Below are 113,253 nucleotides of genomic sequence, written 5' to 3' on the forward strand. Positions count from 1 at the left end.
AAACGGGATTAACCCCGCGGGTGGCCCCGCGGGCGAAGAAAGAATTCAGTCGCGGCGTGCGCTTTGACCGCGCAGCAGGCCGGAGGCCCCTTCAGAATAGTCGCGCGGCATTTCCACCGGCGCCTGATCGTTGTCCGCTTCCGCTTCGGTCAGGCGATAGCGGAACGGGTTCTCCTGCATCGGCAGATCCGGCAGCAGGTTGTTGGAGCTTTTCGCCATGTGCTGATACAGCTGGCGATAATCGCGCGCCATGTTGTCCAGCAGCTCGGCGCTGCGGGCAAAGTGGCCGACCAGCTCCTGACGGTACTCTTCCAGCTCGGTTTTGCTCTTGTCCAGCTCGTTCTGCAGGACTTGTTGTTGACGTAATTTACGGTTGCCAAAACGCATCGCCACCGCACCAATCACGATACCGACGACCAAACCAATCAGCGCATACTCCCAGGTCATGATGACTCCTATTTTGACTTCGTTGTTCCGCAGGGATTTTTCACTTAATAATATCCACTATAACCGTTAACCTTGTCCGAGTGGAATCCTGATGCGCTTCCACCTGGTTTTCACAGGGTTTTCAGCGGCGCCCGCAGCGGGCATTTGTGGCGATAACGGTGCGAATCGGCATCAACTTGCCGCCAACGTTGGCTAAATAATTTCTAAGCGTTCTTAGGGAACATCGAACAGATGCAGGCACTATCACCGTTATCTCGCTACCAGCAGGCGCTGGAGGCGGGGGAATATCAGGCCGATGAGGTTCAACGCCGGGCCGTCACTCAACTGGATCGCATTTATCAGGCTCTGCTGCAAAAGCCGGCGGCGAGCGCGCCGGCCGGCGGGCTGCGCGGCAAGCTCAGCCGCTTGCTGGGCAAGGGCGGCGAAACGGCGCCTCAGCGCCCGGTGCAGGGGCTGTACATGTGGGGCGGCGTCGGGCGCGGCAAAACCTGGTTGATGGATATGTTCTTCCACAGTCTGCCGGGCGATCGCAAAATGCGCCTGCACTTCCACCGCTTCATGCTGCGGGTGCATGAAGAGCTGACCGAGTTGCAGGGGCGGGAAAACCCGCTGGAAATCGTCGCCGACGGCTTCAAGGCCGAGACCGACGTGCTGTGCTTCGACGAATTCTTCGTCTCCGACATCACCGACGCCATGCTGTTGGCCACGCTGCTGCAGGCGCTGTTCGCGCGCGGCATCACGCTGGTGGCCACGTCGAACATCCCGCCGGACGATCTGTACCGCAACGGCCTGCAGCGGGCGCGTTTCCTGCCGGCTATCGATCTGATCAACGAGTACTGCGACGTGATGAACGTCGACGCCGGCATCGACTATCGTCTGCGCACCCTGACCCAGGCGCACCTCTACCTGACGCCGCTGAGCGACCAGACGCGCGAGGCGCTGGATCGGATGTTCGTCAAGCTGGCGGGCAAGGCGGGGGAGGACGCGCCGGTGCTGCAGATTAACCATCGGCCGCTGCAGGCGATCCGTTCGGTGGACGGCGTGCTGGCGGTGGATTTCCACACGCTGTGCGAAGAGGCGCGCAGCCAGCTGGACTACATCGCGCTGTCGCGGCTGTACCACAGCGTGATCCTGTATAATGTGCAGGTGATGGGGCCGCTGAAAGAGAATACCGCGCGCCGTTTCCTGGCGCTGGTGGATGAATTCTACGAGCGGCACATCAAGCTGGTGATCGGCGCCGAAGCGTCGATGTTCGAGATCTATCAGGGGGTGCAGCTGAAATTTGAATTCCAGCGCTGCCTGTCGCGCCTGCAGGAAATGCAGAGCGAAGAGTACCTCAAGCTGCCGCATCTGCCCTGAGCCCGCCGGGCCTATCGCCGGTTGTCCGCCGCCGGCGATAAATTTATTTTCCATTCAAAAACCGTTCGATCTTTGTGAGCGACTTCTCTATAATCTTGCGACCCCACGTTACAACAAAGTTTTTTTTCCCAAAAACTTTATAGTGCCGGCAATGGCTATTCGAAGGGGTAGGTTTGCTGGACTTGTATGGTCGTGTGAGCCTCAACTGTTTTCGAGCGTTTGGGTGTTCACCAACGTGTAACTAATTATTGGGTAAGCTTTCTAATGAAAACTTTTACAGCTAAACCAGAAACCGTAAAACGCGACTGGTACGTTGTTGATGCAGATGGTAAAACTTTAGGCCGTCTCGCTACTGAACTGGCTCGTCGCCTGCGCGGCAAGCATAAAGCGGAATACACCCCGCACGTGGATACCGGTGATTACATCATCGTTCTGAACGCTGACAAAGTTGCTGTAACCGGCAACAAGCGTACAGACAAAGTGTACTACCACCACACCGGCCACATCGGTGGTATCAAGCAAGCGACCTTTGAAGAGATGATTGCCCGCCGTCCTGAGCGCGTGATTGAAATCGCGGTTAAAGGCATGCTGCCAAAGGGCCCGCTGGGTCGTGCTATGTTCCGTAAACTGAAAGTTTACGCGGGCACCGAGCACAATCACGCGGCACAGCAACCGCAAGTTCTGGACATTTAATCGGGATTAATGGCAATGGCTGAAAATCAATACTACGGCACTGGTCGCCGCAAAAGCTCCGCCGCTCGCGTCTTCATCAAGCCGGGCAACGGTAACATCGTTATCAACCAGCGCAGCCTGGAACAGTACTTCGGTCGCGAAACTGCCCGCATGGTAGTTCGTCAGCCGCTGGAACTGGTCGACATGGTTGGCAAACTGGACCTGTACATCACCGTTAAAGGTGGTGGTATCTCCGGTCAAGCTGGCGCTATCCGTCACGGTATCACCCGTGCACTGATGGAATACGATGAGACTCTGCGTTCTGAACTGCGTAAAGCTGGCTTCGTCACCCGTGACGCTCGTCAGGTTGAACGTAAGAAAGTCGGTCTGCGTAAAGCACGTCGTCGTCCGCAGTTCTCCAAGCGTTAATTTTCGCTGCTTCGGCAGTGCGATTTACGCAAAAAACCCGGTGCTTCACCGGGTTTTTTTACGCCTGAAATCCGCCGTCCCCGACTAAAATCTGTGGCATATCAGACAATTCAACATGAATTCGCCGCACCGTCCCCACAAAACAAGCAGAATCTGGTAAACTATCACCCACTTTTGCGCCTGTTCGCCGTGCAGTTGACCTCCTGGGCCGGTTTTTTATGGGCTCGGGTCGCGCTGCGTGCTGCCGGCCTGCGGCAAGATTATTCAGGATAGCAGCCTGTCAGTTGGCTATTCGCAGTATTTTCTAGATAACTTGGAGGTTTTCATGGCTGTCGCTGCCAACAAACGTTCGGTAATGACGCTGTTCTCTGGCCCGACCGACATTTTTAGCCATCAAGTACGTATCGTACTGGCGGAGAAAGGTGTCAGCGTCGAGATCGAGCAGGTCGAAATGGATAACCTGCCGCAAGATCTGATTGACCTCAACCCTTACCAGACGGTGCCTACGCTGGTCGATCGCGAACTGACCCTGTATGAATCCCGCATCATCATGGAATATCTGGATGAGCGCTTCCCGCACCCGCCGCTGATGCCGGTTTACCCGGTTGCCCGTGGTGAGAGCCGTCTGATGATGCTGCGCATCGAGAAGAACTGGTACTCGCTGATGGACAAGATCGAGAAGAGCAGCGGCCAGGAAGCGGAATCCGCCCGTCGCCAACTGCGCGAAGAGCTGCTGGCGATCGCGCCTATCTTCGGTCAGGCGCCGTATTTCATGAGCGAAGAGTTCAGCCTGGTGGATTGCTACCTGGCGCCGCTGTTGTGGCGTCTGCCGCAGCTGGGCATCGAATTGAGCGGCGCCGGTTCCAAAGAGCTGAAAGGCTACATGACCCGCGTCTTCGAACGCGACGCCTTCCTGGCTTCCCTGACCGAAGCCGAGCGTGAAATGCGCCTGCAGACCCGGGGCTAAGCGCGATGGACATGTCTCAGATGACGCCGCGTCGCCCGTATCTGCTGCGGGCGTTCTACGACTGGCTGCTGGATAACCAACTGACGCCGCACCTGGTGGTCGACGTGACTCGCCCGGACGTGCAGGTGCCGATGGAGTTCGCGCGCGATGGTCAGATCGTGCTGAATATCGCGCCGCGCGCGGTAGGCAACCTGGCGTTGGGTAACGAAGACGTGCAGTTCAACGCGCGCTTCGGCGGCGTGCCGCGTCAGGTTTCGGTGCCGATGGCCGCCGTGCTGGCGATTTATGCGCGTGAAAACGGCGCCGGCACGATGTTCGAACCGGAAGCCGCCTACGACGAAAGCGAAGGCGTGTTCGAAGGTCTGGACAATGAGACGATCCCTTCGGAAACCCTGATGTCGGTGATCGACGGCGATCGCCCGGATACCGCGGAAGACAACGGCCCGGATGACGAACCGCCACAGCCGCCGCGCGGTGGCCGCCCGGCGCTGCGCGTGGTGAAATAACCCCGTGAGAACAAACGAAAAAGCACCCCATGGGGGTGCTTTTTTTTTGCCCGGCAGACGCGCTCAGCCTTTCAAGGCGGCAATGCAGGCGTCGCGCGGCGCGCTGAGATCGCCTACGCGCACGGTAGATAGGGCGTGGGTTGCGCGCTCACGGAAACTGGTGATGGCGGTGTCGCCTTGCACCTCCGGCGGCGCGGTGCAAATGTCATTGAGCGGCAGATCGTTGCCTTTGTTGAGCGCCTGCAACACCGCCGCCGGATTGTAGATCAGGGCCGCGGAGAGGGCCGATTTGATGCCGGCGGTAAAGCCGGCATTGCCGCCGCCGGCCAACTTGGGCGCCAGGGCAATCCAGCTGTCGTCCCCCAGCCGGATGCTGTTTTCCACGGCGCCGAACTGCCCGGCCTTGCCCAACTGCGCCACGACCGGGCGTGCGCCGCGCGCTTCGATATTGTAACCAACCTCCTGCGAATCCAGCGCCATGGCTGAAGCGCTGAAACTGACGGCCAGCAGCGCGCCGGCCAACAGGGAAATGGAGCATTTCATGTTCGCTATCCTTATCTCGGTGTCAGGCGCAGCCGCGCCCCGCAATGGTGCTAACTCAATACTATAGCGCGTTGAGGCGGTGGGGAGAGGGGAGGTTGTTACAAAGCGTGGCAGGCTAAAAACAGAGGCCCGGCAATATGCCGAGCCTCTGATGGTACGGAAGGTTTACACTTCCAGGTAGTTCATGATGCCGTCTGCCGCTTTACGGCCTTCGGCGATCGCCGTCACTACCAGGTCAGATCCGCGCACTGCGTCACCACCGGCGAAGATTTTCGGGTTGCTGGTCTGAAACGCGTTGTCGCTGCCTTCCGGCGCCAGGATGCGGCCCTGTTTATCGAGCTGCACGTCGTGTGCCGCCAACCAGTCCATGCGGTGCGGGCGGAAGCCGAACGCCATCACCACCGCGTCCGCGTCGATCACGTGTTCGGAACCCGGCACCTGCTCCGCCGTCTGACGGCCATTGGCATCCGGCGCGCCCAACTGAGTGCGCACCATTTTCACTCCGGCCACGCGGCCGGCGCTGTTCAGTTCGATGCTCAGCGGCTGCAGGTTGAACTGGAAGTCCACCCCTTCTTCCCGGGCGTTCTTCACTTCGCGTTTGGAGCCCGGCATGTTGGCTTCGTCGCGGCGGTAGGCGCAGATGACCTGCGTTGCACCCTGACGCACCGAGGTGCGCACGCAGTCCATGGCGGTATCGCCGCCGCCCAGCACCACCACCCGTTTGCCTTCCATGCTGACGTAAGGCTCGTGCTGATCGGTTTCATACCCCATCAGCTGCTTGGTGTTGGCGATCAGGAACGGCAGCGCGTCGTACACGCCCTGCGCTTCCTCATTCTCCAGGCCGCCGTGCATCGACTGATAGGTGCCGACGCCGAGGAACACCGCATCGTACTCGCTCAGCAAAGTCTCCATGCTGACATCTTTGCCCACTTCGGTGTTCAACTGGAACTCGATGCCCATCTCGCTGAAGATGCCGCGGCGTTTGACCATCACTTCCTTTTCCAGCTTGAAAGCCGGGATGCCGAAGGTCAGCAGGCCGCCGATCTCTGGATGACGGTCATACACCACCGCTTTGACGCCGTTGCGGGTCAGCACGTCGGCGCAGGCCAGCCCGGCAGGGCCGGCACCGACGATCGCCACGCGCTTGCCGGTCGGCTGTACGTGAGACATGTCCGGCTTCCAGCCCATTTCGATGGCCTTATCGCTGATGTAGCGCTCGATATTGCCGATGGTGACCGCGCCGAACTCGTCGTTCAGAGTGCAGGAGCCTTCGCACAGGCGATCCTGCGGGCATACGCGGCCGCACACTTCCGGCAGACTGTTGGTCTGATGCGCCAGGTCCGCCGCTTCCATGATGCGGCCTTCGTTGGCCAGTTTCAGCCAGTTCGGGATGTAGTTGTGCACCGGGCACTTCCACTCGCAATACGGGTTGCCGCAGGACAGACAGCGGTCCGCCTGGGCCTTGGCCTGGGTTTCCGAAAACGGTTCGTAGATCTCGACGAACTCGATTTTGCGGATCTTCAGCGGTTTCTTTGGCGGATCAACACGCTGCAGGTCGATAAATTGGTAAACGTTCTGGCTCATTAATGACCTACCTCTTACTGCGCCTGCACCCGCAGCTCGGCTGCGGAACGGCTACGGTGACCCAACAGCGCTTTGACATCGCTGGACTTCGGTTTGACCAGGGCGAACTTCGGCGCCCACTCCGGCCAGTTGGCCAGGATCTCTTCCGCGCGGGAAGAGCCGGTCGCCTGCACGTGTTCGGTGATCAGGCCGCGCAGGTGCTCCTCATGGATCGCCAGCTGATCGACATCCAGCACTTCCACCAGCTCCGGGTTTACGCGCTTGCGGAACTCGCCGTCTTCGTCCAGCACGTAGGCGAAGCCGCCGGTCATGCCGGCACCGAAGTTGATGCCGGTTTTACCCAGCACGCAGACGATGCCGCCGGTCATGTATTCGCAGCCGTTGTCGCCGATGCCTTCCACCACGGTGATGGCGCCGGAGTTGCGCACCGCGAAGCGTTCGCCCGCGCGGCCGGCGGCGAACAGCTTGCCGCCGGTGGCGCCGTACAGGCAGGTGTTGCCGACGATGCTGGCTTCATGGCTGCGGAAGGCGGAGCCGATCGGCGGACGCACCGCGATGCTGCCGCCGGCCATGCCTTTGCCGACATAGTCGTTGGCGTCGCCGGTCAGGGTCAACTCGACGCCGCCGGCGTTCCATACGCCGAAGCTCTGCCCGGCGGTGCCGGAGAAGTGCGCCTTGATCGGATCGGCTGCCATCCCCTGATCGCCGTGTACGTTGGCGATCGCGCCGGACAGCATGGCGCCTACGGAGCGGTCGGTGTTGCGAATGTCGAAGTAGAAGGTTTTACCCTGCTTCGCTTCGATGTACGGTTCCGCCTGCGCCAGCAACTCTTTGTTCAGCAGACCCTTGTCGAACGCCGGGTTGCTGCTTTCGGTACAGTACACCGCTTTGCCCGGATGCGGCGTGGCGGTTGTCAGCAACGGCGACAGATCCAGCTTGTTCTGCTTGGCGGAAATGCCGTCCAGCTCGGTCAGGAACTCGGTGCGGCCGATCAGATCCACCAGTTGGCTCACGCCCAGTTGCGCCATGATCTCGCGGGTTTCACGCGCGATAAACTGGAAGTAATTCGTCACGCGTTCCGGCAGGCCGTGGTAGTGATCGCGGCGCAGCTTGTCGTCCTGAGTCGCAACGCCGGTCGCGCAGTTGTTGAGGTGGCAGATGCGCAGGTATTTACAGCCCAGCGCCACCATCGGCCCGGTGCCGAAGCCGAAGCTTTCCGCACCCAGGATCGCCGCTTTGACGATGTCCACGCCGGTTTTCAGACCGCCGTCCACCTGCAGACGGATCTTGTGGCGCAGGCCGTTGGCCACCAGCGCCTGCTGGGTTTCCACCAGGCCCAGTTCCCATGGGCAGCCGGCATATTTCACCGAGGACAGCGGGCTGGCGCCGGTGCCGCCGTCGTAACCGGCGATGGTGATCAGATCGGCATAGGCTTTCGCCACGCCGGTGGCGATGGTGCCCACGCCCGGCTCGGACACCAGTTTCACCGAGATCACCGCCTTCGGGTTGACCTGCTTCAGATCGAAGATCAGCTGCGCCAGATCTTCGATCGAGTAGATGTCGTGGTGCGGCGGCGGGGAGATCAACGTTACGCCCGGCACCGAGTAACGCAGTCTGGCGATGTACGGGGTGACTTTATCGCCCGGCAACTGGCCGCCTTCGCCCGGCTTGGCGCCTTGCGCCACCTTAATCTGGATCACGTCGGCGTTCACCAGGTAGGCCGGCGTCACGCCGAAGCGGCCGGAGGCCACCTGTTTGATGCGCGACACCTTGTTGGTGCGGTAGCGCGCCGGATCTTCGCCGCCTTCGCCGGAGTTGGAGAAGCCGCCGAGGCCGTTCATGGCGATCGCCAGTGATTCGTGCGCTTCCGGGCTCAGCGCGCCGATCGACATCGCCGCCGTGTCGAAGCGTTTGAACAGCGACTCCGCCGGCTCGACCTGATCGACCGGGATCGGTTCGCCTTTCGGCGTGATGGCCAGCAGATCGCGCAGCATGGCGACCGGCCGCTCATTCACCAGCTTGGCGTAGGCCTGGTAGTCGCTGTACTCGCCGCTGTGCACCGCTTTTTGCAGCGAGTTCACCACGTCCGGGTTGTAGGCGTGGTATTCGCCGCCGTGCACGAACTTCAGCAGGCCGCCTTGCTCCAGCGGCTTGCGTTTCAGCCAGGCGCGCTTGGAAAGGTTCTGCAGATCCTGCTGGAAGTCGCTGAAGCTGGCGCCGCCGATGCGGCTGACCACGCCCTGGAAGCACAGATCCGCCAGATCGCGGTGCAGGCCGACCGCTTCGAACAGCTTGGAACAGCGGTAAGAGGCGATGGTCGAGATGCCCATCTTGGACATGATCTTGTACAGGCCTTTGTTGATGCCGTTGCGGTAGTTCAGCATCACGTCGCGGTATTTCTTGTCGATCGCCTGGCTGTCCACCAGTTTGGCCAGGGTTTCATAGGCCAGATACGGGTAGATGGCGGTCGCGCCGAAGCCGAGCAGCACAGCGAAGTGGTGCGGATCGCGGGCGCTGGCGGTTTCAACGATCAGGTTGGCGTCGCAGCGCAGGCTTTTCTCCACCAGCCGGGTCTGCACGGCGCCAACGGCCATCGGGGCCGGTACCGGCAGGCGGCCGGGCGCGATGGCGCGGTCGGACAGCACCAACAGCACCGCGCCTTCGCGCACCTTGCGTTCCGCTTCGTCGCACAGGGCGCGAATGGTTTGCTCCAGATCCTGCTGCTGCGGATCGAAGGTCAGATCGAGCGTCTCGGCGCGATAGTATTCGCCTTCCAGCGTGGTGAGCTGTTTGAAATCGGAGTACAGCAGGATCGGCGATTTGAAGCTCAGGCGGTGCGCCTGGCCTTCGGCTTCGCAGAACACGTTCATTTCACGGCCGATACTGGTGGCCAGCGACATGACGTGCGCTTCGCGCAGCGGATCGATCGGCGGGTTGGTGACCTGCGCGAACTGCTGGCGGAAGTAGTCGTAAACGATGCGCGGCCGGCTGGAGAGCACGGCGAACGGGGTATCGTCGCCCATCGAGCCGGTGGCTTCCTGGCCAATCTCGCCCAGCACGCGGATCACCTGATCCAGCTCTTCGCTGCTGTAGCCGAACTGTTTCTGGTAGGTTTCGAGCTGCGCGTCGTCGAGCTCGCGGCTGCCGACCTGATCGTCCGGCAGATCTTCGAACGGCACCAGGCGTTTGACGTTTTTCTCCATCCACTCTTTATACGGGTGGCGGCTTTTCAGATCGTTGTCGGTTTCCGCCGAGTGCAGAATGCGGCCGCTGCGGGTGTCGATCACCATCAGCTCGCCGGGGCCGACGCGGCCTTTTTCCACCACTTCATCCGGCTGGTAATCCCAGATGCCGACTTCGGAGGCGCAGGTGATCAGCTTGTCTTTGGTGATCACGTAGCGCGCCGGGCGCAGGCCGTTGCGATCGAGGTTACAGGCGGCGTAGCGGCCGTCGGACATCACGATGCCGGCCGGGCCGTCCCACGGCTCCATGTGCATCGAGTTGAAGTCGAAGAAGGCGCGCAGATCGCCGTCCATGTCGGGGTTGTTCTGCCAGGCCGGCGGCACCAGCAGGCGCATGGCGCGGATGAGATCCATCCCGCCCGCCAGCAGCAGCTCCAGCATGTTGTCCAGCGAGCTGGAGTCGGAGCCGGTTTCGTTGACGAACGGCGCGGCGGCCTGCAGATCCGGGATCAGCGGCGTTTGGAATTTATAGGTACGGGCGCGCGCCCACTGGCGGTTGCCGGTGATGGTGTTGATTTCGCCGTTGTGCGCCAGGTAGCGGAACGGCTGAGCCAGCGGCCAGCGCGGCACGGTGTTGGTGGAGAAGCGCTGGTGGAACAGGCAAATGGCCGACTCCAGGCGCAGGTCCGCCAGATCGAGATAGAAGCGCGGCAGATCCGCAGGCATGCACAGGCCTTTATAGATCGTCACCAGGTTGGAGAAGCTGCAGACGTAGAAGCTGTCATCCTGCACCCGTTTCTCGATGCGGCGGCGCGCCACGAACAGGCGGCGCTCCATATCGCGCGGGCGCCAGCCGGCCGGGGCGTTAACGAAGATTTGCTCGATGCGCGGCAGGGAAGAGAGGGCGATTTCACCCAGCACGTCCGGGTTGGTCGGCACTTCACGCCAGCCGACGATCGACAGCGTTTCGTTTTGCAGCTCTTCTTCCACGATGCGGCGGCTGAGGCGCGCTTCCTCTTCATTCTGGCTGAGGAACATCATGCCGACGGCGTAGTTCTTGGCCAAACGCCAGCCGCGCTCTTCCGCCACCATGCGGAAGAAGCGATCGGGTTTTTGCAGCAACAGGCCGCAGCCGTCGCCGGTCTTGCCGTCGGCGAGGATCGCGCCGCGGTGCTGCATGCGGGCCAGCGCGTGAATGGCGGTGCGCACCACCTTGTGGCTAGGTTCGCCTTCTATGTGGGCGATCAGGCCGAAACCACAGTTGTCCCTCTCTTGGGATTTATCGTACAACATATCGTGAACCTCCCCAGGCTCTGCGTGACTCTCACAACCTACTGCGAGGGGGCTTCCCAATTTCAGGCAGAAGTCCAATCAGCAAGTTAACCCCGCCAATCTGCTTTTCCGCCCTCCATCAATGGCCTCTCGTGACGGTCTCACAAGTGGTATAGGACTTGTTTTAAGAGGGAGTCTTCAATTACTGCATAAATATGACGAGACGTTTGCCCGTCCAGAAAGCTTCCAGCGGACTTCCAACTTAGCGAGAAAGAATTCGCAGGTCAAATGTGGGCTTAAGATAGATTCTTATCGAATTGGTGATGTTTATTTATTTGAAAAATAAGTGTTTTAATGCATTTTTGCACTATCGTGGGGCAACGCCGATCCCCGCAGAAGTGTGAGCTGTCTCACTATAGTGCAACCCCTTAATCTCTGCACCATGCTAGTGCGGGGGTTAATGCCAGAATTTTATTCTATAAGATATTGCTTAGCTGATGTTTATGACTATTTTTCACCGTGTTGTCATATTGCCGTTAACGGTTGCGTGACGATTAGAATAATTCATCAGAATTATAGTGAATTGATTTGCATTTATGATGAATAGTTATGCCTGGTGGCGCCTTGCGGGGAAAGCGTTGATCTCTGTCATCGCGGGAAAAACCGTTTCTTATTAGCATCGCGGCTTTGAACGCAGAGAACCACCAAGATTATGCAGTTGCCGCAATTAGTCAATATGTTTGGCGCGGATCTCCAGCGCCGCTATGGCGAAAAGATCCATAAACTCACGCTGCACGGCGGATTCGGCTGCCCTAACCGCGACGGCACGTTGGGGCGCGGCGGCTGTACGTTCTGCAACGTCGCCTCGTTTGCCGATGAGGCGATGCAGAGCCAGAGCATCGCCGAACAGCTGGCGCAGCAGGCTGCGCGGGTCGATCGGGCGCGGCGCTATCTGGCCTATTTCCAGGCCTATACTAGCACCTATGCGGAGGTTGAACGGCTGGAGGCGATGTATCGGCAGGCGTTGGCGCAGAGCGTCATGGTCGGACTGTGCGTCGGCACCCGGCCGGACTGCGTGCCGGCCGCCGCGCTGGATCTGTTGACGGGATACCGCGAGCAAGGCTATGAGGTGTGGCTGGAGCTGGGGCTACAGACGGCGCATGATAAAACACTGAAGCGCATCAACCGCGGCCATGATTTTCGCTGTTATCAGCAGACTGCGCGGCTGGCCCGGCAGCGCGGGCTGAAGGTGTGCTGCCATCTGATCGTCGGGCTGCCGGGAGAAACCCAGCGCGATCATCTGCTCACGCTGCAGCGGGTGACGGAGACCGGCGTCGACGGCATCAAGCTGCATCCGCTGCACGTCGTCACCGGCAGTATCCTGGGGCGGGCGTGGCAGGCCGGGCGGTTGCCCGAACTGGTGCTGGAGGATTACGCCGCCAGCGCCGGGGAGATGATCCGCCATACGCCGGGCGAGGTGGTGTACCACCGTCTTTCCGCCAGCGCCCGGCGGCCGACGCTGCTGGCGCCGCTGTGGTGCGAAAACCGCTGGAGCGGCATGCAGGCGGTCGGCGCTTATCTGCAACGGCACGGCGGGCAGGGCAGCGCGCTGGATGAAAAACGGCGCTACCGGCCCGGCATGCCGCTCTGAAGTGCAATCTTTGCCACACTTCGGCGTTTGCCGCCTTATCTCACCGCTGTTTTACGGTATGATTCAAAAGATTGTGTCTGAAGGGAGCCGCTATGAAGCAAATCCGGGTGTTGGCCCAGTACTACGTTGATTTAATGGTGAAACTGGGGTTGGTGCGCTTCTCGCTGCTGCTGGCCTCGGCGCTGGTGGTGCTGGCGATGGTGGTGCAGATGGCGGTGACCATGCTGCTGCGCGGCGAAGTTGAAAGCATCGACGTGGTGCGTTCGATCTTCTTCGGCCTGTTGATCACCCCGTGGGCGGTCTATTTTCTCTCGGTGGTGGTGGAACAGTTGGAAGAGTCGCGCCAACGGCTGGCGCGGCTGGTGGACAAGCTCGAAGAGATGCGCCACCGCGATCTGGAGCTCAATCAGCAGCTCAAAGACAATATCAGCCAGCTGAATCAGGAGATCGCCGACCGTATCAAGGCGGAAGAAGAGCGCCTGCAGGTGATGGAAAAGCTGACCGAAGAGATGGAACAGCGCGAGCTGGCGCAGATTGAGCTGGGCCAGCAATCGGCGCTGTTGCGTTCCTTCCTCGATGCCTCGCCGGATCTGGTCTACTACCGCAACGAAGACAAAGAGTTTTCCGGCTGCAACCGCGCGATGGAGCTGCTGACCGGCAAAAGCGAGAAGCAGCTGATTGGCCTGACGCCGTTCGACGTCTACGGCCAGGAGATCGCCGAAAAGGTCATTGAGACCGACGAGAAGGTGTTCCGCCACAACGTCTCGCTGACCTACGAACAGTGGCTGGTGTATCCCGACGGCCGCAAGGCCTGTTTCGAGCTGCGCAAGGTGCCGTTTTACGACCGGGTAGGCAAACGCCACGGGCTGATGGGCTTCGGCCGCGATATTACCGAGCGTAAGCGCTACCAGGACGCGCTGGAGAACGCCAGCAGGGAGAAGACCACCTTTATCTCCACCATCAGCCACGAGCTGCGTACGCCGCTTAACGGCATCGTCGGCCTGAGCCGCATTCTGCTCGATACCGAGCTGAACGACGAGCAGCTGAAATACCTGAAGACCATCCACGTCAGCGCCATCACCCTCGGCAATATCTTCAACGACATTATCGAAATGGACAAGCTTGAGCGGCGCAAGGTGCAGCTCGACAACCAGCCGGTGGACTTCACCGGTTTTCTGGCGGATTTGGAGAACCTCTCGGGCCTGCTGGCGCAGCCGAAAGGGCTGCAGTTCGTCATGGAGCCGCAGACGCCGCTGCCGCAGCAGATCGTGACCGACGGCACCCGCCTGCGGCAGATCTTGTGGAATCTGATCGGCAACGCGGTGAAATTTACCCAGCAGGGGCAAATTGTGGTGCGCGTGCGGCGCGAGGCGCAGGAGAAACTGGTGTTCGAGGTGGAAGACTCGGGCATGGGCATCCCGCAGGACGAGCAGGACAAGATCTTCGCCATGTATTACCAGGTGAAAGATCAGCGCGGCGGCCGCCCGGCCACCGGCACCGGCATCGGGCTGGCGGTCTCCAAGCGGCTGGCGCAGAGCATGGGCGGCGACATTACCGTGCGCAGCGAACAAGGGCACGGTTCTTGCTTTACCTTAACCATCAAGGCGCCGGCGGTGCAGGAAGCCGTCAGCGCGGCGCCGGAAGAAGAGGCGCTGCCGTTGCCGGCGCTGCACATCCTGCTGGTGGAGGATATCGAACTGAACGTGATCGTGGCGCGCTCGGTGCTGGAGAAGCTGGGCAACAGCGTCGACGTGGCGATGAACGGCCACGATGCGCTGGCGATGTTCGATCCGGACGAGTTCGATCTGGTGCTGCTGGACATTCAACTGCCGGACATGACCGGGCTGGACATCGCCCGGGCGCTGCGCGAGCGCTATGCCGGGCAGGCGCTGCCGCCATTGGTGGCCCTGACCGCCAACGTGCTGAAAGACAAAAAAGAGTATCTCGAGGCGGGCATGGACGATGTGCTGAGCAAGCCGCTGTCGGTGCCGGCGCTGACCAAGGTCATCAAACACTATTGGGATCATCAACCTTCTCACACTTCAAAGAAAACGGAGCACAAGGCGATGCAGATTAATGAGTCGTTACTCGATACCGCGATGCTGGAACAGTACATGGATCTGGTTGGCCCGCAGTTGATCCACCAAAGTCTGGAGATGTTCGAACAGATGATGCCGGGCTATCTGGCGGTGCTGGACTCCAACATGACGGCGCGCGATCAGAAAGGCATCACTGAGGAAGGGCATAAGATCAAGGGCGCCGCCGGTTCGGTCGGTCTGCGCCATCTGCAGCAGCTGGCGCAGCAGATTCAAACGCCGACGCTGCCGGCCTGGTGGGATAACGTGCAGGATTGGGTGGATGAGCTGAAACAAGAGTGGCGCAACGACGTGCAGGTACTGCGGGCTTGGGTTGAGAACGCTGAAAAAAAATGACCCCGACCTAAGCCGGGGTGCGCGAATATTGCGCCAACACCAGGGAAATTGTGAACCTGCGTATTGGTTTCAGTGTTCTGGTCGAGCAGGTTGTTGCGAATTCCTAAACATCATACAGCCAACAACATAGCAAATGTAAGCGCTCTTGTTAGAAGATTCATTAAAATGTGTGATGTAGATTAGTGTTTGTCAACTCCGAGCACGAACCAGTTGACAGCAGCGACAGGAGTAAGAGTGATGAAAAAGGTGGGTGTAGTCCTCAGCGGCAGCGGCGTTTATGACGGTACGGAGATCCATGAAGCGGTGCTGACGCTGCTGGCGTTGGATCGTGCCGGCGCCCAGGCGGTGTGCTTTGCGCCTGACAAACCACAACGCCATGTTATTAATCACTTATCTGGTGAGGAGGCGGCGGAGTCGCGCAATGTTCTGATTGAATCGGCGCGCATTGCCCGCGGTGCGGTGCAGCCGCTGGCGCTGGCGGAGGCCGCGCAGCTGGATGCACTGATCGTGCCCGGCGGCTTTGGCGCCGCCAAGAACCTCAGCAATTTCGCCGAAGCCGGCGCGGAATGTTGGGTCGATGAAGATTTGGCGCGCCTGACGCGCGAGATGCATAAGGCCAACAAACCAATTGGCCTGATGTGCATCGCGCCGGCGCTGTTGCCGAAGCTGCTGGATCAACAAGCGCGGCTCACCATTGGCAACGATCCGGATCTGGGGGAAGTGATTGACGCCATGGGCGGCGAACCGGTAATTTGCCCGGTGGACGACATCGTGGTGGATCGCGAACATAAGATCGTGACCACGCCGGCCTATATGCTGGCGCCGTCTATCGCGCAGGCGGCCCTGGGCATCGATAAGCTGGTGGCGCGGGTGCTGGAACTGGCTGAATGAGAAAATCGCTCGTCGGATGGCGGCGGCTGCGCCCGTGGTATTGGCTGAAGCGCGGCGTCATCGCGATTATCGGCCTGTGGGTGTTGGCCATTGTGCTCTTTGCCTTCCTACCGGTGCCGTTTTCCGCCGTGATGGTGGAGCGGCAGGTCAGCGCCTGGCTGAGCGGCGACTTCGGCTATGTCGCCCATTCGGACTGGGTGTCGATGGACGACATCTCGCCGCAAATGGCGCTGGCGGTGATGGCGGCGGAAGATCAGAAGTTTCCAGACCATTGGGGCTTCGACGTGGCGGCCATTGAAAAGGCGCTCAGCCACAACGAGAAGCGCCCGACGCGCATCCGCGGCGCGTCCACGCTGTCGCAGCAAACCGCCAAGAACCTGTTTTTGTGGGATGGCCGCAGCTGGCTGCGCAAAGGATTGGAGGCCGGGCTGACGTCGGGCATCGAATTGGTGTGGACCAAGCGGCGTATTCTGACGGTGTACCTGAACATCGTCGAGTTCGGCGATGGGGTGTTCGGCGTGGAAGAGGCTTCACAGCGCTTTTTCCATAAGCCGGCCAAACGTCTGAGCGCGGCCGAAGCGGCGCTGTTGGCGGCGGTATTGCCGAATCCGCATCGCTTCAGGGCCGATGCGCCGTCCGGCTATGTGGTGCAGCGTCAACAGTGGATCATGCGACAGATGCGGCAACTGGGCGGGGAAGCGTTTTTACGCGAGAACAAGCTGGATTAAACGGGCGGGAACGGCACGGCGCCGCTCCCGCCAGGCGGATTATTTCACGTAGGTAAAGGCGGTGGTGACGTGCTTCACGCCGCTGACCTGGCTGGCGATCTGCGCCGCCGACTGCCCTTCCTGCTGCGTGACCAGGCCCAGCAAGAACACTTCGCCGTTTTCGGTGGTGACCTTCACATTGGACGATTTCACCGTATCGCTGGTCAACAGCTGCGAACGCACCTTGGTGGTGATCCAGGTGTCGGAGGACGCGGTGCTCAGGCTGACCGGCGTGCCCTGACGGATTTCGTTATACACTTCGGTGGTGCCTTCCACGCCCATGGCGATCTGCTTGGCGCGCGCGGTGAGATCGGCGTTAGGCGACTGGCCGGTCAACAGCACCTTGCCCTGATAGGCGGTGGCGACCACCCGGGCATCTTTCTTCAACTGCTGGTCTTTGCTCAGGGCGCTTTCGACCCTGGCTTCCAGCGTGCCGTCATCCACCTGGGTCCCTACGCTGCGCGGGTCGGTGGCGGTTTTGGTCGCGACGGCCGCACTGCCGACGACGACGCCGGCGATACAGCCTTGCAACAGCAGGGCGCTGGACAGCACTGCAAATGTGGCTTTTAGCTTCATCTCAGTTCCTTAATCGTCCTGGTGAGGGAATAACGTATTGTCTATCAGGTCGCACAGGCAGTTTACGGTCAGCATATGCATTTCCTGAATGCGCGAGCTGCGGTGCGACGGGATGCGGATTTCGACATCCTGCTGGCCGAGCAGCCCGGCCAGCTCGCCGCCGTCGTAGCCGGTGAGCGCGACGATGGTCATATCGCGCGTAACGGCCGCCTCGACCGCTTTCACAATATCACGGCTATTGCCGCGGGTGGAAATCGCCAGCAGCACGTCGCCGGTGTGCCCGAGCGCACGCACCTGCTTGGCGTACACTTCGTCGTGCAGCCGATCGTTGCTGATTGCCGTCAGCACCACGTTGTCGGCGTTGAGAGCGATGGCCGGCAGGCTGGGGCGCTCGGTTTCAAAACGGTTGATCATGCTGGCGGCGAAGTGCTGCGCGTTGGCTGCCGAGGTGCCGTTGCCGCAGCACAGGATTTTGTTGCCGTTGAGTAAGGATTGAACCAGCGTCATCGCAGCGCGGGAAATGGCGTCCGGCAGTGCTTCCGCCGCCGCGATCTGGGTTTGGATGCTTTCGGTGAAACAGACTTTAATTCTATCCAGCACGTTGTATTAATCCACTAAGTCAAAGGGCCGGTCTGCGCCGTAAAACCCCGATTAATCCGCATTGAAGGCGTTGGGTATCCATTCTAACTGGCTACCGGTAATGGCCAAAACATCAAAACGGCAAGATGATGTGTCAAAACTGGCTCCGCGCCCCGCCAGCCAGACGGCGGCGGCGTGCAGCAACCGCTGTTGTTTGCGAAAGGTGACGCTGGCGGCCGCGCCGCCGAAGGCGTCGTTGCGGCGGTAGCGCACTTCGACGAACACCCAGGTGGTGCCGTCGCGCATGATGAGGTCGAGCTCACCGCCGCGCACCGCGACATTGGCGGCGCAGAAGGTGAGCCCGGCGTGTTCCAGGTGACGGCGGGCCAGTAACTCATAGCCCGCCCCTGAGGCGCGTGGGTTCAAGAGACTGGAACGACCGTGCCCTGACGGTATTGCAGCCAAGGCAGCTTACGGTTGATCACGCAGTTCGGCGACGCACTCAGCGTGCCGGTGGTGCCGGAAACCTGGAAGCCCGGCAGCTGGCGCATTTCAGCAAAGTGGTTGGCCAATGTCCAGGCATCCATCCCCATTGCATACAGGCGCACCAGCGAGTAGTCGTTGCGGAAACGCGCGCTGGCCTGCTGCAACAGTTGAGGGTTTGAGCCGGCAAGCAGCGGGATGTCGCTGAACTGCAGGCCTTCCATTTCCAGACGGAAGTCCGGACCGGCGCCGGCCTGGTAGCTGCGCGAGCTGGCGTACATCGCCGGCTTGCCGCGCGAGCTGGTGGCCATGTCGATCATCGGTTTGATCAGCGTCAGCTGAGACTGCGTGGCGACGATGTACACCGCGTCGACGCTGCCGCCGGTGGCGGCGGGCACGTCGCTCGGCGGCGCAGGAATGGTCAGCCCGGCGATGGTGACGCTCTGCGGCGCCGGGGCGCTCGACATCGGCGTGCCGGTCATGCGGATGCCGCCGCTGTTCACCATCTGGCGCAGCTCGCCGGCCGAGCCGATGTCCTGGCGCAACACGGTTTGCCCGCCTTGCTTCTGCCATTCCTGGTTAAAGGCCCTGGCGACGCGATCGCCGAAGGCGCCGCGCGGCACCAGCAGCAGCGGTTGACGCTTCTGCTGTTCCCAGATGTGGCGGGCGGCGTCGCGCGCTTCATCTTCCGGCGACAGGGCGAAGTAACAGATGTTCAGGTTGTCTTTCGGCGTTTCCGGTTGGTTGAGCGCCAGCACGTTCAGCGTGGTGGTGCTGGCGGACAACTGATCGACGTTCTCTTTCAGCAGCGGCCCGACCACCAGAGTGGCGCCATCCTGCTGCGCCTGGCTCAGCAAGGCGGCCAGCGGCTGGCTGGTGGTATCGTACACTTTGACCTGCGCGTTGGCGGCCTGCGGCGGCGTTATCGGCGCGCTGGACGGCGCAGCGGGTTGCGCGGCGGTCACGGCGGGCTGGCTCTCTTGCGCCGAAGGGCTGACAGCGCCGTTGGCGTTGATGTCACCCGTAGTGGCCTGATCGGCCGGCGCCGTTTGAGCCGGCGTGCTGGCCGGTTGCGCGGCTTGAGGCTGCGGCGCCGGCATGGAGCCGCCGTTTTTCGCCGCTTCGAAGCCTTGCTGGATGGCGTCGGCGAACACTTTCGCCTGGCCGTTCAACGGCAGCAGCAGGGCGATTTTCGAGGTGGAGGCCTGGGTGAAGTTCAGCACCTGGTTCAGGCGAGCCGGCAGCGTTTTGGCCGCCGGGTTCTTCGGATAACGGTTCTGCCAGTCTTTGATGCCGGCCTTCAGCAGATCGGGATCCTGCTTGTTGTCCTGATAGACGCGCAGCAGATCCAGCCAGCCTTGCAGCACGTTCTCGTCGGCGTTGATCACCAGGCTGTTCATCTCCTGCGGCGGCAGTTGCAGCAGGGCCTGCCAGGTTTGATCCAGGTTGTCTTGGTGCGCCTTGCCGGTCAGCAACGGCTCCTGAGCGATATAGGCGCGGATCAGCGGCAGCGACGCTTTGCCCTGGTTGGCGGCGATCTGCGCCTGGTAGTAGCGCACCTTCTGATTCGGCGACAGCGCACCGCTGTCCAGGTGGCCCAGCGTGCTGCGGGCGCTGACGTAGCTCTTGTTGGCGATCTGCAGTTCGGCAGTCAGCAACTGGCGTTCAGTCTGCTGTGCGCCGCTGAGGTTTTTCGGCAACTGATTCAACTGGTCGCCGGCCTGCGGCAGTTTTCCCTCACGCAGCAAGGCGCGAATAGCAAGTAATTGCCAGTCAGCCTTGTTATCATCGCTGCTTTGCTGCAACTGCTGCAGGTAGTAATCGGAGCTGGCGCTCGCTTCGTCCTGTATATTGGCGGGCGGCGTTTGCGGGGCCCGACTTGGACAGCCTGCCAGGAAAAGGGCGGCCGCGATGACTGCGGTAAGTCGGACAGGCTTGGAACGCCCTGCTTTGGTACGAACGAATGTTGAGGAAAGCATACTGTATCCAGTGATGTTTTTTTCAAGATGCTCAATATTAAATCGGCAACCCGGATGAAACAATGAATCAACACCAACAATCAGTCATTTCTGCATCAACGCTGTATGTGGTGCCCACCCCCATCGGCAATCTGGGCGATATCACCCACCGTGCGTTAGAGGTACTGAAAAGCGTTGATCTGATCGCGGCGGAAGACACGCGCCATACCGGATTGCTGCTGCAACACTTCGCGATTAATGCGCGTCTGTTCGCGCTGCACGATCACAACGAACAGCAAAAGGCCGATCAGCTGCTGGCGAAACTGCAGGAAGGCCAGAGCATCGCGCTGGTGTCCGACGCCGGCACGCCGCTGATCAACGATCCCGGTTATCACCTGGTGCGCCGCTGCCGTGAGGCCGGCATTCGCGTGGTGCCGCTGCCGGGCGCGTGCGCCGCCACCACCGCGCTGTGCGCCGCGGGCGTCGCTTCCGACCGTTTCTGCTACGAAGGCTTCCTGCCGGCGAAAACCAAGGGACGCAAGGATACGCTGATGGCGCTGGCGGAGGAACCGCGCACGCTGATTTTCTACGAATCCACCCATCGCCTGCTGGAAAGCCTGCAGGACATGGTCACCGTCTGGGGCCCGCAGCGCTATGTGGTGCTGGCGCGCGAGCTGACCAAAACCTGGGAATCCATCCACGGCGCGCCGGTGGGCGAGCTGCTGGCGTGGGTGCAGGAAGATGAAGTGCGCCGCCGCGGTGAGATGGTGCTGATCGTCGAAGGCCACAAGGCGCAGGAGGATGCGCTGCCGCTCGAGGCGCTGCGCACGCTGGCGCTGCTGCAAAAAGAGCTGCCGCTGAAAAAGGCGGCGGCGCTGGCGGCGGAAATCCACGGCGTGAAGAAAAATGCGCTGTATAAGCACGCGCTGGAGCAACAACAGCCGTAAAGCGGTTGACCTGCCGCCGTCGCGACGCTACTATCCGCGCCGGAGTTGACCAGACAGTCGCCGCTTCATTGCCGTCCTCTTCGGGGAGACAGATGGAGGGGAGGAAAGTCCGGGCTCCATAGGGCAGGGTGCCAGGTAACGCCTGGGAGGCGCAAGCCTACGACTAGTGCAACAGAGAGCAAACCGCCGATGGCCCGCGCAAGCGGGATCAGGTAAGGGTGAAAGGGTGCGGTAAGAGCGCACCGCGCGGCTGGCAACAGTTCGTGGCACGGTAAACTCCACCCGGAGCAAGGCCAAATAGGGGTTCACATGGTACGGCCCGTACTGAACCCGGGTAGGCTGCTTGAGCCAGTGAGCGATTGCTGGCCTAGAGGAATGACTGTCCACGACAGAACCCGGCTTACCGGTCAACTCCCTCGACAAAAGAAAACCCCGCGCAACGTCAGTTGCGCGGGTTTTTTCGTTTTCCGGCCGGCTTACACCGGCAGATCAATCAGCAGCGCGCGCAGCGGCGTCTCGGCGCGGATCGTCAGGCGATTCTCCTCACGCACGAAGGCGCCGTCGCCGCAGGTCAGACGCTGTTCCTCGTGGCGCTCGCCGGTGGCGGCGATGGTGCCGTGAATCGACTGCAAATAGGCGCGCGGCCCGTTAATCGTCAGCGTTTGTTCTTCGCCCGACTGCAGATCGAGATGGTGGATCCAAACCTGCTGGCGCAGCTGCAGGCTGCCCTGCGCGCCGTCCGGCGAGGCCAGCAGCAGGTTGCCTGCCGCTGGCAGCGCCAGGCGCTGCACCCGCTCGTTGTTGCGTTCCGGGCAGGCGTCCAGCCACAGCTGCAGGCGGGTCAGCGGCGTATCGCTGCTGACGTTCTGTTCGCTGTAACTCAGGCCCGGCTGGGTGGCCAACAGCAGCGCCTCGCCGGCTTTGGCGCGCGCGGTGTTGCCGTCGCTGTCGCGGTATTCCGCCTCGCCCTGCAGGATCAGGTTCAGGATATCCACGCTGGGATAGGTGCGCGGCTGGAACGACGCGCCCGGTGCCAGCACCTCCTGATTCAACACCCGCAGCGAGGCGTAGCCCATCAGTTTGGGATCGAAGTAGTGACCAAAGGAAAAGGTGTAGCGAGCCTGCAGCCAACCAAAGTCAGCTTGCCCGCATTGTTGTGCTGTTCTGCATGTAATCATGGCAATCGGCTCTCTAAATTCATTATCCAAATGGTAAGCATCTGGACGTCGGATTGTTAGCCAGTTAATCTGGTCGGCATATTCAAATTTCCTGACAGAGGGATGTGATGGCCAGAGATCGGGCGCTCACGCTTGAGGCGCTGAGAGTGATGGATGCGATCGACCGGCGTGGCAGTTTCGCCGCGGCCGCCGACGAATTGGGCCGGGTGCCGTCGGCGCTCAGCTACACCATGCAAAAATTGGAAGAAGAATTGGACGTGGTGCTGTTCGACCGTTCGGGCCACCGCACCAAGTTCACCAACGTCGGGCGCATGTTGCTGGAGCGCGGGCGGGTGCTGCTGGAGGCGGCCGATAAGCTGACCACCGACGCCGAGGCGCTGGCGCGCGGTTGGGAAACCCACCTGACCATCGTCAGTGAAGCGCTGTCGCCGCCAAGCCTGCTGTTCCCGCTGGTGGACAAGCTGGCGCTGAAGGCCAACACCCAGGTGTCGATTTTCACCGAAGTGCTGGCGGGCGCCTGGGAGCGGCTGGAACAGGGGCGCGCCGACATTGTGATCGCGCCGGACATGCATTTTCGCGCGTCGTCGGAGATCAACACCCGCAAACTGTACAAGGTCATGAGCGTTTATGTCGCCGCGCCGGATCATCCTATCCACCAGGAGCCGGAGCCGTTGTCCGAGGTGACCCGCGTGAAATACCGCGGTATCGCGGTGGCGGATACCGCTCGCGAGCGCCCGGTGTTGACCGTACAGCTGCTGGACAAGCAACAGCGCCTGACGGTGAGCACCATTGAAGACAAACGTCTGGCGCTGCTGGCCGGGTTGGGGGTGGCGACCATGCCGTATCCGATGGTGGAGAAAGATATCGAAGCCGGCCGGCTGCGCGTGGTGGGGCCGGAATACAGCCGCGAAGCCGACATCATTATGGCCTGGCGGCGCGACAGCATGGGGGAGGCGAAGGCCTGGTTCCTGCGCGAAATCCCGCGCCTGTTCGCGCAACGTTAACGTCGGTGGGATGACATCCCCTTGCCGGGCGGCAAGGGGATTTTTTTCGCCTTAACCGAAGCGCTGGTCGCGGCCGTGCGGCTCGTCCAGATCCTGCGCCGGCCCGATGGAAATGATGCCGTGCGGGTTGATGGTGGCGTGGCTGCGGTAGTAGTGGTTGCGAATGTGCGGCAGGCTGACCGTCTCGGCGATGCCCGGCATCTGATAGATGTCGCGCAGGAAGCCGTACAGGTTCAGATAGTCGCTGATGCGGTGTTTGTCGCACTTGAAGTGGGTGACGTACACCGGATCGAAACGCACCAGCGTGGTCCACAGACGCAGGTCGGCTTCGGTCAGCCGATCGCCGGTCAGGTAGCGATGTTGCCCCAGGATCTGCTCAAGGCGCTCCAGCGCGTTGAATACCCCGTTGACCGCTTCGTCATAGGCTTCCTGGCTGGTGGCGAAACCGGCCTTGTACACGCCGTTGTTCACTTGATCGTAAATCCAGCCGTTCAGCTCATCGATCTTGCCGCGCAGATCGGTCGGGTAGTAGTCCCCAGCCCGAGCGCCGACGCCGTCAAACGCGCTGTTGAACATGCGGATGATGTCGGCGGATTCGTTACTGACGATGGTTTGCCGCTGTTTATCCCACAGCACCGGCACGGTCACGCGCCCGCTGTAGTGCGGGTCTGCCCGCAGGTAGATCTGGTACAGGAAGTCGGCGTGATACAGCGGATCGCCGGTGGTTTCAGGAAAATCCTGGCCGAAGGTCCAGCCGTTTTCCAGCATCAGCGGGTGCACCACCGAGACCGGAATGATCTGCTCCAGCCCTTTCAATTTGCGCATCAGCAGCGTGCGGTGCGCCCAGGGGCAGGCGAGAGAAACGTACAGGTGATAACGGCCCGCTTCGGCCTGGAAGCCGCCCGCGCCGTGTTCGCCGGGCTGACCGTCGGCGGTCACCCAATTGCGAAACTGAGCGGTTGAACGTTTGAAACGGCCGCCGGTAGATTTCGTGTCATACCAGATGTCTTGCCAAACGCCATCGACGAGTTGTCCCATGGGAATCTCCTTGGTGTCCGAGTGAAAAACGACAGGGCCCGGCATGCCGGGCCCTGAATGACAGTTTAGATTACCATTTCTTGTTCAGAAGACGGTCGATGCTGAAGCCGCCCGGGCCTGCGACCGCCAACACGATGAAGCCGCCGGCGATGGTCAGGTTTTTCATGAACATCAGCTGGTTTACGCCTTCCGCAAAATCAGTGTGGAACAGCAGCGCGGTCAGGATGGTGAAACCGGCAGTGAACAGCGCCACGGTGCGGGTCAGGAAGCCGAACAGGATCGCCAGACCGCCGCCAAACTCCAGCAGAATGGTCAGCGGCAGCAAGAAGCCAGGCACGCCCATCGATTGCATGTACTGTTGAGTTCCGGCGTAAGCGTCACCCATTTTGCCGTAGCCTGCCACGATAAACAGGATTGGCATCAGGATACGAGCAACCAGCAAACCTGCATCTTCTAATTTTTTCATCATCTACTCCAAAGTGTTTTTGTGTGCCTGTTCGGCGGTAGTCATATCAACGGGCGGCGTAGCGGGTCTCTGACCCTGTCCGCTCCGTATCGTATTGATGGAGTGAATGTTAAGCGGGAAGTGCTCAGGTTGTTAGCAAGTAAAACTGTCGTAATTTTTCAAAAAATCTGAATCTTTAGCGTGCTAATAAAATACCGCCGATCAGCAGGTTGCCCGGCCCCGGGGTTAGACGCGTTGTATCAAGGGAGAAAATTCGGGCAGAGCAACAGGAGGTTTGAAGGAAAGGCTAAGTGGCTTACTTGGAGGAAAACGTCTTTTTAAACAGTCGAATAGCGCTCCAGGCGCCGAAAGCACGACGCGACCAGCGGATCATCTTGCTGGGGTGGCGGATGCCGTACAGCGCCATGACGCTGGAACCGAGTACCAGATAGCGGCGCAGGCCAAACACTGTCTGCCAGCCGCGGTCAATGCGTTCGGTCTTTTCCAGCCACAAAGACTTGTGTTCGGCCAGATCCAGACGCTGTTGCTGGATCTGGCGAATCAGTCTCTCTTTTTTCCATTCCAGGTAGCGGCGGCGGCTCATGGTTCGCGCTCCAGTTCGGCGCGGTCGAGTTCCAACTGCTTGCGCGTGGCGCCCAGCAGCGTGGTGCGACGAGCCTTGACCAGCGTCCAGATGGTGCCGACCACGGCCAGGAACAGCAGCACGCCGGTTGTTGCGCCCAGCGCCACCAGCCGGTAGACCGGATCGATGGCCCAGAAGATCAGGATCAGCAGGCTCATCAAACCGAAGGCGGTGAACAGCAGCGTCATGCCGGCCATGATCAGCAGCTGAATGAGGTTGGCTTTCTCCTCTTCCAGCTCGACTACCGCCAGCCGGACACGGGTTTCCACCATGCCGACCAGGATCGTGATGATGCGCTGACCGATATCCAGGACCCCTTTGGCGGGGCCCTGCGCGCGAACTTGCGGTTGTTCAGCCATGATTAACGACGCGCGAGCAGCACGCCCAACACCACGCCGACCGCCGCGCCGATACCGATGCCGGTCCACGGGTTGTCGCGCACGTAGTCGTCGGCCTGGCCGGCGATCTGTTTGGTTTGCGAAGCCAGCTTGTCACCGGCGTCGCTCAGGCGAGCGCGGGTCTCTTTCAGCGCGCCTTCCGCTTTCGAACGCAGCTTCTCCAACTCGGCTTTCGGCTTGTCGGTGGAGGAGTTCAGCACTTCCTCCAGCGTATCGGCTAAGGACTTCAGTTCAGCGCGTAAGTTTTCTGCATTTGAATCATGTGCCATGTGATTATTCCTTAACGTTTATTTCGACAGACTTTTAACATAGCGGATTTTTTCGCCGGAGCAAAGGGGTGATGGTCAGCAGATAACACCAGACATCAATTCCATATGCTTAAGAAATCCCGTACGATGGGGCTCTCATCGACAAATCCGCTGGTATAAAAATTATTCCGCCTGGGCGCGTTTCAGCTCAGTCTGCGCTTCCGTCAGCTTTTGCTGTTTCTTGGCGACCTTGTCCAGCTTGCCGGTTTGCTGCGCTTCTTTCAGCTCCTGCCGGCGCTCGTCGACCTTGCGCTGTTTCTCTGCGATGTTTTTCTGGCGTTCGGCCTGCAGGCCGGCTTCGGTGCAGTGGGTCTGCACTTCGCTCAGCGCTTTTTTCAGCCCTTCTACGCGGCGGGTGTTGCCGTGTTGGGTGGCGTAGTCAATTTGCTGCTGGATGTCTTGCGCTTTGGCGGCGCAGCCGCCCTCAGCGGCCGAAGCGAGCGCCGGCAGCGTGCAGAGTGGCAACAGCAGTAACAGTGAGTGGCGTAATTTCATCTTTCAGTTCCTTTTCATGAGATGCCTGAACAGGCATCCGCTTTCCTGGCTGCCGAAGGCGGCAGCACGAGAGGAGGGCGTTCATCGCCGGCTGAAGTTACCCTTCAGCATAGTCATGAAACCGGCGAGCCCCCAAAGAATCAGCCGTGACCCAGTGCTGACTGATTAATTCTTGAGCTAATCGATGCGAATGAAAATGAAGATAATGGCAATGAAAGGAAACCCCTTCATATGAAGGGGGATTATCCCAGATTGAGCGGGGAACGCGCAAATTCGCGCACCCAATGCGACGGCACGGGGGACTCGCTCAATGCGATGTGGTAACCGGGCGGCAGAATGGTTTGCAACGCTTCGCGCGCCAGCAATTGCTGCTCCGGCGAATCCAGACGGATGACCAGGCCATCGCCTTCCGGCGTAATGCTTTTGATGCGGATGCCGCGTTCATCCAGGCGCTGGTAGACATAAAAGCCGTCGGGCAGCGACAGCCCTTGCTGGCTGGCGCGGATGCGCAGCTCGCTCTCGGTGCGCACCATACAGGGCACCAACAGCGTCGCCAACGCCAGCAGGGCGAGCGCGATCATCAGGACGTATTGCCAGCGCGGGCGCTTTGCTGTCACGCCCCTTTCCCCGGGTTCTGGCTGTTGGCGCGCTTCTTGCGCCACAACACGATCAACGAGCCGACCAGCCCGACCACCAGCAATACCAGCGGCAACATCATCAGGCAGAACATCAGCTGATCTTCATACTTGCGGAACACCGGAGTTTTCCCCAGGGCGAAGCCCAGCGTCGTCAAGATCAAGACCCACAGCAGGCCGCTCATCCAGTTGAAGAACTGGAAGCGCGCGTTGCTCAGGCCGGACAGGCCGGCGATGGTTGGCAGCAGGGTGCGCACGAAGGCCAGGAAGCGGCCGACCAGCAGGGCGGAAAGGCCGTGGCGGTGGAACAGGTTGTGAGCGCGTTGATGGTAGTGAGCCGGCAGATGCGAAAGCCAGCCTTGCACCGTTCGCGTATTGCCGAGCCACCGGCCTTGTATATAACTGACCCAGCACCCCAGGCTGGCGGCGACGGTCAGGATAACGATGGTCAATGGGAAGCCCATGGTGCCTTTGGCGATCAGGACGCCGACCAGGATCAGCAGGCTGTCACCCGGCAGGAAAGCGGCCGGCAGCAGGCCGTTCTCCAAAAACAGGATCATGAACAGCAGGATGTAGAGGGTCCACACCAACGAAGGGTTCGCCAGCGTCTCAAAATCCTGCTGCCATAAGGCATGTATCAGTTCTTTAATGATGTCCATCCGGTGTTCCTAAAACGTCATTGTTTATTTTTATCTCAGCGGCGGAGCGGGCGTGAGCTGAAAGCGCGCGGCGATCCTGAGTGCTGATAACGATGAAACGGCGTTGCTTTAAGGTTTCTAAGCGGTGCGACACCGGTCATAGGTGGTAAGTCAGCGTGCCACGGTACTGCATGTTGCTTTCTTTCCAACCGGCCTGGCGACTCTGTTGCCTGGAAGCGTCCAGCATCCAGTCGACCTGGGCAAGCCGGTTGGGGGCCGGGGTGTCCTGGCGGGGGAAGCGAATTCGGTAACCCGGCTCTGCGGCCAGGGTATAGACCGGCGCCGGCAGGGAGGATGCGAGCAGCGAACCGGAGAAAGAGTGCGCTCTGGGCAGCAGCAGCGGCAACTTACCGGGGGCTTTGCGGCGCGCTTCGGCCGGCGCCCGATACACATGATCATAGGGGGAAAGCGCCGGCTCCGCCAGCAGCGGCAGGCTGCTCAGCGCGCTGGGGGTTGGCTTGGGTGACGCCACGCATAGCTGTTGGCCGGAGACCGAACCGGTCCAGCAGAAAACAGCAATCAGCATGGCAAACAACCAGCGCATTTATTCGCGTCCCGCCCCCGCAGCAATGGGTAAAAAAGTGGGCTAACTCTACCAAAATAGCACGATTGGCAACAGGGAAATCTACGTTGCCGACGGTGAAATAGTACACGGCAAACGGCGGTTCCGGCATCGATTCAGCGGATTTTACATTACCTGACATAAGCCGACGGTTTTTGACCGCCGTGGCTATTTCGGCTCGTGGTTCACGCCATCCAGATGCACCACCGGATTCTCGGCGAACAGGTAGCGATCGGCGTTGTATTCGAAGTCATCGCTGGTGGCGTTGAACAGCATCTGTTTGGTGTTTTCCAGGTGCTGCCACATCGCCAGTTTGGCGGCGTAAGGGTCTTTGCGCATCAGCGCTTTGAGGATCTGATCGTGATCGTCGCACCAGCTGGCGATCGAGCGTTCGTCGATATGTTCATGCAGTTTTTTCCAGTAAGGGTTGTTGACCCGCTGCACCCACATTTTTTCCACGATGGTGGCCATGGCGGTGTTCTGGGTGGCCAGCGCCACCTGCACGTGGAACTTCAGATCCCACTGCGAGTCGCGGAAGCGATCCTCTTTACGGGCGTGCTCCTGGATCTCCATCAACTGCACGATATCTTGTTTGGTCACCTGGGTGGCGGCGAATTCGGCGATGTTGCTTTCTATCAGTTGGCGCGCCTGCAGCAGCTCAAACGGGCCGGCGGTGGCGAACTCGATGCTGTCGCCCGGCACCACCAGGTGCTTTTGCTGGTTGGACACCACGTGGATCCCGGATCCTTTGCGCACGTCCACATAGCCTTCCACCTCCAGCATGATGATCGCTTCGCGCACCACGGTGCGGCTGACATTCATCTCTTCGGCGATGTATCGCTCGGCCGGCAGCTTGTCGCCTACCGGGTAGCGGCCGCTTTCGATGCGTTGCTTGAGCTCGGCGGCCAGTTGCTGATACAGGCGTCTGGTTTCGGTGAATTCCATAGTGAATGCTCTATACGGTGCGGTGGGAAGGGGCGCGTGGCCATCGGATTTGTTATACCACTTATTCGGCACCGCTGCCAGAGGAGCAAGAGGCCCGGCGCGCAGCGGCCGGGCGGCGGGATCAGCTGCGCGCCGGGGCAGGCTGCAGCGTGGCCGGCTGCGTTTCGGCGGCCGGGCGGTTTTGCAACACCGTCCAGATGACGATGGCGCCGAGAATGTCGAAGACCGACAGCGCGGCGAACAGCGGGCTGAAGCCGAGGGTGTCCGCCAGGGCGCCGACCACCAGGGCGAACAGCGTGCTGGCTGTCCAGGCCGCCATGCCGGTCAACCCGTTGGCGGTCGCCACCTCATTGCGGCCGAATACGTCGGAAGAGAGGGTAATCAACGCGCCGGACAGCGCCTGATGGGCGAAGCCGCCGACGCACAGCAGCGCGATAGCCGCGTAAGGGCTGGTGAACAGGCCGATCATGCCGGGGCCGATCATCAACACCGCTCCCATCGTCACCACCAGCTTGCGTGAGACGATCAGATTAACCTTGAAATACTTCTGGAACAGCGGCGGCAGGTAGCCGCCGACGATGCAGCCGAGATCGGCGAACAGCATCGGCATCCAGGCGAACATGGCAATCTCTTTCAGATTAAAACCGTAGGCCTTGAACATGAACAGCGGGATCCAGGCGTTGAAGGTGCCCCAGGCCGGTTCCGCCAGAAAGCGCGGCAGCGCGATGCCCCAGAACTGGCGGTTGCGCACGATCTGCCAGGCGGACATCTTTTTGGCGTTAGAGGTCTGGTGCTGCGCTTCCTGGCCTTCGAGGATGTAACGGCGCTCTTCCTGGCTCAGTTTCTTCTGATCTTTCGGGTGTTTGTAGAACAGCAGCCAACAAATGGCCCAGATCAGGCTCAGCACGCCGGTGATGATGAACGCCATTTCCCAGCTGTGCGCCACGATGGCCCATACCACCAGCGGTGGGGCGATCATGCCGCCGATCGATGAACCCACGTTGAAATAACCGACGGCGATCGAACGCTCTTTGGCCGGAAACCACTCGCTGCTGGCCTTCAGCCCGGCGGGGATCATCGCCGCCTCGGCCATGCCGACCGCGCCGCGCGCCAGCGCCAGGCCGCCCCAGCTGTTGGCCAGCGCGGTGCCCATGCAGAACAGCGCCCACAGAATGGCGAACATGGCGTAACCGACCTTGGTGCCCAGCACGTCCAGCACGTAGCCCGCCACCGGTTGCATCACGGTGTAGCAGGCGGAATAGGCGGCGACGATATAGGAATACTGTTGGGTGGTGATGTGCAGCGTATCTTCCAGCGTCGGCGCCGCGACGGCGATGGCGTTGCGGGTCAGGTAGCCCAGCACGGTGCCGATGGTCACCAGTCCGATCATGTACCAGCGTAACCCTTTAATTTTACGCATCCGAAATGTCTCCCCGTTTGAAGGTGTGGCCGTCGATGCGGCTGGCGAGACAATAACCTGTCATACAGGTTTAAAAGTTGAGTGATATCACAAAAGGAATTATTCGCCTGAGCGATACTGTGGCCGGTGAAATAGGGCATTTTTGCCGGTAAATTGAGCGAAAAAGGGCGTGGAGAGAGGATGAACGGCAGACGTCGGGAAAAATCTGCTGGACGCTAGTTAAAATTGGTGTGATAACTTTTGTGATTCGAACCCCGTGCCGCACGGCAAGTAAGGAGCCCGAGATGGCGACGTTTTTGAGCGAAGATTTCCTGCTGGACAGCGAATTTGCCCGGCGCTTGTATCACGATTATGCGGCGCCGCAGCCGATTTTCGATTATCACTGCCATTTGCCGCCGCAGCAGATCGCGGAGAATACCCGCTTCAGCAACCTGTACGATATCTGGCTGCGGGGCGATCACTACAAATGGCGGGCGATGCGCACTAACGGCGTGGCGGAGCGGTTATGCACCGGCGATGCGGGCGATCGCGAGAAATTCGACGCCTGGGCCGCCACGGTGCCGCACACCATCGGCAACCCGCTCTATCACTGGACGCATCTGGAGCTGCGTCGGCCGTTCGGCATCACCGGCACGCTGCTGTCGCCGGCCACGGCGGATGAGATCTGGCAGCGCGGTAATGCGCTATTGGCGCAGGATGCGTTTCGCGCGCGCGGCATCATGCGGCAGATGAACGTGAAAATGGTCGGCACCACCGACGATCCGATCGACGATCTGCGCCACCATCGGGCGATCGCCGACGATCGTGGCTTCGATATCAAGGTATTGCCGAGCTGGCGGCCGGACAAGGCTTTCACCATCGATGCGCCCGGCTTCAACGACTATCTGCGGCAGTTGGAGGCGGCGGCGGACACCGCCATCGGCCGCTTCAGCACGCTGTGCGACGCGCTGTACAAGCGCATGGATCACTTCACCGCCCACGGTTGCAAGGTGGCCGATCATGCGCTGGACGTGGTGGTGTTCGGCGAGGCCGATGAAGCGACGTTGGATGCGATCCTGCTGCGCCGCCTGAACGGCGAGCTGCCGACGCCGGAACAGAGCGCCCAGTTCAAAAGCGCGGTGCTGCTGTTCCTGGCCGGCGAATACCGGCGCCGCGGCTGGGTGCAGCAGTATCACATCGGCGCGCTGCGCAATAACAACAGCCGCATGCTGGCCGCCGTCGGGCCGGATATCGGCTTCGACTCGATCAACGATCGGCCGCTGGCGGAACCGCTGTCGCGGCTGCTGGATGCCCAGGCGCGGCAGGGGGGCCTGCCGAAAACCATTCTCTACTGCCTCAACCCGCGCGATAACGAAGTGATCGGCACCATGATCGGCAATTTCCAGGGGGAAGGCACGCCGGGCAAGATGCAGTTCGGCTCCGGCTGGTGGTTCAACGATCAGAAGGACGGCATGCAGCGCCAAATGACGCAGCTGGCGCAGCTCGGGCTGCTGAGCCGCTTCGTCGGCATGCTGACCGACAGTCGCAGCTTCCTGTCGTATACGCGCCATGAATACTTCCGCCGCATCCTTTGCCAGATGATCGGTCGTTGGGTGGCGGACGGCGAAGCGCCGGCGGATATCGCGCTGCTGGGCGAGATGGTGAAAAACATCTGCTTCGACAACGCCAAAGACTATTTCGCCATTGAACTGGCGTAGCCGTTATCCGGGACCGGTTTATGCAAAGTACGATAAAGATTCATGAGCAGGATAACGTGGCGGTGGCGCTGCGCGATCTGGCTGCCGGAGAGTGCGTTGAGCTGGAAGGCGCGGTCATCCAACTGGCGCAGCCGGTGGCGCGCGGGCACAAATTTGCGCTCGGCCCGATCGCCGAGGGCGAAGACATCATCAAATACGGCCAGCCGATCGGCCATGCGCTCGCGGCCATTGCGCCTGGGGAGCACATTCATTCGCAAAACGTCAAAACCAACCTGAGCGATCTGGACAGCTACCGTTACCAGCCGCAGTTCCCGACGTTGCCGCCGCAGGCGGCGGATCGCGAGGTGCAGCTGTACCGCCGGGCCGGCGGCGAAGTGGGGATCCGCAACGAGCTGTGGATCGTGCCGACCGTCGGCTGCGTCAACGGCATCGCCCGTCAGATCCAACAGCGCTTTTTGCAGCAAACGCAGGCGGACGGGATCGACGGCGTTCACCTGTTCAGCCATCCGTTCGGCTGCTCGCAGCTGGGGCAGGATCATGCCAATACTCGCATCATGCTGCAAAATCTGGCGCGCCATCCCAACGCCGGCGCGGTGCTGGTGATCGGGCTGGGTTGCGAGAACAATCAGGTGGATGCCTTTCGCGCCACGTTGGGGATAGAGGACGAGCGGCGGCTGCGCTTTATGGTGTGCCAACAACAGGACGACGAAGTGGAAGTCGGGCTGGCGCTGTTGCACGAGCTGTACCGGGAGATGCGCCACGATCGCCGCGAGCCGGGCCGCCTGAGCGAGCTGAAGTTCGGCCTGGAGTGCGGCGGTTCGGACGGATTGTCGGGTATCACCGCCAACCCGCTGCTGGGGCGGTTCTCCGATTATGCGATCGCCAACGGCGGCACCACGGTGCTGACCGAAGTGCCGGAGATGTTCGGCGCCGAGCGCATTCTGATGAGCCGCTGTCGCGATGGGGAGACCTTCGGCAAAACCGTCGACATGATCAACGATTTCAAACGCTATTTCATTGCCCATCAGCAGCCGATTTATGAGAATCCGTCGCCGGGCAACAAGGCCGGTGGCATCACCACGCTGGAGGAGAAGTCGCTTGGCTGCACCCAAAAGGCGGGGCTAAGCCAGGTGGTGGACGTGTTGAAATACGGCGAGCGGCTGCGCGTGCCGGGGCTGAATCTGCTCAGCGCGCCGGGCAACGATGCGGTGGCGACCAGCGCGCTGGCCGGCGCCGGCTGTCATATGGTGCTGTTCAGCACCGGGCGCGGCACGCCGTACGGCGGCTTTGTGCCGACGGTGAAGCTGGCGACCAACAGCGAGCTGGCGGCGAAGAAACCGCACTGGATCGATTTCGACGCCGGCGGCCTGGTTCACGGCGTGGCGATGGAGACGTTGCTCAGCCGCTTCATCGACCTGATTGTCGAGATCGCCAACGGGCGTCCGGCGCGTAATGAAACCAACGACTTCCGCGAGCTGGCGATATTTAAAAGCGGGGTGACGCTGTAAGGCTGATAAAAAAAGGCGCTCGAGGGAGCGCCTTTTTGATGAGGCAAGGCGGGGTTAACGCACCTTCAGCGGGTCTTCGTTCGCCAGCCGCTGGTCTTCCGCCTGGCAGGCCGCGGCGGTGAACAGCACGTCGGTGGAGGAGTTGAGGGCGGTTTCCGCCGAATCCTGCAGCACGCCGATGATAAAGCCGACCGCCACCACCTGCATCGCCACGTCGTTCGGAATGCCGAACATGTTGCACGCCAGCGGGATCAGCAGCAGCGAGCCGCCGGCCACGCCGGAGGCGCCGCAGGCGCAGAGGGCGGCCACCACGCTCAGCAACAGGGCGGTCGGGACGTCTACCGCGATGCCCAGCGTGTTTACCGCCGCCAGCGTCAGCACGGTGATGGTGATCGCCGCGCCGGCCATGTTGATGGTGGCGCCCAGCGGAATGGAAACCGAGTAGGTGTCCTCATTCAGGTTCAGCTTCTTGCACAGCTCCATGTTTACCGGGATGTTGGCGGCCGAGCTGCGGGTGAAGAAGGCGGTCACGCCGCTCTCGCGCAGGCAGGCGAACACCAGCGGATACGGATTGCGGCGGATCTTCCAGTACACGATCAGCGGGTTGAGCACCAGCGCTACCAGCAGCATACAGCCGAGCAGCACCATCAGCAGCTGGGCGTAGCCCCACAGCACGCCGAAGCCGGTTTCCGCCAGCGTGGAGGCCACCAGGCCGAAGATGCCGAGCGGCGCACAGCGGATCACCGCGCGCACCACCAGCGTGACCGCATGGGACATGTCGTTGATCAGCCCCTTGGTGGTTTCGGAAGCGTGGCGCAGCGCCAGCCCCAGCCCGACGGCCCACGCCAGAATGCCGATGTAGTTGGCGTTAATCAGCGCATGGAACGGGTTGGCCACCACGCTCATCAACAGGCCCTTCATCACGTCCACGATGCCGCCCGGCGGGGTGATGTCGGTTGCGCCGGTGGTCAGCGCCAGCGTGGAAGGGAAGATAAAGCTGACGACGACCGCCACCAGCGCCGCAGCGAAGGTGCCCAGCAGGTAGAGGAACAGGATGGGGCGAATGTTGGTTTTCTGCCCCTGTTTATGGTTGGCGATCGAGGCCATCACCAGTATCAGCACCAGCAGTGGCGCTACCGCCTTCAGCGCGCCGACGAACAGGGTGCCGAGCAGGCCGACGGCCGCCGCGGCCGCCGGCGAAACCAGCGCCACCAGAATGCCGGCCACCAGGCCGGCCATGATTTGTTTGACCAGGCTGCCCTGCGTGATCTTTTGTAGTAGTTTTTGCATAGTGCTTTCTTCCTGATGTTATCTGGCCGCCGCGGCGGGAACGACGCCGGGCAGCTTTATATGATTCTGTAACTAAGTGTGTTTGCCAAATCAGTATTCAGCAATCGAATGAGGTTGGAAAGAGGCGAGGGTGAAATTCTGAGCGCGGATCAACACTTGATAACATACTGGTTACATTTGTGTGATCGCAATAACGTTTGGCGTTTTGGGGGAATTGCCAAACAATCGCGGGGCGGCTAGCGCCCCGGATAACAGATTATGGTTATTTCTTCGCCAGGCGATCGTTGCGGCGATTGACCCAGGCGTTGATCAGCAAGGTGAGCGTCAGGATGCCCGCCACCACGCCGAGCGATATGCCGATCGGGATGTGGAAGAAGTCGATAATCAGCATCTTGATACCGATAAACACCAGGATCACCGACAGGCCGTATTTCAGCATCGAGAAACGTTCCGCCACGTTGGCCAGCAGGAAGTACATGGCGCGCAGACCCATGATGGCGAACAGGTTAGAGGTCAGGACGATGAACGGATCGGTGGTCACGGCGAAGATCGCCGGAATGCTGTCCACCGCGAAAATCACGTCGCTCAGTTCCACCAGGATCAGCACCAGCACCAGCGGGGTGGCGAACAGGATGCCGTTGCGGCGCACGAAGAAACGCTCGCCTTCCAGGCTGTCGGTCATGCGCAAGCGGCTGCGCAGCCATTTCACCAGCGGTTTGTCGCCGATCGCCGAGTCATCTTCCTTCGCCAGCGCCATTTTAATACCGGTGAACAGCAGGAAAGCGCCGAACAGATACAGCAGCCACTGGAACTGGCTGACCAGCCAGCTGCCGGCGAAGATCATGATGGTGCGCAGCACGATTGCGCCCAGCACGCCGTAGATCAGCACCCGCCGTTGCAGGTTGGCCGGCACGGCGAAGTAGCTGAACAGCATCAGCCAGACGAACACATTATCCACCGCCAGCGCTTTTTCGATCAGGTAACCGGTCAGGAAGGCCAGCGCCTGGGTATCGGCGACGGCGCGCCCGGCGGTTTCATTCAGGTAGTACCAGAAACCGAAGTTGAACAGCAGGGAGAGGCTGACCCACACCAGCGACCAACTGGCGGCCTGCTTCATAGTCATGGTGTGCGCGCCTTTACGGCCCTGCAACAGGAGATCGATTGCGAGCATCACGACTATGACGGCGGCGAAGCTGCCCCATAACCACGGTGTGCCAACGGAATTCATCATCAGAGGTATCCTTCAAAAACAAAAACGGCCAACGTCGGAAGACGCCAGCCGCTCTGTGAACGCTGCAAGCAAACCTCGCCTTCCGGCAAGGTCTCACTTACAACGTTGATGAAGGTGGTTACACCTTTGACATCAGGTTGCCCGGTAACCGGATGCTTGCGCATCGTAATGACGATTGACCGGCAATGAAGTTACTCCCCTTTGCAGAGCAGAAAGTAATGCAAAATGTGTCGGCGGTCAACGTGAATCGCGTTAGCCGGCCATCGCTTTTTGCGCACCGAGGCTGACGACGAATCCCTGCAGCAGCAGGCGGCTGAACGGCGTGTCGCTAACCTGTTGTTGTTGCTGGTGGTAGCGGGCTTGCTGCTCGGGATGCAGCTGGCCGAGCCACTGCAGATACTGGCTCATCACCGCGCCGTTGAATTCCGGGTGGAACTGGGTGGTCAGGGCATGATCGCCATAGCGCAGGATCTGGTGCGCGTCCTGCTGCGAACGCGCCAGCGTCTGCGCGCCGGCGGGCGGCGTCAGCACGCTCTGCGAGTGGATCAGGTTGGCTTTGAAGCGCGGCGGCAGCAGGGTGAGCCGCCGATCGTCGGCCGCGGCGGGCAGCAGTTCGATCTCCAGCGTGCCGACTTCCATGCCCTGCGGGTGGTAACCCACTTCGCCGCCGAGCGCGTAGGCCAACAGCTGATGGCCGTAGCAGACGCCGAACAGCGGCAGTTTGATCGCCATCGCCTGACGCAGCCATTCGGCGGCCTCCTCGCTCCACGGCAGCCGTTCGGTCACCATCGCCGGCGAGCCGGTGATGACCACGCCGCAATAGGCGGCCGGCGGCAACGGCCGTTCGCCGGCGGGCAGATGCACGATGTGCGCGCGTTCGGCGTCGATATTGCCCTGTTGCAGGAACATGCCTTCAAAGTTTGCCAATTCCTGACGAATGGCCTGCGGCGCGTCGCCGGTTTGCATCACGAGCAGCGGTTTCATCTCATTCTCCGTCGGCGGGGAAGACGACGCCGGTCTGGCGGCGGATATCGGTCAGCAGGCGGGCGACGATCAGCGAATTCTCCAGCCCCGGATGTTCCACCTGACGCTTCTCAACCAACTCGGCGAAGGCCAGCGCCTCATACAGCATGGTGTTGATGTGCTGCGGCTGGCTCAGATCCTGGCGGTTGCCGCCGCGCGGCGTCAGCGCCACGCCCTGGCACTCGGAGATTTTGTCGATAATCAGCGTGCCTTCTTCTCCCTGGATCTCGCTGGGGATCGCCGAGTCGCTGACCTTGGAATGGGAAAGCGTGACGTCGAAATCGCCGTAGTTCAGGCAGACGGTGCCGTGGGCGTCCACACCGGTATCGAGCAGCGTGGCGCTGGCGAGCACCGACTGCGGCGCGCCGAACAGCGCCACCGCGCTGGCCAGGCAGTAGTAGCCGATGTCCATGATCGAGCCGTTGGAGAACTGCGGATTAAACGTGTTGGGGTTCTCGCCGGCCAGGTAGCGCGGGTAGCGCGAAGAGTATTGGCAATAGTTGATGAAGGCTTTGCGCAGCCGGCCGATTTTCGGCAATGCCTGTTGCAGCGCCAGAAAATTCGGCAGATAGGCGCTTTTGAACGCCTCGAACAGCACCACCTGGTTTTCCCGCGCGCAGGCTACCACCTGTTCCGCTTCGCGCTGGTTGGAGGTCAGCGGTTTTTCGCAGATCACATGCTTTTTATGGCGCAGGAACAGCAGCGATTGCGGGCAGTGCAGGGAGTTGGGGCTGGCGATATACACCGCGTCTATGGCATCGGACTGGGCCATGGCCTCGAGCGAGTCGAAAAACTGCGTGACCTGATAGTTGGCGCCAAACGCCTGCGCCTGTTCCAGGGAGCGTGAATACACGGCGCTCAACTTGAGTTTGCCGCTTTCATGGGCGGCATCGATAAAACGTTCCGTAATCCAGTTGGTGCCGACAACGGCAAAGCGAATCATAGCGAGCTCCGGTCCAGCCTAAAACCGCAGATTATCACGCCCTCACTCGCTATGCATACAGCTCGCCGAACAGCGAAAGGTGCGTCAGATACAGCCGGGTATCGAACTCCAGCTGGTGGTAATCCGGCTCCATATGGCAGCACAGGCTGTAGAACGCCTTGTTATGATCTTTCTCTTTCAGATGCGCCAGCTCATGCACCACGATCATGCGCAGGAACGGCTCGGGCGCGACCTTGAACACCGTCGCCACGCGGATTTCCGCCTTGGCCTTCAGCTTGCCGCCCTGCACGCGCGAGATGGCGGTGTGCAGGCCCAGCGCATGTTTCATGACGTGGATCTTGCTGTCGTAGGCCACCTTGCTCAGCGGCTGGGCGTTGCGCAGATACTGGTTTTTCAGATCGACGGTAAACTGATACAGCGACTTGTCGGTGGTGCAGTCGTGCACCTGCGGATAGCGCTGCAGCAGCACGTCACCCAGCCGGTTTTGATGGATCAGTTGTTGCACCTGGCTTTGCAGATGCGCCGGGTAGCCTTGCAGGTAGGTCAATTCAGACATTCTTGTTCCGTATCAACGGCCATTCAGCCGGTCATTCTATGCTGTTTTTTCGCTCAAATCCTGACATACGCAATTTATCCGAAAAAACATTTTACTGACGGGCGTTTTTAGGGGATAAACAGCCCAAATTTTATCAGTCAGGAGGGGCAATGAGCCAACTCGATCTGGGAACACAGCAACTTGAGCTGGAGCGTTATCCCCAACAGGAAGAATCCACCCAACTGCAGGCGTGGGAAGCGGCGGACGAATATCTGCTGCAACAGCTTGAAAACGTAGATATCGGCGGCCGCCCGGTGCTGATTTTCAACGATAACTTCGGCACCCTGGCCTGTGCGTTGCACGCGCATCGCCCTTACAGCGTCAGCGATTCGTACATGAGCCAGCTGGCGACGCGCCACAACCTCAAGCTCAACGGTCTGGATCCCGAGCAGGTCACGCTGCTGGACAGCCTGGCCGAGCTGCCGGCGGCGCCGGCGGTGGTGCTGATTCGCGTGCCGAAAGCGCTGGCGCTGCTGGAACAGCAGCTGCGCGCGCTGCGCCACGTCGTGACCGAAGACACGCTGATCGTTGCCGGCGCCAAAGCGCGCGACGTGCACACCTCGACGATGCAGCTGTTTGAAAAAGTGCTGGGCCCAACGCGCACCAGCCTGGCGTGGAAGAAGGCGCGCCTGATCTTCTGCCAGGCGGCGGACATCGTTCCGCCGGCGGCAGCGGAAACCACCAACTGGACGCTGGACGGCACCGATTGGCTGATCCACAACCACGCCAACGTCTTCTCGCGCGGCAGCCTGGATATCGGCGCGCGCCTATTTATGGAGCATCTGCCGCGCGGCCTGAACGGCCATATCGTCGATCTGGGCTGCGGCAACGGCGTGATTGGTTTGACGGCGCTGGCGCAAAACCCGGAAGCGCAGGTGACCTTTGTCGATGAGTCTTACATGGCGGTGGCCTCCAGCGAGCTGAACGTGGAGCACAACCTGCCGCAAGAGCTGGATCGCTGTCAGTTTGAGGTGAACAACGCGCTGGCGGGCATCGAGCGCGAAAGCGTGCAGGCGGTGCTGTGCAACCCGCCGTTCCACCAGCAACACGCCATTACCGATCACACCGCCTGGCAGATGTTCTGCGACGCCAAGCGCTGCCTGCAGGTGGGCGGCGAATTGCGCATCGTCGGCAACCGTCACCTCGACTACCATCAGAAACTCAAGCGCCTGTTCGGCAACTGCACGCTGGTGGCCTCGAACAAGAAGTTCGTGATCCTTCGAGCGGTGAAATCCGGCGCGCGTCGCTGAGCGTGAATAACAAGGGGCGCCGGGCGCCCCTCAGTCTGTAGACAAAGGAGGAAAAAGCGTGGTTTTTCCCTCTTTGTGGTTATCAGCCGAAAATCAATAAATTGATTTTCCTTGTTTTCTTTTCGCTGCTCTCTGCCAACCCTGCATGGGGATGCGGTTTGTCATCAATATCAGGGGCGCCGGGCGCCCCTTTTTTACAGCGCCATCGCCAGCCGCGTGCCCTGATCGATCGCGCGGCGGGCGTCCAGCTCGGCGGCCACGTCGGCGCCGCCGATCAGATGCACGGTTTTCCCCATCGCCAGCAGCGGCTGCTGCAATTCGCGGCGCGGTTCCTGCCCGGCGCAAATGACCACCGTGTCCACCGGCAGGCAGCTGTCTTGCTCGGCGCGGGTGATGTGCAGCCCTTCGTCGTCGATCAGCCGATAGCTGACGCTGTTGAGCATCTTCACGCCGCGCATCGCCAGGCTGGCGCGGTGGATCCAACCGGTGGTTTTCCCCAGGCCTTCGCCCACTTTGCTGGTTTTGCGTTGCAACAGGTAGATCTGCCGGGCGGCGCGCGGCGCCTGCGGCCCTTGCTCCGCCAGCCCGCCGCGCTGCTCAAGGCGCCCGTCGATGCCCCATTCGCGATTGAATTCCGCCTGATCCAGGCTGCTGGACACGCCGTGCTGGCTGAGGTACTCGGCGGTATCGAAGCCGATGCCGCCGGCGCCGACGATCGCCACCCGCTGGCCGACCGGTTTTTTATCGCGCAGCACGTCCAGATAGCTCAGTACCTTGGCGTGCCCGATGCCGGGAATATCAGGGGTGCGCGGCACGATGCCGCAGGCGAGGATCACCTCATCGAATTCGCTTAAATCCGCCGCTTCGACCTTGACGCCCAGCCTGACCGTCACTTCACGCAGCGCCAGCTGGCGGCGGAAGTAACGCAGGGTTTCATGGAATTCTTCCTTGCCGGGGATCTGCTTGGCGATGTTGAACTGGCCGCCGATCTGCTCGGCGGCGTCGAACAGCGTCACCCGATGGCCGCGGCTGGCGGCGGTGGTGGCAAACGCCAGCCCGGCGGGGCCGGCGCCGACCACCGCCAGTTTTTTCGGTTTTTCCGCCATCGTCAGCGGCATTTCGGTTTCACGGCAGGCGCGCGGGTTGACCAGACAGGAAGTCAGCTTGCCTTCAAAGATCTGGTCGAGACAGGCCTGGTTGCAACCGATGCAGGTATTGATCTCGTCGGCGCGCCCCTCGGCGGCTTTCTGCACAAAGGCGGCGTCGGCGAGGAACGGGCGCGCCATCGACACCATATCGGCGCAGCCGTCCGCCAGCACCTGCTCGGCCACCGCCGGATCGTTGATGCGGTTGGTGGTGATCAGCGGGATGCTGACCTTGCCCATCAGCTTGCGGGTCACCCAGCTGAATCCGGCGCGCGGCACCATGGTGGCGATGGTCGGAATACGTGCTTCGTGCCAGCCGATGCCGGTATTGATGATCGTGGCACCCGCCTGTTCGATCGCCAGCGCCAGCTGCTCGATCTCCTCCCAACTGGAGCCGTCTTCCACCAGATCAAGCATCGACAGCCGGTAGATCAGAATGAATTCCGGGCCCACGGCCTGGCGTACCGCCCTGACGGTCTCGACGGCGAACCGCATGCGGTTGGTGAAGCTGCCGCCCCATTGGTCGTCGCGCTGGTTGGTGCGCGTCGTCAAGAATTGGTTGATCAGGTAGCCTTCGGAACCCATCACTTCAACGCCGTCGTAGCCGGCCTGCTGCGCCAGCGCCGCGCAGCGGGCGAAGTCGGCGATGGTCTGCGCGATCTCCGCTTCACTCAGGGCGCTCGGCGTAAACGGGTTGATTGGCGCCTGCAGCGCGGAAGGGGCCACCAGCTTGGGTTGATAGCTGTAGCGGCCGGTGTGCAGGATCTGCAGCGCAATTTTTCCGCCCGCCCGGTGGACGGCCTCGGTTACCGGGCGGTGGTGAGGCAATTGCGCTTCGCTGTTGAGGATCGAACCGCCGCGAAACACCACGCCCTGTTCGTTCGGGGCAATGCCGCCGGTGACGATCAGCGCCACGCCGGCGGCGGCGCGCTCGGCATAGAACGCGGCCAGGCGCTGCGGGCCGTCGGGCAACTCTTCCAGGCCGGTATGCATCGATCCCATCAGCACCCGGTTTTTCAGGGTGGTGAAGCCGAGATCCAGCGGCGCCAGCAGGTGAGGGTAATTGCTCATTGCACTCTCCATCGTTCATCCCCCGCCTCTTTCAACCTGCAGCGTTGTTGCCTGCGTTCGCTCGCCCCAGTCACTTACTTGAGTAAGCTCCTGGGAACGCCCGAACTTGCCGCCTAGCTGCAGGTTGAAAGCGATTGGGGATGAGCATCTGTTATTATTATGTGAACACAAGTGGTCGGATGAGATAAATCTAGCCGTTGTCGCGCCGCTTGGGAATCTGCGTTGCGCCGAATGTGATAGATGTCATGAATCTCAGACTCTGTTTGCATAACGAACAAAAGATCGGTTAGCCTTTACGCGTTGCAAATTCCTTCTCTCTGCGGAGCCATTACCGAAAATGAACACCCACACCTGTTGATATCGTGTCCCACGCTGTGCGCTCTCGCGCCCTGTGGGGATGTTTTGATCTCATTCAGGAGTGCTTATGGCTCATTTAGCGCAGTCCCCTTATTTCGTTTTACATCAACTGACCTGCCAATTTGCTGACGGCGAAACGCTGTTCGGCCCGCTGGATCTTGCTTTCGACCGGCAGCGCTGCGGCCTGGTGGGGCGCAACGGCGTCGGCAAAACCCAGCTGCTGCGCCTGATCGCCGGGCTGGATCAACCGGGCAACGGGCACATCGAATCTCATGCCGCAGTAGCTTACGTTGCACAGCAACCGGAGATCGCGCCGCACACCACGCTGGCCCAGCTGTTGGGCTATGGTGAGGCGTTCGCCGCGCTGGCGCGTCTCGAGCAGGGGCGGCCGCTGGCGGACGATATCGATCGTCTGGAAGGGCGCTGGGATCTACACGATCGCCTGCAAAACGCCTTCGCCGCCGCCGGGCTGCCGGCCTTCGATCCGTTGCGATCCGCCAGTTCGCTGAGCGGCGGCGAGCGGATGCGCGCGGCCCTGTGCGGTGCCTTGCTGGGCGAGGCGGATTTTCTGCTGCTGGATGAACCGACCAACCACCTCGACAGCGCCGGGCGCGCCTGGCTGTATCAACAGCTGGATCAGTGGCGAGGCGGGTTGCTGATCGCCAGCCATGACCGGCAGCTGCTGGCGCGCATGGAGCGCATCGTCGAACTGACGCCCGGCGCACTGCGCAGCTACGGCGGCAACTATGATGACTACCGGCGCCAGCGCGATACGGAGCAGCAGGCGGCGCGCGCCGATCTGGAACATGCGCGCGAGGAGCGCCGCCGCACCCGCGCCCGCCAACAGAAAGAGCACGACATGAGCCAGCGGCGCTCGGCGCAAACGCTGCGCGTCGTCGATACGCTGAATATCGCCTCTTTCGAACGGGTGGCCTACAAGTCGGCGGCGAAGGAGAGCCTCGGCACGCTGCGCAAACAGCATCAGGATCGGCGCGACAGCCTCGATGCGGCAGTGCGCGAAGCCTATCAGCGGGTAGAAGAGGAACAGCCGGTGTTGCTGGCGCTGCCCGGCAGTGAAGTGAACGCAAACAAGCAGGTGCTGGTGCTCGAGCGGCTGCAGCTGCCGTTCGTCAGCGCGCCGCCGCTGGATTTGCGGATCGACGGTCCGATGCGCGTGGCGTTGACCGGCCCCAATGGCTGCGGCAAATCCACCTTGCTGAAGACCGTTCTCGGTCAGTTGGCGGCGCTTTCCGGCCATTGTCATTGCCCGCTGTCGACGGCCTACCTCGATCAAACCCTGTCGCAGCTCGATCCGGGCCTGTCAGTAATGGAACATCTGGGGATGCAGGATTCGCCGTTGGCGGAAGGGGCGTTGCGCACCCGGCTGGCGCAGCTGCAGCTTGGCGCGGATCGCATCGCGTTGCCGCTGGGCTCGCTGAGCGGCGGAGAACGGCTGAAGGCGGCGCTGGCCTGTGCGCTCTGGCGGCGACAACCGGCGCAGCTGCTGTTGCTCGACGAGCCGACCAACCACCTGGATCTGGCGTCGTCGCTGGCGATCGAAACCGCGCTGGCGGATTTCCCCGGCGCGATGCTGGTGGTGTCGCACGACGAAGACTTCCTGCAGGCGTTGCGGCCCACGCACCGCCTGCACCGACAGGCGAACGGCTGGCGGTTTCAGGCCTGGTGAGGCAGGCGGGCGGCGCGCTGACTTAGTGCGGGGCGTTGATGCACGCCAGCAGTTGGGTGAAGGCGGCGGCCATTTGCTCTTCCGGCACGCAGGCAAAGCCCATCAGCAGGCCGCGCCGGCGGTTGGGCAGCATGTAGTAGCGCGACAGCGGCCTCACCAGCACCCCTTGCGCGCCGGCGGCGGCGGCGATCGCCACGTCGTCGGCCTCGTCCGGCAGGTTGAGGATCAGGTGCAATCCGGCGTTGCTGTTGAACTCGCTGAGCGCCTGTTTGCCGAGGTGCTGTTCGATCAATCCGGTCAGGAAGGCGCGCCGCCGGGCGTACAGCAGCCGCATGCGACGGATATGCGCCGTGTAGTGCCCCGCCTGAATAAACTCCGCCAGCGCGCTCTGGATCAGCAGGTGCCCGCCGCGGTACAGCTCGGCGTGGGCGGTTTTCAGCGCCTGAACCAGCGGCGGCGGCAACACCACATAGCCGAGACGCAGCGCCGGGTAGAGCGTTTTGCTGAAGGTGCCGATGTAGATCACCGGCGCATCGGCTTCCAGCCCCTGCAGCGCCGGGATCGGTTGGCCGGAAAAGCGGAATTCGCTGTCGTAATCGTCCTCGACGATCCAGCCGCCGGCGTTCCGCGCCAGCGCCAGCAGCCGTTGGCGGCGCGCCAGGCTCATCACCGAGCCGAGCGGATATTGGTGCGACGGGGTGACGAAAATCAGGCGGGGCGGCGTCGTTGGCTGCTCCGGCGGCACCAGCCCGGCCTCGTCCACCGTCAGCGGGCAGATGTTCAGCGCATTGATGCGCAGGATATTGCGGATCCCCCAATAGCCCGGCTCTTCGATCCAGGCGTCATCCCCCGGATTGCACAACATGCGCGTCACCAGATCGATCGCCTGATGGATGCCTTCAGTGATCAGGATCTGTTCCGGCGAGCAGCGCACCGAGCGCGCCACCCGTAAATACTCCACCAACGCATGCTGCAGCTCCGGGCTGCCGCCCTGATTGCTGTAGGTCAGCCGCTGCGGCGTCGGGCGGCGGCTGAGGCGCGCCTGGATCTTGCTGAACAGCTGATGAGGAAAGGCGTTGACGTCGGGGACGCCGGGAATGAACGCCCCCCACTGTTTGGGGCTGGCGCTGGCGTGGTGCAGCAGCGTGGCGCCGCGCTCCGACAGTTCGACGCGCCGCGGTTGCCCGCTGCCGTCCGCCGGAGCGCCGCCGGTGGACAGGCAGCTGTCCGGCACCGTGTCGGCGACGAAGGTGCCGCTGCCGGCGCGCGCCGACACGTAGCCCTCCGCCAGCAGTTGTTCATAAACGGTTAACACGGTGTTGCGTGACAGGCTGAGCTCCTGCGCCAGATCGCGCGAGGCGGGCAGGCGGCTGGAGGGCGGCAGGCTGCCATCGAGAATGCTGGTGCGGATCGCGTTGTAAAGCCGCTTGTGCAGCTTGTCATCGGGCTGTTCGCCGAGGCGCTGTAGCAACAGATCACCACTCAATGAGCGCAATTGGATCCCTCAATTATTCGTAACTGGCACTCGATTATAGGGCCACATCCTGTGTAAATAAACGTCATTGTTTCACGAATGTGAACGAAACGTGTAACTGGCACCGACCGGAGAGAACAGCATGAAAAACGCAGAATTGAACCAACGCCGTCAGGACGCCACCCCGCGCGGAGTGGGCGTGATGTGTGGTTTTTACGCCGAGCGCGCAGAGAACGCTACGCTGTGGGATGTGGAAGGCAAGGAAGTGATCGACTTCGCCTCGGGGATCGCCGTGCTGAACACCGGCCATCGCCACCCGAAAGTGATCGCCGCAATTGAAAAGCAGCTGCAGGCCTTCACCCACACCGCCTATCAGATCGTTCCTTACGAAAGCTATGTCTCGTTGGCGGAGCGCATCAACCAACGCGCGCCGATCGCCGGTCCGTGTAAAACCGCTTTCTTCACCACCGGCGCGGAAGCGGTGGAAAACGCGGTGAAGATTGCCCGCGCTTACACCGGCCGTCCGGGCTTGATCACCTTCGGCGGCGGCTTCCACGGCCGCACCTATATGACCATGGCGTTGACCGGCAAAGTGGCGCCTTACAAACTGGGCTTTGGCCCATTCCCCGGCTCGGTGTTCCACGGCCAGTACCCGAACGCGCTGTACGGCGTGACCACCGAAGACGCGATGAACAGCCTGGATCGCCTGTTTAAAGCGGATATCGATCCCAAGCAGGTGGCGGCCATTGTGCTGGAGCCGGTGCAGGGCGAGGGCGGTTTCAACGTGGCGCCGGCCGATTTCATGCAGGCGCTGCGCGCGCTGTGCGACCAGCACGGCATCCTGCTGATCGCCGACGAAGTGCAGACCGGCTTCGCCCGTACCGGCAAGCTGTTCGCCATGGAGCACTACAGCGTTAAGCCCGATTTGATCACCATGGCGAAAAGCCTGGCGGGCGGCATGCCGCTGTCGGCGGTGGCGGGCCGCGCCGAGGTGATGGACGCGCCGGCGCCGGGCGGGCTGGGCGGCACCTATGCCGGTAACCCGCTGGCGGTGGCCGCCGCGCACGCGGTGCTGGACGTGATCGAAGAAGAGCAGCTGTGCCAGCGCGCCGAGCGCTTGGGGCAGCACCTGGTGGAAGTGTTGCAGCAGGCGCGCAAAACCAGCCCGGCGATCGCCGATGTGCGCGCGCAGGGATCGATGGTGGCGGTGGAGTTCAACGATCCGGCTACCGGCAAGCCTTCGGCGGAGATCACCCGTCAGGTGCAGCAGAAGGCGATGGAGGAAGGGCTGCTGCTGCTGAGCTGCGGTGTGAACGGCAACGTGATCCGCTTCCTCTACCCGCTGACCATTCCGGACGATCAGTTCACCAAGGCGATGGGCATCCTGTCCCGCGCGCTGGCCCACTAAGGAGCGAACGGCATGAAATTGAACAATCCCGAGCTGTTGCGCAGCCAGTGTCTGATCAACGGCGAATGGTGCGATGCCCTGAGCGGCAAGCGCGAAGCGGTGATCAACCCGGCCACCGGCGCCGAGCTGGCCAGCATTCCGCTGGTCAGCGAAGAGGAAACCCAGCAGGCGATCGCGGCGGCGCAGCGGGCGCAAAACGACTGGAAACAGCTGACCGCCAAGCAGCGTTCCGCGCTGCTGTTGGCCTGGGCCGACAAGGTGCTGGCCGCGCAGGAAGATCTGGCGCAGCTGATGACCGCCGAGCAGGGCAAATCGCTGGCGGAAGCGCGCGGCGAAGTGGCCTACGCCGCGTCGTTCATCACCTGGTTCGCCGAAGAGGCCAAGCGGGTGGACGGCGCGGTATTGCAGGCGCCGCAGGCTTCGCAGCGCCTGGTGGTGGTGAAGCAGCCGATCGGCGTGTGCGCGGCCATCACCCCGTGGAATTTCCCGGCGGCGATGATCACCCGCAAGGTGGCGCCGGCGCTGGCGGCCGGTTGCGCCATCATCGTCAAACCGGCCGAGCAAACGCCGCTGACCGCGCTGGCGCTGGCCAAGCTGGCGCAGGACGCCGGCATTCCCGCCGGCGTCCTGCAAGTGGTGACTGGCGAAGCGGCGCAGGTGGGCAAGGTGCTGTGCGACAGCCCGGTGGTGCGCAAGCTGAGCTTTACCGGCTCGACCGAGGTCGGCCGCATCCTGATGGCGCAGTGCGCGCCGAGCATCAAGAAACTGTCGCTGGAGCTGGGCGGTAACGCGCCGGTCATCGTGTTCGACGACGCCAATCTGGACGCGGCGGTGGCGGGCATCATGGCCTCCAAGTTCCGCAACAGCGGCCAGACCTGCGTGTGCGCCAACCGCATCTACGTGCAGGACGGCATCTACGAGCGGCTGGCGGAGAAACTGGTGGCGGCGGTCGAGCAGTTGAACGTCGGCGACGGCAGCCAGGAAGGCACCACCCAGGGGCCGCTGATCGACAGCGATGCGGTAGCGAAGGTGCAGAGCCATATCGACGACGCGCTGATCAAAGGGGCGCAGATCGCCACCGGCGGCCAGCCGCACGCGCTGGGCGGCACCTTCTTCCAGCCGACGGTGGTGACCGGCGTAACGCAGAAGATGCGCTTCGCCAAAGAAGAGACCTTCGGGCCGGTGGCGCCGCTGTTCCGCTTCCATGACGAGGCGGAAGCCATCGCCATGGCCAACGACACCGAATTCGGCCTGGCCGCCTACCTGTTCACGCAGAACGCCGCGCGCCAGTGGCGCGTGCCGGAAGCGCTGGAGTACGGCATGGTCGGCATCAACACCGGGCTGATTTCCAACGAAGTGGCGCCGTTCGGCGGCGTGAAACAGTCAGGGCTCGGGCGTGAAGGATCGCGCTACGGGATAGAAGAATATCTGGAGCTGAAATACCTGTGTATCGATGTGAGCCGTTGAGCGTCAGGACGTTAACCCATCCCGGCGGCCAGCGTCGCCGGGCGATAAAGGATGATGCATGTCTGATAATATCTCTGTTTCTCCGGCGCTTGCCGCCGGGGTGCGAGCACCTGCACCCGCCAAATCGTTAAGTTTCCTCGAAGGGGTGGCGATGATCGTCGGCACCAACATCGGCGCCGGGGTGCTCTCCATCGCCTATGCCTCCAGCAAGGCCGGCTTTCTGCCGCTGCTGTTTTGGCTGGTGCTGGTGGGGAGCCTGACCACCATCACCATGCTGTACGTTGCCGAATCTACGTTGCGCACCCGCGCGCATCTGCAGCTGAGCGGACTGGCGAAGCGCTACGTCGGCGGCCTGGGCGCCTGGCTGATGTTCGCTTCGGTGTGCGTCAACAGCGTCGGGGCGCTTACCGCCTACATGACCGGCAGCGGTAAGCTGCTGCAATCGCTGTTTGGCATCTCGCCGGCGCTGGGCAGCCTGCTGTTCTTCGTGCCCGCCGCCGGCGTGCTGTACCTCGGTTTGAAAGCGATCGGCCGCGGCGAGAAGTTCATCAGCATCGGCATGGTGGTGATGTTGACCGCGCTGGTGGCGGCGACGCTGCTGAAAGACACCACCCAGATGCGCAACCTGCTGGACGGCGACTGGCGCTATATGGTGCCGGTGTTCAACGTGGTGGTGTTCTGCTTCTCGGCGCAGTACATCGTGCCGGAGATGGCGCGCGGCTTCGCCGACAAGCCGGAACAACTGCCGAAGGCGATCATCGTCGGCATGGTCGTGACCTTCATTTTGCTGGCGGCGGTGCCGATGTCGGTGATTGCGCTCAGTGGGCTGGATGACATCTCCGATGTGGCCACCATTTCCTGGGGCCAGGCGCTGGGGCAGTGGGCGTTCTTCTCCGCCAACATCTTCGCGCTGTGCGCGATGCTGACCTCGTACTGGGGGTTGGGCGGCAGTTTTCTGACCAATATTTTCGACAAGTTTAGGCTGGGCAACGACGAGCTGCCGCTGCGCCGTTTCGGCGTGCTGCTGCTGGTGGTGGTGCCGCCGTTCGCGCTGGCTTACAGCGGGCTGGTGTCGTTCGTCAACGCGCTCTACTTCGCCGGGGTGTTCAGCGGGGTGATCCTGTCGATCATGCCGATGCTGATCTTGCGCGGCGCGCGCAAACACGGTGACCAGACCCCGCGCTGGCAGTGCAACTGGATCACGCACCCGCTGCTGCAGGTCAGCATTGTGTTGCTGTACCTGGCCAGCGCGGTGTACGCCATCGCTTCATTGTTAGGCTATCTGCCCTCTGGATGGTGATTTGCCTTCCCTCAAGCAGTGATGTTGTTTCTCGGCATTGAGAACGGCGGCGTCGTGGCCGCCGATTTTTTTCTCAGGCGCGCCGTTTTTCCGACAACGCCAGCCAGGCCTGCACCGACGGGCGCTGCCACTGCTTGTGCGCATAGTGGCGCACGCGCTCCGGCACCGGATCGCCGTGCATCACCAGCCGGTTGAGCATCAGCGCCAGATCGGTGTCGGCGATGCACCACTCCCTGAACAGATTATCCTGCCCGTGGCTCAGCAGTTTTTCCACGGCAGCGATCAGCTTGCGCGTGGCCTCCTGCGCGGCTTCGGACAGCGGCGGGAACTTGCCGTTGTTGAACACCACTTCGGTCGAACGCTCGGCGCGGATCGGCAGCAGATCGCTGCGCAGCCAGGCCTGGATCTCGCGCGCCTTGGCGCGCAGCTTCACGTCGCGCGGATACACGGCGTGGGCCGGGTGGATGTCTTCCAGGTATTCGGCGATCGCCGAAGACTCCGACAGCTGGAACTCGCCGATCGCCAGCGTCGGCACCCGGCGGGTGAGCGACAGCGCCGCGTAGGCCGCCTCTTTGTTCTCTTCTTTCGCCAGATCCACCGGCTTCACGGTGAACGGAATGCCTTTTTCCGTCAGCACGACAAAGGCGGACATGGCGTACGGGCTGAAAAATTCACTGTCGGTATAAAGCTCGGTGATCGGTTGAGACATCGGCGTTTCCTCGGGGTTAAGGGGGGAACATTCATCATTGTTGAGGGGAGGCTAAAAATCAATCTGTTAGCCTAAAAGTTCTTGGACGGCGCGGTTTACGGCGCCGTGAGTTCCTTCAGGATGATGTGATATATTTGTTGCCAACACGTGAATTGAGCCGTATTGGGTAACATGAAGACGCAGTGGATAGAACGGGTGAAAGTGGGATGCGCGCGCCTGTGGCCGCACCCGCTGGCGGTGGGCAAACGAGAGATGCTGATTTCCAGCGTCGGCGCCGGTTTGGGGCTGATGCTCGCCGGCTGGATCAGCCACTTTATTTTGGGCGAGGTGAACCTGTGGTTTATCGCGCCGATGGGCGCTTCGGCGGTGCTGCTGTTCGGCGTGCCCAACAGCCCGTTGGCGCAGCCTTGGTCGATCGTCGGCGGCAATGCGCTGGCGGCGACGGTGGGCGTCAGCGCCGGTCTGCTGATCCCCGATCCCGGCCTGGCCTGCGGCGCGGCGGCGGCGGTGGCCATCGGCCTGATGTTCAAGCTGCGCTGCCTGCATCCACCCGGCGGCGCGGTGGCGCTGACCGCTATCCTCGGCGGCCCCGGCATTCACCAGATGGGCTACCACTTTGTGCTGTACCCGGTGCTGCTGAACTCGGTGCTGCTGGCGGCGCTGGCCATTCTGTTCAATAACCTGGCCGGGCGGCGCTACCCGCACGCGCTGGCGCCGGCGGAGGCCAAACCGGCCAATCTGCCGATCGATGCCGTTTCCATCACCCGCGCCGATCTGCACGAGGCGCTGATGGAGGGAGATCTGTTCGATATCGACGAGGACGATCTGCAGGAGATCCTGCTGCGCGCCGAGCAGCTGGCGCATCAGCGGCAAAGCAAGATTGCCTGATCAGCCCAGCGTTTTGCGGTAAAACACCACCCGTTCCGTTTCGGCAAAGCCCAGCGCTGCATGCAGGCGTTGGGAGTCCAGGTTGGCGATGTCGGTATCCGACGCCAGCTCGCTGCACCCCTGTTGCTTCGCCCACTCCTGCACCTGCGCGATCAGGTGCGCGGCCCAGCCCTGGCGACGGGCGCATTCGACGGTGTAAATCCCTTCCAAAAACGCCACCGGCGACGATTCGCAGCCGTTGACGTAATCGTGGCGCAGCGCGACCTCGGCAAAGCCAACGAAAGCGCCGTCCAGCCCCCGCGCCATAAACGCGGTGTGATGCGGCGAAGCCAATATTTCGCGCATCTCCGCGCGGTGCTCTTCCAACGGACAAGTGGGCCACAGCGCTGAGCGCAGCGCCAGCCAGGCGTCGAGGTTGTCGTGGTCGCAGTTGACGATCATGCAGGGGCCTTATCTGATGGCAGAGAAGTGATGGGGAATAATATCACGTTGCATCGTCAGTGAGCGGCCGGACATGCCGGGCATGCGTGATTGGCGCATCCTGGATTTATCGCCACAGATGGCGACCGCACCGTCAACGTCATCGAAAGACGGGGATCGTGCCTGAAGCCGTCCGTCGCTCGCCGGCCTCTTCAAGTCTGCGCCCCAGTTCGGCGATGCGGCGTTCACCGGCTTCCAACGCGGGTGCTGAGGTATGTACCGAATAGGCGCCGAGGTGCAGCGGGTGCGGGTGAGGCACGGCTGAGCCGAGAACGAATACGGCATCTTCATTGCCGGATGCTTCAAGTGCAATGGGCATTTCCCCCGGTTCGAAGACCACCATTTCGCCCGCGTCGACAGGAGCGCCGGCGCTGAGACGGCCTTTGGCCAGTGCGATCCAGCCGACAGAATGATGCGCTGGCGGCCGATAAGTCCAGCGTTCGCCCGGTTTGAGTGTGACGAGCAAGTAATTGATGCCTTCCTGCGCGGGCACCGGGCTTTGCACGCCTTCATGGTTGCCAATGATGACATGCGCCGGCCCGATTTGGCGCATGTTCCGGGCTTCGATATAACGGCTTTCCTGTTCACCGTTTTCCAGTTCGGCGGGCAAGGCCAGCCAGAGCTGGAATCCCTGGATGCGCGGCGTATCCGTGGCGGACAATTCTTTGCCGTGCCACATGCCGCCGCCCGCCCGCGCCCACTCCACCGCGCCATAGCCGAGCGTCCCGACAGCGCCGCTGGCGGGATCTTCGTAATGAAAAGCGCCTTCGAGCGGTACGGTCACGGTGGCTATGCCTGAATGCGGATGCAGCGGCATGTTGGCCAGCATTGCCATGGTGCGCTGATCCGCATCGAACAGATCGAGGAATACGAAGGGTTTAAGCACCTGACCCAGGTCGGAAGGGCTCATCAGCCGGGTGATCGGGCCGTGGCCTTGGCCTCGGGTGCGTTGTGTAATACGCCGCGGGTTGGGCGCGAGTGGCGAGGTTAACGTGGTGTTCATGATTGAATCTCCAGTTTACAAATCCGGTGCGAACGAATTCCGGGGAACGCGGCACAGCCATAGGATTGAGCGGTATTGCATCGCCGGTGGCCAGCCCAAAAAAGGGACTGGCCGCGAGCCTGCTATCGCTGTGCCGAACAGGCTCGATTAAGCGGTCAGGCCGTCAATCTGAGCCGCCGCCGCATCGATGGCGACAGTGCGGTTTTCCGGGCTGAGTGCCAGTCCCTCTGCTCGAATGAAGGTGATGTCCGTAATGCCAAGGAAGCCGAAGAAACTGCGCAGATAGGTTTCCTGATGGTCCAGGAAGGCCAGTGGCGTGCCTTCGCCGTACAGGCCACCGCGGGTGGAAGCAACGATAACGCGTTTCCCCTTGGCGAGGCCTTCAGCGCCGTTTTCCGTATAGCGGAAAGTTCTGCCTGGCACTGCAAGTCGGTCAAGCCAGGCGCGCAGCTGAGTGGGCAACGTAAAGTTATACATAGGCGCACCGACGATAATGACATCGGCGGCAAGGAAGTCGTCGACGAGTTTGGCGTTGCGGGCAACGGCCTGTTTGACGTGCTCGTCTTGCGGCTCCACGCCCTGCAGAGCCAAAAATTCGGCGCTGGAAAGGTGGTTAATCGGGTCGGCGGCGAGATCGGTGTGGATGATCCTGGCGTCCGGCTCGGCAACAGAAAGGTGTTTGACGATCGCCGCCGTGAGCTGGCGGCTTACCGACCGCTCGTTGAGAATGCTGGAATCGATATGAAGCAGTGTCATGGTGAAATCCTTAGGTATAAAATGGTAACCAGGGATAACAATATAACCATGCCCTAAAATGGCAGACAATAAGGCACATTAGGAGAACCCGGTATCATGAATGTGACTGATCAACCTCGAGATTTAAGACATGCCGACTGCCAAAAGATCAGCCAGGTATTGGCGCGCGTTGGTGAGAAGTGGAGTGTCCTGATCATTATGCTCTTGGCGAACGGGCCACGCCGATTCACTGAAATAAAGCGTACAATCAATGGAATATCTCAGCGGATGCTGACGCTGTGCCTGCGCAATATGGAACGAGATGGGTTAGTCAAGCGGACAGTTATTGCCGTCATGCCGCCGCACGTCGAATATGAATTGACGCCGCTCGGTTGCTCATTGACCGTACCCGTCATCGCGCTGGGAACCTGGGCGAATGAACATATTGCCGATATTGATGCGGCGAGAACTGCATTCGACGCGCAAAATAGCGAGGCCGGTGAGGATGTTAATTCACGCTAGAGGCGGCAGGGGGGCGAATGAAATTTGCGTTCTGTTGCAAAAGAGGCGAACGCCTGGTTGCGCCGCAGAAAAAACTAAAGGGGCTACGCTGTTAACGTAACCCCTTGATAATTTGGTGGCCCCTGTTGGGTTTGAACCAACGACCAAGCGATTATGAGTCGCCTGCTCTAACCACTGAGCTAAGGGGCCAAGCCGCGAGATTATAGGGAATCCTTAAGCATCGGTCTACTGTTACCCGCCCGTATGTTGCTTTTCTGCGCAGTTCTAGCCTGTTGTAATTGCTGACGGATTTTGCGATAACCGCAGTAAATCCCTGCAATGGACTCACGACACTCATGGAACTTCTGGCGCCCAATCTGCGGGTGGTGTTTTGCGGCATCAACCCCGGCCTCTCTTCCGCCCATCAGGGCTATCCTTTTGCCAACGGCAGCAACCGCTTCTGGAAGGTGATCCATCAGGCCGGCTTTACCGAGAGCCAGCTGGCGCCGGAGCAGTGGCAGCAGCTGAAGGACAACGGCTGCGGCATTACCGCGCTGGTGGCGCGCCCGACGGTGGCGGCCAGCGAGCTGTCGCGCGACGAGTTGCGCAGCGGCGGTGAGGCGCTGCAAGAGAAGATCCTGCGCTATCAGCCGCGCGCGCTGGCGATCTTGGGCAAGCAGGCGTTCACCACCGCCTTCGGGGTGAAAAACGCGCCCTGGGGCAAGCAGGCGATGATGCTGGGGCAAACCGAGGTCTGGGTATTGCCCAACCCCAGCGGATTGAATCGCGCCACGCTGGAGCAACTGACCGCCAGCTATCGCGAGCTGTTCCTGGCGCTGCAATGAGATAAGGGGAGTGTGCGATGACATCGATGATGAAAGGCTGTTTGATGGCGCTGCTGTTGGTGACCGGCGCCGCACAGGCGGGGCATTCGCCGCAGGAGGCGCGCAACAAGCAGAACGTGCTGGAGTTTTATCGGCAGGGGCTGAACAACAAGGATTTTGCGGCGGCGCGGCCGTTTTTGGGCGAACAATACAAACAGCATAACCCCAATGCCAAAGACGGCGTGGCGGGTTTTCGTCAATTTGTCGAGCTGCTGAAAACGCGCTACCCCAACTCGCACAGTGAAGTGAAACAGGCGTTCGTCGACGGCGACTTCGTGATTTTGCATGTGGAAGTCAGCGGGCGCGAGGCCGGTAAAACCGCGGCGATCGTCGATATCTTCCGTCTGGACAGCGCCGGAAAGATCGTTGAACACTGGGACGTGACGCAGCCGGTGCCGGAGAAAACTGCCAGCGGCAACGGCATGTTCTGAGGCATAAAAAAACCCCGGCCTGCCGGGGTTTTTGTTTTGGGTGCGACAGCCGGACTTAGTCGTCCAGGAAGCTGCGCAGCACTTCGGAGCGGCTTGGGTGACGCAGCTTGCGCAGCGCCTTGGCTTCGATCTGACGAATACGCTCACGGGTAACGTCAAACTGCTTGCCTACCTCTTCCAGCGTGTGATCGGTGTTCATGTCGATGCCGAAACGCATGCGCAGCACTTTCGCTTCGCGCGCGGTCAGGCCGGCCAGCACGTCGTGGGTGGCGGAACGCAGGCTTTCCGAGGTCGCGGAATCCAGCGGCAGCTCGAGGGTGGTATCCTCGATGAAGTCGCCCAGATGCGAATCTTCGTCGTCGCCGATCGGCGTTTCCATCGAGATTGGCTCTTTGGCGATCTTCAGCACTTTGCGGATCTTGTCTTCCGGCATCAGCATGCGCTCGGCCAGCTCTTCCGGCGTCGGCTCGCGGCCCATCTCTTGCAGCATCTGGCGCGAAATACGGTTGAGCTTGTTGATGGTCTCAATCATATGCACCGGAATACGGATGGTGCGCGCCTGGTCGGCGATGGAGCGGGTGATAGCCTGACGGATCCACCAGGTGGCGTACGTCGAGAACTTGTAGCCGCGGCGGTATTCGAACTTGTCTACCGCTTTCATCAGGCCGATGTTGCCTTCCTGGATCAGATCCAGGAACTGCAGGCCGCGGTTGGTGTATTTCTTGGCGATAGAAATAACCAGACGCAGGTTGGCCTCAACCATCTCTTTCTTCGCGCGGCGGGCTTTCGCTTCACCAATCGACATGCGACGGTTGATGTCTTTGACCTGCTCTATGGTAAGGCCGGTCTCTTCTTCGATCTGACGCAGTTTCTGCAGGCTGCGCTGCACGTCTTCAGCAACGTCTTTCAGCTTTTCCGACCATGGCTTGGCCATCGCCAACGCGGCTTCAAACCAGGAGTCGCTGGTTTCGTTGCCGGCGAACAGGGTGACGAAGTTTTTCTTCGGCATTTTGCACTGTTCAACGCACAGCTTCATGATGATGCGTTCCTGGGTGCGAACGCGGTCCATCATGGTGCGCATGCTGTTGACCAGGAAGTCGAACTGTTTCGGCACCAGGCGGAACTGCTTGAACACTTCAGACAGCTTCAGGATCTCGTCCGCGGCGCTGGCGTGGCTGCGGCCGTTTTTCTTGATCACCAGACGCGTCGCTTCATACTGATCGCGCAACTCGGCGAACTTCTGACGCGCCAGCTCAGGATCGATGCTGTTATCGTCTTCGGTGTCGTCGTCTTCGTCGTCTTCATCTTCTTCGTCGTCGTCTTGCTCTTCGCTCGACAGTTCAGAACCGATGTGGGTCGCGGTGGGGGCGATGTCCTCTTCCGCGTTAGGATCGACGAAGCCAGTGATCAGATCGGACAGGCGCGCTTCACCTGCTTCGACGCGATCGTACTGCTCAAGCAGGTAGGTGATGGCTTCCGGGTATTCGGCAACCGAGCACTGCACCTGGTTGATGCCGTCTTCGATGCGTTTGGCGATGTCGATTTCGCCTTCGCGCGTCAGCAGTTCGACGGTACCCATTTCTCGCATGTACATGCGCACCGGGTCGGTGGTGCGGCCGATTTCGGATTCCACGCTGGACAGAACCTGTGCGGCGGCTTCTTCCGCATCTTCGTCCGTGCTGTTCGAGTTTTCGGCGAGCAGCAGGTCATCGGCGTCCGGTGCTTCTTCCATCACCTGGATGCCCATGTCGTTAATCATCTGGATGATGTCTTCGATCTGATCGGAGTCGACGATATCTTCCGGCAGATGGTCATTGACCTCAGCATAGGTCAGATAGCCTTGCTCCTTACCACGGGTGACAAGTAGCTTCAGCTGTGACTGCGGGTTTTGCTCCATAAGACGGTATCCACACTTCAGAGTATTTAGGTTGGTGTCGGTCGGCGAAACCGCCAACAATAGCATTTGGGGCGTTTTCGTTATCGCCGCGGCCCACTATGGCGGCACTGTGCAGGGCTCTGCCCTCGCAATTATCGGCACTTAAGCCGTTTGGTATTCAGTTTTTCTTCGCTAAAACCTGGTTGAGAGAACGGACTTCTTCACGTTCCTCCGCGCTCAGACCGCGCGTTCTGGCCTGGGCGATCAGCGTTTCCAGCCGTTGCTCGAGCACCGAGTCGTACAGGCTGGCCAACGTATCCAAAAAGGTCTGTTCGACCATGTCCTCAACGATCATATGGTTCCATGTCGCCAAGGTTTCAAGCTGCTGGCTGAATTTGTTGTCGCGATACAGCTCCAGCAATTGCCCGGTCGTCAGGCCCGGCTGCGCCAAACAGGTCTGCACCAGTTCGACGAACAGCGGCAATCCCGCCTGTTTGGTCTGCTCCAACCCTTCCAGCGAAGGGATAAGTGTAGCCAACTGCGGATTTTGCACCAGTAACCCTATCAGTATACGCATGGTTGTGCGTTTTAGCTGGGGCGCCTGATAAGGATTCGCATTTTCAGCCTGCTTGGGCATCAGCTTGTCGAGCTGGCTGTCGTCCAGCAGCCCCAGCTTGTTGCCGAGCTCCTGGCGCAGGTACAAGCGCAACGTTTCGCCCGGCACCTGAGTAATCAGCGGCAGCGCCAGCGTGCTCAGCTTGGCGCGCCCGTCCGGGCTGCTCAGATCCACCTGCGGCAGCAGGCTTTCGAACAGGAACGTGGACAGCGGCTGCGCCTGCTCCATTCGTTGTTCGAAGGCTTCTTTGCCTTCCTTGCGCACCAGCGTGTCCGGGTCTTCGCCGTCGGGCAAAAACATGAACCGCAGCTGGCGCCCGTCATTCAGGTATGGCAGCGCGGTTTCCAGCGCCCGCCAGGCCGCTTCGCGGCCGGCGCGGTCGCCGTCGTAACAGCAGACGACGTTGTCGGTGGCGCGGAACAACAGCTGAATGTGTTCCGCCGTCGTCGAGGTGCCGAGCGAGGCGACGGCATAGTCGATGCCGAATTGCGCCAACGCCACCACGTCCATATACCCTTCCACCACCAGCAGCCGCTGCAGGTTAGGGTGGTTCTGCTGTGCTTCATACAGGCCGTACAGCTGGCGGCCCTTATGGAAAACTTCGGTTTCCGGCGAGTTCAGGTACTTCGGCATACCGTCGCCCAGGACGCGGCCGCCGAAGGCGATCACGCGCCCGCGCTTGTCGCGGATGGGGAACATCACCCGTTCGCGGAAACGGTCGTACGAACGCCCCTGATCGTTAGTCACCAGCATGCCGGCATCGTTCAATGCGCGGCGCGAGTCGGCGTCGCGGCCGAAACGCTTCAGGGCGTTGTCCCATCCCGCCGGCGCGAAGCCGATGGCGAAATGGCGAATAACGTCGTCACTCAATCCGCGCTGCTGCAAATAGCTGCGCGCCGGCGCCCCGGAGGACTGCTGCAGTGACTGTTGATAGAACGCGCTGAGCTGTTCCATCAGTTGGTACAGGCTCTGGCGCTGATGGCGCTCGATCTGGGTTGGCCCGGTGCCCGCTTCGTAAGGCACTTCCAGCCCGTGCATGGTCGCCAGTTCTTCGATGGTTTCGACAAACTCGAGTCGGTCGTAATTCATCAAAAAGTCGACGGCGTTGCCGTGCGCACCACACCCAAAACAGTGATAAAACTGCTTTTCGCCATTAACGGTAAAGGAAGGCGTCTTTTCGTGGTGGAACGGACAGCACGCGTGATAGTTCTTGCCTTGCTTCTTGAGCTTCACGCGGGCGTCGATCAAATCGACGATGTCGGTGCGAGCCAGCAAGTCATTGATAAATACGCGCGGAATTCGTCCAGCCATAAGCCCTTACTTCATTAGCCTATAAACGAGAACAAGCCGCGCATTCCTTTCGGAAAGCACGGCCTTCGTATGCAACTACTCGGTCTGCGCGATTTTGAAAATCAGAAATTCACGCGGTGGGGTTGCCCCCGAAGAATTAATACAGACGAGTGCGGCGTGCGTTTTCGCGAGCCAGTTTCTTCGCGTGACGTTTCACAGCAGAAGCTTTAGCGCGTTTACGTTCGGTAGTTGGTTTTTCATAAAACTCACGACGACGAACTTCAGCTAAAACACCCGCTTTTTCGCAAGAGCGTTTGAAACGACGCAGAGCAACGTCAAATGGCTCGTTTTCACGTACTTTAATTACCGGCATGTGCCTCTCACCTCAATAAAATTCGGTTTGCTGCTGGCCAAGCGCCAGCCTTTTCAAAATGGTGCGGAATTTTACTCCAATGGATGCTGCTTTGTAAAGCATCACAGCAAATTGAAACCCGCGTCGCTCTGCCGCAACGTGCGCAATTTTGCACCGGGCGCTGATTATAGACTAATCAGAAAAAAATGCTCGTGTTTAATCGCTCGGGCATTTTCTGGATGAATCATCGACATAGGCGCAAGCCGGTGACAAGATGCGCCGCATCGGCGGTAAATGCGGCGGAATGTGGTAGACTGGCGGCCGCACGTGAATGATGGGAAATGTAATGCGAGTACTGGGTATAGAAACGTCCTGCGATGAAACCGGAATTGCAGTGTATGACGATGAAACCGGTTTGTTGGCCAACCAATTATACAGCCAGGTGAAGCTGCACGCCGACTACGGCGGCGTAGTGCCGGAACTGGCCTCCCGCGATCACGTGCGCAAAACCGTGCCGCTGATTCAGGCGGCGCTGAAAGAGGCCAACCTGACCCCGGCCGATATCGACGGCGTGGCTTACACCGCCGGGCCGGGCCTGGTGGGGGCGCTGCTGGTCGGCGCTACCGTGGGGCGTGCGCTGGCGTTCGCCTGGAACGTGCCGGCGGTGCCGGTGCACCACATGGAAGGCCACCTGCTGGCGCCGATGCTGGAAGATAACCCGCCGGCGTTCCCGTTCGTCGCGCTGCTGGTCTCCGGCGGCCACACTCAGCTGATCAGCGTCACCGGCATCGGTGAATATGAACTGCTGGGCGAGTCGATCGACGATGCCGCCGGCGAAGCGTTCGACAAAACCGCCAAGCTGCTCGGCCTGGATTATCCCGGCGGGCCGATGCTGTCGAAGATGGCGCAGCAGGGCACGGCGGGGCGTTTTACCTTTCCGCGGCCGATGACCGATCGTCCGGGGTTGGACTTCAGCTTCTCCGGGCTGAAAACCTTTGCCGCCAACACCATTCGCTCCAACGGCAACGACGATCAGACGCGTGCCGACATCGCCCGCGCCTTCGAGGATGCGGTGGTGGATACGCTGGCGATAAAATGCAAACGCGCGTTGGAGCAGACCGGCTTCAAACGCCTGGTGATGGCCGGTGGCGTGAGCGCCAACCGCACGCTGCGCGCCAAACTGGCGGAGATGATGCACAAGCGCGGCGGGGAAGTGTTCTATGCCCGCCCGGAATTTTGCACCGACAACGGCGCGATGATCGCCTATGCCGGCATGGTGCGCCTGAAGAGCGGCGCCAACCCGGCGCTGAGCGTTTCCGTGCGGCCGCGCTGGCCGCTGGCGGAACTGCCTGCGGTATAAAACAAAGGGCCGGATTATCCGGCCCTTCTGTTATTCTTCTCTCGGCTGGTCGCCGTTATCCTCATCCGCGTCGTTTTTCTTCTTGCGGAACTTGCCCCAGATCTTGCCTTCCTGGCCGCGCCACAGGCGCTGAATATTGTCGTGATGCCGCATCAGGATCAGGCAGGAGAGCATCGCTACCGGGAAGGTGAACTGCGGTTTGAACCACCAGACGTAGAACGGGGCGATCAACGCGCTGACGATGGCGCCGAGCGAAGAGTAGCCGCTGAGCAGCACCGTCAACAGCCAGGTGCCGGTCATCAGGCCGGTCAGATCCCAGCCGATAGGCGCGATGGCGCCAAACGCGGTCGCCACGCCTTTACCGCCGCGGAAGTGGAAGAACACCGGATAGATGTGCCCCAGGCAGGCGGCGATCGCCGTCAGGCCGAGATACAGCGGCGGCACATCGAGTTTGTAGGCCAGCCAGACCGGCAGCATCCCTTTCAAAATATCGAACACCAGCACCGCCGCCGCCGCCAGCCGGCCGCCGATGCGCAGGACGTTGGTCGCCCCGGGGTTTCCTGAGCCATGTTCACGCGGATCCGGCAGCCTGGCGATCCGGCAAACCAGGATCGCGCTGGAAATCGAGCCGCACAGATACGCGAAGATAATCATGCCAAGCGCGGTAGCACTCATAACGCGGTTCCGTTTAATAATGGTCGTTTTACTCGCAACATCTATGGATAATACGCACATTCCGCTGGAAGTGGTATCCGGCAAGGCCAAAAACAGAGAATGACGTGATGGATATCGTATTTATTGAAGAGCTTACCGTAATTACCACCATTGGCGTTTATGAGTGGGAACAGGGCATTCGTCAGAAGCTGGTGTTCGATATCGAAATGGGCTGGGATAACCGGCCGGCCGCCGCCAGCGACGATGTAAATGACTGTCTGAGCTATGCCGATGTCAGCGACGCCGTGATCCAGCATGTTGAGTCGAACCGCTTCGCGCTGGTGGAGCGCGTGGCGGAGGAAATATCCGAAATTTTGCTTCAGCGCTTCAATTCCCCGTGGGTCCGTATTAAGGTCAGCAAACCGGGCGCTGTAGCACATGCCAATCGGGTCGGCGTGATCATTGAGCGCGGCACTCGTCCCGCATGATTTTATGTCATCTGCTTGCAACGAAAGACCGTTAAACTGGTCTTAATCCTGAGAATTGTTTTAGCGGCATTGTCTTTTAAGCACTGCCGCTTTTTTATGTGATGGCCGTTATTTTATGGGGTGAGCGAAGCACATGGCTGACATGCATTCACTGTTTATTGCGTTTGTTCTTGGGGTTGTCGAAGGGTTAACCGAATTTCTGCCGGTGTCTTCCACCGGGCATATGATTATCGTTGGCGAGTGGCTGGGTTTTACCGGCGACAAAGCCAAAACCTTTGAAGTCATCATCCAACTGGGGTCGATCCTGGCCGTGGTGGTGATGTTCTGGCGCCGGTTGTTCGGCCTGATCGGCATCCATTTCGGCGGCAAGCCAGTGGAGCACGAGGGCAAAACCAGCGGCCAACTGAAGCTGGGGCATATCCTGCTGGCGATGATCCCGGCGGTGGTGCTGGGTCTGGTATTCCACGATGTGATTAAATCGCTGTTCGCGCCGAAAAACGTGATGTACGCGTTGGTCGTCGGCGGCCTGCTGTTGCTGGCGGCGGAATGGCTGAAGCCGAAGAAACCGAGAGCGGAAGGGCTGGATGACATCACCTACCGCCAGGCGTTCATGATTGGCTGCTTCCAGTGCCTGGCGCTGTGGCCGGGTTTCTCCCGTTCGGGTTCCACTATCGCCGGCGGTATGCTGGTGGGCGTAAACCGTTATGCGGCGTCCGAGTTCTCCTTCATCCTGGCGGTGCCGATGATGATTGGCGCCAGCGGTCTGGATCTGTACAAGAGCCTGCACTTCTTGACCTGGGGCGATCTGCCGATGTTCGCCGTCGGTTTCGTTACTGCCTTCGTGGTGGCGCTGATTGCGATCAAGACCTTCCTGTCGCTGATCAAACGCATCTCGTTCGTGCCGTTCGCCATCTACCGCTTTATCGTGGCGGCCGTGGTTTACATGGTATTCCTGTAAGCACGATGGCAAGAAAAAACCCCGCTCTGCGGGGTTTTTTTATGCCTGATCGTTGAGGATGGTTTGGTTGAGCTTCCAGTCGGCCAGCGCCTGCTGGCGACGGCGTTTGAGCTCATCGCGGATCGCGGTGCCCTGCAGCCCGCTGGCTACCACCTCTTTAATCGATACCGCGTTCGCCACCTGATACGCCTGGCGCAGATAGTCGCCCTGCGGATAAGGATTCTCCTCAAAGCCGGTGCGGCCGCGCGCGTCCGCTTCGCTGGTCAGGATCATCTGCTCCAGCCTTTGGGGCTTGCGCCAGACGTCGATGGCGTCGAACAGCTTCAGTAGGGTCTCCGGCCGCAGCTTGTTCACGGTGTGGATCAAATCATGGTACTCGGCCACCAGCTTGCTCAGATCGCGCACCGGGTTGGGCACCCGCAGCCGCTGGCACAGCGCCTCGACCAGCCGTACGCCCGCCGGGCCGTGGCCGTGGTGATGCGGCCAGAACGCTTTCGGCGTCAACCCTTTGCCAAGATCGTGGCACAGCGTGGCGAAGCGCACGTCCACCTCCGGCGTGAGGCGGGCGGCCATCGCCAGCGCCATCAGCGTGTGTACGCCGGTGTCGATCTCCGGGTGCCACTTGGCGGGGGCCGGCACGCCGAACAGCGCGTCGATTTCCGGGAACAGCACCGCCAGCGCATCGCAGTCGCGCAGCACCTGAAAATAGACCTGCGGGCTCTGGCTTTGCAGCGCTTTTTCAGTTTCTTTCCAGACGCGTTCGGCGGTCAGCGCGGCCAGTTCACCGCTGTGCGCCATCCGGCGCATCAGGGCCAGCGTTTCGTCGGCGATGCGAAAACCCAGATGAGCGAAGCGAGCATTGAATCGCGCCACGCGCAGCACGCGCAGCGGATCTTCGCCGAACGCGTCGGAAACGTGGCGCAGCACGCGCGCCTGCAGATCGGCCACGCCGCCGTAAGGGTCAATCAGTTCCCCTTCGGCGGAACGGGCGATGGCGTTGATGGTCAGATCGCGCCGCAGCAGATCGTCTTCCAGCGTCACGTCCGGCGCGGCATAGCAGGTAAAACCGGTGTACCCCTGGCCGGATTTGCGCTCGGTGCGCGCCAGCGCATACTCCTCGTGGGTATCGGGATTGAGGAACACCGGAAAATCTTTGCCGACCTGCTGGTAGCCCAACGCCAACAACTCCGCCGGCGTGGCGCCCACCACCACCCAATCATGATCGACCACCGGAATGTTGAGCAGGCTGTCGCGAACGGCACCGCCGACCAGATAAATCTGCACTGTTGACTCCTGAATATCGTGTAAGGCCCTGTCTATCAGATTACATGAATTGGCCGCGGGATGTCGGCGCCAATGAAAAAGGCGCCCGCAGGCGCCCATACTCAAACTGAACGATACTGAAATCAGTTCATCCAGCGATTGTTGTTCTTGCGACGCGGGATCAGGTGCGGCAACAGCAGGCCCAACAGCAAACCGACGCCGGCAACGCCGCCGCCGTACATGAACCACTGCAGGATAATGGTGCGCTGCTTGTCGTCGAGCTGCAGGTTAACGGCGTTGACCTTCTTCTGCGCGACCACCAGCTGGTTTTTCAGATCCTGGTTTTCCTTCTGCAGGCTGCTGATGGTGCTGTCGCTGCCCGCGACTTTTTCCTGCATTTCCGAGGTACGCTGGTTCCAGGTGTTATCGATGTTGGCCAGTTTGTCGGTCAGGGTTTTCACCTGCTGTTCCAGCTCCGGCACGCGGGTGCGCAGGCTTGGCGTCTGGCTGAGCTGATCGAGCGGGATCCAGGTGGTGCGGCCTTTCGGATCGCGGATCTGGCCGTAATTGGTGCTGTCGTTGACGCTCAGCAAGGTCACTTCTTCACCGGCGTTCAGAGTGCCGACAATACGGTACTGATTACCTGGGCCGCTATGGACGTAAGTGCTTAACTCATCGGAGATATAGCGTTTATCTTCGGCATGTGCGGCCCAAGTGATGCTGAAGCTCAGCGCGGCAAGGAAAATCAGGCGTAATTTCTGCATTAGTTCATCGTTTCTGGGTGAATTTATGGAACGATAGTAGAGGGTTCAGTCTGACGACGCAACGCCAAAACCGGAATGAGAACTATCTTACTGTGGCTGATTCTGTGAGTTGCGCAGCGTTTTATAACGTAACAGGTTTTTTCTACAGTTAGCAGGGTTAAGGCGCCGGGAATCGCGGTAAGATAATGACAACTGTGCGTCAGTGGGCAGCATACGGTGGGCCGAGCGCGCCGCGCTGAAACCGACGCGAATGCGTAACTTATTGGTGTTAAAGAATTATGACCGTTGAAATTGAACTGAAATTCATCGCCGCGCCGCAAGCGGTGGCCGCTCTGCCACACTGGCTCGCCGCCTGGCCGCATCAGCATTCCGCGCCGCAAAAGCTGACCAACATTTACTTCGAAACGGCCGACAACTTCCTGCGCCGTCACGACATGGGGCTGCGCATTCGCGGTTTCGACGATCGCTTTGAGATGACCATCAAAACCGCCGGTAAAGTGGTGGGCGGCCTGCACCAGCGCCCGGAATACAATGTCGCTATCGCCGAGCCGCAGCTGGCGTTGGAGCAGTTCCCTGCCGACATCTGGCCGCAGGATTGCGATATCGCGGCGCTGCAGCAGGCGTTGCAACCGCTGTTCCGTACTGATTTCGTGCGTGAGAAGTGGGTGGTTACTTACGGCCAAAGCGAGATAGAGATTGGCTTGGATCAGGGTGAGGTGCGCGCCGGTGATCTCAGCGAAGCCCTGAGTGAGATAGAACTGGAGTTGCTGAAAGGCAATACCGCCGATCTGCTGGCGTTGGCCGGTGAGCTGGCGGCGCACGACGGGCTGCGTCAGGGCAGCCTGAGCAAGGCGGCGCGCGGTTACCACCTGGCGCAGGGCAATCCGCCGCGTGAGGTGCGTCCGCTGCGGGTGCTGAAGCCGGCGGCGAAGGCGACCGTAGAGCAGGGGATGATCGCCGCCTTCGAGCTGGCGCTCAGCCACTGGCAGTACCATGAAGAGCTGTGGCTGCGCGGCGACGCGCAGGCGCGCGCTTCGGTGATTGAGGCGGTCGGAACGATCCGCCAGGCGCTGGTGATCTTCGGCGGCCTGGTGCCGCGCAAGGCCAGCGCCGATATGCGCGCCCGCCTGACCGAGCTCGAACCGCTGTTGGCGGACAAAACCGCGCAACCAGAGACCCTGTGCTACAGCGCGGTCTACCTGCAATGTAAGTTGGCGCTCACATCATGGCTGGTGAGCGGCGCCTGGCGACCGTTTATCGACGCCAAAGCACAGGCCAAGCTGGATGGTTCTTTCAAACGCTTCAGCGACATCATGCTGGGGCGCAGCGGCGCAGAGCTGAAAGAGGCCTTCAGCCGTACGCTGAACGAAGATGAATATCAGGAACAATTGCCGCGCCTGACGCGTCAGATTTCGGCGCTGGTCCTGCTGTCGGGCGCTTATCCCGACGAGCAGACCGGGCCTTATATCGAGGCCTGGCGCGAGCTGCAGGCGGCGCTGAGCGAGCGCCGTCAGGGCTGGTATGAAGCCAGCCGCAAACAGGCCTTATCGCATGCGCCATTCTGGTTAAACGGCGCGCTTCGTTAATCAAGCCGGCCCGCCAGCCGTGGGCCGCAGAACGGGTCATACACTATGTCGCCACTTTCAGCCGCGTTACAGGCTCAGGCACAGCAGATTGTGCAGCGTTTTCAGGAAGTTCACGGCGCGGACTGCGCCTTTAGCGAGCAGGAACAGTGGGTGCTGGCGTCGAGCGATTTCGTCAGCGACGCGCTGCTCGCTCAGCCTGCCTGGCTGGCGACGCTGCGCGAACAGCCGCCGGCGCCCGGCGAGTGGCAGCACTATGCCGCCTGGCTGCAGGACGAGCTGGAAGAGGTGCGCGACGAGGCGCAGCTGATGCGCACGCTGCGTCTGTTTCGCCGTGAAACGCTGGTACGCATCGCCTGGGCGCAGGCTCAGGGGCTGTGTTCGACCGAAGAAACGCTGCTGCAGCTGAGCGGACTGGCGGAAACGCTGATCGTCAGTGCGCGCGACTGGCTGTACCAAACATGCTGCCGCGAATGGGGCACGCCGTGCAACGCCGCAGGCGAGCCGCAGCCGCTGTTGATCCTCGGCATGGGCAAGTTGGGCGGCGGCGAGTTGAATTTCTCGTCGGATATCGATCTGATCTTCGCCTACCCGGAGAACGGCCAGACCCAGGGCGGACGGCGCGAACTGGACAATGCCCAGTTCTTCACCCGCCTCGGCCAGCGGTTGATCAAGGCGCTGGATCAGCAAACCATCGACGGCTTCGTCTATCGCGTGGACATGCGGCTGCGGCCGTTCGGCGACAGCGGCCCGTTGGTGATGAGCTTCGCGGCGCTGGAAGATTATTATCAGGAGCAGGGGCGCGATTGGGAGCGCTATGCGATGGTGAAGGCGCGCCTGATGGGCGGGGCGGAAGACGCCTATAGCCAGGAGCTGCGCAAAACCCTGCGGCCGTTCGTGTTCCGCCGCTACATCGATTTCAGCGTCATCCAATCTTTGCGCAACATGAAGGGCATGATCGCCCGTGAAGTGCGGCGGCGCGGTCTGAAGGACAACATCAAGCTGGGCGCCGGCGGCATTCGAGAAATCGAATTCATCACTCAGGTATTCCAGCTGATCCGCGGCGGCCGTGAACCGGCGCTGCAAGGGCGTTCGCTGCTGCCGACGCTGCAGGCGGTGGGTGAGCTGGGGCTGTTGGAGGCCGAGCAGGTGCGGGCGCTGAGCGCCGCCTACCTGTTCCTGCGGCGGCTGGAGAACCTGTTGCAGGCGATCGGCGATCAGCAAACCCAGACGCTGCCGCAGGAGGCGCTCGATCAGGCGCGGTTGGCCTACGGCATGGGATTGGCGGATTGGCCGGCGCTGATAGCGGCGCTGGACGCGCACATGCAGGCGGTGCGCGCGGTGTTCGACGACCTGATCGGCGACGATAGCCCGGATGTCGGTGAAGATCCCGACTACCAGCACTACCACAGCCTGTGGCAGGACGCGCTGGAGGAGAACGAGCTGGCGCCGCTGACGCCGCATCTCGACGAAGAGGGGCGCCGACAGATGCTGCGCACCATCGCCGATTTCCGCCACGACGTCGACAAGCGCACCATCGGCCCGCGGGGCCGCGACGTGCTCGATCAGCTGATGCCGCGCCTGCTGGCGGAGGTGTGCCCGCGTCAGGACGCGCCGACCGCGCTGGTGCGGCTGGCGCAGCTGCTGCTCAGCATCGTCACCCGCACCACCTACCTCGAGCTGCTGGTGGAGTACCACGCGGCGCTCAGTCATCTGATCCGCCTGTGCGCCGCGTCGCCGATGGTCGCCAACCAGCTGTCGCGTTACCCGCTGTTGCTGGACGAACTGCTGGATCCGGCCACGCTGTATCAGCCGGTGGCGCTGGACGCCTACCGCAGCGAGCTGCGGCAATATCTGCTGCGGGTGCCGGAAGACGACGAAGAGCAAAAGCTGGAGGCGCTGCGTCAGTTCAAACAGGCGCAGCAGCTGCGCATCGCCGCTGCGGATATCGCCGGCGCGCTGCCGGTGATGAAAGTGAGCGATCACCTGACTTATCTGGCGGAGGCGATCATCGACGCGGTGGTGCAACAGGCCTGGAGCGACATGGTGGCGCGCTACGGCCAGCCGACCCATCTGCAGGAGCGTGAGGGGCGCGGCTTTGCGGTAATCGGCTACGGCAAACTGGGCGGTTGGGAGCTGGGGTACAGTTCCGACCTCGATCTGGTGTTCCTGCTGGATTGCCCGCCGGAGGTGATGACCGACGGCGATCGCTGCATCGACGGCCGCCAGTTCTACCTGCGGCTGGCGCAGCGGGTGATGCATCTGTTCAGCACCCGCACCTCTTCCGGCATTCTGTATGAGGTGGACGCGCGGCTGCGGCCTTCCGGCGCCGCGGGGATGCTGGTCAGCACCGTCGAGGCGTTCGCCGACTACCAGCAAAATGAAGCCTGGACCTGGGAACATCAGGCCCTGGTGCGCGCGCGTATCGTGCATGGCGACCCGGCGCTGCATCAGCAGTTCGACGCGATCCGGCGCGAGATCCTGTGCAAAACGCGCGATCCGGAGACCCTGAAGCGCGAAGTGCGCGAGATGCGCGAAAAGATGCGCAACCATCTCGGCAACAAGCAGCGCGATCTGTTTGATATCAAAGCTGATGAGGGCGGCATTACCGACATCGAATTTATCGCCCAATATCTGGTCTTACGCTATGCGCCGGGTGAACCGCGCCTGACGCGTTGGTCGGACAATGTGCGCATCTTCGAGCTGATGGCCAATTACGACATCATGCCGGAAGAGGAGGCGCGCGCGCTGACCCAGGCTTATGTCACCATGCGCGACGAGATCCACCACCTGGCGCTGCAGGAGCATTCCGGCAAGGTCGACAGCGAGCTGTTTGCCGCCGAGCGCGAGCAGGTGCGCGCCAGCTGGGCCAAATGGCTGGATTGATACCTTTTTGCGGGTATTCCGGCGGTCTGTGGTAATATCTGCGCCACTAAAATTTTGTTCTTTTTTGGAGTTATCGGATGAAAGTTACGCTGCCTGATTTTCGCCGCGCCGGTGTGCTGGTGGTCGGTGACGTCATGTTGGATCGCTATTGGTATGGGCCGACCAGCCGCATTTCACCGGAAGCCCCGGTGCCGGTGGTCAAGGTCGATACCATCGAAGAGCGTCCCGGCGGCGCGGCTAACGTGGCGATGAACATCGCTTCGCTGGGCGCCACTTCCCGCCTGGTGGGTCTGACCGGCATCGACGATGCGGCGCGGGCGCTGAGCGCCAAACTGAATGAAGTCAACGTGCGCTGCGACTTCGTCTCGGTGCCGACCCATCCGACCATCACCAAGCTGCGCGTGCTGTCGCGCAACCAGCAGCTGATCCGTCTCGACTTCGAAGAAGGCTTCTCCAACGTCGATCCGCAGCCGATGCTGGAGCGCATTCAGCAGGCGTTGCCGCAGATCGGCGCGCTGGTGCTGTCCGATTACGCCAAGGGGGCGCTCAGCCAGGTGCAGGGCATGATCCAGCTGGCGCGCGCCGCCAAGGTGCCGGTGCTGATCGATCCGAAAGGCTCCGATTTCGAGCGCTATCGCGGCGCGACGCTGCTGACGCCGAACCTGTCCGAGTTCGAAGCGGTGGTGGGCCACTGTAAGGATGAGGCGGAACTGGTGGAACGCGGCATGAAGCTGGTGGCGGATTTCGAGCTGTCGGCGCTGCTGGTTACCCGCTCCGAACACGGCATGACGCTGCTGCAGCCTGGCGTTGAGCCGCTGCACTTGCCGACTCAGGCGCAGGAAGTGTTTGATGTGACCGGCGCCGGCGACACCGTGATCGGCGTATTGGCCGCCTCGCTGGCCGCCGGCAACTCGCTGGAAGAGTCCTGCTTCCTTGCTAACGCCGCCGCCGGCGTGGTGGTGGGTAAGCTCGGTACGTCTACCGTGTCGCCCATCGAGCTGGAAAACGCGGTGCGCGGCCGCGCCGAAACCGGCTTTGGCGTGATGACCGAAGCGCAGTTGAAAAACGCCGTGGCGCAGGCGCGTCAGCGCGGCGAGAAAGTGGTGATGACCAACGGCATCTTCGACATTCTGCATGCCGGCCACGTCTCTTATCTGGCCAACGCCCGCAAGCTGGGCGATCGCCTGATCGTTGCGGTGAACAGCGATGCGTCGACCAAACGCCTGAAAGGGGAAAAACGCCCGGTCAACGCGCTGGAGAACCGCATGATCGTGCTGGGCGCGCTGGAAGCGGTGGATTGGGTGGTGCCGTTCGAAGAGGACACGCCGCAGCGCTTGATCGCCGACATCTTGCCGGATCTGCTGGTGAAAGGCGGCGATTACAAGCCGGAAGAGATTGCCGGCAGTGCGGAGGTGTGGGCCAACGGCGGCGATGTCAAAGTGCTGAACTTTGAAGACGGCCTGTCGACCACCAACATCATCAAAGCGATCAAAGACGGGCGCGGCTAACGCCGGGCGACGTAAAGTACAAGGGCGCGCGGTGCGCGCCCTTGGCGGGAATTATTCGTCTTCCTGCTTGGCGGCCGGCGCCGCGCTCAGCTTGCTTTCCAGCTCGGCCATGCGCTGCTCCAACAGCGCCAGCTTCTCGCGGGTGCGCAACAGCACCTGAGTCTGCACGTCGAACTCTTCGCGGTTAACCAAATCCAGACGGGTCAGCTGCGACTGCAGCACCTGACGGATTTTTTTCTCAACGTCTTCCCCGAATTCACGAACGCCTTTAGGCATGGACTCATGAACCTGGCGTGCGATTTGTTCGATTTTTTTCGGGTCAATCATGGCGTATCCCTTTCAGAGTTTAATAGCTGCCGCTTAGTGTAATGCGAGTTGCCCGTCGGATAAACCATTAAGCGCATTCGCCGTACGTGGCCGAATTGTGCTTTTGCCAATTGCCCTGCCTACCCATTAGCGTTATAGTCATCTTGCTTATTCTCAGGGCGGGGTGAAAGTCCCCACCGGCGGTAAATCACCTTCTACGGTGAAAGCCCGCGAGCGCTCAGCCAGCCTGTAAAGGCCGGTTAGAGGTCAGCAGATCCGGTGTAATTCCGGGGCCGACGGTTATAGTCCGGATGGGAGAGAGTAACGGTATCTGCCGGGCATGCGCCCGCTTGCGTTATTTTTTTAGCTATTGCTAGCTACTCCTCAAGATCGCCCTGGTTCTGGTAATCCATAATTTTTAATGAGGTTTTTTACCATGAATCAGACGCTACTTTCAGACTTCGGCACGCCAACAGAACGCGTTGAACGCGCGATCGACGCACTGCGCAACGGGCGCGGCGTAATGGTGCTCGATGATGAAAACCGTGAAAACGAAGGTGACATGATCTTCGCCGCGGAAACCATGACCGTTGAGCAGATGGCGCTGACCATTCGCCACGGCAGCGGTATCGTGTGCTTGTGCATCACCGAAGAACGCCGTCAGCAGCTTGAGCTGCCGATGATGGTGACCAATAACTCCAGCCAGTTCCAGACCGCCTTCACCGTGACCATCGAAGCGGCGCAGGGCGTGACCACCGGGGTTTCCGCTTCCGATCGCCTGACCACCATCCGTGCGGCGGTGGCAGACAGCGCCAAGCCGAGCGACCTGAACCGCCCGGGCCACGTGTTCCCGCTGCGCGCGCAGCCGGGCGGTGTGTTGAGCCGTCGCGGCCACACCGAAGCGACCATCGATCTGGTTTCCATGGCCGGTTTCAAACCAGCCGGCGTGCTGTGTGAACTGACCAACGACGATGGCAGCATGGCGCACGCGCCTGAAGTGATCACCTTCGCCAAACAGCACGACATGGTGGTGCTGACCATCGAAGATCTGGTGGCCTACCGCCAGGCGCACGAGAAAAAAGCCAGCTGATAGCCGGCCGCTTTCAACGATAAAAAAAGCCGCGTAAAGCGGCTTTTTTTGTGGCTACCGTTTTGACAGGCGTTCGCCGATGCGGCTGGCGTAATTCATCACGTGGAAGGTGTAGTTCTCCTCCACCGTGCCCTGGAACAGATGCGCCCAGGGGCCGATGGCGTAGATGCCGAGATCTTCCCCGCCGTGCGTCTCGCTGTTCAGCGGCACCAGTGCCGGCTGAATAAAGTCGGGCGCGGTGGTTTGCTCCATGGTCAATGCCGGGCGCTCGGTCAGCGGGATCGCGCCGCCGGGGCCATTGGCGAAACCGAGGGTGGTGTAGGGCTTGCCGTCGCTGCCCAGCCGAGGTTTGCCGTCGACGCCGACGGAAATGCCGAGGATAGGATTGCCGCGCTTGGCATAGCCGGCGATGGTCAGCGTGTGGCTGTGATCGCCGGTCACTATCACCAGCGTGTCGTCCAGATCGACCTTATCGACGATGGTTTTCACCGCTTCGTTCAGGGCGACCGCGTCGCTCAGCGTGCGGTAGGCGTTGCCGTTATGGCTGCCGTGATCGACGCGCCCACCCTCCACCAACAGCAGATAACCCTCAGGATTCCTGGACAGAATATCGATGGCCTTGCCGGCCATTTCCGCCAGTGAGGGTTCTCCCGCCGCGTCTTGTCGCCGGTCGTGCTCGAAGTTCATGTGCGACGGCTCGAACAGAGCCAGCAGATGGTCGACGTTGCCCGGTTCGATTTTGTTGAACTGCGCTTGATTCCAGACGTATTGCCCGCGCTCGCCGTAGCGTTGCAGCCAGACCTGCGTCAGGTCGCGGCCGTCCTTTCTGGCACCTTTCTTGCCGGGGTATTCCGGATCGCTCACGCTGTCGGGCAGGAAGTTGGCGCGCCCGCCGCCCATCGCTACGTTCAGGCCGTTGCCGTACTTCATTTCCACCAACTGGCGCGCGATGTCGCGGCAGCCTGCGGCCAGGGCATTTGCCGGCATTTTGGCGTCAGACTCCCAGTCGCGATTGGCGATATGGGCATAGGTGGCGCCCGGCGTGGCGTGGGTAATGGTGGCGGTCGTCACGGCGCCGGTGGACATGCCGAGCGTTGCGGCCATCTCCCACAGCGTGGTGACGGCCTTGGTTTGCTGATCCTCGCAGTTGTTGAGGGTAGCCGTATGATCGAGACCCATCAGATCGTTGATGGTTTTGACGCCGGTGGTCATCGCTACCGCGCTGGGCGCAGAGTCGGTGATTTGGGCGTCGGCGGAGTAGGTTTTGGCCGCCGCCAGATAGGGGAAGGCCTCCCAGGCCAACACGTTGGATTCGCCGTCCACGCCGCGCTGCTGCCCTTCAAAAATGCGGGCGGCGGTCACGGTGGAAAACCCCATGCCGTCACCGACGACCAGAATGACGTTTTTGGCGCGGTTGGTGTTTGGGGTTTGTTTCAGTCGCTGTTGCAGCTGAGTTTGCGCCTGAAGGAAGTAAGGATCTTCGCGCTGCGTCAGCTGCGCGTTGTCCGCCGCGCCGGTGGTTGCCGTCCAGCCGGCGAGTAAGAACATGGAAAGCGCCAGGCGGGTTGCCAGTGTGAGTCTGAACATGAATTCCTCCTTGGTGAGACGTAATTCCCATCGCGCGACGGCGTTGCCTGCTCCCGTCGGCAGAGGAGGAGTGTATAGATTTTGTTAACAAAAAATACATAAATTGTTCACAAATTGGATCTGTGTGGCAGTAATGTCATGGTATTCACTGATCTTATTATTTTATTGAAATATATGATTTTTTTATCTTTCTGTTGACCGGCGTATTTCTCTACTTTTAATTCAAATTTATTGAATATCTTCATCACGGTTATCCGGCTGTGTTGCTGCGGCAAAGCGCGTAATGTAGCGGCATAGCACAATTTGAACTAAGGATCCCTCTATGAACACCTCTCGTATGCCGGCACTGTTTCTTGGCCACGGTAGCCCGATGAACGTGCTGGAAGACAACCGTTACACCCGGGCATGGCGTGCGTTGGGTGAGTCATTGCCGCGCCCGAAGGCGATCGTGGCGGTTTCCGCGCATTGGTATACCCGCGGCACTGCGGTCACCGCGATGGAAAAACCCAAAACCATTCACGACTTTGGCGGGTTCCCGCAGGCGCTGTTTGATACCCGTTATCCGGCGCCAGGCTCTCCCGCGCTGGCCGCGCAGCTGCAGCACATTCTGGCGCCGGTGCCGGTAACGGCGGATCTCGGCGAGTGGGGGTTGGATCACGGCACCTGGGGCGTATTGATCAAGATGTATCCCAATGCCGATATCCCGGTGGTGCAGCTCAGCGTCGACGGCACGCAGCCGGCGGCTTACCACTATGAGCTGGGCCGCAAACTCGCGGCGCTGCGGGATGAGGGCGTGATGATCGTCGCCAGCGGCAACGTGGTGCACAACCTGCGCATGGTAAAATGGCAGGGCGATACCAGCGCCTACCCATGGGCGGAATCGTTCAATAACTTTGTCCGGGATAACCTGCGTTATCGGGGCGATAATCACCCGCTGGTGGATTTCATGCGCCATGAGGGCGCGGCGTTGTCGAATCCGACGCCGGAACACTATCTGCCGTTGCTGTATGTGCTTGGCGGTTGGGATGGAAAAGAGACCATCAGCGTGCCGATCGACGGTATCGAAATGGGGGCGCTGAGCATGCTGTCGGTACAGGTGGGGTAAAGAAAGAACGCCAGTCAGAGACTGGCGTTTTTGCTTTCAGCGGGGCGATCAGCCGAGAATAGTGTGCGGATAGAAGCGCGACAGATCCTGCGTGATCAGTTCGCGATCTTCGCGCAGGCCGATGCCGCAGGGTTGATCGTTCACCAGCCAGCTGCCGATCAGCGTGTAGCTGTCTTCGAACTTCGGCAGCGGATGGAACTGCTGCACGATCATGCCTTCTTCACCGTACGGCCCATCGACGCGCGCCACTTCCTGACCGTTTTCGACGATCTGGATATTGGCGCCTTCCCGCGAGAACAGCGGTTTGGTGACGTAATGATCCATCGGCGGATGATCGTCTTGCGCGAAATAAGCCGGCAGCAGGTTAGGGTGGTTCGGGAACATTTCCCACAGCAGCGGCAGCAGCGCCTTGTTGGAGATGATGCTCTTCCAGGCCGGCTCCAGCCAACGCACGCCGGCGTCTTCCAGCTTGGTGGAGAACATCTCGCGCAGCATGAATTCCCACGGGTATAGCTTGAACAGGTTACCGATCACCTGATCCTGCAGATCGGTGAACTGGCCTTTCTCGCCAAGGCCAATCTCTTCCATGAACAGGAATTCGGTCGGCAGACCGGCTTCCTGCGCGCAGTCCTGCAGATATTGCACCGTGCCGCGATCTTCTTCGCTGTCCTGGCAGCACGCCAGGTGCAGCAGGCCGAAGCCGTGGTGCGCTTTCAGCTCGCCGAAACGCTCGATCAGCTTCTCCTGCAGGCTGTTGTACTGATCCGATTGCGGATCCAGCTTGCCGGCATTGATCTGGTCTTCCAGCCACAGCCACTGGAAGAAGGCCGCTTCATACAGCGAGGTCGGCGTATCGGCGTTGTTCTCCAGCAGCTTCGGCGGGTTGACGCCGTCGTAGGCCAGATCGAGACGCGAATACAGCGACGGCTGGTTGGTGCGCCAGGAGCTGCGCACGAACTCCCAGGTGTGTTTCGGGATGCAGAACTTGGCCATCAGCTCGTCGCTGCCGACCACTTTTTCCACCACCTGCAGGCACATCTGATGCAGCTCGGCGGTGGCGCTTTCGATCTCTTCAATCTGCGCCAGCGTGAACTGGTAATAGGCGTCTTCACACCAGTACGGCTCGCCGTACATGGTGTGGAAACGAAAACCGAACTCGGTCGCTTTTTCACGCCAGTCCGGGCGCTCGGTAATAGCAATACGTTTCATGCATCAACCGCCCATGCTGCGAGAGCCGGAGTTGGAAGTGGCGCTGCTGCGCTGCATGCTGGTCTGCTTGGCCACGGTCTCGCCGAAACCACCGCGGGTCACGGTATTGGTGACCGCAGGCTTCGGCGCCATGGCGGTTTTCGGCACCGTCATGGTGCGGCCGCCGGCGGTGGCCGGGCCGTAGCTCTTGCCGCTGGCGTCGACAAACTTGCCGTTCGCCGGGCTGGCGGCGTTCTTGGAGGTGAACAGCGGCTGCTGCGCGAAGCCGGAACCGCCCATCAGGCGGCCCATCATATAGCCCGCCATCAGCGGCATCCAGAAGCTGCCGCTGCTTTGTGATTCCGCCGCCATGCCGGCCTGTGCCGGAGCCTGGGTACACTGCGCTTCGCCGAACTCGGCGACGCAGTCTTCGCGAGTGGCGTATTTCGGCGCGGTTTTCGCGGCTTCTTTCAGGGCATTGTTGTAGGCGGTGGTGCACTGCTCGCTCATCGAAGGATTGGCGCGCGAACAGTCATCGGCATTCTGATACAGGGAGACCGTTTCATCGCTCTTCTCGCAGCCGGCCAGCATAAAGACGGCGCTGATCGCCAAAGCCACGGGCGCGACACGGTAGCTGCGCCAGGATTTGCGGAACGTCTCTTGGTTGATGTTTTTTGTCCGTTTCATCGTTATCAATCCCATCATGCGGGCTGTTTTCGCCCTTTCCCAGTAGTGGCGCTAAGGATAGGGGAAACATGGTCAAAATTAAAGCTGAAACGCCCGCAGAATCGACTCTTTACGCAGTTATACGTTGGGGTGTGCGCCAGTTCGCTTTCGCGGCGAAAAAACGCGCGTTGGCGTTTCATCATGAAACGTTGTCGCTATGATGATGTTCCATAATGGAACAAAAATCGCGTGGCTCGCCAGGTGGGCGGCAGGCGCTCATAGTCGAAGCACAACAACAAGCCGGCGGCGAAGTCGGCGCGTCATCACCTGATATCTGAACGTACCATCGCCAACTCCCTACAAGGATCCGGTTATGTTGAGAATCATCCAGTCACCAGGCAAATACATTCAGGGCGCCAATGCGCTGGCCGCCGTCGGCGAATACGCCAAATCCCTCGCCGACCATTATTTCGTGATCGCCGACGACTTCGTGATGCAGCTGGCGGGCGACACCCTGATGGGTAGCCTGCGGCAGCACGGCGTGAAACATCATGCGGCCCGCTTCAACGGCGAGTGCTGCCGTAAAGAGATAGACCGGCTTGGCTGCGAGCTGCAGACCCATGGCTGCCGCGGGGTGATCGGCGTCGGCGGCGGTAAAACGCTCGACACCGCCAAGGCCGTCGCCCACTACCAACGGCTGCCGGTGGTGCTCATTCCCACCATCGCCTCCACCGATGCGCCGACCAGCGCGCTGTCGGTTATCTACACCGAACAGGGCGAATTCGCCGAATACCTGATCTACCCGCGCAACCCGGACATGGTGGTGATGGACAGCGCCATCATCGCCAACGCGCCGGTGCGCCTGCTGGTGGCCGGCATGGGCGACGCGCTCTCCACCTATTTCGAAGCGCAGGCCTGTTTCGACGCCCAGGCCACCAGCATGGCCGGCGGCAAATCGACACTGGCGGCGCTCAGTCTGGCGCGGCTGTGCTACGACACGCTGCTGGCCGAAGGGGTGAAGGCCAAGCTGGCGGTCGAGGCCGGCGTGGTGACGGAAGCGGTGGAACGCATCATTGAGGCCAATACGTATCTGAGCGGCATCGGCTTCGAGAGCAGCGGGCTGGCGGCGGCGCACGCCATTCACAACGGTTTCACCGTGCTGGAGGAGTGTCACCACCTGTATCACGGCGAGAAAGTGGCGTTCGGCACCCTGGCGCAACTGATGCTGCAGAACAGCCCGATGGCGCAGATTGAAACCGTGCTGGCGTTTTGTCATGACATCGGCCTGCCGATCACGTTGGCGCAGATGGGCGTCACCGGCGATGCGGCGGCGAAGATGATGGCGGTGGCCGAGGCCAGCTGCGCCGCGGGTGAAACCATTCACAACATGCCGTTCAAGGTCACCCCTGCGGGCGTGCAGGCGGCGATCCTGACGGCGGATAGGCTGGGCGCCGCCTGGTTGCAGCGTCATTGATACCGTTGGGGCGCGGTGCGCCGCGCCCCTGTTCTTACAGAGGAAACCATCGTGAAAAAACTGATTAATCAGGTCGAGTCGGTGTTGGAAGAGCAATTGCAGGGGCTGGCGGAGGCCCATCCCGAGCTGCTGGTGCACGCGGATCCGGTGTTCGTGACCCGCGCCGACGCGCCGGTGGCGGGCAAGGTGGCGATCTTGTCCGGCGGCGGCAGCGGCCATGAGCCGATGCACTGCGGCTTCGTCGGTGAAGGGATGCTCGACGGCGCCTGTCCGGGCGAGATTTTCACCTCGCCGACGCCGGATAAAATGTACGAGTGCGGTCAGGCGATCGACGGCGGCGCCGGGGTGCTGCTGCTGATCAAGAACTACACCGGCGACGTGCTCAACTTCGAAACCGCCACCGAGCTGCTGCACGACAGCGGCGTCGCGGTGGCGACGGTGCTGGTGGATGACGACGTGGCGGTCAAAGACAGCCTGTTTACTGCCGGGCGGCGCGGGGTGGCCAACACCGTGCTGATGGAGAAACTGCTGGGCGCCGCCGCGGCGCGCGGCGACGATCTGGACGGCGTGGTGACGCTGGGGCATCGCATCAACAACCACGGGCATTCAATCGGCATCGCGCTGGGCGCCTGTACCGTGCCGGCCGCCGGCAAGCCGTCGTTCACCCTGGCGGAGAACGAAATGGAGTTCGGCGTCGGCATTCACGGCGAGCCGGGCATTGCGCGCCGCCCGTTCACCACGCTCAACGCGGCGGTGGACGACATGTTCCATACGTTGATCGACCACGGGCACTATCAGCGCGCGATCCGCGTCTGGGATCGTCAGCAGGGCGAGTGGCGCGACGAGATGCAGACCAAGCAGCCGCTGACGCGCGGCGATCGGGTGATCGCGCTGGTCAACAATCTGGGCGCCACGCCATTGTCTGAGTTGTATGGCGTGTACCATCGGCTGGCGGAGCGCTGCGCCGAGGCGGGCATCATCATTGAACGCAACCTGGTGGGTTCTTATTGCACCTCGCTGGATATGCAGGGGGTGTCCATCACGTTGTTGAACGTGGACGACGAGCTGTTGTCCTTGTGGGATGCGCCGGTGAAAACGCCTGCGCTGCGTTGGGGTTGCTGAGGAGGAATCATGGCGTTGACCAAACAACAGGTTGTCGATTGGCTGATGCGTTGCGGCGAGGTGTTCAGCCGGGAGCGCGATTTTCTGACCCAGCTGGACACCGAGATCGGCGATGCCGACCACGGTTTGAACATGAATCGCGGTTTCAACAAGGTGGTGGAAAAGCTGCCGTCGGTGGCGGACAAGGATATCGGCTTTATCCTGAAAAACACCGGCATGACGCTGCTGTCGAGCGTGGGTGGCGCCAGCGGTCCGCTGTTCGGCACCTTCTTCATCCGCGCGGCGCAGGCGGCGAACGCCAAGCAGAGCCTGGATCTGGCGGAGCTGCATCAGGTGATGCAGGAAGGGGTGGAAGGCGTGGTGATGCGCGGCAAGGCGGAGCCGGGCGACAAGACCATGTGCGACGTCTGGTGGCCGGTGGTGGACAGTCTCGGCCAGTCCGCGCAGCAGAACCTGAGCGTGGCGGAGGCGCTGCAGCGCGCCGCCGACAGCGCCGAGCGGGCGGTGGAGAGCACCATCATCATGCAGGCGCGCAAAGGGCGGGCCAGTTACCTGGGCGAGCGCAGCATCGGCCACCAGGATCCCGGCGCCACTTCGGTGATGTTGATGATGAAAACGCTGGCCGAGGTCGCCGGCAGTTAGCAGGAGGCGAGATGATTAATATCGTGGTGGTTTCGCACAGCGCGTTGCTGGCGCGCGGCGTTGAGCAGTTGGCGCGGCAGATGATGCGCGGCGACGGCTGCAAACTGGCGCTGGCGGCGGGCGTGGATGACGAGCAGCACCCGATCGGCACCGACGCGGTCAAAGTGATGGAGGCGATCGAAGCGGTCGCCGACGGCGACGGCGTTCTGGTGCTGATGGATCTGGGCAGCGCGCTGCTCAGTGCCGAAACCGCGCTCGATCTGCTGGATCCGGATCTGGCCGCCAAAGTGCGGCTGTGTTCGGCGCCGCTGGTTGAAGGCACGCTGGCGGCGGTGGTGGCCGCCAACTCCGGCGCCTCGCTGGAGCAGGTGGTGGCGGAGGCGCAGGGGGCGCTGCAGGCCAAACAGGCACAGCTGGGCGAGGCTTCACCGACGGCGAAAAGCGTGGCCTTGCCGCTGGCGCAGGGCAAAAGCGCAACCTGGACGGTGCAGAACCCGCACGGGCTGCATGCGCGCCCGGCGGCGCGGCTGGTCGAGACGCTGGCGCCGTTCAAGGCCGAGCTGGTGCTGGAGAAGCAGGGGCAGTGCGTCGATCCGCGCAGTCTCAATCAGCTGGCGCTGCTGCAGGTGCGTCATGGCGACACCGTTCGCCTGATCGCCGACGGCGCGCAGGCGGACGAGGCGCTGGCGGCGTTCAAAGCGCTGGCGGAACAACATTTTGGCGAGACGGTCTCCGAGCGGCAGCAGCCTTCGCTGCACGGTATCCCGGTGGCGGAAAGCGTCACCAGCGGGCCGGTGTTTCAGGCCCACAGCTTCTGGCCGCCAACCGCCGATCGGCGTATCGGCGCGGACGAGGTGCTGGGCGAACAGCAACGCCTGCGGGAGGCGTTACAGCACACGCTGAGCGATCTGAACCGGCTGGCGGAACGCACCGGCACGCTGATCGGCAAGCCGCAGGCGGCGATCTTCGGCGCCCACAGCATGCTGCTGGACGATCCGGATCTGCAGCAGGCGGCTTACACCCGCATCGCGCAACAGCTGTGCAGCGCCGAGCAGGCCTGGCGGCAGGTGCTGGAGGCGATCGCCGAAGAGTACCGCGAGCTGGATGACGACTACATGCGGGCGCGCGAATTGGACGTGCGCGACATGCTGCGCCGCACGCTGTGCCATCTACAGAGGCTGCCGCTGCCGGTTATTGCGCTCGCAGAACCGTCAATATTGGTGATGGACGAACTGATGCCTTCGGAGGTGGTGATGCTCGATCGCCGGCTGGTGCTCGGCATCTGTCTGAGCGGCGGCAATGCCCTGTCGCACAGCGCCATTCTGGCGAAGGCGATGGGCATTCCGATGGTGGTCGGCATGCAGGATTGCCTGAGCAAAACCCGCAGCGGACAGAAGGCGATGCTGGACGCCGCGCGCGGGGTATTGCAGCTCAGCCACTAAGCGCGCAGCTTGAACTGGCGGATGTCGATCCCGTGCTGTTTGATCTTCCGCCACAGCGTGGTGCGGCCGATGCCCAGCAGCTGCGCCATCTCCGTCACCTGGCCGCGGCTGACGGTCGCCGCGCGCAGGATCGCCTGGCGTTCCATGTCCGTCAGCGTCAACAGCGGCGCGCCGGGCGGCGGATCGCTTTCCAGCAGCGACGGCTGGCCGAGCAGGTGCGCCGGCAGATCCGCCAACTGGATGTGGTGGCCGTGGCAAATCATCGCCGCGCGCTCCACCACCCCTTTCAGTTCCAAATCGTTGCCCGGCCACAGATAAAGCGCCAACTGGGCCATCACCTCGTCATCCACCCGGAAGCGACACTGAAAATGCTGCTCCAGCGTGCGCAGATGGTGTTTGACCAGCAGCGGAATATCGCTCAGCCGCTGGCGCAGCGGCGGGATCTGGATCTCGAACGCCTGCAGGCTGTAAAACAGCTGGCGGCGGAAGCGGTTTTGCTGCACCAGCAGCGGCAGGTCGGCGGCGCTGCCGGCGATGACTCGGACATCGACCGGGATCACCCGGCTGGAATTGAGGCGGATCACCACGCCGGTTTTCAGCACCTGCAGCAGCGCCGACTGCATCTCCGCCGGCAGGTATTCGATCTGTTCGAGATACAGCGTGCCGCCGTTGGCCAATTCGAATTTGCTGAGCTGGCCCGCCTCTTCTTCGCTGGCGTCGCTGCCCAACAGTTCACGCAGCCCCTGCGCCTGCGGCAGCAGCTGGCAGTTGAGGGCGATATACGGCCCGGCGGCGCGTTCGCCGGCGTTGTGGATAGCCTGGCTGAGCAGCTCTTTGCCAACCCCTTCCTCTCCGCGCAGCAGGATCGGATGCTGGCCCTTGGCCGCCTGCTGGCCGTAACGGATCAGCCGCCGCATTTCCAGCGAGGCGGAGGGCATTTGCTCGAAACTGTGGCTGACGCGCCCCAACTGGCTGCTGACGTACTGGCGCAGCCGCTCGAGCGGGTGCAGCAGGGCGATGAAACTGCAGCGATCGCCGTCGAAAATCGGCTTTAGCGTCAGCAAAGCGGCAATAAACTGCCGCTGGCTTTCGAAGGTGACTTCGACGTGTTGCAGCGGCTGCCGGTCGGCGATGGCGCGCTTGAGCAGGGCGGGCAGCGTCAACAGCTGCGCCAGCGGTTTGCCCTGGCTCTGCTGTTCGTCCAGCTTCAGCAGGCCGGCGGCGCGCTGGTTGATGTATTGCAGGTAGCCGCGGTGATCCCAGGCCATGACGCCGTCGTCCACGCCGTCCAGCAGGCCGTAAAGTTGATTCAGATGGCGGTTGGATTCCGCCAGCAGGCCGTCGGCGTTCAGCGAGTTGCCGATTTCGCGGGCGATGGCCAGCGTCAGCGACAGATCGCCGGCGGCACAGTCGGCCAGCAGGCAGCCCAGCGCGATCGAGCCGCGCTGGCGGCCGCTGTTGTCGTAGACCGGCGTCGCGCAGAATGACCAACCGTGCAGCGCCCGGCGCACGTGCTCTTCACCGCTCACTCGTACCGGGTGGCCTTCCGCCGCCGCCAGCGCCGGAGCATTGGTGCCGATCTGCCCCTCGGCCCAGTAGGCACCGGGGGCGAACCCCAATTGCTGCAAAAGCTCCCAGGTTTGGGCGTCGCCGCATCGCCACAGCATGCAGCCGCTCTCGTCGAAGATCATCAACAGACAGCGACGCGGCTCCATGTATTCGCAGGCGTCTTCCAGCGCCGCCTGGCCGAGCGTCAGCAGATCGTTCTTGCGGCGGCAAATCGATTCGAAGGTGGCGCCCTGAGCGCGGTGCGGTGCTTGCCAGACATCGGGTTGCATCAGGCTGCGGCAGCGCAGCCAGGAGGCGTACACCGCCGGCGTCGGGCGCAGCGGCGGCGGCAATTCGCCGTCGTTAATCAGACGCTGCCAGCGTGAATCGTTGTCCATCGAACCTCATCCAGACTGCGAAAACGAGAGTGACGATGATACCACCTGACGCGGCGGCGGCTGTGAGGCGGCGGGCAGAAGCGGGGAAAATCGGGACAAAAAAAACGGGGCGCGGCGCAGGCCGGACCCCGTGTTTGTCAGCGTGCGCGCATCAGTTGCGGAATGGGTTGCCGCTGTTGCGAGCCGGTTGGCTGGTGGTAACGGCTGGCGCAGATGCGCGAGTGGCCGCCGGTGCCGGCGCCGCAGTTTGTTGCATCGGCGCATTGTCCTGATAGCCGTCCGCATAGGCGTCCTGCGCGCGATTCTGCGGTGCGACGGCGTCAGGCGCGGTCGATACCGGTTTGCCCAACGCGCCGTTCAACAGCAGCAGATCGTTCTGGTTCAGCGTGCCGAGCGCCGACTTGATGTTCAGTTGGTTGATCAGATAGGTATAACGCGCGTCGGACAGCTGACGTTTGGCGTTATACAGCGTGGTGGTGGCGTCCAGCACGTCGACGATGGTGCGGGTACCGACCTGATAACCGGCTTCCATCGCGTCCAGGGAGCTTTGCGCGGAGATCACCGCCTGTTTGTAGGCGTTGATGCTGCTGATCGAAGCGTTAACGTTGTTGAACGACGAACGCACGGTCTGCACCACGCTGCGGTGTGAGCTTTCCAACTGCTCGCTGGCGCCGACGAAGCCGTACTGCGCTTGTTTCACCTGCGAATTGGTCGCGCCGCCGCTGTACAGCGGCAGGTTGAAGCTCAGACCCACTTTGTTTTCACCGAGGTCTGCGTCGCGCGTGGTGTTGCGTGAGCCGCCGTAATTGTTGTTGGAGATCGCCGTGGAGGCGCTGAAGTCCACTGTCGGCATATAGCCGGTCTGCGCGGCGCGGATCTGTTCGCGCGCCAGATCCTGGCTCAGGCGGGCGGACAGCAGGCTCAGGTTGCGCGCTTCCGCTTCTTTCAGCAGGTTGTTCACCGCTTCCGGGCGTTGGGTGCTGAAGCGATCGGTGTTCAGCGAGGCCAGCTCGGGGTAGAAGGTGCCGGTGACCTGACGCAGCGTTTCCAGCGCGTTGTCCAGATCGTTGCGGGCGGAGACTTCCGCCGCCAGCACGGTGTCGTAGTTCGAGCGGGCGTTCTGCACGTCGGTGATCGCCACCAGACCCACGTTGAAGCGCTGGGTGGTTTGATCCAGCGTGCGGTACACCGCGTCTTTCTGCGCCTGGGTATAGGACAGCGTATCGATCGCTTTCAGCACGTTGAAGTAAGCGGTCGCCGTGTTGAGAATAAGCTGTTGCTCAGCGGTCTGGAAGGTGACGTCGGAGATGCCGGCGGTCTTTTCCTGCAGCGTCAGTTGGCGCCATTTCGACATGTCGAAGATGGTTTGCGTCAGCGCCAGCGAGCCGCTTGTGCTATCGCTATGGGTGTCGCGGCTGTCTCGATACCCGCTGGTGTAGTTGTAACCGGCGGTCAGGCCGAGCTGCGGCAGCAACGGGCTGCGCGCTTCGTTGATCTTTTCGAATGCGGCGTCGCGGTCAGCTGCACTTTTGCGCAGATCCGGGTTACTTTCCCTGGCCTGTTTGTAGACCTGCAGCAGGTTCTCTGCCTGGCTCATTGCACTGAAGCCGCCCAGGCTCAGTCCGATAAGAAGGGGGAGCAGTTTCTTCATTTGCATTCCTTGTTGTGCAGCAATATTGCTATGTTAGCGCTGACGATAGACGAAATAGTTGCCGATTCTAGCAGAGTCTGAGGTACGCATCAGGTGGCTGAATGTGCCATCTCACGTAACTTTTACCTTTCAGACCGCCCATTTACCTTGGCGTACTGCCCGGGTCGACTGCAGCTGATATTATGGCTGACAATCCGGATTGTTTCCCGCTATTACCTGCGAGCGCACAAACGTGCCGCATCCGGCGGCGAAAAACAGCCTAACATAAAGCCGCGGCGGAGAGTCCCGCTGTTTCTGTCATCAAAACCGTTTATTTTATCGGCATACTCAAGCAGGAGAATTCGCGCATGAACCGTTCGCAGCCGTCGCCCGTTACTTTCGATAAAAAAGATGTAGAAATTATTGCACGCGAGACGCTGTACCGTGGTTTTTTTTCACTCAATTTATACCGGTTTCGCCACCGGTTGTTCAATGGTGAAATGAGCCCTGAAATCACGCGTGAAATTTTCGAACGCGGCCATGCGGCGGTGCTGCTGCCCTACGATCCGGTGCGCGACGAGGTTGTGCTGGTTGAACAACTGCGCATCGCCGCGGTCGATACCAGTAATTCGCCCTGGCTGCTGGAAATGGTGGCGGGTATGATCGAAACCGGTGAAAGCGTCGAGGACGTATGCCGCCGCGAAGCGCAGGAAGAGGCCGGCGTGGTGGTCGGGCGCTGCAAACCGGTGCTGAGCTACCTAGCCAGCCCCGGCGGCACCAGCGAACGTTTGTCGATCATGGTCGGCGAAGTGGACGCCGGCACCGCCGAGGGCATCCACGGCCTGGCGGAAGAACATGAAGACATCCGCGTCCATGTGGTCAGCCGCGAACAGGCTTACCGCTGGGTTGAGGAAGGCGCGATCGATAACGCCGCATCAGTGATTGCATTGCAATGGCTGGCGTTGCACCATGAATCGTTGAGAAAAGAGTGGGCCAACTAATGAAACAGCGCTATACCCCTGATTTCCCCGAAATGATGAGATTGTGCGAAACCAACTTCGCGCAATTGCGCCGCTTGCTGCCGCGCAACGACGAAGCGGGCGAAACGGTGACTTATCAGGTGAACGGCGCCGGCTATCGTTTGACCATCGTTGAGTCCACGCGTTACACGTCGCTGGTGGAGATCGAGCAGATCTTTCCGGCGGTCAGCTACTGGAGCCTGCCCGCGATGACGGTGCGGTTGTACCATGACGCCATGGTTGCGGAAGTGTGTTCCAGTCAGCAGATCTACCGCTTTAAAGCGCGTTATGATTATCCTAATAAAAAGTTGCATCAACGCGACGAAAAGCATCAAATTAACCAGTTTCTTGCTGATTGGCTGCGCTACTGTTTGGCGCATGGAGCGATGGCGGTTCCGGTTTGTTAGACAGACTGAAATAACAAAGGACACCATTTGGAAAGCCTGTTTAAACTGCCCGTGGCGAGTGGGGCCGCGGTCAGGATTCTACAAATAACAGATACCCACCTTTTTGCCGGCGAACACGAGACGTTGCTCGGCATCAATACCTATCGCAGCTATCACGCGGTGCTGGACGCCATCCAGGCGCAGCGCCGCGACGTCGATTTGATCGTCGCCACGGGAGATTTGGCGCAGGATCATTCGCAAGAGGCGTACCGCCACTTCGCCGCCGGCATCGCGCAACTGCCGGCCCCCTGCGTGTGGCTGCCGGGCAACCACGATTTTCAACCGGCGATGGTCGACGCGTTGGCCGCCGCGGGCATTGCGCCTTCCAAACAGGTGCTGTTGGGTGATAACTGGCAAGTGCTGATGCTGGACAGCCAGGTGTTCGGCGTGCCGCACGGCGAATTGAGCGAATACCAGCTGGAGTGGATGGAGCGTTGCCTGCAGGCTCACCCCGAGCGCTATACGCTGCTGCTGCTGCACCATCATCCGCTGCCTTCCGGTTGCACCTGGCTCGATCAGCACAGCCTGCGCAACCCGCATATGCTGGGCGCAATCCTGCTGCGTTATCCGAAAGTGAATACCGTGGTGTGCGGGCACATTCACCAGGATCTGGATTTGGAATGGCAGGGTCGGCGCCTGTTGGCGACGCCGTCTACCTGCGTGCAATTCAAGCCGCACTGCACGAACTTCACCATCGACGACGTTTCCCCCGGCTGGCGCTACCTCGATCTGCTGCCGGACGGTCGCGTCGAGACGCAGGTGTTCCGCCTGGAAAACGACGATTTCCGCCCCGATATGGACTCGGATGGATACTGATGCCTTCGACACTGCTCTACCTGCACGGTTTCAACAGCTCGCCGCAGTCGGCCAAGGCGGTGGCCTTCAAGGCCTGGCTGGCCGAACACCATCCCGATATCGAGATGCTGGTGCCGCAGCTGCCGGCCTTTCCGGCGGAGGCCGCCGAGATGCTGGAAAATCTGGTGCTGGAACGCGCCGGGCAAACGCTCGGGCTGGTCGGCTCGTCGCTGGGCGGCTATTACGCCACCTGGCTGTCGCAGTGTTTTTCCCTGCCGGCGGTGGTGGTCAACCCGGCGGTCAAGCCGTTTGAGCTGCTGGTCGACTATCTCGGCGCCAACGAGAACCCCTACACCGGCCAGCAATATGTGTTAGAGTCTCGGCACGTTTACGATCTGAAAGTGATGCAGATCGATCCTTTGGAGTCGCCGGATTTAATCTGGCTGCTGCAGCAAACGGGCGATGAAATTCTCGATTACGGCCAGGCAGTGGCGTATTACACCGCGTGTCGGCAAACGGTGGAGTCGGGTGGAAACCACGCCTTCGTCGGTTTCGAGCACTACTTCCCCCAGATTGTGGATTTTTTAGGGCTAAACGCGGTCTGACGGACCGTTCCGGCACCTCCCTTTAACCACGAAAAAATAATCAACGATGACTCAATCCAGCTATAACGCTGATGCCATTGAAGTACTCAGCGGTCTAGAACCAGTGCGCCGTCGTCCCGGCATGTATACCGACACGACGCGCCCAAACCACCTCGGCCAAGAGGTGATCGATAACAGCGTCGACGAAGCGTTGGCCGGTCACGCCAAGCGCATCGACGTGATCCTGCACGCCGATCAGTCGTTGGAAGTGATCGACGACGGCCGCGGCATGCCGGTGGACATCCACCCGGAAGAGGGCGTGCCGGCGGTTGAGTTGATCCTGTGCCGGCTGCACGCCGGCGGTAAATTCTCGAATAAAAACTACCAGTTCTCCGGCGGCCTGCACGGCGTTGGCATCTCGGTGGTCAACGCCCTGTCGAAGCGGGTGGAAGTCAACGTGCGCCGCGACGGCAACGTCTACGGCATCGCCTTCGAAAACGGCGACAAAGTGCAGGATCTGACGGTGACCGGTACCTGCGGCAAACGCAACACCGGCACCAGCGTGCACTTCTGGCCCGATGAACAGTTCTTCGACAGCCCGCGTTTCTCGGTATCGCGCCTGACTCACCTGCTGAAAGCCAAAGCGGTGCTGTGCCCCGGCGTCGAGATCTATTTCATCGACAAGGTGAACAACACCGAGCAGCGCTGGTGCTACCAGGACGGCCTGACCGACTACCTGATGGAAGCGGTTAACGGCCTGATAACCCTGCCGGAAGCGCCGTTCGTCGGCAATTTCGCCGGTGACACCGAAGCGGTGGACTGGGCGCTGCTGTGGCTGCCGGAAGGCGGCGAGCTGCTGACCGAAAGCTACGTCAACCTGATCCCGACCATGCAGGGCGGCACTCACGTCAACGGCCTGCGTCAGGGGCTGCTGGACGCGATGCGCGAGTTCTGCGAATTCCGCAATATTCTGCCGCGCGGCGTGAAGCTGTCGGCGGAGGATATCTGGGATCGTTGCGCCTACGTGCTGTCGGTGAAGATGCAGGATCCGCAGTTTGCTGGGCAGACCAAAGAGCGTCTCTCCTCGCGTCAGTGCGCGGCCTTCGTTTCCGGCGTGGTGAAAGACGCCTTCAGCCTGTGGCTGAACCAGAACGTTCAGGCGGCGGAACAGCTGGCCGAGCTGGCGATCTCCAGCGCCCAGCGCCGCCTGCGCGCGGCCAAGAAAGTGGTGCGCAAGAAGCTCACCAGCGGGCCGGCGCTGCCGGGCAAGCTGGCGGACTGCACCTCGCAGGATCTGGCCATGACCGAACTGTTCCTGGTGGAAGGGGATTCGGCGGGCGGATCGGCCAAGCAGGCGCGCGATCGCGAGTATCAGGCGATCATGCCGCTGAAGGGCAAGATCCTGAATACCTGGGAAGTGTCCTCGGACGAAGTGCTGGCCTCGCAGGAAGTGCACGACATTTCCGTGGCGATCGGCATCGATCCGGACAGCGAAGATCTCAGCCAATTGCGCTACGGCAAAATCTGCATCCTGGCGGATGCGGATTCCGATGGCTTGCATATCGCCACGCTGCTGTGCGCGCTGTTCGTGCGCCACTTCCGTTCGCTGGTGAAAGGCGGCCACGTCTATGTCGCCATGCCGCCGCTGTATCGCATCGATCTCGGTAAAGAAGTGTTCTACGCGCTGGATGAAGAAGAGAAAGCCGGCGTGCTGGAACAGCTGAAGCGCAAGAAGGGCAAGCCGAACGTGCAGCGCTTTAAAGGGCTGGGCGAGATGAACCCGCTGCAGCTGCGCGAAACCACCCTCGATCCGAACACCCGCCGTCTGGTGCAACTGACGGTGGCGGAGGATGACGTCGATCAGACGCTGGCGGTGATGGACATGCTGTTGGCCAAGAAGCGTTCGGAAGATCGCCGCAACTGGTTGCAAGACAAGGGCGACATGGCCGAATTGGCGGTCTGAGCCTGACCCTGGCCCGGTGAAACGCCGGGCCGGCTTTCCCGCAGGGCGTTCATGCGGCGCCCGATAACCTGGGCCGGAATGCATGAAGATCACGCTTGAAGAATTGCTGGCGTTCACCTCGGTGGTCGACAGCGGTTCCATCACCGCCGCCGCCGATCAGCTCGGCCAGACAACATCCGGCATCAGCCGCGCGCTCAGCCGCCTGGAGAATAAGCTCGATACCACCCTGATGCGCCGCACGACGCGTCGTTTGGAGCTGACCGAAGAGGGGCTGAGCTTCCTGAACCATGCGCGTACGATCATCAGCTCGGTGGAAAATGCCGAAGAGCAAATGGCGGTGCGCCGGCAAATGCCCGCCGGGCGGCTGCGGATCAATGCGGCCGCACCTTTTATGGAGCACGTCATCGTGCCGCTGGTGGCGGGGTTTAGAGAACGTTATCCGCAAATTTCGCTCGAGCTGAACACCGACAACCTGATTATCGATCTGCTGGAAAAACGCACGGATATCGCCATTCGCATCGGTGCGTTGCGTGATTCGACCATTCATGCGCGCGCGCTGGGAGCCAGCCGGCTGCGCATCCTCGCCAGCCCGGTTTATCTGCAGCAGCACGGCACGCCGCAGAGCGTGGAGGAGTTGCATCGGCATTGTCTGCTCGGTTTTACCCAGCCGGAGTCGCTTAACCAGTGGCCGTTGCGCTATCGCCAGGCGCCGCATTTCACCATCACGCCGACGATCTCTGCGTCCAGCGGGGAAACGTTGCGGCAATTGGCGCTGCGGGGCGAGGGGATCGTACAGCTGGCAGACTTTATGACCCGCCGCGATCGGGAAGCCGGCAAGTTGGTGACGTTGCTGGAGCAGGAGACGCTGGACGTGCGCCAGCCGATCAATGCGGTGTATTACCGCAATACGCAATTGGCGGCGCGCATCACCTGTTTTCTTGACTACGTCAGCGCGCACATCGACGCGCAGACGTTATAAGGCGGAGCTTACAGGGCGTTTTCCAGGATGTAGATCTCGGTGTCCAGCACGCTGTCCTTGATGGTCTCGCGGTGTTTGAGCATGTGCTCAATGGCCAGGTGTTTTTCCAGATGCGCCATGCTTTCCCATTTCTCCAGCATGAACACCGAATCCGGCGACCGTTTCTGCCAGGGTGCCTGGGTATTGCTGTCGACCATCGGCGTATATTCGCCGCAGCCGTCTTCCGCCAGCACCAGCGGCACCAGTTTTTCAATGGCTTGCAGTACGGTGGCGCGGTGGCCGGGTTTCACTTTGATTTCTGCGATTACGGTGATCATGTCTGCCTCGTTGATGAGAATGTTCTGCGTCAGTTAAGCAAAAATTTTCGCCAAATGCTCGCGATAACGTGCGATGTCCGCTTCGATATCCGGTTGTTTTATCACGTTATTGCAGATAAAGGTCGGCAGCGCTTCCATTCCCAGGAACTGGTTGGCCTTGTGGAAGTGCAGGTAAACGCCGTCGACGCCGATACCGTGGAAGAACTGATCGGGATCGGTGAAGGCCTCCATCGGGGCGTTCCAGGTCAGGCTCAGCAGGTATTTTTTGCCCTGGATCAGGCCGCCGGAGCCATATTTTTTGCTTTCGTCAGAACGAGAGCGACCGTCGTTGGCATACAGGCTGCCGTGACCGGCGGTGAACACTTCATCGATGTATTTTTTCAGGATCCAAGGTTCGCCCATCCACCAGCCCGGCATCTGATAGATGACCGCGTCGGCCCACAGGTATTTCTGTACTTCGGCTTCGATGTCATAGCCGTCGTCGACCACGGTGACCTGCACATCGTGCTGCAGATCGCGCAGGAAGCCTTCCGCCACGTCGCTCAGGGTTTGGTTGAGTTCGCCGTTGGAATGGCCGAATTGTTTTTTAGCGTTGATAATCAGGATATTGCTCATCTTTCGCGGCTCCCGTCAGAGTTAAGATATGGCATGCTTCCCGCTGAAAAGGCGGAAACCATCTCGCTGGTGACGAGTGTAATCGTGAGTCAGGCAAGTAAAAATGCGATCCAGCGCACAACAGTGTTGACTGCCAGTCAATAAAGAGGCCGCCAGGTAGCGAAATTTTGCATAAACCGCATCGCGCAACCGGCCGCCGGCGGCGATCCTTGCGCCAACTGTGACAGCTACCCCGCAGATGGGTTACTATCGCGGGCAGAATCGACAAGCGATGCCTTTTGTCGTCCAAGGGATTGCCAAGCCACGGTCTGAGGATAATTGAGTAATGAGTGATCTGACTCATGACGGTGTAGAGCGTTTACCGCTGCACACATTCACTGAAAACGCCTATCTGAACTATTCCATGTACGTCATCATGGATCGGGCGTTGCCGTACATTGGCGACGGTTTGAAGCCGGTACAACGCCGCATCATCTACGCCATGTCTGAACTGGGGCTGACCAACAGCGCCAAATTCAAGAAATCCGCCCGCACCGTGGGCGACGTGCTGGGTAAATACCACCCGCACGGCGACAGCGCGTGTTATGAAGCCATGGTGCTGATGGCGCAGCCGTTCTCGTATCGCTATCCGCTGGTGGACGGCCAGGGGAACTGGGGCGCGCCGGACGATCCCAAGTCGTTCGCGGCGATGCGTTATACCGAATCGCGCCTGTCCAAATACGCCGAGGTCTTGCTGGCCGAACTGGGCCAGGGCACGGTCGACTGGATCCCGAACTTTGACGGCACGCTGCAAGAGCCGAAGATGCTGCCGGCGCGTCTGCCGAACATCCTGCTGAACGGCACCACCGGCATCGCGGTCGGCATGGCGACCGATATTCCGCCTCACAACGTGCGCGAAGTCGCCGCTGCGGCGGTGGCGCTGCTCGACAAGCCGGGCGCCTCGCTCGATGACCTGCTCGAGTTCGTGCAGGGGCCGGACTTCCCGACCGAAGCCGAGATCATTACCCCGCGCGATGAAATTCGCAAAATTTACCAGAGCGGCCGCGGCTCGGTGCGCATGCGCGCCGTGTGGAAGAAAGAGGACGGCAGCGCGGTGATCACCGCCTTGCCGCATCAGGTCTCCGGCGCCAAGGTGCTGGAGCAGATCGCCAGCCAGATGCGCGCCAAGAAGCTGCCGATGGTCGAGGATCTGCGCGATGAATCCGATCACGAGAACCCGACGCGTCTGGTGATCGTGCCGCGTTCCAACCGCATCGATCTGGAGCAGGTGATGAATCACCTGTTCGCCACCACCGATCTGGAACGCAGCTACCGCATCAACATGAACATGATCGGTCTGGACAACCGCCCGCAGGTCAAAGGGCTGGTGGAGATCCTCACCGAATGGCTGGCCTACCGTCGCGATACGGTGCGCCGCCGCCTGAACTACCGCCTCGAGAAGGTGCTCAAGCGTTTGCATATCCTCGAAGGTTTACTGGTGGCGTTCCTCAATATCGACGAGGTGATCCACATCATCCGCAGCGAGGATGAGCCGAAGCCGGTGCTGATGCAGCGTTTCGGCATCTCCGATACCCAGGCGGAAGCGATCCTCGAGCTGAAACTGCGTCACCTGGCCAAGCTGGAAGAGGTCAAGATCCGCGGTGAGCAGGACGAGCTGGCGAAAGAGCGCGATCAACTGCAGGCGCTGCTGGCGTCCGAGCGCAAGTTGAATACGCTGATTAAGAAAGAGATCCAGGCCGACGCGCAAACCTACGGCGACGATCGCCGTTCGCCGCTGACCGAGCGTGCGGAAGCCAAGGCGATGAGCGAGCACGATTTCGTGCCGTCCGAGCCGGTGACCATCGTGCTGTCGGAAATGGGCTGGGTGCGCAGCGCCAAGGGCCACGACATCGATCCGGCAGGGTTGAGCTACAAGGCCGGCGACAGCTTCCGCGGCGCGGCGCGCGGCAAGAGCAACCAGCCGGTGGTGTTCATCGATTCTACCGGGCGCAGCTATGCGCTCGATCCGATGACGCTGCCTTCGGCGCGCGGGCAGGGCGAACCGTTGACCGGCAAGCTGACGCCGCCGCCGGGCGCCACCATTGAGCAGGTGCTGATGGCGGCCGACGATCAAAAACTGCTGATGGCGTCCGACGCCGGTTACGGTTTCGTTTGCACCTTTAACGATCTGGTGGCGCGCAACCGCGCCGGCAAGGTGATGATCACGCTGCCGGACAACGCCAGAGCGCTGCCGCCGATGGAAATTCACGGCGCAGAAGATATGCTGCTGTCGATCACCGCCGCCGGGCGCATGTTGATGTTCCCGGTCGCCGATCTGCCGCAACTGTCGAAGGGCAAGGGCAACAAGATCGTCTCCATTCCGGCGGCGCAGGCCGCAGCCGGTGAAGACAAGCTGGCCTGGCTGTTCGTGCTGCCGCCGCAGGCGTCCGTCACGTTGTACGTCGGCAAACGCAAGCTGACGCTGCGTCCGGAGGATCTGCAGAAGTTCCGCGCGGAGCGCGGCCGCAAGGGCACCCAGCTGCCGCGTGGCCTGCAGCGCATCGATCGCGTCGAAGTGGATGCGCCGGTGCGGGCGTCGGGAGGCGACAGCGAAGAGTAAGCGTTGGCGCCGGCGTTAAAGGGCGGTCGCAGCATGCTGTGGCCGCCTTATTTATTTTTGCTGGCGTTTATTTTCCAAATAGTTAACATTTCTGCGCATAAAATTATTGTGCGTACTGCCGCCTGGCAGGAAAATAGCGAGAAATGCAGGCGACATCGGCGTGCTTACCGCCTGGCCGGCAAATAATGAGTAAAGGAATCTGCGCAGCGAAGTAAACTGCGTTGGCAGTGTGCTAATGAGGTTGTTATGTTATTGATTTTGCGTGCCGTTCTCGCCACTCTTTTCTGTATTCTGGTGTGTATTTTCGGTTCTGTTTATTGCTTGTTCAGCCCGCGCAACCCTCGCCACGTGGCGACCTTCGGCCATCTTTTCGGCCGCCTGTCGACGCTGTTCGGCATCAAGGTTGAAACCCGCGTGCCGGCCGATGCGGCCAACAATGGCAACTGCATCTATATCGCCAACCACCAAAATAACTACGACATGGTGACGGCCTCCAATATCGTGCAGCCGCGCACCGTGACCGTCGGTAAAAAAAGTCTGGTGTGGATCCCGTTTTTCGGCCCGCTGTATTGGCTGACCGGTAATCTGCTGATAGATCGTGATAATCGCGCCAAGGCGCACGGCACCATCGCCCAGGTGGCGGAGCAGTTCAAAAAGAAAGACATTTCGATCTGGATGTTCCCGGAAGGGACCCGCAGCCGCGGTCGCGGTCTGATGCCGTTTAAAACCGGCGCGTTCCACGCGGCCATCGCCGCCGGCGTGCCGATTGTGCCGATCTGTGTATCAACCACCAGCGGTAATATAAATCTTAATCGCTGGAATAACGGTCATGTGATCGTCGAGATGTTGGCGCCGGTGGATACCAGCAAATACGGCAAAGAAAACGTGCGTGAGTTGGCGGCCCATTGCCGTGAGCTGATGGAGGCGAAAATCGCCGAATTGGACGCCGAAGTCGCCCAGCGCAACGCCGCCAAAAAATAAGAGTCTACCGGCTTCAAAGAATAGGGTTTTAATTGGCGTTCAGCGCCGTTAACGCCTGAACGCCTGCTAATCTTGATTGGCGGGCGTTTGGGTTTTGCACACGGTTTAGTTATTGCTTTTCATGGAGAAAATATGTCACTCAGTCGACGTCAGTTTTTACAGGCATCGGGCCTGGCGCTGTGCGCGGGCGCCGTGCCGCTGAGGGCTGAGGCGAGCGGAACGCAGACCCCGTTACCCATTCCCCCGCTGCTGGAGTCTCGCCGCGGTCAGCCGCTGTTCCTGACCTTGCAGCGCGCCCATTGGGCGTTTATGGATAACCGCAAAGCGGCGGTGTGGGGCATCAATGGCATGTACCTGGGGCCGACGGTGCGGGTTTACAGCGGTGACGACGTCAAACTGATCTACAGCAACCGCCTGCAGGAGCCGGTAGCGATGACCGTCAGCGGTCTGCAGGTGCCAGGCACGCTGATGGGCGGCGCGCCGCGCATGATGTCGCCTAACGTCGACTGGTCGCCGGTGCTGCCCATTCGTCAGGCGGCGGCCACCTGCTGGTACCATGCCAACACGCCGAACCGTATGGCGCCGCACGTTTACAACGGGCTGGCCGGGCTGTGGCTGGTGGAAGATGCCGTCAGCAAAGCGCTGCCGCTGCCCAACCACTACGGCGTCGACGATTTCCCGCTGATCATTCAGGACAAACGCTTCGATAACTTCGGCACACCGCAATACGATGCACCGTCGCAGGGCGGTTTCGTCGGCGATACGCTGTTGGTCAACGGCGTGCAAAACCCGTATGTCGACGTGTCGCGCGGCTGGGTGCGTCTGCGCCTGCTTAACGCCTCCAACGCGCGCCGCTATACCCTGCAGCTCAGCGACGGGCGGCCGTTCAACGTGATTGCCAGCGATCAGGGCTTCCTGCCTGCGCCGGTCGCGGTGCAGCAGCTGTCGTTGGCGCCTGGCGAACGCCGGGAAGTGCTGATCGACATGTCGAAGGGCGAAGAGGTGACCATCACCGCCGGTGAAGCGGCGGGCATCATGGATCGCCTGCGCGGCCTGTTCGAGCCGTCGAGCATTCTGGTGTCCACCCAGGTGCTGACGCTGCGCCCGACCGGCCTGCTGCCGCTGGTGACCGACAACCTGCCGATGCGCCTGCTGGCGGATCAGCTGTTGGACGGCAGCGCCAGCCGCACCCGCGATTTCCGCCTGGGCGACGGCGGCGTCGGCATCAACGGCGCGATTTGGGACATGAACCGCATCGACGTACAGGCACAGCAAGGCACCTGGGAACGTTGGAACATTCATGCGGATACGCCGCAGGCGTTCCATATTCAGGGCGTGCAGTTCCTGATCAAACGCGTCAACGGCGCGCAGCCGATGGCGGAAGATCGCGGCTGGAAGGACACCGTCTGGGTCGATGGCGACGTCGAGCTGCTGGTGTATTTCAACCAACCTACCTCCGAACACTTCCCGTTCCTGTATTACAGCCAGACGCTGGAGATGGCCGATCGCGGCACCGCCGGCCAGCTGATGGTGCAGCCGACGATGTAATCTGCGCTGCGGGCCGCTTACGGCGCCCGCAGCATTTCCAGGAAGGCCTGCACCACCGGCGTGACGCTGTCGGCGCGATACACCGCGTACAGATCCGCCGGCGGCGCCTGTTGCAGCGGGCAAAAGCGTACGCCGGGCCACGGGATGCGGCCGTAGCTGTCCGGCAGCAGCGTGATGCCGCAGCCTTCCGCCACCAGCGCCAGCAGGGTCTGCGGTTCGTTGACCTGATAGGCGACGTCCGGCAAAAATCCCTGCTGCAGACACAGATTGTGCAGATACAGCCCCAGGCTGGCCTCATGCGGCGGCAGCACGATGAAGCTGTCGTTCTGCAGCGCCGCCAGCGGGATATTTTCCTGCTGCGCCAGCGGATGATCGAGCGGCAACACCACGGCGATGCTCTCGCTTGCCAACCGTTGGCAGGTTAACCCCGGCAGCGTCTGCTGCTGCGCCTCTCGCCAGACCCCGATGTCGATATGCCGCTTTTGCAGCGCGGCGATTTGCTGGCTGGGCGTCAGCTCGTTCAACGACCAGGTGACGCCGGCGCTCCGCTCGCTGAATCGCCGCAGCGCCGCGATCAGGCCGCCCCAGGCCGAGGTGCCGACCATGCCGACCACCATGTGGCCGCCTTCGCCACGCCCCATCTGTTGCACCTGATGCAATGCGCTGTCGGCCTGATCCAGCAGCCGCTCGACGTTGCGCAGCAGCGTGCGGCCGGCCGGCGTCAGCGTTATGGAGCGGGTGGTGCGTTTGAACAGCACCACCCCGAGCTGACTCTCCAGCTCCTTGATGTGCTTGCTGAGCGGCGGCTGTGACATATTCAGCCGCCGCGCCGCCTGGGTGAAGTTCATCTCTTCCGCCACCACGCGGAAATAGTGCAGCAGGCGGAAGTTAATCCGGCCGGGATCGGGCAGGGCTTGGGGCGGGTTCATCCGGGGTATCGCCTCCTTGTGACGCAGCTCAACTTATAGGTAAATGGAATAAATCGGCCGCCAAGAATGTATTGGTCTCGGCCGCGCCTCGCTCTCTACTATGGGGCTTATTATCCCCCGCTGAAAGAGAGAATACGATGTTTAATCAAGAAGATGCTTTTACCTGCGCCGACATCGTCCGCGCGCGCCTGCCGGGTTTCCAGCCGAAAGCGGCCTTGATTCTCGGCTCCGGGCTTGGCGCCCTGGCGGAGGTGATGACCGAAACCGTCACCCTCGATTACGCGGAGCTGCCGGGCTTTCCGGTGAGCGGCGTCGCCGGCCACGCCGGGCAGCTGGTCGCCGGCAAGCTGGAGGGCGTGCCGGTATTGTGCATGAAAGGGCGCGGTCATTTCTATGAAGGGCGTGGCATGCAGGTGATGACCACCGCGGTGCGCACTTTCAAACTGCTGGGCTGCGAATTCCTGCTGGCGACCAACGCCGCGGGTTCGCTGCGCCGTTCGGTGGCGCCGGGCAGCCTGGTGGCGATTACCGATCACATCAATTTCATGCCGGAATCGCCGCTGGTCGGCGCCAACGACGATCGCTTCGGGCCGCGCTTCTTCAGCCTGGCGAACGCCTACGATCGCGATCTGCGCGCCGGGCTGGCGGCGGTGGCCGAAAGCGCGGGCATTCCGCTGGCGGAAGGGGTATTCGCCGCCTACACCGGGCCGAATTTCGAAACGCCGGCGGAGATCCGCATGATGCAGACCCTGGGCTGCGACGTGGTGGGCATGTCGATCGTGCCGGAAGTCCTGGCGGCGCGCCACTGCGGTCTCAAGGTGCTGGTGGTGTCCGCGATGACCAACTACGCCGAAGGGCTGTCGGATACGCCTCTTTCCCACGAACAAACGCTCAGCTGCGCGGCGCTGGCGGCGGACGATTTCATGCGCCTGATCCGCGAGCTGTTCAAAACGCTGTAACACCGCAAGCAAACCGGCGGCGGGCTGCAGGGGGCCCGCCGCACCAATCATCGTTGAAAGCATAATAACAAGGTGATGGCGATGGCGATAAAAACACGATTAAAAGTCATGATTTTCCTGCAGTTCTTTATCTGGGGCGCCTGGCTGGTGACGCTGGGTTCCTACATGATCAACACGCTGCATTTCAGCGGCATGCAGGTGGGGATGGTCTACAGCGCCAAAGGCATCGCCGCGCTGATCATGCCGGGGCTGGCGGGCATCATCGCCGATCGGTGGATGAAGGCCAACTATCTGTATGCGCTGTGCCACCTGCTCGGGGCGCTGGCGCTGTACTGCGCGGCGCAGGTCGAGCAACCGATGCTGATGTTCTGGGTGATGCTGTTCAATGCCATGGTCTATATGCCGACCATCGCGCTCTCCAACGCCATTTCCTATTTTTGCCTCGAAAAGCACGGCTTTGACACGGTGAGGGACTTTCCGCCGGTGCGGGTGTACGGCACCGTGGGATTCATTCTGGCGATGTGGTTGGTCGGCTTCAGCCGCATCGAGCTCAGCAATCTGCAGCTGTATCTGGCTTCTGCGGCGTCGCTGCTGCTGTCCGCCTATTCGCTGACGCTGCCGCGTTGCCCGACCAACCGCGCGGCCGAGTCGAAAAGCTGGGTGAGCGTGCTGGGGTTGGATGCGCTGGTGTTGTTCCGCCAGCGGCGCATGGCGCTGTTTTTCCTGTTCGCCATGTTGCTTGGCGCGGCGCTGCAGATAACCAATACCTTCGGCAACCCGTTCCTGCACGATCTGTCGCTCAATCCGCTGTATCAGGACAGCCTCAGCGTCCGGTATCCGGCGGTGCTGCTGTCGCTGTCGCAGATCTCCGAAGTGTTCTTTATCCTCACCATTCCCTTCTTCCTGCGCCGTTACGGCATCAAGCAGGTGATGCTGATCAGCATGGCGGCCTGGACGCTGCGCTTTCTGTTCCTGGCTTACGGCACGCCGGTCGGCTTTGGTTTCGTGCTGCTGTTGCTGTCGATGATTGTCTACGGCTGCGCCTTCGACTTCTTCAATATCTCCGGCGCCATCTTCGTCGAGAAAGAGGCCGATCACCGCATCCGCGCCAGCGCGCAGGGGCTGTTCATGACCATGGTCAACGGTTTGGGCGCCTATCTGGGGGCGCTCGCCAGCGGCGAGGTGGTGGACTTCTTCAGCCATGACGGCGTGAAAGACTGGCAGAGCATCTGGCTGGTGTTTGCGCTGTATACGCTGGTGCTGGGGATCGTGTTCGCGTTGAGCTTCAACTACCGCCACCCGCCGCAGGAGAGCGCGGCGGCGGCGCAGTAAGGCAGGGGGCGCAGCTGGCTGCGCCCTGAAACGTCAGGCCTGCGGGAAGCGCTGCTGCAGCTGCTGCCAGTCCGGCGGATTGGCGGCGCCGAGGCTGGCCACCACGCAAGCGGCGACCCGGTTGGCCAGATCGACCGCCCGCGGCAGTGGCCAGCCGGCAGACAGGCCCGCCAGCAAACCGGCGCAGTGGGCATCGCCCGCGCCGATGGTGTCAACGACCTCTACCGGATAGGCCGGAATGTGCAGCGGCGGCGTGCGGCCGTCGCAGATCCACGCGCCGTCGCGATCCAGGCGACAGATCAGCGTCAGATTACGGGCGGCGGCATAGCGCTGTGCGGCCTCCACGGCGTCGCCGGCGCCGCACAGCGTGGCCACTTCGTCGCGGTTGAGCGTCAGCAGAGTGTGGCTGTCGCTGAGCATGGCGAAGAAATCTTCGCTGAGCTGGGCGATGCGCGGGCCGGGATCGATCAGGCGAGGTTGGTCGAACGGCATGCGCGTCAGCCACTCGCGCAGCGCTTCGCCGTTTTCGCCCGCCAGCTCGTAGCCGCTGGCGTAGATCAGCGTGTGTTCCGTCAGCGGCAGGGTCGCCAGCTGCGCTTTATTCCATTGGCTTTCGCAACCGGACACCGTGATAAAGGTGCGTTCGCCGTCGGGCTCCACCAGCGCCAGGCACCAGCCGTTGTCCATCTGGCCGTGGCGCAACAGCACCTCCAGCCCCAGTTCGCCCATGGCGGCTTCGATCGCCGCGCCCCACTCGCCGTTGCCGACCGGCATGCCGTTGATCACCGGCGCTTCAAGGCGCGTCAGCGCGCGCGCCACGTTGAACGCGCAACCGCCGATTTGCCGCGCCTGCGGCAGGGCTTCGATATCTTCACCGCGGATCGGCAGGCGCGGCAGCGTCATCACCAGATCGCCGACCGCGCCCCCAATCACCAGGACAGGTGTTACAGCTTCCCACTCATTCATTGATGTTCTCTGCGTTGGGTCAGGTACAGACCGTAAGCGATCAGACTCACCGCAAACGACACAAACAGCCCCAGGCTGGAGTCGGCGAACAAGCCTTTGGCCAGCGGGCCGTCGATAAAACCGGTTTTGGTGACCAGCAGGCCGCACAGGGCGCCGAGGAACCAGCAAAACAGCGGGGCTTTGCGCACGCCGCGGTTCTGGCCATGCAGGCCGTACAAAGCGTTGCCATCATACCCGTGGCGGCGGCGCAGGCACAGGTAATCGAGCAGGAAAATTGCCTCCCAGGCCGCCAGAAACACCCCGCAGAACACCAGGAAGGAGATGAACGGCCCCATGAAATCGCCGGAGATGAACAGCACATACAGGGCGATGCCCAGCACCACCACGGCGTCGATCGATATCGCCAGCCATTGTTTGACCTGCACGCCGATGGTCAGCAGGTTAAGGCTGGCGGAATACAGGCTGAGCACCGCGATGGTGACGATGCCGGCGGTGGCGGCCAGCAGATAAGGGATGGCCATCCAGGCGGGCAGCACCGAGCCTATCAGCGCGATGGGGTTGGCGGCGCTGGCCAGATCGGGGAGCTGCACGGAAAGCAGAATACCGGCCAGCATCAGCAGCATCAGCGGCAAACAGGCACCGCCCATCACCGCGGCGAAAATGCCTTTGCTCGACGAGCTCGGGCTTTGATAGCGGCTGTAATCGGCGCCGGCGATTGCCCAGCTGATGCCGGTGCCGGCGGCGATCACCGATACCGCCGGCAGGAAACCGGTCAACCAGCTGCCGGAAGGCAGCGCCAGCACCTGGCTCCACTCGGTGTTGAACAGGATATAGAGCACCACGATCAGCGTCATGGTGCCGAAGATGCGGCTGAACCAGCTCTGCATCCAGACCACGGTATTTTGCCCCAGCAGGCTGACGACGACAGTGAGCCCGCCGAACAGCAGCAGGCTGAGCGCGGTCAACAGGTGGCTGGTTCCCAGTCCGAAGGCCTCGAACAGCGCCGCCAGCGTCAGGGTGCCGGTGATCACGTTGACCGCTTCCCAGCCCATCAGGTTGATCCAACTGAACAGGGTGGGCGCCACGTTGCCCTTCAGCCCGAAAATCACCCGCGAGAGCGTCAGCGTAGAGGTGCGCCCGCGCTTGCCGGCGAAGCTGGTGAGGCCGACCAGCACGAAGCTGGCGACGCCGACCAGCGCGGCGAGTACCGATTGCAGAAAGGATAAGCCGAAGCCGACGATGATGGCGCCGTACACCACGCCGAGAATACCGATATTGGCCGCCGACCAGATCCAAAACAGCTCGATGGGCTTACCGGTCTGTTCCGCGTCCGGCACCCGGTCGATACCGGTGCTTTCTACCTTCCATGCTTCATTGCGATTGATATCGGTCATAGCAAATGATCCCTGTTGCGCAGGGCCGCGAGGGCCGCCGCAGTTGACTGAAAATCGATTCCGTTGGCGCGGTTGAGGCCGGCTGTCCCGCTGTTGGTGAAGACGCCGATTCCGCGCAGTGTGTAGCGGCTGACGCCGCCGGGTCTGTCAAAATGAGGGCGGTATCCGCCTTATCGGGTGAGGCACGTCGGCCGCACGGCGCCAATGAGTGTAGTCAAAGAGTGGGGCTGCAGCGGGGATTGGCGAAGCGGGAACGTTTCTATTTGCCGACATCGATCCGCTTCGCCCTCCGCGATGGGATCCTGTGATGCGGCGATGAGCCGTGAGCAGGCTATCCATTAGCTCCGTTGCTTATTATCGGCCGTTTGCGCCGGCAGTATAGGCCCGCTGCCGGCCATCAAGGGTATTCTTTAGGGCTGGCAGCGGGTTTTTTATTGTTTTTAAAGTGGGTCCCTGGTGTTGGTGCTATTGATGTATCAACATCAATAAGCACAGATTACGCGCGATCTAGATCCAATGAAAGTCCATTAGGCAAAAATTGTGATGCCACTCTGAAAGCATTAGCGATATTTTAGTTAAAGTGAGGTGCCTATCGCCGGACAGGCGATAGGATAACAATGAGACTCAGACGAATGGCATAAGCAAGAGGGCGGGCGAATGACGGATTTTATGGCCTGGCTGCGTGGTCATCTGGCGCAGGGGGCGGTGGCGCCGCGTTATATTCAGCTGGCGGCGGCGATAGAAACCGCGATCAGGCAGCAGGTGTTGGCGGCGGAGGCATTTCTGCCGCCGGAACGGCAGATGGCGGAGGGGCTGGCGCTGTCGCGCGTCACCGTCAGCAAGGCAATGAAGCTGCTGGAGGATAAAGGGCTGATTTCACGGCAGCAGGGGGGCGGCACCCGCGTGGCGATGCGCATTGGTTATTCCCTCGATAAGGACAGCGGTTTCACCGCTCAGGCGCTGCGTCACGGCAGCCGCGTCAGCAATCGATGGCTGCTGCGCACCCGAGTCGGCGCGCCGGCCAAGGCCGCGGCGGCGCTGGGGCTGGCGGAGGGGGATGAAGTGATCAAACTGCGGCGGTTACGCTTGCTGAACGGCAGCCCGGTCTCGCTGGAAACCACCTATATACCACCGCGCTTCTTGCCCGAACCGGCGCAGCTGGAGCATTCACTGTATGCGCTATGGCAATCGCGCGGCATCGTGCCTGAAGATAAACACTTTCTGTTGAAGGCGGTGTCCTGCAGCGACGAGGTCGCCGAACTGCTCAACGTGCCGTGCGGCGCGCCGTTGTTGCACATCATCCAAACCAGCCGCAACGCTCAGGGTGAGGCGCTGGAGTTCAGCGATATCTTGTGCCGCAGCGACGTTTATGAATTCGAAGTGAACGGTTAGCGAAATAACCATGCTCTTTTTGCTGCTAGTGCGTATAATCGCCGCCCGGCGATTAATTAACCTGTAAAAAGAGCAGCAGAATGAGCACCACCAGCCTGATCCAACCCGATCGTGAACTGTTTTCCTATAAGCCCTATTGGGCCGAATGTTTTGGCACCGCGCCGTTTTTACCGATGTCGCGGGCAGAGATGGATCAACTGGGCTGGGACAGCTGCGACGTGATCATCATCAGCGGCGACGCCTACGTCGATCACCCAAGCTTTGGCATGGCGATCATCGGCCGCATGCTGGAAGCGCAGGGCTTTCGCGTCGGCATCATCGCGCAGCCGGACTGGAGCAATAAAGAAGACTTCATGCGGTTGGGGAAACCGAACCTGTTCTTCGGCATCACCGCCGGCAACATGGACTCGATGATCAACCGCTACACCGCCGATCGCAAACTGCGCCACGACGATGCCTATACCGCCGGCAACGTCGGCGGCAAGCGGCCGGATCGCGCCACCCTGGTCTACAGCCAGCGCTGCAAAGAAGCCTATAAAGACGTGCCGATCGTGCTGGGCGGCATCGAAGCCAGCCTGCGTCGCATCGCCCACTACGATTACTGGTCGGATACCGTGCGCCGCTCGGTGCTGGTGGACTCCAAAGCCGACATGCTGATCTACGGCAACGGCGAGCGTCCGTTGGTGGAAGTGGCGCACCGTCTGGCCGCCGGTGAGAAGATCGGCGATATCCACGATATTCGCAATACCGCGGTGATGCGCAAAGAAGCGCTGCCGGGCTGGAGCGGCGTGGATTCCACCCGCCTCGACAAGCCGGGCCGCATCGAACCTATTCCGAACCCGTACGGCGAGGATCTGCCGTGCGCCGACGGCGCCAAGCCGAAAGAGCCGGAAGCCAAGCCTGTCACCGTGCGCGCCGCCAAACCGAAGCCGTGGGAGAAGACCTACGTGCTGCTGCCGTCCTTCGAGAAAGTGAAGGGCGACAAGGTGCTGTATGCGCACACCTCGCGCATTTTGCACCATGAAACCAACCCAGGCTGCGCCCGCGCGCTGATGCAAAAACACGGCGATCGCTACGTGTGGATCAACCCGCCGGCGATCCCGCTGACCACGCCGGAGATGGACAGCGTCTTCGCCCTGCCTTATCAACGCGTACCGCACCCGTCCTACGGTCAGGATCGCATTCCGGCCTATGACATGATCCGTTTCTCGGTGAACATCATGCGCGGCTGCTACGGCGGCTGTTCGTTCTGTTCGATCACCGAGCATGAAGGGCGCATCATCCAGAGCCGTTCGGAAGATTCGATCGTTCGCGAAATCGAAGAGATCCGTGACAAGGTGCCGGGCTTTACCGGTGTGATCTCCGATCTGGGCGGCCCGACCGCCAACATGTATATGCTGCGTTGCACCAACCCGCGCGCTGAGCAGACCTGCCGCCGCGCCTCGTGCGTGTATCCGGAGATCTGCACCTATATGGATACCAACCACGAGCCGACCATCAAGCTTTACCGCCGCGCGCGTTCTCTGGAGGGCATCAAGAAGATCCTGATCGCTTCCGGGGTACGTTACGATCTGGCGGTGGAAGATCCGCGCTATATCAAGGAACTGGCGACCCACCACGTCGGCGGCTACCTGAAGATCGCGCCGGAGCACACCGAAGAAGGCCCGTTGTCGAAGATGATGAAACCGGGCATGGGCAGTTACGATCGCTTCAAGCAGCTGTTTGATCACTATTCGAAGCTGGCGGGTAAAGAGCAGTACCTGATCCCATACTTTATCTCGTCGCACCCGGGCACCCGCGATGAAGACATGGTGAACCTGGCGCTGTGGCTGAAGAAGAACCGTTTCCGCCTCGATCAGGTGCAGAACTTCTATCCTTCGCCGATGGCCAACTCCACCACCATGTATTACAGCGGCAAAAACCCGCTGAGCAAGGTGGGGTACAAGAGCGAAGACGTGGTGGTGCCGCGCGGCGATCGCCAGCGCCGCCTGCATAAGGCGCTGCTGCGTTACCACGATCCGGCCAACTGGGCGCTGATCCGCGCCGCGCTGGAAGAGATGGGCCTGAAGCACCTGATCGGCAGCCGCCGCGATTGTCTGGTGCCGGCGCCGAGCATCGACGAACAGCGCGAAGCGAAACGGCTGCAGCGCCATACCCGGCCGGCGCTGACCAAACATACCGATATCAATCGGCAGCGCACGCCGTCCAACCGGCCGCCGCGCAAACCGATTCGCAAAGCCAAGCCGTAACGGCCGCACCGCATGCGTAAACAAAAAGGAGAACCCCCGGGTTCTCCTTTTCACTGTTGAGCGTCACAGCTGCTCGTACGCGGCTTCCACTTTCATCAAATGGCGCGGCGCCTGCGGCGCGGGATGGTATTTGCGCACGTGCCAGTTAAAGGCCTCCGGCGACAGGTTGTTAATCATCGCGATGGCCTGCTGACGGTTGCTGGAGAAGGTGCGCAGCAGTGCCCCGGTGCCGTTGACGTAGGCGATGATGGTGGCGTAGCGCAGCGTGACGGGATTGGCGATCCCTTTAAGCTGTTGTTTCTGCAAGGTGGCCAGATAGGCGGCGCCGAGATCGATATTGGTGTCGGGATCCCGCAGATCGTCATCGTCCGGGCAACCGCGTTTGCCTTTGTAGCGATAGGCGTCGCAGCCGGCGGTATCGGCTTTCAGCTGCATCAGGCCGATCGCATTGGATCTGCTCACTGCGGCGGGGTTGAAACCGGACTCCACCTGGATCATGGCGGTGATCAGCTTGGCATCTACGCCGTATTCGCTGGCGGCGTCTTTGATGGCGCTATCGAAGGCGTGGCGATCGTAGCTGACGCGCTGTTTCTTGCCGGCGCAACCCGCCAGCACCAGCATGACGCAAAGCATGCCCAGCCGTGACCCGTGTGAGAAAGAGAATTTCATGGTGCTCCGTGCTTGTCTGTTTTTTAACGGCGTTAACCGGCGGGCGGAGCCTCCGGCGTCGTCATCATAACGTCAGGCGGCGCAAAGGAGCAATGTGCGGGAAGGAAAAGCCCCCTCCGGCCGGAGAGGGCTTGGGGGGAGATTACAGGGTATCCGGATCCGGCCCGAGGCGGTTGCCGACATCCAGCTTGGCGATCTCGCCCAGTTCATCTTTATCGAGTTTGAAATCAAACACCTCGAAGTTTTCGCGAATCCGCGACGGCGTGACCGATTTCGGGATGACGATAAGACCGCTGTCCAGGTGCCAGCGCACCACAATCTGCGCCGGGGTTTTCTCGTATTTTTCGGCCAGCGCCTTGATCAGCGGCTGGTCGAACACGCCTTCACCGCCTTGCGCCAGCGGGCTCCAGGATTCGGTGGCGATATGGTGCGTGGCGTTCCAGGCGCGCAGCTGGCGCTGTTGCAGCAGCGGGTGCAGCTCGATCTGGTTGACGACCGGCGCCACGTTGGTTTCATCCAACAGACGCTGCAGGTGCGGCGTATGGAAGTTGCATACGCCGATGCTTTTCACCAGGCCTTGTTCGCGCAGCTTGATCAGCTCGCGCCAGGCGGAGACGTATTGATCCTGCTGCGGGCGCGGCCAGTGGATCAGATACAGATCCACATAGTCCAGCTTGAGCTTTTCCAGACTGGTTTCCAGCGCCGCCAGCGGATCGCCCTGATCGTCGTTCCACAGCTTGGTGGTGATGAACAGGTCGCTGCGCGGCAGCGCGCTGGACTGCAGCGCGGCGCCGACGCCTTCCTCGTTCTTGTAAATCGCGGCGGTGTCGATGGAGCGGTAACCGATCTCCAGCGCTTTGCTCACCGCGCGGGTGGTCTCTTCAATACTCGCCTGCCAAACGCCGAGACCCAACTGCGGCATCAGATTACCATCGTGGAGTTTGATGATGGGTTGTTGCGTTGTCATGCGCATCTCCTTGTGTACGGATTGCGGCGCCTGCGGCGCCGAAACGGCTATAGATAAATTCTAGTTGGCAAAATGGGCGGTTGCCGGGTTTGCCAGCCTAATTTCAGCGGTGGCGGGAGGGCCATTTTCTCCCCGCTCTCCCTGCGAATGAGCGGTAAGACGAGTGGTGCGAAACGATCGGCGGCGCTGAAGCGCCCGACTGCGCCCGGTGATCGGCCGGGCGCAGGATGCGGCGAAAAATGGCTGGCGGAGACTAAAGCCTAGCAAAAAATCGCCGTTTTGCGATTAACGCGCCGCTTCATAAATGCGGCGGCTGACGTCCAGGGTAATGTCCTGATGCTCGCCCAGGGCGGTCATGCCGTGCTGATGGAGCTTGTCGAGCAGCGCCGGAATGCTGCTGCCGTCGAGCTGATAATCCGCCATGCGGGTCGGCACGCCCATCTGTTCGAAGAAGGCGCGGGTGGCGGCGATGGCGCCGTCGATCCGGCTGTCTTCGCTGCCTTCGCGCAGGCCCCAGACGCGTTCAGCGTACTGCAGCAGTTTTTCGCGCTTCTGCGCTTTCTTCTCGTGCAGCAGCGCCGGCAGCACGATGGCCAGCGTTTGCGCGTGGTCGAGATCGTGCATGGCGGTCAGCTCGTGGCCCAGCATGTGGGTCGCCCAGTCCTGCGGCACGCCGGCGCCGATCAGGCCGTTCAGCGCCATGGTGGCGCTCCACATCACGTTGGCGCGCACCGCATAGTTCTCCGGCTCGGCCAGTGCGCGCGGGCCGTCTTCCAGCAGGGTCAACAGCAGGCCTTCGGCGAAGCGATCCTGCACCTTGGCGTCGACCGGGTAGGTCAGATACTGCTCCAGGGTGTGCACGAAGGCGTCGACCACGCCGTTGGCGATCTGGCGGGGCGGTAGCGAGTAGGTCACCACCGGATCCAGCACGGCGAAGCGCGGCTGCACCAGCGGCGAGAAGAAGTGCTGCTTGTCGCCGCTGCTTTTGCGGGTGATCACCGCGCCGCTGTTGGACTCGGAGCCGGTGGCCGGCAGCGTCAGCACGCAGCCCATCGGCACTGCGTCGGCGATGTGGCTGCCGACGGTCTGCAGAATGTGCCAGGCGTCGTTGCTGGCCGTATAACGGGCGGCGGCGGCGATGAACTTGGTGCCGTCAACCACCGAACCGCCGCCGACCGCCAGCAGGAAATCGATGTTTTCCGCTTTCACCACCTCGACCGCTTTCATCAGCGTTTCGTAGGTCGGGTTAGGCTCGATGCCGGAAAACTCCCGCACGTCGCGGCCGGCCAGCGCGCTATGCACCTGATCCAGCACGCCGTTTTTCTTTACGCTGCCGCCACCGTAGGTGATCAGGATGCGCGCGTCCGCCGGGATTTGGCCGGCCACGTCGGCAATTTGGTCCTTGCCGAACAGGATTTTGGTTGGGGTATGCAGAATGAAGTTGTGCATGGTTGATTTCTCTCTTTCTGTCAGGCGGGCGCCAAAGTGGCGCAAAGGTGTCTGGCCCGTATTGTCAGGAACCGGGCGGCAACGCACAATGCACATTCCTGTTTGGTTCTTGCCTATTTCTACAAATGGCTGTAGAAATGGCGAGTTTTAAATTATGATTTATGCCGAATCGTTCTGACTGTAAGAGGGTGTTTCCGTGATTGAAATCGATGCGCTGCGCAGCCGCATGGCGCGCCAGGCGATGGCTATCGCCAGCGGCAACGGCTACACGCCGTCGCCGGTGCCGCGGGTGAAGATTTTGTATGTCGATCGCCACAGCCCGCGTCAGCCGGTGATGTATGAACCGGGGATCGTCATTGTTTTTCAGGGGCACAAGGTCGGCTATTGCGGCAATAAGAAGTTCCAATACGATCCGCGCAACTACCTGCTGATGACGGTGCCGCTGCCGTTTGAATGCGAAACCTTCGCCAGCCCGGAACTGCCGCTGGTTGGGTTGGCGGTCAATATCGATACCCAAATGCTGCAGGACTTGCTGATCGACATCGGCGATGACGACTACCTGATGCAACCGCGCGCGGAGAGCAACGGGGTGAACCTGGCGGAAATGACGGAAGAGTTGCTGTGCGCCACCGAGCGTCTGCTCGACGTGATGGCCAATCCGCTCGACGCCCGGGTGCTTGGGCCGCAGATCGTACGGGAGATTCTCTATTATGTGCTGCGCGGCGCCTGCGGCGCGTCGCTGCAGGAGTTGGTCAATCGGCATACCCACTTCAGCCAGATCGCCAAGGCGCTGCGGCGTATCGAACATCAGTATGCCGACAGCATCAACGTCGAGCAGTTGGCCAGCGAGGTCAACATGAGCGTCTCGGCGTTCCACCACAACTTCAAGGCGGTGACCAACACCTCGCCGCTGCAGTACGTGAAGTCGTACCGGCTGCATAAGGCGCGACTGTTGATGGTTCATGACGGTCTGAAGGCCAGCACGGCGGCGATCCGCGTCGGCTACGAAAGCGCGTCGCAGTTCAGCCGCGAGTTCAAACGGCTGTTCGGCATGACGCCGAGCGATGAAGTCGCCCGGCTGCGCGAGGCCAACCCGCTGTTGCTGGAGGGCTGAGCCGCATTTATGGGGTTAAGACGATCTTGCCGAATGGCCCGCGATCGAGGTGATCCAGCGCCTGCGGCAACTGATCGAAGCGGTATACCTGGTCGATCACTGGCTGCAGGTTGACGGCGTCCACGGCGCGCACCAGGTCTTCCAGCGCGCGGCGGTGGCCGACGCCGATGCCCTGAATCACTGCGGATTTTAATAGCAGCGGGCCGGCGGGGGCGGAAATTTCGTTGCCTTCCAGGATGCCTATTACCGAGATGCGTCCTCCCACCGCCACGGCGCGCACCGAATTGCCGAGGTTGGTGCCGCCCACGGTATCCACCACATGGTCGATGCCGCGATCCTGGGTCAGCTGATAGACCTTCTCCACCCAGTCGCCATGCAGGCGATTGATGCCGCGGTCGGCGCCCAGCGCCTTGGCGCGCGCCAATTTTTCGTCGCTGCCGGAAGTGACGTACACCTCGGCGCCGTGCGCTTTGGCGATCTGCAGCGCGAACAGCGCCACGCCGCCGGTGCCTTGCACCAATACCGAGTCGCCGGCGCGCAGCCTGCCTTGCTCCACCAGTGCGAACCAGGCGGTCAGCCCGGCGCACGGCAAGGTGCTGGCCTGAACATCGTCCAGCGACGCCGGCGCCGCCACCAGCCAATCTTCATGCACTATCACGTATTCCGCCAGCACGCCCTGATAAAAACCGCCGAGGGTGTGATAAGGCACCCGGCGCGCATCGCCGTAGGGTTTTTGCTCGCCGTCGAGCCAACCGGGGCTGAAGGTGGAAATGACGCGCGCGCCGGGCTGAAAGCGGCTGACGCCGGGGCCGATGGCATCGACCTCGCCGGCCATGTCCGAGGCGGGCGTGAACGGCTGCGGCAGCGTGAGCCCCATGCCGCTTTCAATCATCAATTTGTCACGGTAATTGAGTGAGACAGCCTTCACTTTCACTCTGATTTCGTGCGGCCCCGGCTGTGGGATGGCGCTTGCGCTCAGCTGCAGGTGCTCACGCCCCAGGGCGCTCATCGTCCAGCGTTGCATTGTATTGGTCATGATGTTCTCCAAAGTCAGCGATTAACAGACCTGCCGATAATATCGTTGATAGAGGTTCGCCAGTGGCGATAAGATTTCCGCAGATTGTTTCTTTCAGAGCGACAAATCATGAGCGATCGGTTGAGCGGCATTTCGGTATTCGTTACCGCCGTGGAGGCGGGCAGTTTTGCGTTGGCGGCCAGTCGGCTGCATCTTTCGCGTTCGGCGGTCGGCAAAACCATCGCCCGGCTGGAACAGCGGCTGGGGGTGCGGCTGTTTCATCGCACCACGCGCAGCCAGAGCCTGACCGACGACGGTGCGCTGTTTTATGAGCGCTGCCTGCGGGCGCTGGAGGAGATCCGTGGCGCGGAAACGCTGCTGGAGTCGGGGAAACGACAGGTCAGCGGCCGGCTGCGGGTGTCGATGCCGGTGCTGTTTGGCCGCATGTGCATTGCGCCGCTGCTGACCGAACTGACGCGCGAGCATCCTGGGTTGGAGCTGGAGCTGTCGTTCAGCGATCGGGTGGTGGACCTGATTGAGGACGGCTTCGATATGGCGATTCGCAACGGTACGCTGGCCAACAGCAGCGGCTTGGTGGCGCGCCGCATCGGCGATCACCGCATGGCGCTGTGCGCCTCGCCGGCCTATCTGCAGCGGTGCGGCGAACCGCACAGCATCGAGCAACTGGCGCAGCATGAGGCGGTGACCTATATGCGCGCCGGCGCGCGGCGCAGCTGGTTGGTATTGGATAGCGACGGCAAGCCGCAGGACGTGATGCCGAATAACCGGCTGCAAATGGACGACATGCAGGCGATTGCGGATGCGGCCACGGCGGGTTTCGGCATTGCCTGGCTGCCGTGCTGGCTGGTGCGTGAGCAGTTGTTGAGCGGGGCGCTGGTGCGCTTGCTGCGCGATCGGCCGGGCGCCGCCTTTGAAGCGCATGCGGTGTGGCCGCACACGCCCCACCTGCCGCTGAAGGTGCGGCTGGCGGTGGATACGCTGGTGAACAAACTGCCTGCCAGTCTGGCGTTGGTCGAGAAGGCGCTGTAGCGCGCCCGGTTCAGGAAGAGGCGGCGCGTTTTTTA

The 113,253-nt window shown here is 61.3% G+C and carries 102 protein-coding genes, 1 tRNA gene, 1 other RNA gene and 1 riboswitch (1 of these 105 only partly in view); of the genes, 50 read left to right on the forward strand and 54 right to left on the reverse strand.

The window, feature by feature from the left end; translation table 11 throughout:
- Positions 1-45: 45 nt before the first annotated feature.
- Positions 46-447: a Z-ring associated protein ZapG gene (gene zapG / locus ACJ8KE_RS17005; RefSeq protein WP_004937074.1), complete on the reverse strand. Its 402-nt coding sequence runs from the start codon at positions 445-447 to the stop codon at positions 46-48.
- Between the two features lie 231 nt (positions 448-678).
- Between zapG and zapE the strand changes: the two genes are divergently transcribed.
- The 5 genes from zapE to sspB all read left to right on the forward strand — a co-directional run bounded on the left by zapE (position 679) and on the right by sspB (position 4,380).
- Positions 679-1,806: a cell division protein ZapE gene (zapE, locus tag ACJ8KE_RS17010; RefSeq protein WP_016930199.1), complete on the forward strand. Its 1,128-nt coding sequence runs from the start codon at positions 679-681 to the stop codon at positions 1,804-1,806.
- Between the two features lie 264 nt (positions 1,807-2,070).
- Positions 2,071-2,499, forward strand: coding sequence for a 50S ribosomal protein L13 (gene rplM / locus ACJ8KE_RS17015; RefSeq protein ID WP_004937079.1), 429 nt, complete (start codon positions 2,071-2,073; stop codon positions 2,497-2,499).
- Between the two features lie 15 nt (positions 2,500-2,514).
- Positions 2,515-2,907, forward strand: a complete 393-nt coding sequence (gene rpsI, locus ACJ8KE_RS17020) for a 30S ribosomal protein S9 (protein WP_004937080.1) — start codon at positions 2,515-2,517, stop codon at positions 2,905-2,907.
- Between the two features lie 325 nt (positions 2,908-3,232).
- On the forward strand, positions 3,233-3,874 hold the full coding sequence (sspA, locus tag ACJ8KE_RS17025; RefSeq protein WP_004937082.1) for a stringent starvation protein SspA: 642 nt from the start codon (positions 3,233-3,235) through the stop codon (positions 3,872-3,874).
- Between the two features lie 5 nt (positions 3,875-3,879).
- Complete coding sequence (gene sspB, locus ACJ8KE_RS17030) at positions 3,880-4,380, forward strand: ClpXP protease specificity-enhancing factor (RefSeq protein WP_004937084.1); 501 nt, start codon at positions 3,880-3,882, stop codon at positions 4,378-4,380.
- Between the two features lie 63 nt (positions 4,381-4,443).
- Here sspB and ACJ8KE_RS17035 read toward each other — a convergent pair whose 3' ends face one another.
- The 3 genes from ACJ8KE_RS17035 to gltB all read right to left on the reverse strand — a co-directional run bounded on the left by ACJ8KE_RS17035 (position 4,444) and on the right by gltB (position 10,982).
- A complete protein-coding gene (locus ACJ8KE_RS17035; protein WP_016930197.1) occupies positions 4,444-4,923 on the reverse strand; it encodes a hypothetical protein in 480 nt (159 codons plus the stop codon).
- A gap of 165 nt (positions 4,924-5,088) precedes the next feature.
- Positions 5,089-6,507, reverse strand: a complete 1,419-nt coding sequence (locus ACJ8KE_RS17040; protein ID WP_079451616.1) for a glutamate synthase small subunit — start codon at positions 6,505-6,507, stop codon at positions 5,089-5,091.
- A 14-nt stretch (positions 6,508-6,521) separates the two neighbouring features.
- Positions 6,522-10,982 (reverse strand): glutamate synthase large subunit, encoded by a 4,461-nt coding sequence (gene gltB / locus ACJ8KE_RS17045; RefSeq protein ID WP_016930195.1) that lies wholly within the window; start codon positions 10,980-10,982, stop codon positions 6,522-6,524.
- 691 nt (positions 10,983-11,673) lie between these two features.
- Here gltB and ACJ8KE_RS17050 point away from each other — a divergent pair.
- The 4 genes from ACJ8KE_RS17050 to mtgA all read left to right on the forward strand — a co-directional run bounded on the left by ACJ8KE_RS17050 (position 11,674) and on the right by mtgA (position 16,663).
- Complete coding sequence (locus ACJ8KE_RS17050) at positions 11,674-12,612, forward strand: TIGR01212 family radical SAM protein (RefSeq protein WP_442517320.1); 939 nt, start codon at positions 11,674-11,676, stop codon at positions 12,610-12,612.
- Positions 12,613-12,704: 92 nt separating this feature from the next.
- The gene (gene arcB / locus ACJ8KE_RS17055; protein ID WP_016930193.1) at positions 12,705-15,044 is read left to right on the forward strand and encodes an aerobic respiration two-component sensor histidine kinase ArcB; all 2,340 of its coding nucleotides are present in this window, start codon (positions 12,705-12,707) and stop codon (positions 15,042-15,044) included.
- Positions 15,045-15,281: 237 nt separating this feature from the next.
- Entirely contained in the window at positions 15,282-15,935 is a 654-nt protein-coding gene (elbB, locus tag ACJ8KE_RS17060; protein WP_079450138.1) for an isoprenoid biosynthesis glyoxalase ElbB, read from the forward strand.
- Positions 15,932-16,663: a monofunctional biosynthetic peptidoglycan transglycosylase gene (gene mtgA, locus ACJ8KE_RS17065; protein ID WP_097101343.1), complete on the forward strand. Its 732-nt coding sequence runs from the start codon at positions 15,932-15,934 to the stop codon at positions 16,661-16,663. The genes elbB and mtgA overlap by 4 nt, the downstream gene beginning before the upstream one ends.
- Before the next feature lie 39 nt (positions 16,664-16,702).
- Here mtgA and dolP read toward each other — a convergent pair whose 3' ends face one another.
- Genes dolP through ACJ8KE_RS17085 form a run of 4 tightly spaced genes read right to left on the reverse strand, consistent with a single transcriptional unit; the run spans position 16,703 to position 20,319 of the window.
- Positions 16,703-17,278, reverse strand: coding sequence for a division/outer membrane stress-associated lipid-binding lipoprotein (gene dolP, locus ACJ8KE_RS17070; RefSeq protein WP_004937101.1), 576 nt, complete (start codon positions 17,276-17,278; stop codon positions 16,703-16,705).
- A 9-nt stretch (positions 17,279-17,287) separates the two neighbouring features.
- Positions 17,288-17,878: a DnaA initiator-associating protein DiaA gene (gene diaA, locus ACJ8KE_RS17075; protein WP_004937103.1), complete on the reverse strand. Its 591-nt coding sequence runs from the start codon at positions 17,876-17,878 to the stop codon at positions 17,288-17,290.
- A gap of 51 nt (positions 17,879-17,929) precedes the next feature.
- Positions 17,930-18,283 carry a YraN family protein gene (locus ACJ8KE_RS17080; RefSeq protein WP_015379164.1) on the reverse strand — a complete coding sequence of 118 codons (354 nt, stop codon included), beginning with the start codon at positions 18,281-18,283 and terminating at the stop codon, positions 17,930-17,932.
- Positions 18,280-20,319: a penicillin-binding protein activator gene (locus ACJ8KE_RS17085; RefSeq protein WP_028128303.1), complete on the reverse strand. Its 2,040-nt coding sequence runs from the start codon at positions 20,317-20,319 to the stop codon at positions 18,280-18,282. The genes ACJ8KE_RS17080 and ACJ8KE_RS17085 overlap by 4 nt, the downstream gene beginning before the upstream one ends.
- Before the next feature lie 62 nt (positions 20,320-20,381).
- Here ACJ8KE_RS17085 and rsmI point away from each other — a divergent pair, with 62 nt between their 5' ends.
- Both rsmI and rnpB read left to right on the forward strand, forming a co-directional pair.
- Positions 20,382-21,245, forward strand: coding sequence for a 16S rRNA (cytidine(1402)-2'-O)-methyltransferase (gene rsmI, locus ACJ8KE_RS17090; RefSeq protein WP_004937108.1), 864 nt, complete (start codon positions 20,382-20,384; stop codon positions 21,243-21,245).
- 41 nt (positions 21,246-21,286) lie between these two features.
- An RNA gene (gene rnpB / locus ACJ8KE_RS17095) (RNase P RNA component class A) lies at positions 21,287-21,664 on the forward strand.
- A 57-nt stretch (positions 21,665-21,721) separates the two neighbouring features.
- Here rnpB and ACJ8KE_RS17100 read toward each other — a convergent pair.
- Positions 21,722-22,423 (reverse strand): pirin family protein, encoded by a 702-nt coding sequence (locus tag ACJ8KE_RS17100; protein ID WP_028128304.1) that lies wholly within the window; start codon positions 22,421-22,423, stop codon positions 21,722-21,724.
- A 107-nt stretch (positions 22,424-22,530) separates the two neighbouring features.
- On the opposite strand from ACJ8KE_RS17100, the gene ACJ8KE_RS17105 reads away from it, so the two are divergent.
- A complete protein-coding gene (locus ACJ8KE_RS17105) occupies positions 22,531-23,427 on the forward strand; it encodes a LysR family transcriptional regulator (protein ID WP_004937113.1) in 897 nt (298 codons plus the stop codon).
- Positions 23,428-23,478: 51 nt separating this feature from the next.
- On the opposite strand, the gene ACJ8KE_RS17110 is transcribed toward ACJ8KE_RS17105, so the two are convergent.
- The 11 genes from ACJ8KE_RS17110 to ACJ8KE_RS17160 form a co-directional block, all read right to left on the reverse strand.
- Complete coding sequence (locus tag ACJ8KE_RS17110; protein WP_004937116.1) at positions 23,479-24,465, reverse strand: glutathione S-transferase family protein; 987 nt, start codon at positions 24,463-24,465, stop codon at positions 23,479-23,481.
- Between the two features lie 70 nt (positions 24,466-24,535).
- A complete protein-coding gene (locus tag ACJ8KE_RS17115; protein ID WP_016930186.1) occupies positions 24,536-24,931 on the reverse strand; it encodes a DoxX family protein in 396 nt (131 codons plus the stop codon).
- A 295-nt stretch (positions 24,932-25,226) separates the two neighbouring features.
- Positions 25,227-25,514: a YqjK-like family protein gene (locus ACJ8KE_RS17120; protein ID WP_016930185.1), complete on the reverse strand. Its 288-nt coding sequence runs from the start codon at positions 25,512-25,514 to the stop codon at positions 25,227-25,229.
- A complete protein-coding gene (locus ACJ8KE_RS17125; protein ID WP_015379160.1) occupies positions 25,511-25,912 on the reverse strand; it encodes a phage holin family protein in 402 nt (133 codons plus the stop codon). The genes ACJ8KE_RS17120 and ACJ8KE_RS17125 overlap by 4 nt, the downstream gene beginning before the upstream one ends.
- 2 nt (positions 25,913-25,914) lie before the next feature.
- Positions 25,915-26,220 (reverse strand): DUF883 family protein, encoded by a 306-nt coding sequence (locus ACJ8KE_RS17130; protein ID WP_004937125.1) that lies wholly within the window; start codon positions 26,218-26,220, stop codon positions 25,915-25,917.
- 162 nt (positions 26,221-26,382) lie between these two features.
- The gene (locus ACJ8KE_RS17135; protein WP_442517321.1) at positions 26,383-26,754 is read right to left on the reverse strand and encodes a DUF1090 domain-containing protein; all 372 of its coding nucleotides are present in this window, start codon (positions 26,752-26,754) and stop codon (positions 26,383-26,385) included.
- Between the two features lie 242 nt (positions 26,755-26,996).
- Complete coding sequence (gene mzrA / locus ACJ8KE_RS17140; RefSeq protein WP_004937130.1) at positions 26,997-27,371, reverse strand: EnvZ/OmpR regulon moderator MzrA; 375 nt, start codon at positions 27,369-27,371, stop codon at positions 26,997-26,999.
- Positions 27,368-28,048, reverse strand: coding sequence for a DedA family protein (locus tag ACJ8KE_RS17145; protein WP_004937132.1), 681 nt, complete (start codon positions 28,046-28,048; stop codon positions 27,368-27,370). The genes mzrA and ACJ8KE_RS17145 overlap by 4 nt, the downstream gene beginning before the upstream one ends.
- A 136-nt stretch (positions 28,049-28,184) precedes the next feature.
- A complete protein-coding gene (locus ACJ8KE_RS17150; protein ID WP_004937135.1) occupies positions 28,185-28,631 on the reverse strand; it encodes a hypothetical protein in 447 nt (148 codons plus the stop codon).
- A gap of 186 nt (positions 28,632-28,817) precedes the next feature.
- Positions 28,818-29,594 carry a transcriptional regulator ExuR gene (gene exuR / locus ACJ8KE_RS17155; RefSeq protein ID WP_004937137.1) on the reverse strand — a complete coding sequence of 259 codons (777 nt, stop codon included), beginning with the start codon at positions 29,592-29,594 and terminating at the stop codon, positions 28,818-28,820.
- A 121-nt stretch (positions 29,595-29,715) separates the two neighbouring features.
- Complete coding sequence (locus ACJ8KE_RS17160; protein ID WP_015379157.1) at positions 29,716-31,014, reverse strand: MFS transporter; 1,299 nt, start codon at positions 31,012-31,014, stop codon at positions 29,716-29,718.
- Positions 31,015-31,298: 284 nt separating this feature from the next.
- On the opposite strand from ACJ8KE_RS17160, the gene uxaC reads away from it, so the two are divergent.
- Entirely contained in the window at positions 31,299-32,711 is a 1,413-nt protein-coding gene (gene uxaC, locus ACJ8KE_RS17165; RefSeq protein WP_261419951.1) for a glucuronate isomerase, read from the forward strand.
- Between the two features lie 20 nt (positions 32,712-32,731).
- Positions 32,732-34,219, forward strand: coding sequence for a UxaA family hydrolase (locus ACJ8KE_RS17170; protein ID WP_261419950.1), 1,488 nt, complete (start codon positions 32,732-32,734; stop codon positions 34,217-34,219).
- Positions 34,220-34,273: 54 nt separating this feature from the next.
- Here ACJ8KE_RS17170 and sstT read toward each other — a convergent pair whose 3' ends face one another.
- From sstT to ACJ8KE_RS17195, 5 genes are all read right to left on the reverse strand, one after another.
- Entirely contained in the window at positions 34,274-35,509 is a 1,236-nt protein-coding gene (sstT, locus tag ACJ8KE_RS17175; RefSeq protein ID WP_442517322.1) for a serine/threonine transporter SstT, read from the reverse strand.
- Between the two features lie 262 nt (positions 35,510-35,771).
- Positions 35,772-36,740 carry a TerC family protein gene (locus ACJ8KE_RS17180; RefSeq protein WP_016930179.1) on the reverse strand — a complete coding sequence of 323 codons (969 nt, stop codon included), beginning with the start codon at positions 36,738-36,740 and terminating at the stop codon, positions 35,772-35,774.
- 252 nt (positions 36,741-36,992) lie between these two features.
- On the reverse strand, positions 36,993-37,724 hold the full coding sequence (locus ACJ8KE_RS17185) for a glutamine amidotransferase (RefSeq protein WP_016930178.1): 732 nt from the start codon (positions 37,722-37,724) through the stop codon (positions 36,993-36,995).
- 1 nt (position 37,725) lies between these two features.
- On the reverse strand, positions 37,726-38,706 hold the full coding sequence (locus tag ACJ8KE_RS17190) for a Gfo/Idh/MocA family protein (protein ID WP_110147435.1): 981 nt from the start codon (positions 38,704-38,706) through the stop codon (positions 37,726-37,728).
- A gap of 49 nt (positions 38,707-38,755) precedes the next feature.
- Positions 38,756-39,262 carry a M48 metallopeptidase family protein gene (locus tag ACJ8KE_RS17195; RefSeq protein ID WP_033632026.1) on the reverse strand — a complete coding sequence of 169 codons (507 nt, stop codon included), beginning with the start codon at positions 39,260-39,262 and terminating at the stop codon, positions 38,756-38,758.
- Positions 39,263-39,411: 149 nt separating this feature from the next.
- Here ACJ8KE_RS17195 and rlmG point away from each other — a divergent pair, with 149 nt between their 5' ends.
- Positions 39,412-40,551, forward strand: coding sequence for a 23S rRNA (guanine(1835)-N(2))-methyltransferase RlmG (gene rlmG / locus ACJ8KE_RS17200; protein WP_016930173.1), 1,140 nt, complete (start codon positions 39,412-39,414; stop codon positions 40,549-40,551).
- Between the two features lie 194 nt (positions 40,552-40,745).
- Here rlmG and ACJ8KE_RS17205 read toward each other — a convergent pair whose 3' ends face one another.
- Positions 40,746-42,767 carry an oxidoreductase gene (locus ACJ8KE_RS17205; protein WP_089185062.1) on the reverse strand — a complete coding sequence of 674 codons (2,022 nt, stop codon included), beginning with the start codon at positions 42,765-42,767 and terminating at the stop codon, positions 40,746-40,748.
- Between the two features lie 424 nt (positions 42,768-43,191).
- On the opposite strand from ACJ8KE_RS17205, the gene ACJ8KE_RS17210 reads away from it, so the two are divergent.
- Positions 43,192-44,811: an ABC-F family ATP-binding cassette domain-containing protein gene (locus ACJ8KE_RS17210; protein WP_442517323.1), complete on the forward strand. Its 1,620-nt coding sequence runs from the start codon at positions 43,192-43,194 to the stop codon at positions 44,809-44,811.
- A gap of 22 nt (positions 44,812-44,833) precedes the next feature.
- On the opposite strand, the gene pdxR is transcribed toward ACJ8KE_RS17210, so the two are convergent.
- The gene (gene pdxR, locus ACJ8KE_RS17215; protein ID WP_318670091.1) at positions 44,834-46,306 is read right to left on the reverse strand and encodes a MocR-like pyridoxine biosynthesis transcription factor PdxR; all 1,473 of its coding nucleotides are present in this window, start codon (positions 46,304-46,306) and stop codon (positions 44,834-44,836) included.
- A 121-nt stretch (positions 46,307-46,427) separates the two neighbouring features.
- Here pdxR and ACJ8KE_RS17220 point away from each other — a divergent pair, with 121 nt between their 5' ends.
- The 3 genes from ACJ8KE_RS17220 to ACJ8KE_RS17230 are packed head-to-tail and all read left to right on the forward strand — an operon-like array spanning position 46,428 to position 50,460.
- Complete coding sequence (locus ACJ8KE_RS17220; RefSeq protein ID WP_079451624.1) at positions 46,428-47,693, forward strand: 4-aminobutyrate--2-oxoglutarate transaminase; 1,266 nt, start codon at positions 46,428-46,430, stop codon at positions 47,691-47,693.
- A 12-nt stretch (positions 47,694-47,705) separates the two neighbouring features.
- Positions 47,706-49,160, forward strand: coding sequence for an NAD-dependent succinate-semialdehyde dehydrogenase (locus ACJ8KE_RS17225; protein WP_079451625.1), 1,455 nt, complete (start codon positions 47,706-47,708; stop codon positions 49,158-49,160).
- A 58-nt stretch (positions 49,161-49,218) separates the two neighbouring features.
- Positions 49,219-50,460 (forward strand): aromatic amino acid transport family protein, encoded by a 1,242-nt coding sequence (locus ACJ8KE_RS17230; protein ID WP_028127589.1) that lies wholly within the window; start codon positions 49,219-49,221, stop codon positions 50,458-50,460.
- Between the two features lie 73 nt (positions 50,461-50,533).
- Here the strand turns inward: ACJ8KE_RS17230 and yfcF are convergent, their stop codons facing one another.
- Positions 50,534-51,169: a glutathione transferase gene (gene yfcF / locus ACJ8KE_RS17235; protein ID WP_016930166.1), complete on the reverse strand. Its 636-nt coding sequence runs from the start codon at positions 51,167-51,169 to the stop codon at positions 50,534-50,536.
- Between the two features lie 171 nt (positions 51,170-51,340).
- Between yfcF and ACJ8KE_RS17240 the strand changes: the two genes are divergently transcribed.
- Positions 51,341-52,057, forward strand: a complete 717-nt coding sequence (locus tag ACJ8KE_RS17240; RefSeq protein WP_016930165.1) for an HPP family protein — start codon at positions 51,341-51,343, stop codon at positions 52,055-52,057.
- On the opposite strand, the gene ACJ8KE_RS17245 is transcribed toward ACJ8KE_RS17240, so the two are convergent.
- The 3 genes from ACJ8KE_RS17245 to ACJ8KE_RS17255 all read right to left on the reverse strand — a co-directional run bounded on the left by ACJ8KE_RS17245 (position 52,058) and on the right by ACJ8KE_RS17255 (position 54,296).
- A complete protein-coding gene (locus ACJ8KE_RS17245; RefSeq protein ID WP_016930164.1) occupies positions 52,058-52,498 on the reverse strand; it encodes an aminoglycoside N-acetyltransferase AAC(6')-Ial in 441 nt (146 codons plus the stop codon).
- 139 nt (positions 52,499-52,637) lie between these two features.
- Positions 52,638-53,540, reverse strand: coding sequence for a pirin family protein (locus ACJ8KE_RS17250; RefSeq protein ID WP_079450149.1), 903 nt, complete (start codon positions 53,538-53,540; stop codon positions 52,638-52,640).
- A gap of 147 nt (positions 53,541-53,687) precedes the next feature.
- Complete coding sequence (locus ACJ8KE_RS17255; RefSeq protein ID WP_442517324.1) at positions 53,688-54,296, reverse strand: FMN-dependent NADH-azoreductase; 609 nt, start codon at positions 54,294-54,296, stop codon at positions 53,688-53,690.
- Between the two features lie 96 nt (positions 54,297-54,392).
- On the opposite strand from ACJ8KE_RS17255, the gene ACJ8KE_RS17260 reads away from it, so the two are divergent.
- A complete protein-coding gene (locus tag ACJ8KE_RS17260) occupies positions 54,393-54,797 on the forward strand; it encodes a winged helix-turn-helix transcriptional regulator (RefSeq protein ID WP_016930161.1) in 405 nt (134 codons plus the stop codon).
- A gap of 113 nt (positions 54,798-54,910) precedes the next feature.
- On the opposite strand, the gene ACJ8KE_RS17265 is transcribed toward ACJ8KE_RS17260, so the two are convergent.
- A tRNA-Ile gene (locus ACJ8KE_RS17265) sits at positions 54,911-54,986 on the reverse strand.
- Between the two features lie 146 nt (positions 54,987-55,132).
- Between ACJ8KE_RS17265 and mug the strand changes: the two genes are divergently transcribed.
- Both mug and ACJ8KE_RS17275 read left to right on the forward strand, forming a co-directional pair.
- Positions 55,133-55,621, forward strand: a complete 489-nt coding sequence (gene mug, locus ACJ8KE_RS17270; protein WP_033632050.1) for a G/U mismatch-specific DNA glycosylase — start codon at positions 55,133-55,135, stop codon at positions 55,619-55,621.
- A gap of 17 nt (positions 55,622-55,638) precedes the next feature.
- Positions 55,639-56,091 (forward strand): nuclear transport factor 2 family protein, encoded by a 453-nt coding sequence (locus tag ACJ8KE_RS17275; protein WP_079451628.1) that lies wholly within the window; start codon positions 55,639-55,641, stop codon positions 56,089-56,091.
- Positions 56,092-56,146: 55 nt separating this feature from the next.
- On the opposite strand, the gene rpoD is transcribed toward ACJ8KE_RS17275, so the two are convergent.
- From rpoD to rpsU, 3 genes are all read right to left on the reverse strand, one after another.
- Positions 56,147-57,988 carry an RNA polymerase sigma factor RpoD gene (rpoD, locus tag ACJ8KE_RS17280; protein ID WP_004937194.1) on the reverse strand — a complete coding sequence of 614 codons (1,842 nt, stop codon included), beginning with the start codon at positions 57,986-57,988 and terminating at the stop codon, positions 56,147-56,149.
- A gap of 157 nt (positions 57,989-58,145) precedes the next feature.
- Complete coding sequence (dnaG, locus tag ACJ8KE_RS17285; RefSeq protein WP_016930158.1) at positions 58,146-59,894, reverse strand: DNA primase; 1,749 nt, start codon at positions 59,892-59,894, stop codon at positions 58,146-58,148.
- Between the two features lie 136 nt (positions 59,895-60,030).
- Positions 60,031-60,246, reverse strand: a complete 216-nt coding sequence (gene rpsU / locus ACJ8KE_RS17290) for a 30S ribosomal protein S21 (protein WP_001144069.1) — start codon at positions 60,244-60,246, stop codon at positions 60,031-60,033.
- A gap of 325 nt (positions 60,247-60,571) precedes the next feature.
- On the opposite strand from rpsU, the gene tsaD reads away from it, so the two are divergent.
- On the forward strand, positions 60,572-61,585 hold the full coding sequence (gene tsaD, locus ACJ8KE_RS17295; RefSeq protein WP_306376959.1) for a tRNA (adenosine(37)-N6)-threonylcarbamoyltransferase complex transferase subunit TsaD: 1,014 nt from the start codon (positions 60,572-60,574) through the stop codon (positions 61,583-61,585).
- Positions 61,586-61,615: 30 nt separating this feature from the next.
- Here the strand turns inward: tsaD and plsY are convergent, their stop codons facing one another.
- Positions 61,616-62,260 carry a glycerol-3-phosphate 1-O-acyltransferase PlsY gene (gene plsY, locus ACJ8KE_RS17300; RefSeq protein ID WP_028127591.1) on the reverse strand — a complete coding sequence of 215 codons (645 nt, stop codon included), beginning with the start codon at positions 62,258-62,260 and terminating at the stop codon, positions 61,616-61,618.
- A 107-nt stretch (positions 62,261-62,367) separates the two neighbouring features.
- Between plsY and folB the strand changes: the two genes are divergently transcribed.
- Together folB and bacA are read left to right on the forward strand one after the other, a co-directional pair.
- Positions 62,368-62,727, forward strand: a complete 360-nt coding sequence (gene folB, locus ACJ8KE_RS17305) for a bifunctional dihydroneopterin aldolase/7,8-dihydroneopterin epimerase (protein WP_015379095.1) — start codon at positions 62,368-62,370, stop codon at positions 62,725-62,727.
- 133 nt (positions 62,728-62,860) lie between these two features.
- The gene (bacA, locus tag ACJ8KE_RS17310; protein WP_033639357.1) at positions 62,861-63,685 is read left to right on the forward strand and encodes an undecaprenyl-diphosphate phosphatase; all 825 of its coding nucleotides are present in this window, start codon (positions 62,861-62,863) and stop codon (positions 63,683-63,685) included.
- Between the two features lie 39 nt (positions 63,686-63,724).
- Here bacA and ACJ8KE_RS17315 read toward each other — a convergent pair whose 3' ends face one another.
- Together ACJ8KE_RS17315 and ACJ8KE_RS17320 are read right to left on the reverse strand one after the other, a co-directional pair.
- Positions 63,725-64,969, reverse strand: coding sequence for a multifunctional CCA addition/repair protein (locus tag ACJ8KE_RS17315; RefSeq protein WP_049299879.1), 1,245 nt, complete (start codon positions 64,967-64,969; stop codon positions 63,725-63,727).
- Positions 64,970-65,091: 122 nt separating this feature from the next.
- Positions 65,092-65,712 carry a TIGR04211 family SH3 domain-containing protein gene (locus ACJ8KE_RS17320; protein WP_016930153.1) on the reverse strand — a complete coding sequence of 207 codons (621 nt, stop codon included), beginning with the start codon at positions 65,710-65,712 and terminating at the stop codon, positions 65,092-65,094.
- Positions 65,713-65,990: 278 nt separating this feature from the next.
- On the opposite strand from ACJ8KE_RS17320, the gene ACJ8KE_RS17325 reads away from it, so the two are divergent.
- From ACJ8KE_RS17325 to hldE, 3 genes are all read left to right on the forward strand, one after another.
- Entirely contained in the window at positions 65,991-67,298 is a 1,308-nt protein-coding gene (locus ACJ8KE_RS17325; protein WP_306376958.1) for a CYTH domain-containing protein, read from the forward strand.
- A 45-nt stretch (positions 67,299-67,343) separates the two neighbouring features.
- Complete coding sequence (gene glnE / locus ACJ8KE_RS17330) at positions 67,344-70,181, forward strand: bifunctional [glutamate--ammonia ligase]-adenylyl-L-tyrosine phosphorylase/[glutamate--ammonia-ligase] adenylyltransferase (RefSeq protein WP_306376957.1); 2,838 nt, start codon at positions 67,344-67,346, stop codon at positions 70,179-70,181.
- A gap of 77 nt (positions 70,182-70,258) precedes the next feature.
- Positions 70,259-71,689 (forward strand): bifunctional D-glycero-beta-D-manno-heptose-7-phosphate kinase/D-glycero-beta-D-manno-heptose 1-phosphate adenylyltransferase HldE, encoded by a 1,431-nt coding sequence (hldE, locus tag ACJ8KE_RS17335; protein ID WP_004937214.1) that lies wholly within the window; start codon positions 70,259-70,261, stop codon positions 71,687-71,689.
- A 51-nt stretch (positions 71,690-71,740) separates the two neighbouring features.
- Here the strand turns inward: hldE and ubiK are convergent, their stop codons facing one another.
- The gene (gene ubiK, locus ACJ8KE_RS17340) at positions 71,741-72,016 is read right to left on the reverse strand and encodes a ubiquinone biosynthesis accessory factor UbiK (protein ID WP_004937216.1); all 276 of its coding nucleotides are present in this window, start codon (positions 72,014-72,016) and stop codon (positions 71,741-71,743) included.
- Between the two features lie 145 nt (positions 72,017-72,161).
- Positions 72,162-72,322, forward strand: a riboswitch (FMN riboswitch).
- A gap of 109 nt (positions 72,323-72,431) precedes the next feature.
- Between ubiK and ribB the strand changes: the two genes are divergently transcribed.
- A complete protein-coding gene (gene ribB, locus ACJ8KE_RS17345; RefSeq protein WP_004937218.1) occupies positions 72,432-73,085 on the forward strand; it encodes a 3,4-dihydroxy-2-butanone-4-phosphate synthase in 654 nt (217 codons plus the stop codon).
- Positions 73,086-73,139: 54 nt separating this feature from the next.
- Here the strand turns inward: ribB and ACJ8KE_RS17350 are convergent, their stop codons facing one another.
- Positions 73,140-74,672, reverse strand: coding sequence for an alkaline phosphatase (locus tag ACJ8KE_RS17350; protein ID WP_442517325.1), 1,533 nt, complete (start codon positions 74,670-74,672; stop codon positions 73,140-73,142).
- A gap of 322 nt (positions 74,673-74,994) precedes the next feature.
- On the opposite strand from ACJ8KE_RS17350, the gene ygiD reads away from it, so the two are divergent.
- Entirely contained in the window at positions 74,995-75,777 is a 783-nt protein-coding gene (gene ygiD, locus ACJ8KE_RS17355) for a 4,5-DOPA dioxygenase extradiol (RefSeq protein ID WP_028127592.1), read from the forward strand.
- A gap of 48 nt (positions 75,778-75,825) precedes the next feature.
- On the opposite strand, the gene ACJ8KE_RS17360 is transcribed toward ygiD, so the two are convergent.
- Together ACJ8KE_RS17360 and ACJ8KE_RS17365 are read right to left on the reverse strand one after the other, a co-directional pair.
- On the reverse strand, positions 75,826-76,986 hold the full coding sequence (locus ACJ8KE_RS17360) for a glutathionylspermidine synthase family protein (RefSeq protein ID WP_016930148.1): 1,161 nt from the start codon (positions 76,984-76,986) through the stop codon (positions 75,826-75,828).
- A 3-nt stretch (positions 76,987-76,989) separates the two neighbouring features.
- The gene (locus tag ACJ8KE_RS17365) at positions 76,990-77,652 is read right to left on the reverse strand and encodes a DUF1190 family protein (protein ID WP_004937226.1); all 663 of its coding nucleotides are present in this window, start codon (positions 77,650-77,652) and stop codon (positions 76,990-76,992) included.
- 352 nt (positions 77,653-78,004) lie between these two features.
- Here ACJ8KE_RS17365 and ACJ8KE_RS17370 point away from each other — a divergent pair, with 352 nt between their 5' ends.
- The 4 genes from ACJ8KE_RS17370 to dhaM are packed head-to-tail and all read left to right on the forward strand — an operon-like array spanning position 78,005 to position 82,311.
- Complete coding sequence (locus tag ACJ8KE_RS17370) at positions 78,005-79,105, forward strand: glycerol dehydrogenase (RefSeq protein ID WP_016930147.1); 1,101 nt, start codon at positions 78,005-78,007, stop codon at positions 79,103-79,105.
- Between the two features lie 51 nt (positions 79,106-79,156).
- The gene (gene dhaK, locus ACJ8KE_RS17375) at positions 79,157-80,227 is read left to right on the forward strand and encodes a dihydroxyacetone kinase subunit DhaK (RefSeq protein ID WP_016930146.1); all 1,071 of its coding nucleotides are present in this window, start codon (positions 79,157-79,159) and stop codon (positions 80,225-80,227) included.
- Positions 80,228-80,236: 9 nt separating this feature from the next.
- Positions 80,237-80,869 (forward strand): dihydroxyacetone kinase subunit DhaL, encoded by a 633-nt coding sequence (dhaL, locus tag ACJ8KE_RS17380; RefSeq protein WP_421131178.1) that lies wholly within the window; start codon positions 80,237-80,239, stop codon positions 80,867-80,869.
- Positions 80,870-80,880: 11 nt separating this feature from the next.
- Complete coding sequence (gene dhaM / locus ACJ8KE_RS17385; protein WP_079450156.1) at positions 80,881-82,311, forward strand: dihydroxyacetone kinase phosphoryl donor subunit DhaM; 1,431 nt, start codon at positions 80,881-80,883, stop codon at positions 82,309-82,311.
- Here the strand turns inward: dhaM and dhaR are convergent.
- On the reverse strand, positions 82,308-84,257 hold the full coding sequence (dhaR, locus tag ACJ8KE_RS17390; RefSeq protein WP_016930143.1) for a dihydroxyacetone kinase operon transcriptional regulator DhaR: 1,950 nt from the start codon (positions 84,255-84,257) through the stop codon (positions 82,308-82,310). The two genes, dhaM and dhaR, sit on opposite strands and share 4 nt — an antisense overlap.
- Positions 84,258-84,408: 151 nt before the next feature.
- Positions 84,409-85,908 carry a multidrug efflux transporter outer membrane subunit HasF gene (hasF, locus tag ACJ8KE_RS17395; protein WP_016930142.1) on the reverse strand — a complete coding sequence of 500 codons (1,500 nt, stop codon included), beginning with the start codon at positions 85,906-85,908 and terminating at the stop codon, positions 84,409-84,411.
- 347 nt (positions 85,909-86,255) lie between these two features.
- Between hasF and nudF the strand changes: the two genes are divergently transcribed.
- The 6 genes from nudF (at position 86,256) to ACJ8KE_RS17425 (ending at position 91,673) form a co-directional block, all read left to right on the forward strand.
- Positions 86,256-86,888, forward strand: coding sequence for an ADP-ribose diphosphatase (nudF, locus tag ACJ8KE_RS17400; protein WP_016930141.1), 633 nt, complete (start codon positions 86,256-86,258; stop codon positions 86,886-86,888).
- A complete protein-coding gene (locus ACJ8KE_RS17405) occupies positions 86,888-87,313 on the forward strand; it encodes a DUF1249 family protein (protein ID WP_004937244.1) in 426 nt (141 codons plus the stop codon). The genes nudF and ACJ8KE_RS17405 overlap by 1 nt, the downstream gene beginning before the upstream one ends.
- A gap of 27 nt (positions 87,314-87,340) precedes the next feature.
- Positions 87,341-88,168 carry a 3',5'-cyclic-AMP phosphodiesterase gene (cpdA, locus tag ACJ8KE_RS17410; RefSeq protein WP_004937250.1) on the forward strand — a complete coding sequence of 276 codons (828 nt, stop codon included), beginning with the start codon at positions 87,341-87,343 and terminating at the stop codon, positions 88,166-88,168.
- The gene (gene yqiA / locus ACJ8KE_RS17415) at positions 88,168-88,752 is read left to right on the forward strand and encodes an esterase YqiA (protein ID WP_015379081.1); all 585 of its coding nucleotides are present in this window, start codon (positions 88,168-88,170) and stop codon (positions 88,750-88,752) included. Before cpdA ends, yqiA begins: the two co-directional genes overlap by 1 nt.
- Positions 88,753-88,798: 46 nt before the next feature.
- On the forward strand, positions 88,799-90,694 hold the full coding sequence (parE, locus tag ACJ8KE_RS17420; protein WP_025304305.1) for a DNA topoisomerase IV subunit B: 1,896 nt from the start codon (positions 88,799-88,801) through the stop codon (positions 90,692-90,694).
- 82 nt (positions 90,695-90,776) lie between these two features.
- Complete coding sequence (locus ACJ8KE_RS17425) at positions 90,777-91,673, forward strand: LysR substrate-binding domain-containing protein (protein WP_016930138.1); 897 nt, start codon at positions 90,777-90,779, stop codon at positions 91,671-91,673.
- Between the two features lie 8 nt (positions 91,674-91,681).
- Here ACJ8KE_RS17425 and ACJ8KE_RS17430 read toward each other — a convergent pair whose 3' ends face one another.
- Together ACJ8KE_RS17430 and ACJ8KE_RS17435 are read right to left on the reverse strand one after the other, a co-directional pair.
- Positions 91,682-91,990: a putative quinol monooxygenase gene (locus ACJ8KE_RS17430; RefSeq protein ID WP_004937258.1), complete on the reverse strand. Its 309-nt coding sequence runs from the start codon at positions 91,988-91,990 to the stop codon at positions 91,682-91,684.
- Between the two features lie 33 nt (positions 91,991-92,023).
- Entirely contained in the window at positions 92,024-92,605 is a 582-nt protein-coding gene (locus ACJ8KE_RS17435) for an NAD(P)H-dependent oxidoreductase (RefSeq protein ID WP_016930136.1), read from the reverse strand.
- 325 nt (positions 92,606-92,930) lie between these two features.
- Here ACJ8KE_RS17435 and parC point away from each other — a divergent pair, with 325 nt between their 5' ends.
- From parC to ftsP, 3 genes are all read left to right on the forward strand, one after another.
- Positions 92,931-95,204 (forward strand): DNA topoisomerase IV subunit A, encoded by a 2,274-nt coding sequence (parC, locus tag ACJ8KE_RS17440; protein WP_261106401.1) that lies wholly within the window; start codon positions 92,931-92,933, stop codon positions 95,202-95,204.
- Positions 95,205-95,450: 246 nt separating this feature from the next.
- Positions 95,451-96,185 carry a 1-acylglycerol-3-phosphate O-acyltransferase gene (locus tag ACJ8KE_RS17445; RefSeq protein WP_004937266.1) on the forward strand — a complete coding sequence of 245 codons (735 nt, stop codon included), beginning with the start codon at positions 95,451-95,453 and terminating at the stop codon, positions 96,183-96,185.
- A gap of 132 nt (positions 96,186-96,317) precedes the next feature.
- Positions 96,318-97,733 (forward strand): cell division protein FtsP, encoded by a 1,416-nt coding sequence (gene ftsP / locus ACJ8KE_RS17450; RefSeq protein ID WP_004937270.1) that lies wholly within the window; start codon positions 96,318-96,320, stop codon positions 97,731-97,733.
- Positions 97,734-97,750: 17 nt separating this feature from the next.
- Here the strand turns inward: ftsP and ACJ8KE_RS17455 are convergent, their stop codons facing one another.
- A complete protein-coding gene (locus ACJ8KE_RS17455; protein WP_442517326.1) occupies positions 97,751-98,662 on the reverse strand; it encodes a LysR family transcriptional regulator in 912 nt (303 codons plus the stop codon).
- A gap of 137 nt (positions 98,663-98,799) precedes the next feature.
- On the opposite strand from ACJ8KE_RS17455, the gene xapA reads away from it, so the two are divergent.
- Both xapA and ACJ8KE_RS17465 read left to right on the forward strand, forming a co-directional pair.
- Complete coding sequence (gene xapA, locus ACJ8KE_RS17460; RefSeq protein ID WP_079450159.1) at positions 98,800-99,621, forward strand: xanthosine phosphorylase; 822 nt, start codon at positions 98,800-98,802, stop codon at positions 99,619-99,621.
- A gap of 81 nt (positions 99,622-99,702) precedes the next feature.
- Positions 99,703-100,953 (forward strand): nucleoside permease, encoded by a 1,251-nt coding sequence (locus ACJ8KE_RS17465; RefSeq protein WP_028128309.1) that lies wholly within the window; start codon positions 99,703-99,705, stop codon positions 100,951-100,953.
- A 33-nt stretch (positions 100,954-100,986) separates the two neighbouring features.
- Here the strand turns inward: ACJ8KE_RS17465 and ACJ8KE_RS17470 are convergent, their stop codons facing one another.
- Positions 100,987-101,919: a PfkB family carbohydrate kinase gene (locus tag ACJ8KE_RS17470; protein ID WP_442517327.1), complete on the reverse strand. Its 933-nt coding sequence runs from the start codon at positions 101,917-101,919 to the stop codon at positions 100,987-100,989.
- Complete coding sequence (locus tag ACJ8KE_RS17475; RefSeq protein WP_442517328.1) at positions 101,916-103,313, reverse strand: purine-cytosine permease family protein; 1,398 nt, start codon at positions 103,311-103,313, stop codon at positions 101,916-101,918. Before ACJ8KE_RS17475 ends, ACJ8KE_RS17470 begins: the two co-directional genes overlap by 4 nt.
- 657 nt (positions 103,314-103,970) lie before the next feature.
- Between ACJ8KE_RS17475 and ACJ8KE_RS17480 the strand changes: the two genes are divergently transcribed.
- The gene (locus ACJ8KE_RS17480; RefSeq protein ID WP_420278059.1) at positions 103,971-104,705 is read left to right on the forward strand and encodes a GntR family transcriptional regulator; all 735 of its coding nucleotides are present in this window, start codon (positions 103,971-103,973) and stop codon (positions 104,703-104,705) included.
- An 80-nt stretch (positions 104,706-104,785) separates the two neighbouring features.
- On the forward strand, positions 104,786-106,954 hold the full coding sequence (locus tag ACJ8KE_RS17485) for a YgiQ family radical SAM protein (protein WP_004937285.1): 2,169 nt from the start codon (positions 104,786-104,788) through the stop codon (positions 106,952-106,954).
- Positions 106,955-107,017: 63 nt separating this feature from the next.
- Here ACJ8KE_RS17485 and ACJ8KE_RS17490 read toward each other — a convergent pair whose 3' ends face one another.
- The 3 genes from ACJ8KE_RS17490 to yqhD form a co-directional block, all read right to left on the reverse strand.
- Positions 107,018-107,623 carry a transglycosylase SLT domain-containing protein gene (locus ACJ8KE_RS17490; RefSeq protein ID WP_016930129.1) on the reverse strand — a complete coding sequence of 202 codons (606 nt, stop codon included), beginning with the start codon at positions 107,621-107,623 and terminating at the stop codon, positions 107,018-107,020.
- Between the two features lie 142 nt (positions 107,624-107,765).
- Complete coding sequence (gene dkgA, locus ACJ8KE_RS17495) at positions 107,766-108,590, reverse strand: 2,5-didehydrogluconate reductase DkgA (protein WP_016930128.1); 825 nt, start codon at positions 108,588-108,590, stop codon at positions 107,766-107,768.
- Between the two features lie 285 nt (positions 108,591-108,875).
- Entirely contained in the window at positions 108,876-110,039 is a 1,164-nt protein-coding gene (gene yqhD / locus ACJ8KE_RS17500; RefSeq protein WP_016930127.1) for an alcohol dehydrogenase, read from the reverse strand.
- A gap of 226 nt (positions 110,040-110,265) precedes the next feature.
- Between yqhD and ACJ8KE_RS17505 the strand changes: the two genes are divergently transcribed.
- Complete coding sequence (locus ACJ8KE_RS17505; protein WP_156866316.1) at positions 110,266-111,153, forward strand: AraC family transcriptional regulator; 888 nt, start codon at positions 110,266-110,268, stop codon at positions 111,151-111,153.
- Between the two features lie 7 nt (positions 111,154-111,160).
- Here ACJ8KE_RS17505 and ACJ8KE_RS17510 read toward each other — a convergent pair whose 3' ends face one another.
- The gene (locus ACJ8KE_RS17510; RefSeq protein ID WP_079450160.1) at positions 111,161-112,189 is read right to left on the reverse strand and encodes a zinc-dependent alcohol dehydrogenase family protein; all 1,029 of its coding nucleotides are present in this window, start codon (positions 112,187-112,189) and stop codon (positions 111,161-111,163) included.
- 108 nt (positions 112,190-112,297) lie between these two features.
- Here ACJ8KE_RS17510 and ACJ8KE_RS17515 point away from each other — a divergent pair, with 108 nt between their 5' ends.
- Positions 112,298-113,218 (forward strand): LysR family transcriptional regulator, encoded by a 921-nt coding sequence (locus ACJ8KE_RS17515; RefSeq protein WP_306376954.1) that lies wholly within the window; start codon positions 112,298-112,300, stop codon positions 113,216-113,218.
- 10 nt (positions 113,219-113,228) lie between these two features.
- Here ACJ8KE_RS17515 and ACJ8KE_RS17520 read toward each other — a convergent pair whose 3' ends face one another.
- A protein-coding gene (locus tag ACJ8KE_RS17520) for a DedA family protein (protein WP_004937300.1) crosses the window boundary here: on the reverse strand, positions 113,229-113,253 show its final stretch. 638 nt of this gene lie beyond the right edge of the window; the window shows 25 of its 663 coding nt (coding positions 639-663); the start codon falls outside the window, past its right edge; the stop codon is at positions 113,229-113,231.

This window comes from Serratia sp. CY56464 (assembly GCF_052168435.1).
Taxonomy (GTDB): domain Bacteria; phylum Pseudomonadota; class Gammaproteobacteria; order Enterobacterales; family Enterobacteriaceae; genus Serratia; species Serratia marcescens.

Coding starts and splice junctions, on each gene's coding strand:
- zapG (WP_004937074.1), bottom strand. CDS start 447: ATGACCTGGGAGTATGCGCTGATTGGTTTGGTCGTCGGTATCGTGATT.
- zapE (WP_016930199.1), top strand. CDS start 679: ATGCAGGCACTATCACCGTTATCTCGCTACCAGCAGGCGCTGGAGGCG.
- rplM (WP_004937079.1), top strand. CDS start 2,071: ATGAAAACTTTTACAGCTAAACCAGAAACCGTAAAACGCGACTGGTAC.
- rpsI (WP_004937080.1), top strand. CDS start 2,515: ATGGCTGAAAATCAATACTACGGCACTGGTCGCCGCAAAAGCTCCGCC.
- sspA (WP_004937082.1), top strand. CDS start 3,233: ATGGCTGTCGCTGCCAACAAACGTTCGGTAATGACGCTGTTCTCTGGC.
- sspB (WP_004937084.1), top strand. CDS start 3,880: ATGGACATGTCTCAGATGACGCCGCGTCGCCCGTATCTGCTGCGGGCG.
- ACJ8KE_RS17035 (WP_016930197.1), bottom strand. CDS start 4,923: ATGAAATGCTCCATTTCCCTGTTGGCCGGCGCGCTGCTGGCCGTCAGT.
- ACJ8KE_RS17040 (WP_079451616.1), bottom strand. CDS start 6,507: ATGAGCCAGAACGTTTACCAATTTATCGACCTGCAGCGTGTTGATCCG.
- gltB (WP_016930195.1), bottom strand. CDS start 10,982: ATGTTGTACGATAAATCCCAAGAGAGGGACAACTGTGGTTTCGGCCTG.
- ACJ8KE_RS17050 (WP_442517320.1), top strand. CDS start 11,674: ATGCAGTTGCCGCAATTAGTCAATATGTTTGGCGCGGATCTCCAGCGC.
- arcB (WP_016930193.1), top strand. CDS start 12,705: ATGAAGCAAATCCGGGTGTTGGCCCAGTACTACGTTGATTTAATGGTG.
- elbB (WP_079450138.1), top strand. CDS start 15,282: ATGAAAAAGGTGGGTGTAGTCCTCAGCGGCAGCGGCGTTTATGACGGT.
- mtgA (WP_097101343.1), top strand. CDS start 15,932: ATGAGAAAATCGCTCGTCGGATGGCGGCGGCTGCGCCCGTGGTATTGG.
- dolP (WP_004937101.1), bottom strand. CDS start 17,278: ATGAAGCTAAAAGCCACATTTGCAGTGCTGTCCAGCGCCCTGCTGTTG.
- ACJ8KE_RS17085 (WP_028128303.1), bottom strand. CDS start 20,319: ATGCTTTCCTCAACATTCGTTCGTACCAAAGCAGGGCGTTCCAAGCCT.
- rsmI (WP_004937108.1), top strand. CDS start 20,382: ATGAATCAACACCAACAATCAGTCATTTCTGCATCAACGCTGTATGTG.
- ACJ8KE_RS17100 (WP_028128304.1), bottom strand. CDS start 22,423: ATGATTACATGCAGAACAGCACAACAATGCGGGCAAGCTGACTTTGGT.
- ACJ8KE_RS17105 (WP_004937113.1), top strand. CDS start 22,531: ATGGCCAGAGATCGGGCGCTCACGCTTGAGGCGCTGAGAGTGATGGAT.
- ACJ8KE_RS17110 (WP_004937116.1), bottom strand. CDS start 24,465: ATGGGACAACTCGTCGATGGCGTTTGGCAAGACATCTGGTATGACACG.
- ACJ8KE_RS17115 (WP_016930186.1), bottom strand. CDS start 24,931: ATGAAAAAATTAGAAGATGCAGGTTTGCTGGTTGCTCGTATCCTGATG.
- ACJ8KE_RS17120 (WP_016930185.1), bottom strand. CDS start 25,514: ATGAGCCGCCGCCGCTACCTGGAATGGAAAAAAGAGAGACTGATTCGC.
- ACJ8KE_RS17125 (WP_015379160.1), bottom strand. CDS start 25,912: ATGGCTGAACAACCGCAAGTTCGCGCGCAGGGCCCCGCCAAAGGGGTC.
- ACJ8KE_RS17130 (WP_004937125.1), bottom strand. CDS start 26,220: ATGGCACATGATTCAAATGCAGAAAACTTACGCGCTGAACTGAAGTCC.
- ACJ8KE_RS17135 (WP_442517321.1), bottom strand. CDS start 26,754: ATGAAATTACGCCACTCACTGTTACTGCTGTTGCCACTCTGCACGCTG.
- ACJ8KE_RS17145 (WP_004937132.1), bottom strand. CDS start 28,048: ATGGACATCATTAAAGAACTGATACATGCCTTATGGCAGCAGGATTTT.
- ACJ8KE_RS17150 (WP_004937135.1), bottom strand. CDS start 28,631: ATGCGCTGGTTGTTTGCCATGCTGATTGCTGTTTTCTGCTGGACCGGT.
- exuR (WP_004937137.1), bottom strand. CDS start 29,594: ATGGAATTCACCGAAACCAGACGCCTGTATCAGCAACTGGCCGCCGAG.
- ACJ8KE_RS17160 (WP_015379157.1), bottom strand. CDS start 31,014: ATGCGTAAAATTAAAGGGTTACGCTGGTACATGATCGGACTGGTGACC.
- uxaC (WP_261419951.1), top strand. CDS start 31,299: ATGGCGACGTTTTTGAGCGAAGATTTCCTGCTGGACAGCGAATTTGCC.
- ACJ8KE_RS17170 (WP_261419950.1), top strand. CDS start 32,732: ATGCAAAGTACGATAAAGATTCATGAGCAGGATAACGTGGCGGTGGCG.
- sstT (WP_442517322.1), bottom strand. CDS start 35,509: ATGCAAAAACTACTACAAAAGATCACGCAGGGCAGCCTGGTCAAACAA.
- ACJ8KE_RS17180 (WP_016930179.1), bottom strand. CDS start 36,740: ATGATGAATTCCGTTGGCACACCGTGGTTATGGGGCAGCTTCGCCGCC.
- ACJ8KE_RS17185 (WP_016930178.1), bottom strand. CDS start 37,724: ATGAAACCGCTGCTCGTGATGCAAACCGGCGACGCGCCGCAGGCCATT.
- ACJ8KE_RS17190 (WP_110147435.1), bottom strand. CDS start 38,706: ATGATTCGCTTTGCCGTTGTCGGCACCAACTGGATTACGGAACGTTTT.
- ACJ8KE_RS17195 (WP_033632026.1), bottom strand. CDS start 39,262: ATGTCTGAATTGACCTACCTGCAAGGCTACCCGGCGCATCTGCAAAGC.
- rlmG (WP_016930173.1), top strand. CDS start 39,412: ATGAGCCAACTCGATCTGGGAACACAGCAACTTGAGCTGGAGCGTTAT.
- ACJ8KE_RS17205 (WP_089185062.1), bottom strand. CDS start 42,767: ATGAGCAATTACCCTCACCTGCTGGCGCCGCTGGATCTCGGCTTCACC.
- ACJ8KE_RS17210 (WP_442517323.1), top strand. CDS start 43,192: ATGGCTCATTTAGCGCAGTCCCCTTATTTCGTTTTACATCAACTGACC.
- ACJ8KE_RS17220 (WP_079451624.1), top strand. CDS start 46,428: ATGAAAAACGCAGAATTGAACCAACGCCGTCAGGACGCCACCCCGCGC.
- ACJ8KE_RS17225 (WP_079451625.1), top strand. CDS start 47,706: ATGAAATTGAACAATCCCGAGCTGTTGCGCAGCCAGTGTCTGATCAAC.
- ACJ8KE_RS17230 (WP_028127589.1), top strand. CDS start 49,219: ATGTCTGATAATATCTCTGTTTCTCCGGCGCTTGCCGCCGGGGTGCGA.
- yfcF (WP_016930166.1), bottom strand. CDS start 51,169: ATGTCTCAACCGATCACCGAGCTTTATACCGACAGTGAATTTTTCAGC.
- ACJ8KE_RS17240 (WP_016930165.1), top strand. CDS start 51,341: ATGAAGACGCAGTGGATAGAACGGGTGAAAGTGGGATGCGCGCGCCTG.
- ACJ8KE_RS17245 (WP_016930164.1), bottom strand. CDS start 52,498: ATGATCGTCAACTGCGACCACGACAACCTCGACGCCTGGCTGGCGCTG.
- ACJ8KE_RS17250 (WP_079450149.1), bottom strand. CDS start 53,540: ATGAACACCACGTTAACCTCGCCACTCGCGCCCAACCCGCGGCGTATT.
- ACJ8KE_RS17255 (WP_442517324.1), bottom strand. CDS start 54,296: ATGACACTGCTTCATATCGATTCCAGCATTCTCAACGAGCGGTCGGTA.
- ACJ8KE_RS17260 (WP_016930161.1), top strand. CDS start 54,393: ATGAATGTGACTGATCAACCTCGAGATTTAAGACATGCCGACTGCCAA.
- mug (WP_033632050.1), top strand. CDS start 55,133: ATGGAACTTCTGGCGCCCAATCTGCGGGTGGTGTTTTGCGGCATCAAC.
- ACJ8KE_RS17275 (WP_079451628.1), top strand. CDS start 55,639: ATGACATCGATGATGAAAGGCTGTTTGATGGCGCTGCTGTTGGTGACC.
- rpoD (WP_004937194.1), bottom strand. CDS start 57,988: ATGGAGCAAAACCCGCAGTCACAGCTGAAGCTACTTGTCACCCGTGGT.
- dnaG (WP_016930158.1), bottom strand. CDS start 59,894: ATGGCTGGACGAATTCCGCGCGTATTTATCAATGACTTGCTGGCTCGC.
- rpsU (WP_001144069.1), bottom strand. CDS start 60,246: ATGCCGGTAATTAAAGTACGTGAAAACGAGCCATTTGACGTTGCTCTG.
- tsaD (WP_306376959.1), top strand. CDS start 60,572: ATGCGAGTACTGGGTATAGAAACGTCCTGCGATGAAACCGGAATTGCA.
- plsY (WP_028127591.1), bottom strand. CDS start 62,260: ATGAGTGCTACCGCGCTTGGCATGATTATCTTCGCGTATCTGTGCGGC.
- folB (WP_015379095.1), top strand. CDS start 62,368: ATGGATATCGTATTTATTGAAGAGCTTACCGTAATTACCACCATTGGC.
- bacA (WP_033639357.1), top strand. CDS start 62,861: ATGGCTGACATGCATTCACTGTTTATTGCGTTTGTTCTTGGGGTTGTC.
- ACJ8KE_RS17320 (WP_016930153.1), bottom strand. CDS start 65,712: ATGCAGAAATTACGCCTGATTTTCCTTGCCGCGCTGAGCTTCAGCATC.
- ACJ8KE_RS17325 (WP_306376958.1), top strand. CDS start 65,991: ATGACCGTTGAAATTGAACTGAAATTCATCGCCGCGCCGCAAGCGGTG.
- glnE (WP_306376957.1), top strand. CDS start 67,344: ATGTCGCCACTTTCAGCCGCGTTACAGGCTCAGGCACAGCAGATTGTG.
- hldE (WP_004937214.1), top strand. CDS start 70,259: ATGAAAGTTACGCTGCCTGATTTTCGCCGCGCCGGTGTGCTGGTGGTC.
- ubiK (WP_004937216.1), bottom strand. CDS start 72,016: ATGATTGACCCGAAAAAAATCGAACAAATCGCACGCCAGGTTCATGAG.
- ribB (WP_004937218.1), top strand. CDS start 72,432: ATGAATCAGACGCTACTTTCAGACTTCGGCACGCCAACAGAACGCGTT.
- ACJ8KE_RS17350 (WP_442517325.1), bottom strand. CDS start 74,672: ATGTTCAGACTCACACTGGCAACCCGCCTGGCGCTTTCCATGTTCTTA.
- ygiD (WP_028127592.1), top strand. CDS start 74,995: ATGAACACCTCTCGTATGCCGGCACTGTTTCTTGGCCACGGTAGCCCG.
- ACJ8KE_RS17360 (WP_016930148.1), bottom strand. CDS start 76,986: ATGAAACGTATTGCTATTACCGAGCGCCCGGACTGGCGTGAAAAAGCG.
- ACJ8KE_RS17365 (WP_004937226.1), bottom strand. CDS start 77,652: ATGAAACGGACAAAAAACATCAACCAAGAGACGTTCCGCAAATCCTGG.
- ACJ8KE_RS17370 (WP_016930147.1), top strand. CDS start 78,005: ATGTTGAGAATCATCCAGTCACCAGGCAAATACATTCAGGGCGCCAAT.
- dhaL (WP_421131178.1), top strand. CDS start 80,237: ATGGCGTTGACCAAACAACAGGTTGTCGATTGGCTGATGCGTTGCGGC.
- dhaM (WP_079450156.1), top strand. CDS start 80,881: ATGATTAATATCGTGGTGGTTTCGCACAGCGCGTTGCTGGCGCGCGGC.
- dhaR (WP_016930143.1), bottom strand. CDS start 84,257: ATGGACAACGATTCACGCTGGCAGCGTCTGATTAACGACGGCGAATTG.
- hasF (WP_016930142.1), bottom strand. CDS start 85,908: ATGAAGAAACTGCTCCCCCTTCTTATCGGACTGAGCCTGGGCGGCTTC.
- nudF (WP_016930141.1), top strand. CDS start 86,256: ATGAACCGTTCGCAGCCGTCGCCCGTTACTTTCGATAAAAAAGATGTA.
- ACJ8KE_RS17405 (WP_004937244.1), top strand. CDS start 86,888: ATGAAACAGCGCTATACCCCTGATTTCCCCGAAATGATGAGATTGTGC.
- yqiA (WP_015379081.1), top strand. CDS start 88,168: ATGCCTTCGACACTGCTCTACCTGCACGGTTTCAACAGCTCGCCGCAG.
- parE (WP_025304305.1), top strand. CDS start 88,799: ATGACTCAATCCAGCTATAACGCTGATGCCATTGAAGTACTCAGCGGT.
- ACJ8KE_RS17425 (WP_016930138.1), top strand. CDS start 90,777: ATGAAGATCACGCTTGAAGAATTGCTGGCGTTCACCTCGGTGGTCGAC.
- ACJ8KE_RS17430 (WP_004937258.1), bottom strand. CDS start 91,990: ATGATCACCGTAATCGCAGAAATCAAAGTGAAACCCGGCCACCGCGCC.
- ACJ8KE_RS17435 (WP_016930136.1), bottom strand. CDS start 92,605: ATGAGCAATATCCTGATTATCAACGCTAAAAAACAATTCGGCCATTCC.
- parC (WP_261106401.1), top strand. CDS start 92,931: ATGAGTGATCTGACTCATGACGGTGTAGAGCGTTTACCGCTGCACACA.
- ACJ8KE_RS17445 (WP_004937266.1), top strand. CDS start 95,451: ATGTTATTGATTTTGCGTGCCGTTCTCGCCACTCTTTTCTGTATTCTG.
- ftsP (WP_004937270.1), top strand. CDS start 96,318: ATGTCACTCAGTCGACGTCAGTTTTTACAGGCATCGGGCCTGGCGCTG.
- ACJ8KE_RS17455 (WP_442517326.1), bottom strand. CDS start 98,662: ATGAACCCGCCCCAAGCCCTGCCCGATCCCGGCCGGATTAACTTCCGC.
- xapA (WP_079450159.1), top strand. CDS start 98,800: ATGTTTAATCAAGAAGATGCTTTTACCTGCGCCGACATCGTCCGCGCG.
- ACJ8KE_RS17465 (WP_028128309.1), top strand. CDS start 99,703: ATGGCGATAAAAACACGATTAAAAGTCATGATTTTCCTGCAGTTCTTT.
- ACJ8KE_RS17470 (WP_442517327.1), bottom strand. CDS start 101,919: ATGAATGAGTGGGAAGCTGTAACACCTGTCCTGGTGATTGGGGGCGCG.
- ACJ8KE_RS17475 (WP_442517328.1), bottom strand. CDS start 103,313: ATGACCGATATCAATCGCAATGAAGCATGGAAGGTAGAAAGCACCGGT.
- ACJ8KE_RS17480 (WP_420278059.1), top strand. CDS start 103,971: ATGACGGATTTTATGGCCTGGCTGCGTGGTCATCTGGCGCAGGGGGCG.
- ACJ8KE_RS17485 (WP_004937285.1), top strand. CDS start 104,786: ATGAGCACCACCAGCCTGATCCAACCCGATCGTGAACTGTTTTCCTAT.
- ACJ8KE_RS17490 (WP_016930129.1), bottom strand. CDS start 107,623: ATGAAATTCTCTTTCTCACACGGGTCACGGCTGGGCATGCTTTGCGTC.
- dkgA (WP_016930128.1), bottom strand. CDS start 108,590: ATGACAACGCAACAACCCATCATCAAACTCCACGATGGTAATCTGATG.
- yqhD (WP_016930127.1), bottom strand. CDS start 110,039: ATGCACAACTTCATTCTGCATACCCCAACCAAAATCCTGTTCGGCAAG.
- ACJ8KE_RS17505 (WP_156866316.1), top strand. CDS start 110,266: ATGGCGCGCCAGGCGATGGCTATCGCCAGCGGCAACGGCTACACGCCG.
- ACJ8KE_RS17510 (WP_079450160.1), bottom strand. CDS start 112,189: ATGACCAATACAATGCAACGCTGGACGATGAGCGCCCTGGGGCGTGAG.
- ACJ8KE_RS17515 (WP_306376954.1), top strand. CDS start 112,298: ATGAGCGATCGGTTGAGCGGCATTTCGGTATTCGTTACCGCCGTGGAG.